The 115,343-nt window shown below is 37.2% G+C and carries 122 protein-coding genes, 1 tRNA gene, 2 pseudogenes, 1 riboswitch and 1 other annotated feature (1 of these 127 running past the window's edge); of the genes and pseudogenes, 75 read left to right on the top strand and 50 right to left on the bottom strand.

Going from position 1 to position 115,343, the window contains the following annotated elements:
- Nucleotides 1-48 precede the first annotated feature (48 nt).
- The 7 genes from fabZ to KKW16_RS04725 all read left to right on the top strand — a co-directional run bounded on the left by fabZ (nt 49) and on the right by KKW16_RS04725 (nt 5,100).
- Nucleotides 49-453, top strand: coding sequence for a 3-hydroxyacyl-ACP dehydratase FabZ (gene fabZ / locus KKW16_RS04755; protein WP_065265486.1), 405 nt, complete (start codon nt 49-51; stop codon nt 451-453).
- A 14-nt stretch (nt 454-467) separates the two neighbouring features.
- A complete protein-coding gene (lpxA, locus tag KKW16_RS04750; protein WP_065265399.1) occupies nt 468-1,256 on the top strand; it encodes an acyl-ACP--UDP-N-acetylglucosamine O-acyltransferase in 789 nt (262 codons plus the stop codon).
- Between the two features lie 66 nt (nt 1,257-1,322).
- Nucleotides 1,323-2,495 (top strand): lipid-A-disaccharide synthase, encoded by a 1,173-nt coding sequence (gene lpxB, locus KKW16_RS04745; RefSeq protein ID WP_065265398.1) that lies wholly within the window; start codon nt 1,323-1,325, stop codon nt 2,493-2,495.
- Complete coding sequence (rnhB, locus tag KKW16_RS04740) at nt 2,488-3,093, top strand: ribonuclease HII (RefSeq protein WP_065265397.1); 606 nt, start codon at nt 2,488-2,490, stop codon at nt 3,091-3,093. The genes lpxB and rnhB overlap by 8 nt, the downstream gene beginning before the upstream one ends.
- Before the next feature lie 27 nt (nt 3,094-3,120).
- Nucleotides 3,121-3,714 carry a molybdopterin adenylyltransferase gene (mog, locus tag KKW16_RS04735; RefSeq protein WP_215767985.1) on the top strand — a complete coding sequence of 198 codons (594 nt, stop codon included), beginning with the start codon at nt 3,121-3,123 and terminating at the stop codon, nt 3,712-3,714.
- A 1-nt stretch (nt 3,715) separates the two neighbouring features.
- A complete protein-coding gene (gene glnB, locus KKW16_RS04730) occupies nt 3,716-4,054 on the top strand; it encodes a nitrogen regulatory protein P-II (protein ID WP_005627040.1) in 339 nt (112 codons plus the stop codon).
- Nucleotides 4,054-5,100, top strand: coding sequence for an AI-2E family transporter (locus KKW16_RS04725; RefSeq protein WP_215767984.1), 1,047 nt, complete (start codon nt 4,054-4,056; stop codon nt 5,098-5,100). Before glnB ends, KKW16_RS04725 begins: the two co-directional genes overlap by 1 nt.
- A 38-nt stretch (nt 5,101-5,138) precedes the next feature.
- Here KKW16_RS04725 and priA read toward each other — a convergent pair whose 3' ends face one another.
- Nucleotides 5,139-7,331, bottom strand: a complete 2,193-nt coding sequence (gene priA, locus KKW16_RS04720; protein ID WP_215767983.1) for a primosomal protein N' — start codon at nt 7,329-7,331, stop codon at nt 5,139-5,141.
- 84 nt (nt 7,332-7,415) lie between these two features.
- On the opposite strand from priA, the gene trmB reads away from it, so the two are divergent.
- The 14 genes and pseudogenes from trmB (at nt 7,416) to acrB (ending at nt 21,750) form a co-directional block, all read left to right on the top strand.
- Nucleotides 7,416-8,156, top strand: coding sequence for a tRNA (guanosine(46)-N7)-methyltransferase TrmB (gene trmB, locus KKW16_RS04715; RefSeq protein WP_215767982.1), 741 nt, complete (start codon nt 7,416-7,418; stop codon nt 8,154-8,156).
- Nucleotides 8,157-8,273: 117 nt separating this feature from the next.
- Nucleotides 8,274-8,618 carry a YggL family protein gene (locus KKW16_RS04710; protein WP_215767981.1) on the top strand — a complete coding sequence of 115 codons (345 nt, stop codon included), beginning with the start codon at nt 8,274-8,276 and terminating at the stop codon, nt 8,616-8,618.
- 214 nt (nt 8,619-8,832) lie between these two features.
- Nucleotides 8,833-9,375, top strand: coding sequence for a ferredoxin-type protein NapF (napF, locus tag KKW16_RS04705; RefSeq protein WP_215767980.1), 543 nt, complete (start codon nt 8,833-8,835; stop codon nt 9,373-9,375).
- On the top strand, nt 9,365-9,643 hold the full coding sequence (locus tag KKW16_RS04700) for a chaperone NapD (RefSeq protein ID WP_215767979.1): 279 nt from the start codon (nt 9,365-9,367) through the stop codon (nt 9,641-9,643). Before napF ends, KKW16_RS04700 begins: the two co-directional genes overlap by 11 nt.
- Nucleotides 9,644-9,686: 43 nt before the next feature.
- Complete coding sequence (napA, locus tag KKW16_RS04695; protein WP_140537686.1) at nt 9,687-12,179, top strand: nitrate reductase catalytic subunit NapA; 2,493 nt, start codon at nt 9,687-9,689, stop codon at nt 12,177-12,179.
- A gap of 106 nt (nt 12,180-12,285) precedes the next feature.
- Nucleotides 12,286-12,849: a nitrate reductase cytochrome c-type subunit gene (locus tag KKW16_RS04690; RefSeq protein ID WP_048952793.1), complete on the top strand. Its 564-nt coding sequence runs from the start codon at nt 12,286-12,288 to the stop codon at nt 12,847-12,849.
- A gap of 11 nt (nt 12,850-12,860) precedes the next feature.
- Nucleotides 12,861-13,463: a NapC/NirT family cytochrome c gene (locus KKW16_RS04685; protein ID WP_065265390.1), complete on the top strand. Its 603-nt coding sequence runs from the start codon at nt 12,861-12,863 to the stop codon at nt 13,461-13,463.
- Between the two features lie 153 nt (nt 13,464-13,616).
- Complete coding sequence (ftsN, locus tag KKW16_RS04680) at nt 13,617-14,441, top strand: cell division protein FtsN (protein ID WP_215767978.1); 825 nt, start codon at nt 13,617-13,619, stop codon at nt 14,439-14,441.
- Nucleotides 14,442-14,471: 30 nt separating this feature from the next.
- Nucleotides 14,472-14,543, top strand: a pseudogene (locus KKW16_RS09090) (hypothetical protein); the annotation flags it as partial.
- A 33-nt stretch (nt 14,544-14,576) separates the two neighbouring features.
- Nucleotides 14,577-15,452, top strand: a pseudogene (locus KKW16_RS04675) (sulfatase-like hydrolase/transferase); the annotation flags it as partial.
- Between the two features lie 224 nt (nt 15,453-15,676).
- Complete coding sequence (locus tag KKW16_RS04670) at nt 15,677-16,669, top strand: amidohydrolase family protein (protein WP_215767977.1); 993 nt, start codon at nt 15,677-15,679, stop codon at nt 16,667-16,669.
- 191 nt (nt 16,670-16,860) lie between these two features.
- On the top strand, nt 16,861-17,427 hold the full coding sequence (acrR, locus tag KKW16_RS04665; RefSeq protein ID WP_215767976.1) for an efflux transporter AcrAB transcriptional repressor AcrR: 567 nt from the start codon (nt 16,861-16,863) through the stop codon (nt 17,425-17,427).
- A 29-nt stretch (nt 17,428-17,456) separates the two neighbouring features.
- Nucleotides 17,457-18,653 carry a multidrug efflux RND transporter periplasmic adaptor subunit AcrA gene (gene acrA / locus KKW16_RS04660; protein WP_215767975.1) on the top strand — a complete coding sequence of 399 codons (1,197 nt, stop codon included), beginning with the start codon at nt 17,457-17,459 and terminating at the stop codon, nt 18,651-18,653.
- Between the two features lie 19 nt (nt 18,654-18,672).
- Complete coding sequence (gene acrB / locus KKW16_RS04655) at nt 18,673-21,750, top strand: multidrug efflux RND transporter permease subunit AcrB (RefSeq protein WP_215767974.1); 3,078 nt, start codon at nt 18,673-18,675, stop codon at nt 21,748-21,750.
- A gap of 75 nt (nt 21,751-21,825) precedes the next feature.
- Here acrB and proB read toward each other — a convergent pair whose 3' ends face one another.
- Nucleotides 21,826-22,929: a glutamate 5-kinase gene (proB, locus tag KKW16_RS04650; protein WP_215767973.1), complete on the bottom strand. Its 1,104-nt coding sequence runs from the start codon at nt 22,927-22,929 to the stop codon at nt 21,826-21,828.
- Between the two features lie 100 nt (nt 22,930-23,029).
- Between proB and folA the strand changes: the two genes are divergently transcribed.
- Nucleotides 23,030-23,518, top strand: coding sequence for a type 3 dihydrofolate reductase (gene folA, locus KKW16_RS04645; RefSeq protein WP_065265383.1), 489 nt, complete (start codon nt 23,030-23,032; stop codon nt 23,516-23,518).
- On the opposite strand, the gene tadA is transcribed toward folA, so the two are convergent.
- The 6 genes from tadA to ampD form a co-directional block, all read right to left on the bottom strand.
- Nucleotides 23,519-24,052, bottom strand: a complete 534-nt coding sequence (tadA, locus tag KKW16_RS04640; RefSeq protein WP_215767972.1) for a tRNA adenosine(34) deaminase TadA — start codon at nt 24,050-24,052, stop codon at nt 23,519-23,521. It abuts the gene before it with no gap.
- The gene (locus KKW16_RS04635; RefSeq protein ID WP_215767971.1) at nt 24,052-24,903 is read right to left on the bottom strand and encodes a thymidylate synthase; all 852 of its coding nucleotides are present in this window, start codon (nt 24,901-24,903) and stop codon (nt 24,052-24,054) included. The genes tadA and KKW16_RS04635 overlap by 1 nt, the downstream gene beginning before the upstream one ends.
- A gap of 9 nt (nt 24,904-24,912) precedes the next feature.
- Complete coding sequence (lgt, locus tag KKW16_RS04630) at nt 24,913-25,716, bottom strand: prolipoprotein diacylglyceryl transferase (RefSeq protein WP_252347866.1); 804 nt, start codon at nt 25,714-25,716, stop codon at nt 24,913-24,915.
- 8 nt (nt 25,717-25,724) lie between these two features.
- Nucleotides 25,725-26,522, bottom strand: a complete 798-nt coding sequence (locus KKW16_RS04625; protein ID WP_118801048.1) for a sulfite exporter TauE/SafE family protein — start codon at nt 26,520-26,522, stop codon at nt 25,725-25,727.
- Entirely contained in the window at nt 26,516-27,112 is a 597-nt protein-coding gene (rppH, locus tag KKW16_RS04620) for an RNA pyrophosphohydrolase (protein ID WP_215767970.1), read from the bottom strand. Before rppH ends, KKW16_RS04625 begins: the two co-directional genes overlap by 7 nt.
- A gap of 524 nt (nt 27,113-27,636) precedes the next feature.
- Entirely contained in the window at nt 27,637-28,191 is a 555-nt protein-coding gene (ampD, locus tag KKW16_RS04615) for a 1,6-anhydro-N-acetylmuramyl-L-alanine amidase AmpD (protein WP_215767969.1), read from the bottom strand.
- A gap of 114 nt (nt 28,192-28,305) precedes the next feature.
- On the opposite strand from ampD, the gene ppdD reads away from it, so the two are divergent.
- The 4 genes from ppdD to KKW16_RS04595 are packed head-to-tail and all read left to right on the top strand — an operon-like array spanning nt 28,306 to nt 32,040.
- Entirely contained in the window at nt 28,306-28,746 is a 441-nt protein-coding gene (gene ppdD, locus KKW16_RS04610) for a prepilin peptidase-dependent pilin (protein ID WP_215767968.1), read from the top strand.
- A complete protein-coding gene (locus KKW16_RS04605) occupies nt 28,743-30,137 on the top strand; it encodes a GspE/PulE family protein (RefSeq protein ID WP_215767967.1) in 1,395 nt (464 codons plus the stop codon). Before ppdD ends, KKW16_RS04605 begins: the two co-directional genes overlap by 4 nt.
- Entirely contained in the window at nt 30,134-31,351 is a 1,218-nt protein-coding gene (locus tag KKW16_RS04600) for a type II secretion system F family protein (protein ID WP_215767966.1), read from the top strand. The genes KKW16_RS04605 and KKW16_RS04600 overlap by 4 nt, the downstream gene beginning before the upstream one ends.
- Nucleotides 31,351-32,040: a prepilin peptidase gene (locus KKW16_RS04595; protein ID WP_215767965.1), complete on the top strand. Its 690-nt coding sequence runs from the start codon at nt 31,351-31,353 to the stop codon at nt 32,038-32,040. Before KKW16_RS04600 ends, KKW16_RS04595 begins: the two co-directional genes overlap by 1 nt.
- A 259-nt stretch (nt 32,041-32,299) precedes the next feature.
- Here KKW16_RS04595 and era read toward each other — a convergent pair whose 3' ends face one another.
- The 5 genes from era to grcA all read right to left on the bottom strand — a co-directional run bounded on the left by era (nt 32,300) and on the right by grcA (nt 37,287).
- A complete protein-coding gene (era, locus tag KKW16_RS04590) occupies nt 32,300-33,208 on the bottom strand; it encodes a GTPase Era (protein ID WP_005657841.1) in 909 nt (302 codons plus the stop codon).
- A complete protein-coding gene (rnc, locus tag KKW16_RS04585; protein WP_005628729.1) occupies nt 33,205-33,888 on the bottom strand; it encodes a ribonuclease III in 684 nt (227 codons plus the stop codon). Before rnc ends, era begins: the two co-directional genes overlap by 4 nt.
- 1 nt (nt 33,889) lies before the next feature.
- The gene (gene lepB / locus KKW16_RS04580; protein WP_215767964.1) at nt 33,890-34,939 is read right to left on the bottom strand and encodes a signal peptidase I; all 1,050 of its coding nucleotides are present in this window, start codon (nt 34,937-34,939) and stop codon (nt 33,890-33,892) included.
- 8 nt (nt 34,940-34,947) lie between these two features.
- Nucleotides 34,948-36,744: a translation elongation factor 4 gene (lepA, locus tag KKW16_RS04575; protein ID WP_215767963.1), complete on the bottom strand. Its 1,797-nt coding sequence runs from the start codon at nt 36,742-36,744 to the stop codon at nt 34,948-34,950.
- Nucleotides 36,745-36,903: 159 nt separating this feature from the next.
- On the bottom strand, nt 36,904-37,287 hold the full coding sequence (gene grcA / locus KKW16_RS04570) for an autonomous glycyl radical cofactor GrcA (RefSeq protein ID WP_139989742.1): 384 nt from the start codon (nt 37,285-37,287) through the stop codon (nt 36,904-36,906).
- 266 nt (nt 37,288-37,553) lie between these two features.
- Between grcA and ung the strand changes: the two genes are divergently transcribed.
- The gene (gene ung, locus KKW16_RS04565) at nt 37,554-38,213 is read left to right on the top strand and encodes a uracil-DNA glycosylase (protein WP_215767962.1); all 660 of its coding nucleotides are present in this window, start codon (nt 37,554-37,556) and stop codon (nt 38,211-38,213) included.
- Between the two features lie 14 nt (nt 38,214-38,227).
- On the opposite strand, the gene priC is transcribed toward ung, so the two are convergent.
- The 10 genes from priC to KKW16_RS04515 form a co-directional block, all read right to left on the bottom strand.
- The gene (gene priC, locus KKW16_RS04560) at nt 38,228-38,806 is read right to left on the bottom strand and encodes a primosomal replication protein PriC (protein ID WP_215767961.1); all 579 of its coding nucleotides are present in this window, start codon (nt 38,804-38,806) and stop codon (nt 38,228-38,230) included.
- A 29-nt stretch (nt 38,807-38,835) separates the two neighbouring features.
- The gene (locus tag KKW16_RS04555) at nt 38,836-40,188 is read right to left on the bottom strand and encodes a Na+/H+ antiporter family protein (protein WP_140586065.1); all 1,353 of its coding nucleotides are present in this window, start codon (nt 40,186-40,188) and stop codon (nt 38,836-38,838) included.
- 103 nt (nt 40,189-40,291) lie between these two features.
- Nucleotides 40,292-40,413: a sequence feature (His leader region), on the bottom strand.
- A gap of 97 nt (nt 40,414-40,510) precedes the next feature.
- Entirely contained in the window at nt 40,511-41,050 is a 540-nt protein-coding gene (locus tag KKW16_RS04550) for an FtsZ/tubulin family protein (RefSeq protein WP_215767960.1), read from the bottom strand.
- Nucleotides 41,051-41,290: 240 nt separating this feature from the next.
- Complete coding sequence (locus KKW16_RS04545) at nt 41,291-42,268, bottom strand: DUF6892 domain-containing protein (protein ID WP_215767959.1); 978 nt, start codon at nt 42,266-42,268, stop codon at nt 41,291-41,293.
- Between the two features lie 124 nt (nt 42,269-42,392).
- Nucleotides 42,393-42,686, bottom strand: coding sequence for a YkgJ family cysteine cluster protein (locus KKW16_RS04540; RefSeq protein WP_215767958.1), 294 nt, complete (start codon nt 42,684-42,686; stop codon nt 42,393-42,395).
- Nucleotides 42,676-44,313: an ATPase gene (locus KKW16_RS04535; RefSeq protein WP_215767957.1), complete on the bottom strand. Its 1,638-nt coding sequence runs from the start codon at nt 44,311-44,313 to the stop codon at nt 42,676-42,678. Before KKW16_RS04535 ends, KKW16_RS04540 begins: the two co-directional genes overlap by 11 nt.
- Before the next feature lie 47 nt (nt 44,314-44,360).
- Nucleotides 44,361-45,431 (bottom strand): chemotaxis protein, encoded by a 1,071-nt coding sequence (locus tag KKW16_RS04530; protein WP_215767956.1) that lies wholly within the window; start codon nt 45,429-45,431, stop codon nt 44,361-44,363.
- Nucleotides 45,432-45,465: 34 nt separating this feature from the next.
- Nucleotides 45,466-46,158: a YaaW family protein gene (locus KKW16_RS04525; RefSeq protein WP_215767955.1), complete on the bottom strand. Its 693-nt coding sequence runs from the start codon at nt 46,156-46,158 to the stop codon at nt 45,466-45,468.
- A 23-nt stretch (nt 46,159-46,181) separates the two neighbouring features.
- Entirely contained in the window at nt 46,182-46,505 is a 324-nt protein-coding gene (locus KKW16_RS04520) for a hypothetical protein (RefSeq protein ID WP_215767954.1), read from the bottom strand.
- 2 nt (nt 46,506-46,507) lie between these two features.
- Nucleotides 46,508-47,404 carry a helix-turn-helix transcriptional regulator gene (locus KKW16_RS04515; RefSeq protein ID WP_215767953.1) on the bottom strand — a complete coding sequence of 299 codons (897 nt, stop codon included), beginning with the start codon at nt 47,402-47,404 and terminating at the stop codon, nt 46,508-46,510.
- Between the two features lie 194 nt (nt 47,405-47,598).
- On the opposite strand from KKW16_RS04515, the gene KKW16_RS04510 reads away from it, so the two are divergent.
- The 6 genes from KKW16_RS04510 (at nt 47,599) to KKW16_RS04485 (ending at nt 52,583) form a co-directional block, all read left to right on the top strand.
- On the top strand, nt 47,599-47,964 hold the full coding sequence (locus tag KKW16_RS04510; protein ID WP_139989751.1) for a helix-turn-helix domain-containing protein: 366 nt from the start codon (nt 47,599-47,601) through the stop codon (nt 47,962-47,964).
- Between the two features lie 114 nt (nt 47,965-48,078).
- On the top strand, nt 48,079-49,032 hold the full coding sequence (locus KKW16_RS04505; protein WP_215768022.1) for an ABC transporter permease: 954 nt from the start codon (nt 48,079-48,081) through the stop codon (nt 49,030-49,032).
- Entirely contained in the window at nt 49,025-49,984 is a 960-nt protein-coding gene (locus tag KKW16_RS04500) for an iron chelate uptake ABC transporter family permease subunit (RefSeq protein WP_215767952.1), read from the top strand. Before KKW16_RS04505 ends, KKW16_RS04500 begins: the two co-directional genes overlap by 8 nt.
- The gene (locus KKW16_RS04495) at nt 49,975-50,736 is read left to right on the top strand and encodes an iron ABC transporter ATP-binding protein (RefSeq protein WP_215767951.1); all 762 of its coding nucleotides are present in this window, start codon (nt 49,975-49,977) and stop codon (nt 50,734-50,736) included. The genes KKW16_RS04500 and KKW16_RS04495 overlap by 10 nt, the downstream gene beginning before the upstream one ends.
- Nucleotides 50,737-50,746: 10 nt before the next feature.
- Entirely contained in the window at nt 50,747-51,655 is a 909-nt protein-coding gene (locus KKW16_RS04490) for a siderophore ABC transporter substrate-binding protein (protein ID WP_215767950.1), read from the top strand.
- A gap of 46 nt (nt 51,656-51,701) precedes the next feature.
- On the top strand, nt 51,702-52,583 hold the full coding sequence (locus KKW16_RS04485) for an alpha/beta hydrolase (protein WP_502793452.1): 882 nt from the start codon (nt 51,702-51,704) through the stop codon (nt 52,581-52,583).
- 68 nt (nt 52,584-52,651) lie between these two features.
- On the opposite strand, the gene KKW16_RS04480 is transcribed toward KKW16_RS04485, so the two are convergent.
- Nucleotides 52,652-52,939 (bottom strand): YfcZ/YiiS family protein, encoded by a 288-nt coding sequence (locus tag KKW16_RS04480; protein ID WP_048952823.1) that lies wholly within the window; start codon nt 52,937-52,939, stop codon nt 52,652-52,654.
- A 135-nt stretch (nt 52,940-53,074) separates the two neighbouring features.
- Between KKW16_RS04480 and KKW16_RS04475 the strand changes: the two genes are divergently transcribed.
- From KKW16_RS04475 to tsf, 5 genes are all read left to right on the top strand, one after another.
- Complete coding sequence (locus KKW16_RS04475; protein WP_226385904.1) at nt 53,075-54,514, top strand: outer membrane protein transport protein; 1,440 nt, start codon at nt 53,075-53,077, stop codon at nt 54,512-54,514.
- Between the two features lie 75 nt (nt 54,515-54,589).
- Nucleotides 54,590-55,129 carry a methylated-DNA--[protein]-cysteine S-methyltransferase gene (locus tag KKW16_RS04470; protein ID WP_140586076.1) on the top strand — a complete coding sequence of 180 codons (540 nt, stop codon included), beginning with the start codon at nt 54,590-54,592 and terminating at the stop codon, nt 55,127-55,129.
- Nucleotides 55,126-55,791, top strand: coding sequence for a DNA mismatch repair endonuclease MutH (gene mutH, locus KKW16_RS04465; RefSeq protein ID WP_215767949.1), 666 nt, complete (start codon nt 55,126-55,128; stop codon nt 55,789-55,791). The genes KKW16_RS04470 and mutH overlap by 4 nt, the downstream gene beginning before the upstream one ends.
- Before the next feature lie 199 nt (nt 55,792-55,990).
- The gene (rpsB, locus tag KKW16_RS04460) at nt 55,991-56,713 is read left to right on the top strand and encodes a 30S ribosomal protein S2 (RefSeq protein ID WP_046949980.1); all 723 of its coding nucleotides are present in this window, start codon (nt 55,991-55,993) and stop codon (nt 56,711-56,713) included.
- Nucleotides 56,714-56,846: 133 nt separating this feature from the next.
- Nucleotides 56,847-57,698 carry a translation elongation factor Ts gene (gene tsf / locus KKW16_RS04455; protein ID WP_005627519.1) on the top strand — a complete coding sequence of 284 codons (852 nt, stop codon included), beginning with the start codon at nt 56,847-56,849 and terminating at the stop codon, nt 57,696-57,698.
- A gap of 183 nt (nt 57,699-57,881) precedes the next feature.
- On the opposite strand, the gene KKW16_RS04450 is transcribed toward tsf, so the two are convergent.
- On the bottom strand, nt 57,882-59,450 hold the full coding sequence (locus KKW16_RS04450) for a phosphoethanolamine transferase (RefSeq protein WP_215767948.1): 1,569 nt from the start codon (nt 59,448-59,450) through the stop codon (nt 57,882-57,884).
- Nucleotides 59,451-59,665: 215 nt separating this feature from the next.
- On the opposite strand from KKW16_RS04450, the gene pyrH reads away from it, so the two are divergent.
- The 5 genes from pyrH (at nt 59,666) to KKW16_RS04425 (ending at nt 64,476) form a co-directional block, all read left to right on the top strand.
- The gene (pyrH, locus tag KKW16_RS04445; RefSeq protein ID WP_048952828.1) at nt 59,666-60,379 is read left to right on the top strand and encodes a UMP kinase; all 714 of its coding nucleotides are present in this window, start codon (nt 59,666-59,668) and stop codon (nt 60,377-60,379) included.
- A gap of 213 nt (nt 60,380-60,592) precedes the next feature.
- Nucleotides 60,593-61,540, top strand: a complete 948-nt coding sequence (accA, locus tag KKW16_RS04440; RefSeq protein WP_053466344.1) for an acetyl-CoA carboxylase carboxyl transferase subunit alpha — start codon at nt 60,593-60,595, stop codon at nt 61,538-61,540.
- Nucleotides 61,541-61,613: 73 nt separating this feature from the next.
- Nucleotides 61,614-62,480: a pyridoxal kinase gene (gene pdxY / locus KKW16_RS04435; protein ID WP_215767947.1), complete on the top strand. Its 867-nt coding sequence runs from the start codon at nt 61,614-61,616 to the stop codon at nt 62,478-62,480.
- Nucleotides 62,480-63,763, top strand: a complete 1,284-nt coding sequence (gene tilS / locus KKW16_RS04430; protein WP_215767946.1) for a tRNA lysidine(34) synthetase TilS — start codon at nt 62,480-62,482, stop codon at nt 63,761-63,763. Before pdxY ends, tilS begins: the two co-directional genes overlap by 1 nt.
- 95 nt (nt 63,764-63,858) lie before the next feature.
- Nucleotides 63,859-64,476, top strand: a complete 618-nt coding sequence (locus KKW16_RS04425) for a MarC family protein (protein WP_215767945.1) — start codon at nt 63,859-63,861, stop codon at nt 64,474-64,476.
- A 67-nt stretch (nt 64,477-64,543) separates the two neighbouring features.
- Here KKW16_RS04425 and znuB read toward each other — a convergent pair whose 3' ends face one another.
- Both znuB and znuC read right to left on the bottom strand, forming a co-directional pair.
- Entirely contained in the window at nt 64,544-65,329 is a 786-nt protein-coding gene (znuB, locus tag KKW16_RS04420; RefSeq protein WP_048952832.1) for a zinc ABC transporter permease subunit ZnuB, read from the bottom strand.
- Nucleotides 65,329-66,135: a zinc ABC transporter ATP-binding protein ZnuC gene (gene znuC / locus KKW16_RS04415; protein WP_140535632.1), complete on the bottom strand. Its 807-nt coding sequence runs from the start codon at nt 66,133-66,135 to the stop codon at nt 65,329-65,331. The genes znuB and znuC overlap by 1 nt, the downstream gene beginning before the upstream one ends.
- 177 nt (nt 66,136-66,312) lie before the next feature.
- Between znuC and mepM the strand changes: the two genes are divergently transcribed.
- Together mepM and KKW16_RS04405 are read left to right on the top strand one after the other, a co-directional pair.
- Nucleotides 66,313-67,755 carry a murein DD-endopeptidase MepM gene (gene mepM / locus KKW16_RS04410; RefSeq protein ID WP_215767944.1) on the top strand — a complete coding sequence of 481 codons (1,443 nt, stop codon included), beginning with the start codon at nt 66,313-66,315 and terminating at the stop codon, nt 67,753-67,755.
- Between the two features lie 120 nt (nt 67,756-67,875).
- Nucleotides 67,876-68,832, top strand: coding sequence for a sigma 54-interacting transcriptional regulator (locus KKW16_RS04405; protein WP_215767943.1), 957 nt, complete (start codon nt 67,876-67,878; stop codon nt 68,830-68,832).
- 11 nt (nt 68,833-68,843) lie between these two features.
- Here KKW16_RS04405 and hflX read toward each other — a convergent pair whose 3' ends face one another.
- The 6 genes from hflX to cmoA all read right to left on the bottom strand — a co-directional run bounded on the left by hflX (nt 68,844) and on the right by cmoA (nt 73,550).
- Nucleotides 68,844-70,205, bottom strand: a complete 1,362-nt coding sequence (gene hflX, locus KKW16_RS04400) for a ribosome rescue GTPase HflX (protein ID WP_215767942.1) — start codon at nt 70,203-70,205, stop codon at nt 68,844-68,846.
- A gap of 14 nt (nt 70,206-70,219) precedes the next feature.
- Nucleotides 70,220-70,495, bottom strand: coding sequence for an RNA chaperone Hfq (hfq, locus tag KKW16_RS04395; protein ID WP_215767941.1), 276 nt, complete (start codon nt 70,493-70,495; stop codon nt 70,220-70,222).
- Nucleotides 70,496-70,586: 91 nt separating this feature from the next.
- Nucleotides 70,587-71,555 (bottom strand): 23S rRNA pseudouridine(955/2504/2580) synthase RluC, encoded by a 969-nt coding sequence (gene rluC, locus KKW16_RS04390; protein ID WP_215767940.1) that lies wholly within the window; start codon nt 71,553-71,555, stop codon nt 70,587-70,589.
- A gap of 49 nt (nt 71,556-71,604) precedes the next feature.
- A complete protein-coding gene (rnt, locus tag KKW16_RS04385) occupies nt 71,605-72,273 on the bottom strand; it encodes a ribonuclease T (RefSeq protein ID WP_111407626.1) in 669 nt (222 codons plus the stop codon).
- A 73-nt stretch (nt 72,274-72,346) separates the two neighbouring features.
- Nucleotides 72,347-72,754 (bottom strand): lactoylglutathione lyase, encoded by a 408-nt coding sequence (gene gloA / locus KKW16_RS04380; protein ID WP_111407625.1) that lies wholly within the window; start codon nt 72,752-72,754, stop codon nt 72,347-72,349.
- A gap of 73 nt (nt 72,755-72,827) precedes the next feature.
- Nucleotides 72,828-73,550: a carboxy-S-adenosyl-L-methionine synthase CmoA gene (gene cmoA, locus KKW16_RS04375; protein WP_215767939.1), complete on the bottom strand. Its 723-nt coding sequence runs from the start codon at nt 73,548-73,550 to the stop codon at nt 72,828-72,830.
- Between the two features lie 198 nt (nt 73,551-73,748).
- Between cmoA and aspS the strand changes: the two genes are divergently transcribed.
- From aspS to ruvB, 9 genes are all read left to right on the top strand, one after another.
- Nucleotides 73,749-75,518 (top strand): aspartate--tRNA ligase, encoded by a 1,770-nt coding sequence (gene aspS / locus KKW16_RS04370; protein ID WP_215767938.1) that lies wholly within the window; start codon nt 73,749-73,751, stop codon nt 75,516-75,518.
- Between the two features lie 51 nt (nt 75,519-75,569).
- Nucleotides 75,570-76,808: a hypothetical protein gene (locus tag KKW16_RS04365; protein WP_215767937.1), complete on the top strand. Its 1,239-nt coding sequence runs from the start codon at nt 75,570-75,572 to the stop codon at nt 76,806-76,808.
- Nucleotides 76,809-77,153: 345 nt separating this feature from the next.
- The gene (locus KKW16_RS04360) at nt 77,154-78,422 is read left to right on the top strand and encodes an NRAMP family divalent metal transporter (protein ID WP_215767936.1); all 1,269 of its coding nucleotides are present in this window, start codon (nt 77,154-77,156) and stop codon (nt 78,420-78,422) included.
- A gap of 100 nt (nt 78,423-78,522) precedes the next feature.
- Nucleotides 78,523-79,002, top strand: a complete 480-nt coding sequence (gene nudB / locus KKW16_RS04355) for a dihydroneopterin triphosphate diphosphatase (protein ID WP_215767935.1) — start codon at nt 78,523-78,525, stop codon at nt 79,000-79,002.
- A complete protein-coding gene (locus tag KKW16_RS04350; protein ID WP_048952842.1) occupies nt 78,989-79,729 on the top strand; it encodes a YebC/PmpR family DNA-binding transcriptional regulator in 741 nt (246 codons plus the stop codon). Before nudB ends, KKW16_RS04350 begins: the two co-directional genes overlap by 14 nt.
- Before the next feature lie 16 nt (nt 79,730-79,745).
- The gene (locus KKW16_RS04345) at nt 79,746-80,180 is read left to right on the top strand and encodes an ACP-like domain-containing protein (protein ID WP_139989775.1); all 435 of its coding nucleotides are present in this window, start codon (nt 79,746-79,748) and stop codon (nt 80,178-80,180) included.
- Nucleotides 80,181-80,232: 52 nt separating this feature from the next.
- On the top strand, nt 80,233-80,805 hold the full coding sequence (gene ruvC, locus KKW16_RS04340; protein WP_215767934.1) for a crossover junction endodeoxyribonuclease RuvC: 573 nt from the start codon (nt 80,233-80,235) through the stop codon (nt 80,803-80,805).
- 62 nt (nt 80,806-80,867) lie between these two features.
- Nucleotides 80,868-81,482 carry a Holliday junction branch migration protein RuvA gene (ruvA, locus tag KKW16_RS04335; protein ID WP_065265344.1) on the top strand — a complete coding sequence of 205 codons (615 nt, stop codon included), beginning with the start codon at nt 80,868-80,870 and terminating at the stop codon, nt 81,480-81,482.
- A gap of 7 nt (nt 81,483-81,489) precedes the next feature.
- On the top strand, nt 81,490-82,497 hold the full coding sequence (ruvB, locus tag KKW16_RS04330; protein WP_048952845.1) for a Holliday junction branch migration DNA helicase RuvB: 1,008 nt from the start codon (nt 81,490-81,492) through the stop codon (nt 82,495-82,497).
- 7 nt (nt 82,498-82,504) lie between these two features.
- Here the strand turns inward: ruvB and KKW16_RS04325 are convergent, their stop codons facing one another.
- The 6 genes from KKW16_RS04325 to KKW16_RS04300 all read right to left on the bottom strand — a co-directional run bounded on the left by KKW16_RS04325 (nt 82,505) and on the right by KKW16_RS04300 (nt 86,216).
- A complete protein-coding gene (locus KKW16_RS04325) occupies nt 82,505-82,939 on the bottom strand; it encodes a SoxR reducing system RseC family protein (protein WP_048952846.1) in 435 nt (144 codons plus the stop codon).
- The gene (locus KKW16_RS04320; RefSeq protein ID WP_215767933.1) at nt 82,933-83,706 is read right to left on the bottom strand and encodes a class I SAM-dependent methyltransferase; all 774 of its coding nucleotides are present in this window, start codon (nt 83,704-83,706) and stop codon (nt 82,933-82,935) included. The genes KKW16_RS04325 and KKW16_RS04320 overlap by 7 nt, the downstream gene beginning before the upstream one ends.
- The gene (trmA, locus tag KKW16_RS04315; protein ID WP_065265341.1) at nt 83,688-84,779 is read right to left on the bottom strand and encodes a tRNA (uridine(54)-C5)-methyltransferase TrmA; all 1,092 of its coding nucleotides are present in this window, start codon (nt 84,777-84,779) and stop codon (nt 83,688-83,690) included. Before trmA ends, KKW16_RS04320 begins: the two co-directional genes overlap by 19 nt.
- Before the next feature lie 143 nt (nt 84,780-84,922).
- On the bottom strand, nt 84,923-85,258 hold the full coding sequence (locus KKW16_RS04310) for a MaoP family protein (RefSeq protein ID WP_065265340.1): 336 nt from the start codon (nt 85,256-85,258) through the stop codon (nt 84,923-84,925).
- A 61-nt stretch (nt 85,259-85,319) separates the two neighbouring features.
- Nucleotides 85,320-85,937: a thiol:disulfide interchange protein DsbA gene (gene dsbA / locus KKW16_RS04305; protein WP_215767932.1), complete on the bottom strand. Its 618-nt coding sequence runs from the start codon at nt 85,935-85,937 to the stop codon at nt 85,320-85,322.
- A 12-nt stretch (nt 85,938-85,949) separates the two neighbouring features.
- A complete protein-coding gene (locus KKW16_RS04300; RefSeq protein ID WP_065265338.1) occupies nt 85,950-86,216 on the bottom strand; it encodes a YihD family protein in 267 nt (88 codons plus the stop codon).
- Between the two features lie 64 nt (nt 86,217-86,280).
- Here KKW16_RS04300 and mobA point away from each other — a divergent pair, with 64 nt between their 5' ends.
- From mobA to KKW16_RS04240, 12 genes are all read left to right on the top strand, one after another.
- Nucleotides 86,281-86,877 carry a molybdenum cofactor guanylyltransferase MobA gene (gene mobA / locus KKW16_RS04295; RefSeq protein WP_065265337.1) on the top strand — a complete coding sequence of 199 codons (597 nt, stop codon included), beginning with the start codon at nt 86,281-86,283 and terminating at the stop codon, nt 86,875-86,877.
- A 2-nt stretch (nt 86,878-86,879) separates the two neighbouring features.
- Entirely contained in the window at nt 86,880-88,679 is a 1,800-nt protein-coding gene (locus KKW16_RS04290; RefSeq protein WP_065265336.1) for an ATP-binding protein, read from the top strand.
- Between the two features lie 151 nt (nt 88,680-88,830).
- Nucleotides 88,831-90,270 carry an alanine/glycine:cation symporter family protein gene (locus tag KKW16_RS04285; protein WP_065265335.1) on the top strand — a complete coding sequence of 480 codons (1,440 nt, stop codon included), beginning with the start codon at nt 88,831-88,833 and terminating at the stop codon, nt 90,268-90,270.
- 75 nt (nt 90,271-90,345) lie between these two features.
- Nucleotides 90,346-90,390: riboswitch (PreQ1 riboswitch) on the top strand.
- 1 nt (nt 90,391) lies between these two features.
- On the top strand, nt 90,392-91,075 hold the full coding sequence (queC, locus tag KKW16_RS04280; protein WP_065265334.1) for a 7-cyano-7-deazaguanine synthase QueC: 684 nt from the start codon (nt 90,392-90,394) through the stop codon (nt 91,073-91,075).
- Nucleotides 91,068-91,493 carry a 6-carboxytetrahydropterin synthase QueD gene (gene queD, locus KKW16_RS04275; protein ID WP_048952854.1) on the top strand — a complete coding sequence of 142 codons (426 nt, stop codon included), beginning with the start codon at nt 91,068-91,070 and terminating at the stop codon, nt 91,491-91,493. Before queC ends, queD begins: the two co-directional genes overlap by 8 nt.
- A complete protein-coding gene (locus tag KKW16_RS04270; protein WP_048952855.1) occupies nt 91,494-92,129 on the top strand; it encodes a 7-carboxy-7-deazaguanine synthase QueE in 636 nt (211 codons plus the stop codon). It abuts the gene before it with no gap.
- A 175-nt stretch (nt 92,130-92,304) separates the two neighbouring features.
- Nucleotides 92,305-93,060, top strand: coding sequence for a Nif3-like dinuclear metal center hexameric protein (locus KKW16_RS04265; RefSeq protein WP_048952856.1), 756 nt, complete (start codon nt 92,305-92,307; stop codon nt 93,058-93,060).
- A 106-nt stretch (nt 93,061-93,166) separates the two neighbouring features.
- Entirely contained in the window at nt 93,167-95,347 is a 2,181-nt protein-coding gene (uvrD, locus tag KKW16_RS04260; protein WP_065265333.1) for a DNA helicase II, read from the top strand.
- Between the two features lie 88 nt (nt 95,348-95,435).
- Complete coding sequence (locus tag KKW16_RS04255) at nt 95,436-96,437, top strand: ABC transporter permease subunit (RefSeq protein ID WP_048952858.1); 1,002 nt, start codon at nt 95,436-95,438, stop codon at nt 96,435-96,437.
- Between the two features lie 14 nt (nt 96,438-96,451).
- The gene (locus KKW16_RS04250; RefSeq protein ID WP_048952859.1) at nt 96,452-97,339 is read left to right on the top strand and encodes an ABC transporter permease subunit; all 888 of its coding nucleotides are present in this window, start codon (nt 96,452-96,454) and stop codon (nt 97,337-97,339) included.
- Nucleotides 97,340-97,348: 9 nt separating this feature from the next.
- A complete protein-coding gene (gene dppD / locus KKW16_RS04245) occupies nt 97,349-98,341 on the top strand; it encodes a dipeptide ABC transporter ATP-binding protein (RefSeq protein WP_048952860.1) in 993 nt (330 codons plus the stop codon).
- Between the two features lie 2 nt (nt 98,342-98,343).
- Entirely contained in the window at nt 98,344-99,327 is a 984-nt protein-coding gene (locus KKW16_RS04240; RefSeq protein WP_048952861.1) for a peptide ABC transporter ATP-binding protein, read from the top strand.
- Nucleotides 99,328-99,355: 28 nt separating this feature from the next.
- On the opposite strand, the gene KKW16_RS04235 is transcribed toward KKW16_RS04240, so the two are convergent.
- Nucleotides 99,356-100,162 carry a DNA ligase gene (locus KKW16_RS04235; protein ID WP_048952862.1) on the bottom strand — a complete coding sequence of 269 codons (807 nt, stop codon included), beginning with the start codon at nt 100,160-100,162 and terminating at the stop codon, nt 99,356-99,358.
- Between the two features lie 207 nt (nt 100,163-100,369).
- Between KKW16_RS04235 and lpcA the strand changes: the two genes are divergently transcribed.
- From lpcA to artM, 5 genes are all read left to right on the top strand, one after another.
- The gene (lpcA, locus tag KKW16_RS04230; protein ID WP_065265332.1) at nt 100,370-100,954 is read left to right on the top strand and encodes a D-sedoheptulose 7-phosphate isomerase; all 585 of its coding nucleotides are present in this window, start codon (nt 100,370-100,372) and stop codon (nt 100,952-100,954) included.
- Nucleotides 100,955-101,079: 125 nt separating this feature from the next.
- Entirely contained in the window at nt 101,080-101,811 is a 732-nt protein-coding gene (gene artP / locus KKW16_RS04225; protein WP_048952863.1) for an arginine ABC transporter ATP-binding protein ArtP, read from the top strand.
- Nucleotides 101,812-101,828: 17 nt separating this feature from the next.
- Entirely contained in the window at nt 101,829-102,548 is a 720-nt protein-coding gene (locus KKW16_RS04220; protein WP_046950422.1) for a lysine/arginine/ornithine ABC transporter substrate-binding protein, read from the top strand.
- Between the two features lie 3 nt (nt 102,549-102,551).
- On the top strand, nt 102,552-103,217 hold the full coding sequence (gene artQ, locus KKW16_RS04215; RefSeq protein ID WP_048952864.1) for an arginine ABC transporter permease ArtQ: 666 nt from the start codon (nt 102,552-102,554) through the stop codon (nt 103,215-103,217).
- On the top strand, nt 103,217-103,900 hold the full coding sequence (gene artM / locus KKW16_RS04210; protein ID WP_048952865.1) for an arginine ABC transporter permease ArtM: 684 nt from the start codon (nt 103,217-103,219) through the stop codon (nt 103,898-103,900). Before artQ ends, artM begins: the two co-directional genes overlap by 1 nt.
- Before the next feature lie 425 nt (nt 103,901-104,325).
- On the opposite strand, the gene KKW16_RS04205 is transcribed toward artM, so the two are convergent.
- From KKW16_RS04205 to KKW16_RS04160, 10 genes are all read right to left on the bottom strand, one after another.
- A tRNA-Lys gene (locus KKW16_RS04205) sits at nt 104,326-104,401 on the bottom strand.
- A gap of 155 nt (nt 104,402-104,556) precedes the next feature.
- On the bottom strand, nt 104,557-105,018 hold the full coding sequence (gene pal / locus KKW16_RS04200) for a peptidoglycan-associated lipoprotein Pal (RefSeq protein WP_048953946.1): 462 nt from the start codon (nt 105,016-105,018) through the stop codon (nt 104,557-104,559).
- A gap of 24 nt (nt 105,019-105,042) precedes the next feature.
- Complete coding sequence (gene tolB, locus KKW16_RS04195) at nt 105,043-106,326, bottom strand: Tol-Pal system beta propeller repeat protein TolB (RefSeq protein WP_048953945.1); 1,284 nt, start codon at nt 106,324-106,326, stop codon at nt 105,043-105,045.
- 41 nt (nt 106,327-106,367) lie between these two features.
- Nucleotides 106,368-107,555, bottom strand: coding sequence for a cell envelope integrity protein TolA (gene tolA, locus KKW16_RS04190; RefSeq protein WP_048953944.1), 1,188 nt, complete (start codon nt 107,553-107,555; stop codon nt 106,368-106,370).
- Between the two features lie 14 nt (nt 107,556-107,569).
- Nucleotides 107,570-107,989 (bottom strand): colicin uptake protein TolR, encoded by a 420-nt coding sequence (tolR, locus tag KKW16_RS04185; RefSeq protein ID WP_005634116.1) that lies wholly within the window; start codon nt 107,987-107,989, stop codon nt 107,570-107,572.
- Between the two features lie 64 nt (nt 107,990-108,053).
- Nucleotides 108,054-108,740 (bottom strand): protein TolQ, encoded by a 687-nt coding sequence (tolQ, locus tag KKW16_RS04180; protein WP_005626973.1) that lies wholly within the window; start codon nt 108,738-108,740, stop codon nt 108,054-108,056.
- Between the two features lie 17 nt (nt 108,741-108,757).
- Entirely contained in the window at nt 108,758-109,168 is a 411-nt protein-coding gene (gene ybgC / locus KKW16_RS04175) for a tol-pal system-associated acyl-CoA thioesterase (RefSeq protein ID WP_048953943.1), read from the bottom strand.
- Between the two features lie 78 nt (nt 109,169-109,246).
- Complete coding sequence (gene ybgE, locus KKW16_RS04170; protein WP_048953942.1) at nt 109,247-109,540, bottom strand: cyd operon protein YbgE; 294 nt, start codon at nt 109,538-109,540, stop codon at nt 109,247-109,249.
- Nucleotides 109,541-109,650: 110 nt separating this feature from the next.
- Complete coding sequence (gene cydB / locus KKW16_RS04165; protein WP_048953941.1) at nt 109,651-110,787, bottom strand: cytochrome d ubiquinol oxidase subunit II; 1,137 nt, start codon at nt 110,785-110,787, stop codon at nt 109,651-109,653.
- Nucleotides 110,788-110,801: 14 nt separating this feature from the next.
- Nucleotides 110,802-112,367 carry a cytochrome ubiquinol oxidase subunit I gene (locus KKW16_RS04160; RefSeq protein WP_009766713.1) on the bottom strand — a complete coding sequence of 522 codons (1,566 nt, stop codon included), beginning with the start codon at nt 112,365-112,367 and terminating at the stop codon, nt 110,802-110,804.
- Nucleotides 112,368-112,821: 454 nt separating this feature from the next.
- On the opposite strand from KKW16_RS04160, the gene KKW16_RS04155 reads away from it, so the two are divergent.
- The 4 genes from KKW16_RS04155 to KKW16_RS04140 form a co-directional block, all read left to right on the top strand.
- The gene (locus tag KKW16_RS04155; RefSeq protein WP_048953940.1) at nt 112,822-113,109 is read left to right on the top strand and encodes a DUF5339 domain-containing protein; all 288 of its coding nucleotides are present in this window, start codon (nt 112,822-112,824) and stop codon (nt 113,107-113,109) included.
- A gap of 92 nt (nt 113,110-113,201) precedes the next feature.
- On the top strand, nt 113,202-113,717 hold the full coding sequence (gene mobB / locus KKW16_RS04150) for a molybdopterin-guanine dinucleotide biosynthesis protein MobB (RefSeq protein WP_048953939.1): 516 nt from the start codon (nt 113,202-113,204) through the stop codon (nt 113,715-113,717).
- On the top strand, nt 113,714-115,102 hold the full coding sequence (locus KKW16_RS04145) for an MDR family MFS transporter (protein WP_048953938.1): 1,389 nt from the start codon (nt 113,714-113,716) through the stop codon (nt 115,100-115,102). Before mobB ends, KKW16_RS04145 begins: the two co-directional genes overlap by 4 nt.
- A gap of 153 nt (nt 115,103-115,255) precedes the next feature.
- Nucleotides 115,256-115,343, top strand: partial view of an ABC transporter substrate-binding protein gene (locus tag KKW16_RS04140; RefSeq protein WP_048953937.1) — the start only. Its footprint extends 1,556 nt past the window's final position; the window shows 88 of its 1,644 coding nt (coding positions 1-88); it begins with the start codon at nt 115,256-115,258; its stop codon lies off the right edge, out of view.

Raw genomic sequence — 115,343 nt, 5'->3', positions numbered from 1 at the left:
GTCAACGTGTCAGAACAACAATCAAGAGTGATCGAATCAAAAGAAATTATGACTTTATTACCACATCGCTATCCATTTTTATTAGTGGATCGCGTATTGGATTTTAAAGAAGGCGAATGGTTAAAAGCGATTAAAAATATCAGCGTCAATGAGCCTTGTTTCACAGGTCACTTCCCTGGCGAACCTATTTTACCGGGCGTTTTAATTTTAGAAGCTTTGGCACAGGCAATGGGCATTTTAGCCTTTAAAACTCACGAATTAAAAGGCGGTGAATTATTCTATTTCGCAGGTATTGATGAAGCGCGCTTTAAACGCCCGGTGTTACCTGGAGATCAAATGGAATTAAACGTTCAAGTGATTAAAGAACGCCGTGGCATCACTGCATTTACTGGTGTTGCAACCGTAAACGGTGAAATTTCTTGTGAAGCAAAACTAATGTGCGCTCGTCGTTAATTAAGGGGGTAAATATGATCCACCCAAATGCAAAAATCCATCCTACAGCCTTAGTTGAAGAAGGCTCAGTTATTGGTGAAGGTGTTGTTATTGGGCCTTTCTGTATTGTTGAAGGCACCGTTGAAATTAAAGCTCGCACTGTATTGAAATCTCACGTTGTCGTACGTGGTGATACGGTTATTGGCGAAGATAACGAAATCTATCAATTCGCTAGCATTGGTGAGGTGAACCAAGATTTAAAATATAACGGCGAAGCAACTAAAACTATTATTGGTAATGGCAACCGAATTCGTGAACATGTGACAATCCATCGTGGAACCATCCAAGGCGGTGGCGTAACCTCTATTGGCAATAACAATTTATTAATGGTGAATGTTCACGTTGCACACGATTGCCAAATTAAAAACAACTGTATTTTAGCAAACAATGCAACGCTTGCAGGTCACGTAGAATTAGATGATTTCGTCATTGTTGGTGGCATGTCAGCAATTCACCAATTTGTGATCGTTGGCGCACACGTCATGTTAGGCGGCGGTTCTATGGTAAGCCAAGATGTACCTCCTTACGTTATGGCACAAGGCAACCACGCCCGTCCATTTGGCGTAAACTTAGAAGGTTTAAAACGTCGTGGTTTTGATAAACCAACCATGCACGCAATCCGTAACGTTTATAAGATGATCTATCGTAGCGGCAAAACGCTCGAAGAAGTATTGCCAGAAATTGAGCAAATTGCGGAAACCGATTCAGCAATTAGTTTCTTTGTTGAATTTTTCAAACGTTCAACTCGCGGTATTATTCGTTAATAAAGTATCTCTGTTTTCAACCGCACTTTGCACACCAAGGTGCGGTTATTTTTTAGGATAAATTTGATGAACAAAACAAATCCAACCATTGCTCTTGTTGCAGGAGAAGTATCTGGTGATATTCTCGGTGCTGGTTTAATTCGCCAGCTCAAAGCTCATTATCCTAATGCTCGCTTTATTGGCATTGCTGGCCCAAGAATGTTGGCTGAAGGCTGTGAGACGCTTGTCGATATGGAAGAGCTTTCAGTCATGGGGTTGGCTGAAATTTTGAAACATCTTCCTCGTCTGTTGAAAATTCGCAAAAATGTCATTCAAACCATGTTGCAAGAAAAACCTGATGTTTACATCGGCATTGATGCACCTGATTTTAATTTGGATGTAGAACTCAAGCTCAAAGCAAACGGAATTAAAACTATTCATTACGTAAGCCCCTCTGTATGGGCGTGGCGTCAAAATCGCATTCACAAAATTGCCAAAGCGACTCATCAAGTTCTTGCCTTTTTGCCTTTTGAGAAAGCCTTTTACGATAAATTTAATGTGCCTTGCCGTTTTATTGGACACACAATGGCAGATGCTATTCCGCTCAAACCAAACCGTGTCGAAGCTTGCCAAATGCTACAGCTTGATCCCGCAAAGCGCTATTTAGCTATCTTAGTTGGAAGTCGTGGTTCAGAAGTGGAGTTTTTGACTGAGCCTTTCTTGAAAACCGCTTTATTGTTAAAAGAACAATTTCCTGATTTACAATTCCTAGTCCCTTTGGTGAACGAAAAACGACGAATTCAATTTGAAGCTATTAAAGCTAAAATTGCGCCAAACCTAGACCTGCATTTAATTGATGGCAATGCACGACAAGCAATGATCGTAGCTGATGCAACACTTCTTGCTTCAGGAACAGCAGCGCTTGAAGCAATGCTTTGTAAATCCCCTATGGTGGTTGGCTATAGAATGAAACCACTGACCTATTTCTTAGCAAAACGTTTAGTGAAAACCGATTATATTTCTTTACCAAACTTACTTGCGAATGAAATGCTCGTTCCTGAAATGATTCAAGAAGAATGCACGCCAGAATTGCTCGCTGAAAAACTATCTGCTTATCTTTCTGATGATGAAAGTGCAGTAAAAAATCGCCATGTTTTAATTCAGCACTTCATAGATTTACACCAAAAAATTCAATGCAATGCCGATAAGCAAGCGGCTCAAGCAGTCATTGATTTATTAGAAGGAACAGAAAATGTTTGAATATCCACAAGGCTATGAATTGATCGCTGGCGTTGATGAAGTTGGGCGAGGCCCTCTAGTTGGGGCTGTTGTCACGGCAGCCGTTATTTTAGATCCGAATAAGCCAATTGAAGGCCTCGCTGATTCTAAAAAACTTTCTGAGAAAAAACGTTTAGCCCTTGCTGAAGAAATCAAAGAAAAAGCTCTTGCTTGGGCATTAGGTCGAGCTGAAGCTAACGAAATTGACGAGATAAATATCCTGCAAGCCTCCTTATTAGCAATGACTCGAGCAGTAAAATCTTTAAAAATTCAACCGCACTTTGTGTTGGTTGATGGCAATAAGATCCCAAAAGATTTAGATATTCCAGCGCAAGCCGTCGTAAAAGGCGATAGCCTTGTGGCGGAAATCAGTGCAGCCTCTATTTTGGCGAAAGTGGCACGAGACCAAGAAATGGAAGAATTAGACAAGCAATATCCAGAATACGCTTTCGCCCAGCATAAAGGCTATCCAACCAAATTACATTTAGAAAAATTAGCTGAACTTGGCGTGTTACCGCAACATCGTCGTAGTTTTACACCTGTTAAAAAGGTATTGGAAACTAAATTTACTGATAAATAGATATATACACTTAAAATAAGGAAAAATATGACCGCACTTTTAAAAATTGGTTTGGTGTCTGTTTCTGATCGTGCATCAGCAGGCGTATATCAAGATCAAGGTATTCCAGAATTACAGGCTTGGTTAGAACAAGCGCTTGTCGATCCTTTCCATTTGGAAACAAGATTAATCCCCGATGAGCAGTCAGTTATTGAACAAACATTAAAAGAGCTAGTGGATGAACAAGGTTGCCATTTAGTGCTGACAACCGGTGGAACAGGGCCCGCAAAACGCGATGTAACGCCTGATGCTACCCTTGCGGTAGCAGATCGAGAAATGCCGGGTTTTGGCGAACAAATGCGTCAAGTGAGTTTGCATTTTGTGCCTACCGCAATTTTATCCCGCCAAGTGGGCGTAATTCGTAAGGAAAGCCTAATTTTAAATCTTCCGGGGCAGCCTAAAGCGATTAAAGAAACCTTGGAAGGCGTGAAAGATAAAGAGGGAAATGTGCTTGTAAAAGGCATTTTCAGCGCGGTGCCTTATTGTTTGCAATTGATTAACGGCTTATATATTGATACCAAGCCTGAAATCATCGAAAGTTTCCGGCCTAAATCCGCAAGACGTGAAAATCTGGAGAAATAACATGAAAAAAATCGAAGCAATGATCAAACCGTTTAAATTAGACGATGTGCGCGAAAGTCTTTCAGATATTGGTATTTCAGGTATGACAATCACGGAAGTACGCGGATTTGGTCGCCAAAAAGGCCATACGGAACTTTATCGTGGAGCGGAATATATGGTGGACTTTCTGCCGAAGGTGAAATTGGAAGTGGTAGTTCCTGATGAGCTTGTGGATCAATGTATTGAAGCTATTATTGAAACGGCACAAACGGGCAAAATCGGTGACGGCAAAATTTTTGTTTATAACGTTGAGCGAGCGATCCGTATTCGCACGGGCGAAGAAAATGAGGATGCGATTTAGTGCAAAATAATTTAAATTTACACCGCACTTTGCTTGGCATTGCCTCGGTGATTATTATCTTAGCTGGCGTAAAATTGGCGGCAGAAATTGTGGTGCCATTCTTGCTATCGCTATTTATCGCGATAATTTGCTCACCGATGATTAAGGCGATGACGCAACGCCGAATTCCTCATTGGTTAGCCATTACTTTGCTTTTCGTCTTGATTTCTTTGGTGTTTTTCTTCTTAGTCGGGTTGATTAACAGCACGGCAAGAGAATTTACCCAATCAATTCCACAATATAAAGTTTTGCTTTCACAACGCGTGAGTGATTTAACTGGATTGTTGCAACGTTTCAATCTGCCTTTTACGCTTTCACGTGAAACCATCCAAGAAAATTTTGACCCAAGCATCATTATGAATTTTGTGAGCCGAGTATTGCTGAATTTCTCTGGTGTGGTGAGTAATGTGTTTGTTTTAGTGTTAGTCGTGATTTTTATGCTTGCTGAAGCACCAACGATGAAGCATAAATTTGCTATGGTGATTAGTTCCACTCCTCATGATGCAGCCAAAGAAGAACGCCATATTGATCGCGTTTTACAAGGCGTAATTGGTTATCTTGGCATTAAAAGTATCACGAGCTTGCTTACTGGTGTTGGTATTTTTATTTTGTTGGAAGCCTGTGGGGTTCAATATGCCATTTTGTGGGCAACCTTGAGTTTCTTGCTGAATTATATTCCCAATATTGGTTCTATCATCGCGGCTATTCCGATTATTGTTCAAGCCTTATTACTGAACGGTTTTGGAATTGGCTTTTGCGTGGCAATCGGTGTTATTGCGATCAATATGGTTGTCGGTAACATTATTGAGCCTAAAATGATGGGACAACGATTAGGGCTTTCAACCTTAGTGGTATTCCTTTCATTATTGTTTTGGGGATGGTTACTTGGAACAGTGGGAATGCTACTGTCTGTTCCTTTGACGATGGCATTAAAAATTGCCTTGGAGTCCAGTCCCAATACGGCGAAATATGCCTGTCTATTGGGTGATGTCGAAGATTTCACATAGATTTTATAGAGAAAGTGCGGTGAATTTTCACCGCATTTTTATGATAAGTCTTGCGGATCAACATCCAAAATTAACCGCACTTGGCTGTTTTTTTCAAGTTCGGCTTGTTGATATTCTCTTAATGCTTTTTGCAACGTCATTCTTGAAGGATGCTGCAATAATAACTGCCAGCGATATTGCCCCGCTTTTTTGCTGAATGGTGCAGGCATAGGGCCAAGCATTTGTAATCCTGTGATTTGCTTTGATTGAAAAAAATCTGCAACCTGGCTTAAGCAATTTTCTGCAAGCTCAGAATGTCGAGCCTGTGCTTTGAATAACGCCTGAAAAGTGAAAGGCGGCAATCCCATTGAATGGCGTAATTGTAAGGTTTCTTTTGCAAAAGCTTGGTAGCCATTTGCTAATAACGTGGTAAGCAAAGGATGATCCGGATAATGTGTTTGTATTACGACTTCGCCTTGTTTATCGGCACGTCCAGCACGTCCTGCAACTTGAATATAAAGTTGAGCTAAACGTTCTTCTGCACGAAAATCCAGTGAAAATAATGCGCTATCTACATTCACTAAGGCAACGAGAGTAACATTCGGGAAATGATGTCCTTTCGCCAGCATTTGTGTGCCAATCAAAATTTGGCTTTTGCCTTGTTGAATATCTTCTAAATAACTCTCCAATTTTCCTTTACGCGCAGTGCTATCGCGATCGATTCGCGCTATAGAATAATGAGGAAATAGCGTTTTCAAGGTTTCTTCTAATTGTTCCGTGCCGAGACCTGTAGTGACTAAATGAGTCGAGCCGCAATCACTACATTGTCGAGGAATAGTTTTTTGAGCACCGCAATGATGACAACGCAATACATTTTGATGCTGATGATAGGTATAAGTTTTTTCACAATGAGGGCATTGTGCAATCCAACCACATTCGTGGCAAAGCAATACGGGCGCAAAGCCACGACGATTCAAGAAAAGCAATACTTGATTACCTTTTTCGAGGTGGGCTTTCATTCGTTCCAATAAAGGTTTTGAAAGCCCGTTTTGTATGTTTTGATTTTTCAAATCAATAACAAAATGACGAAGTGCGGTGGAATTCCCCGCTCTTTTTGATAAAACTAAATGTTGGTATTTGCCGTTTTGTACATTATTAATGCTTTCTAAACTTGGCGTGGCAGAACCCATTAATACAGCAATATTTAGTTTTTGAGCCAGCACAATCGCCAAGTCTCGCGCGTGGTAACGCCAGCTGTCTTGCTGTTTGTAAGACGAGTCGTGTTCTTCGTCCAAAATAATTGCACCAAGATTAGAAAATTGCGTGAACAATGCCGATCTCGTGCCAATCACAATGGCACTTTGTCCCGAACGCGCACGATCCCATACATAAAGCCGTTGCGTATCGGTTAAATTAGAATGCAGCACATCAATTTCAACATTGAAACGCGCTTTGAAACGGTGCACTGTTTGTGGTGTTAGGCCGATTTCGGGTACAAGCACTAATACTTGCTTACCCGATTTTAAAATTTCTTCAATATACTGCAGATAAATTTCCGTTTTTCCAGAACCTGTTACCCCATCGAGCAGCCATACATTGAAGCCAGAATGAAAGAGCAGTTGGCTGAAGGCTAAGGCCTGTTGCTTATTTAAGGTTAAGCGATTTTCAGCATTGACAATTTGGTTATCGCCTAAGCTTTGTTGCCAGCTTAGGGGCTTTGTTTGGATAGTAATTTCCTCAATAAACCCTTTGGCTTTTAAGGCTGACCAAATCGCAGAGGAAAAATCATTATTGCCTTTTTCAAGATCTATTTCAGATAAGCATTGTAGGGCTTCAACTTGCTTTTTCGAGCGTTTTAACAGGCCTTGTTCAAGCGCATTTTTCCCCACATCTGTAATTCGCCGAAAAGTGCGGTCATTTTTCGCCGCACTTTCGCCGTTGCGTAATTTCACAGGCAAGGCTTGAAATAACACATCGCCTAATCCAGCTTGATAATAATTTGCTGCCCAATGCAGCCAATCCCAATAAATAGGGGTAAAGAGCGGTGCTAAATCTAATGGTTGAAGAATGGCTTTGAGCTTATCCTCTGGCACGTCCGATTTTGTCGGAAAATCAGCCACAAGCGCTATGCGTTTTTGCGTACCAAAAGGCACAAGAACACGTGTGCCGATTTGTAATGAAACATCATCGGGGACGAGATAATCAAATAAACGAGGAAGTGGCACAGCCAGTGCCACCCGGACAATTTTCATAATCAACCTTGGGAAAAAATTTGCCCTATTATACGAGAAAAACGTGTATAATCGCCCCCAATTTTTTTCACGAACAAGATTTTTATGACACAAACTTTTGCTGATCAAAAACGTAAAACCGTTGAAACCGCAGAATTTACCGAAGATGGCCGCTATAAACGCAAAGTCCGTAGTTTTGTGCTCCGCACTGGTCGTTTGAGCGAATTTCAGAAAAACATGATGAATGATAACTGGAGAACACTTGGTTTAGACTATCAAACGGAACCTTTTGATTTTGCGAAGATTTATGGCAATGATAATCCAGTTGTATTAGAAATTGGCTTTGGAATGGGAAAATCGCTCGTGGATATGGCTTTTGCTAATCCTGACAAAAATTACCTTGGCATTGAAGTTCATACTCCAGGCGTTGGTGCTTGTATTGCTTATGCAGTGGAAAAATGCGTAACGAATTTACGCGTGATTTGTCATGATGCCACGGAAATTTTACGTGACAGTATTGCTGATGGTGCGCTTGGCGGTTTGCAGTTATTTTTCCCTGATCCTTGGCATAAAGCAAAGCATCATAAACGTCGTATTGTTCAACCGCACTTTGTGACACAAGTTGTGCAAAAATTAGGTGGAAATGGTTTTATCCATATGGCTACAGACTGGGAAAATTATGCAGAGCAAATGCTAGAAGTATTAAGCGCAAACACCGATTTAGTGAATACCTCGAAAGATGGTGATTATATTCCAAGACCAGATTTTAGACCTTTAACTAAATTTGAAGCCAGAGGCCACAGACTTGGTCATAGTGTTTGGGATTTATACTTTGTGAAGAAATAAGCCTATTTTGGGCAAATTAACTTTTGGGTGAAGATTGATGTTGGGGAAATCCGATGCCAAATTCATGAATTTAATATAGAATACTGATTTGAATACGACCTTAATAGGAGAAATACCATGTCTAAATCTTACAATCAACGTCAACGCAAAAAACTTCACCTTGCTGAATTCCAAGAACTTGGTTTTCTTGTAAATTTCCAATTTGCAGAAGGTACAGCGATTGAAACTGTAGATGAAATCGTTGATCGTTTTATTAACGAAGTGATTCAACCAAATGGTCTAGCTTATGAAGGTAGCGGGTATTTACATTGGGAAGGTTTAGTTTGCCTAGAAAAAATTGGTAAATGTGATGAAAGCCACCGTGAAACTGTGAAAAAATGGTTAGAAACAAATGGTTTGCGACAAATTGAAGTAAGCGAATTATTTGATATTTGGTGGGAATACCCAGCAAAAGCAGAGTAATTTTATTTAAAAACAGCATGGCATAAATCGCTGTGCTGTTTTATTAAAAATATTAGCGAAATTCACCGCACTTTAGATTTTTTGATCTATCACAAATAAAGCTCAATAATTTAACGATCTACCCATTTTGGGTGGTTCATATTGTAACTGTTGCGTCGCATAATTCTACGCCTTAAAAAAGCATTTGTTTATTTATTCACAAAAGGCACGCTCGATGACCGTTGAAAACTTACCCCGCAGACAATTTTTACGAGGTAAATTTTTAACATCTTTGCATACGAAAACTGAGCAAAAACAAGGCTTTGATGGGATTCGCCCACCTTGGGCTGTCGAAAATTCTATTTTTGTGGAGCAATGTACTCGCTGTGGCGATTGCCTTTCTGTCTGTGAAACCAATATTTTGGTGAAAGGCGATGGAGGCTTTCCTGAAGTTCGTTTTGATAATGGCGAATGTACTTTTTGTGGTAAATGCGTAGATGTGTGTAAACAACCTATTTTTCGTTCTTGTTCTGAGCAACCTTGGAACCATAAAATTGAGATTGGTAAAGATTGTTTAACGGAAAAAAATATAGCTTGTCGTAGTTGTCAAGATAATTGCCCAAAGAACGCAATTAAATTTCGTTGGCAAGCAGGTGGAATAGCCAAGCCTGTATTAGATGTGGATGCTTGTAACGGTTGTGGCGCTTGCATTCAACGTTGTCCTGTTGATGCGATAACTTTGTTTTATCCATCTGACGATAATAAAAATGAAAATTAACGATTTAATAAAAACAGATACAGTTGAGAAATGGCAGGTTTGTGGCATTGTTGTGCAATGTATGGTGTCAAGACTTGGTATAATTCAAAGTGAGCTTTCCAAATTACCTGATACTGAAATTCATGCAGTCAATGAGGAAAATGGTAAAATTGTTGCAGTAATGCAAGCAAATAGTCAGAAAGAATTAGCTAATCGTATGGAATTGGCTAGAGATATTGATGGTGTTATTACGGTTTCGTTAGTTTATCATCAAGTAGAAGATAATTAGTTTTTTTATTTTTTAGTGTTAATAATATAGTGGGGGAAACACTATGAGCATAAGTCGTCGTGACTTTATGAAGGCAAATGCTGCTGCAGCGGCAGCAGTTGCTGCTGGTATTAGTATTCCAATCAAAAATGTTGCAGCGGAAGAAAATATCAATAAAGATATTCATTGGGAAAAAGCACCTTGCCGTTTCTGTGGTACAGGTTGTAGTGTAATGGTTGGTACACAGGATGGGCGTGTTGTTGCTACTTATGCCGATCCAGATGCTGAAGTAAACCGTGGATTGAATTGTATTAAAGGGTTGTTCTTATCTAAAATTATGTATGGTAAGGATCGTTTAACCCAGCCATTGCTTCGAATGAAAGATGGTAAATATGATAAAAATGGTGAGTTTACGCCAGTAAGTTGGGAAACTGCATTTACTGTATTTGCGGATAAAACCAAAGAAGCAATTCGTAAGAAAGGTCCAAGTTCTGTTGCACATTACTGCTCTGGTCAAACTACAGTTATTGAAGGCTACGCAAAATCTAAATTCTATAAAGCTGGTTTACGTTCAAACAATATTGATCCAAATGCGCGTCAATGTATGGCATCTGCCGCAACTGGCTTTATTCGTACCTTTGGTGTTGATGAACCGATGGGATGTTATGATGACATCGAGAATGCGGATGTTATGGTGCTTTGGGGCTCTAATATGGCTGAAATGCACCCAATTTTGTGGTCACGTATTGCCGATCGCAAATTAAACCACCCAGATCTGAAAATTTTTGTTCTTTCAACGTTTGAACATCGTTCATTTGAACTAGCAGATTATGGCATTGTATTCATTCCTCAAACAGACCTAGCTATTGCTAACTATATTTCAAACTATATCATCCAAAATGGTGGTGTAGATGAGAAATTTGTTGCAGAAAATACTAAATTTAAAAAGGCTACAACAGATATTGGTTATGCACTTAGACCCGATCATGCTTTAGAAAAAGCTGCGAAAAATGCGGGGAAAGGTGCGGGTAAAATGCTTGATTTTACCTTTGATGAATATAAGAAATTTGTATCAGAGTATGATCTTGAGTATACCCATAAACTAACCGGGGTTCCTAAAAATCAATTAGAAGCACTTGCACAGGCATATGCTGATCCAAAAACAAATGTTACTTCATTCTGGACAATGGGAGTTAACCAACATACTCGTGGTGTGTGGTTAAACCAAATGTTACATAGTTTACATTTATTAACAGGCAAGATTTCTAAACCAGGTAATCACCCATTCTCTTTGACAGGTCAACCATCTGCTTGTGGTACTGCTCGTGAAGTTGGAACATTCCCACACCGTTTACCTGCGGATATGCTTGTTACAAACCCACAACATGTGGCAAAAGCAGAAAGTATTTGGAAGTTGCCAGCTGGTGCGGTGCAAACGCAAGTTGGCTTGTCAATTAATGAAATTGACCGTGCAATGAAAGATGGCAAAATCAATGTTTACTGGCAAATGTGTAATAACCATATGCAGTCTGGCCCAAATAGTAATCAGGAACGTATGCCAGCTTGGCGAGATCCACAAAACTTTATTGTTGTATCGGATCCTTATCCAACAGCAAGTGCAGTAGCGGCTGACTTAATTTTACCAACTGCAATGTGGGTGGAAAAAGAAGGAGCTTTTGGTAACGCTGAGCGTCGTACCCAAGCATGGAAACAGCAAGTAAAAGCACCCGGTGAGGCAAAATCTGATTTATGGCAAGTTCTTGAGTTTTCTAAATATTTTAAAACTGATGAAGTCTGGCCAAAAGAATTGCTTGACGCTAATCCGCAATTTAAAGGTAAAACGTTATATGAAGTGCTTTATTTAAATGGAAACGTGAATAAATTTGAAAAACCAACAGATCATTTAAATGATGATGCTGAGCATTTTGGCTTCTATTTACAAAAAGGTTTATTTGAAGAATATGCTGAGTTTGGGCGTGGTCACGGACACGATTTAGCACCATATGATATGTATCAAAGTGAAGAAGTTCGTGGATTACGTTGGCCTGTCGTAAATGGTGTTGAAACACGTTGGCGTTATCGTAAGGGCTATGACTTCTTTGCTTCTAAAGACCGTGAAGTAGATTTCTATGGTCAAAAAGATAAAAGAGCGGTTATTTTTGCTGCACCTTATGAGGCACCTGCAGAATCACCAGATAAAGAATACGATATGTGGTTATGTACTGGCCGTGTTTTAGAACATTGGCATACAGGTACTATGACACGTCGTGTACCAGAAATTCACCGTTCATTCCCAAACAATGTTGTATATATGCATCCGCTAGATGCTGAGGCACGTGGAATGCGTCATGGCGATAAAATTAAATTGATTACTCGTCGTGGTGAGATGGTATCTTATTTAGATACACGTGGACGTAATAAGCCACCTCGCGGTTTAGTTTTCACTATGTTCTTTGATGCGGGTCAGCAAGTTAACCGCTTAACTTTAGATGCGGCAGACCCAATTTCAAAAGAAACTGACTATAAAAAATGTGCAGTTAAAGTAGTAAAAGCGTAAAACATATGCGGTCATAGTAAAATAATAGAAATATGACCGCACTTTATCGTGTTTTTTAACGGCTTATGCCGATTTTGTGAAAATGAATTCACAAATGGAGTGAAAAATGAAAAAGATGATGGCCATGATTATGGCGTTATTGGGATGTTCAGCAATGCTTCATGCTGAAGTTTATCCGAATACTAATGTAGAAGTGGTGAAATCAGGTGTTGAAAATGCACATGAAGCAATTCAACCTGAGTTTAAAAATAACCTAAAAGATACAGGTATCCAACCTCGTGATATGCTTTTTGCACCACCTGTAGTACCACACAGTATTAAAGGGATGCAAGTGAGTAAAAACACAAACCGTTGTTTAGAATGCCATAATGCTGATGTAGCTCAACTTGTTGGCGCTACTGTACCAAGTAAAACTCACTTTTATGATCGTGAAGGGCATTTAGGCGATACAGTCTCTGCACGTCGTTATTTCTGTTTACAATGTCATGTTCCACAAACTGATGCAAAACCGATTGTTGAACAAACATATCGCTCTACACCAGGTTATGATAGAAAAGCAGATCAACCGTTACCACAAGTGACTAAAACGCCTGAATATAAAGAAAAATTTGAGGAAACGCTCAAAGAATTTGGTCATTCTTCAGATAAATATTTGAACCAACATCATTAAGGTGAGCAAAAATGAAAAAATTAACAAATTTAATTAAATCTTTTTGGCATTGGTTCAGAACACCAAGCCGAATTGCAGTGGGAACAATCATTTCACTTGCATTTATTGCAGGAATTTTGGCTTGGGTGGGCTTTAATTATGGTCTAGCTGAAACCAATACAGAAAAATTCTGTTCAAGCTGTCATACAAATGATGTTTATCCTGAATATTTGCATAGTACCCATTTTCAAACACGTACAGGTGTAGGCGCGAGCTGTCCAGATTGTCATGTTCCACATGAGTTTGGTCCAAAAATATTACGCAAAATTGTTGCAGCAAAAGAAGTTTATGCATTTTATACTGGTAAAGTGGATACTATTGAGAAATTCAATGAACGTCGTTTACATATGGCCGAAAATGAGTGGGCACGTATGAAGGCGAATGATTCTCAAGAATGTCGTAACTGCCATAAAATGGATCGTATGGATCGTTCTCAACAAAAAGAAGTAGCGGCGAAGATGCATAAGTTCGCTGAAGAAAATGGTAAAACTTGTATCGACTGTCATAAAGGTATTGCACATAAGTTACCTGATATGAAAGATGTCGAATCAGGATTTAAGAAAGAAGAGAAATAATTCTTTCAGCAATGTATAGGAAAATACCGTACTCTGTAAAAGTGCGGTATTTTTTTATCTGATTTTTATCCTAGAAAAAAAGTGAATTTTTCAGTAAAATCGTTGAGTTTTATAAAATGATTAAAAAAATTACTCAAAGTTTAGGGATTTATCGTGGCTCATCGAGATTTTGTTGCGCGTCGTGGCGTAAATAAGAAAAAAGGAAAAAATAAGAATATTTTAATTGGGATGATGATTGCAGTTGTCTTTGCATTTGTTATTGGGCTTTATTTCCTGAAAAATAAAACAGAGGAAAAAGTAGTGAAAGAAATTACTCCTCAAACAGAAAAAACGCAGCCTAAAAGTATTTTACCTAATCGTCCTGAAGAGGTTTGGAGTTATATTAAAGCGTTAGAAACGCGTACGGTGCCTGTTGATGATAAGCCATCTAGTGTAGAAAAAAATATGCGTTTAACAGAAGAACAACGTCAAGTTTTAATCCAAATGGAGAAAGATCAAAAAGCAGCAGAGGAAGCTCGTAAATTAGCTGAACAACAAGCAGCTCAAGAATCTACTAAGGTTGATAATTTATCAAAAAGTACGATGGTTCAGCAATCATCACCGGTTAAAACAGAGCAAGTCAAAAAAGTAGAAACCGTAAAAATTGACACTCTTAGCACTGAAGCCGAAAAAAAAGCTAAACAGGCTAAATTAGATACAACGAAGAAAGTGGAATCTATTAAAACTGTTGAGCCGGTTAAAACTACAGAGAATGAAAATGGTAGTAAGAAGTTTGGTTTACAGTGTGGTGCTTTTAAGAACCGAGCCCAGGCTGAAAGTTTACAGGGAAGATTGGCAATGACAGGTTTTAATGCACAAGTACAAGTAAATGGTGAATGGAATAGAGTACGAATTGGAAATTTCGCCAATCGAGATGCAGCAATGCAAGCTCAGAGTAAAGCAAAGGGGGTCGCAGATTGCGTGGTGATTGGTATGTAATCAATCAGTTAATTTTACAGGTTAAGTGCGGTGATTTTTTCCACGATTTGTACAACCTTATTATTATTTGATACCGCCGTTTTCAATCGTTTTAATCTGCATTTATCCTCTGTTGTATGGAATTTGCTGGTCAATCCAAAACTTACTGAATTTGCAACAAGTTCAACGGAATTCACTAATCATTATAGCACAGGTAATAGTAATAACGCAGGCTTAATTGGGTTATTTTACGGGCTAAATGCAAATTACACCGATAGCATTTTAAGCAATCATACCCAATCTGTTTTAATCAAAAAATTACGTGCTGAAAATTATCAACTGGGTTTATTTTCTGCTACGAATTTTAAAGATAGCGTATTCCGCCAAGCATTATTTCGTGAAATGAAACTTTCATCGAATAAAACCAGCAAACCAAATAATGAAAGTGCGGTAAAAAATCTCTATGATTTTATTAAAGCACAAAAAACAGACTCACCTTGGTTTGCTTATTTGGATTTAGCCTTGGAGGTTAAATCTCTATCAGACTATGACCGCACTTTGCAGGACATTGATTTTCTTTTAGCAAAAGTGTTAGAAAGTACACCGCTTGAAAATACATTAGTCATTATCACGTCAGAGCATGGTGTAACCTTTAATGAAATGAATGAAAAAGAGCGAGAAAACTACTTTGGGCGCGATGAGGTTCAAGTGCCATTGCTTGTATATTGGAAAGATTTACCGGTAGGCAAACAAAATGGATTAAGTAATCATGCGGATATTTTCTCTGCATTAATGCAAACGGTGTTCGGCGTAGAAAACTCGTTGATGGATTATAGTCAGGGACGCAATCTCTTTGATCTTAAGGGGGGTGACTGGGTGCTTGCCTCTAATTTCCACTGGAATGTGGTGATTCAACCAGATGGAACACAATATCACATTGATCGCAAAGGTAATTACAAAAAATTCGATAAAGATTATATTGAGCAATCGTCAGATAGACCGCCACTTGGAATCTTCTTAGAAGCCTTCTAATTACAAAATTTTTTCTTTGAAAAATAGTCTATAAGGGCATAAAAGAATAGATTTTTTGCCCTTAAGCCTTTATACTCGTGACTCAGTTTAAGACTGAAAAATGTTATTAATGAAAATCCGTGAGTTTTTCATAACATTATCGTAATGCTTCTCGCCGTACTTACAGTACCTTTCAATTAATATACATTCTCGTCTTTTTATCCTTTCTTTTTTACGGAGTTTGTATGAAAAGCCATGTTTGTAGTTTTAAAACCTATATTTGCGATGAAATTATTAAAAAAGGCGGATGGGTAAATGCCCATGCACATGCTGATCGCGCTTTTACGATGACGCCAGAGAAAATTGGGATTTATCATAGTAGTAATTTGCAACAAAAATGGGATTTAGTGGATGAAGTAAAACGCACTTCCAGTGTTGATGATTATTACGCACGTTTTTGCCAATCTATTGAATTAATGATATCCCAAGGTGTTACCGCATTTGGCACCTTTGTCGATATAGACCCAATTTGTGAAGATCGTGCAATTATTGCCGCACACAAAGCTCGCGAAGTGTATAAATATGACATTATTTTGAAATTTGCCAATCAAACTTTAAAAGGGGTAATTGAACCCACTGCGCGTAAATGGTTTGATATTGGTGCGGAAATGGTAGATATGATTGGTGGCTTACCATATCGTGATGAATTGGATTATGGTCGCGGCCTAGAGGCGATGGATATCTTGTTAGATAAGGCCAAATCTCTTGGAATTATGTGTCATGTACATGTCGACCAATTCAACAATCCAAGTGAAAAAGAAACTGAGCAACTTTGCGACAAAACCATTGAACACGGAATGGAGGGACGAGTTGTGGGTATCCACGGTATTTCCATTGGCTCACATTCAAAAGAATATCGCTACAAACTGTACGAAAAAATGCGTAAAGCTAAAATGATGATGATAGCCTGTCCTATGGCATGGATTGACAGCAATCGAAAAGAAGATCTTATGCCATTCCATAATGCACTCACGCCAGCAGATGAAATGATCCCCGAAGGTATCACTGTTGCCCTAGGCACGGATAATATTTGTGATTATATGGTTCCTCTATGTGAAGGCGACTTATGGCAAGAATTAAGCCTATTAGCTGCGGGCTGCCGTTTCCCTCACTTAGATGAAATGGTCAACATCGCAAGTATTAACGGTCGTAAAGTGTTAGGACTAGAGCCAATTTAGCTTTTTATTCTCCCAATCAAAAGTGCGGTCAAAATGGGCAACATTTAAAAGTTGATTAAAAAATCTAGCTTTTAAATGTTGCCCATTTTCGTTGTGCTTTTGTGTTTTTTAACTTGCTAAAAAACAAAAAAACAATAAAATGAATGCTCATTCATTTTTGGTGTGTTAATATATTTTTATCTAAGGATTTTATGCGACAAGCAAAGGCTGATTTAACTGAGCAAATTTTTCTAGCTACGGATCGCTTGATGGCAAAAGAAGGTTTAAATCAACTTTCTATGCATAAGCTTGCAAAAGAAGCGAATATAGCAGCCGGTACCATTTACCTTTATTTTAAAAATAAAGATGAACTTCTTGAACAATTTGCTCATCGTGTGTTTGCGATGTTTATGGCGACGCTTGAAAAGGATTATGATGAAACAATCTCTTTTTTCGAGCAATACCGACGGATGTGGTGGAATATCTGCTATTTCCTGAAAGAGCATCCAACAGTTTTATCAAATCTGAATCAATACCAATCTTTACCAAATTTTATTGAAGTTTGTAAGAAAATGACAATTAATAGCCGCTGGGAGTTCTTTTGTAAAAAAGCGCAGCAGGCTGGCATACTTGCTATTTTGCCAAATCATTTACTTTTTTTATTAAGTTTAAAAAGTGCGGTGATTATTGCATCTGAGCTTAAGTTTTTTGATGTAGTACTTACTGAGGACATTTTAGAATCTATCATTGAACGCTCTTGGCGAGCAATTCAGAAATAGTCGTTATCTTTTATTACGAAGCTTTAAAAATGAGTCAAACTCAATCTCAGAGACCAAAACGTTCACATACTTTCTTTATGAAAGTGATTTTGGCTGTTTTTGTCTTAATTTTTGCGGGCGTTATTGGTTTTAGTTTTATTCGCAACATGATGATTGGAAAATTTCTAGCCAATATGCCTGAGTCAACGAATCCAGTAACCGCCTTAGAGATTAAGCCTAGCGAATGGACACCTGTAATTAATACAACGGGTCTTGTTCGTCCAAATCAAGGGGCAATGTTAAGTGCACAAAATGCGGGGAGCGTTTCACATGTATTTGTTCAAAATGGACAATCAGTGAAAAAAGGTGATCGTTTAGTGGAGCTAGATAGTTCTGTTGAACGTGCAAGTTTACAAGCTGCAGAAGCTCAACTTCCAGCACTTCGTCAGACTTATCAACGTTATGCAAATCTTTTAAAAAGTAATGCGGCATCTCGTCAAGATGTTGATAATGCAAAATCAGCATATGATGCTCAACTAGCCAATATTGAATCTCTAAAAGCGACCATTGAGCGCCGTAGTATTGTTGCTCCATTTGATGGAAAAGCAGGTATTGTTAAAGTTAATGTAGGGCAATATGTCAATATTGGTACAGAAATTGTTCGTGTAGAAGATACGAGTTCAATGAAGGTTGATTTTGCTATTTCTCAAAATGAATTAGATAAATTACATATTGGTCAACGTGTTACAGCAACGACAGATGCGCGTAAAGGCGAAACATTTTCAGCTCATATCACGGCTATTGAACCAGCAATTAATTCATCAACGGGGTTGGTTGATGTACAAGCTACTTTTGAACCCGAAGATGGTCGCCAATTACTTTCTGGTATGTTTTCTCGATTACGCATAGCCTTACCTACAGAGAAAAATCAAGTTGTCGTTCCCCAAGTCGCAATTAGTTACAATATGTATGGTGAAATTGCCTATTTATTGGTGCCATTATCAGACAAAGATAAAGAAAAATTATCAGGTAATGATAAATTCGATCGTTTGTATCGAGCTAAACAAATCACTGTATTTACGAAAGATCGTCAAGGTATTTATTCTCAGTTACAAGGTAATGAGATAAAACCAGGTGATAAAATTATTACAGGGGGGCAGCAAAATATTAGCAATGGTAGCCTTGTAGAATGGATTGAAAAAGACATTGTTGGTGGCTCTGAGCCCGCTAAAAAGACTAATCTTTAATTCAACTTAGGAAATACGAATGAAATTTACCGATATCTTTATTCGTCGCCCTGTTTTAGCGATTTCAATTAGCTTGCTTATTATTATTTTAGGATTACAAGCGATTTCAAAACTGGCCGTGCGTGAATATCCTAAAATGACAACTACCGTAATTACTGTAACGACAGCTTATCCAGGTGCAGATGCAAACTTAATTCAAGCTTTTGTGACATCTAAACTTGAAGAGTCTATTGCTCAGGCGGACAATATTGATTATATGTCATCATCAAGTTCACCGAGTGCATCTGTCATTACGGTGAAAATGAAATTAAATACCGATCCTGCAGGCGCATTAGCTGATGTGCTTGCTAAGGTAAATGCGGTACGTTCTGAATTGCCACAGGGTATTGAGGATCCAACAGTGGCTTCCTCTTCAGGTGGTACGGGGATTATGTATATTAGTTTCCGTTCAAAAAAATTAGATTCTAGCCAAGTTACCGATTATATTAATCGTGTGGTGAAACCCCAGTTCTTTACAATAGAAGGTGTTGCCGAGGTACAAGTATTTGGTGCGGCAGAGTATTCGTTACGTATCTGGCTTGATCCTGAAAAAATGGCTGCTCAAAATCTTTCTGCGCCTACAGTGATGTCAGCGTTATCTGCAAATAATGTACAAACTGCCGCCGGTAATGATAATGGATATTTTGTCACTTATCGTAATAAAGTTGAAACTACAACAAAATCAGTTGAGGATTTAGGCAATTTAATTGTTAGTGCTAAAGGTAATGAGCTTGTTCGGTTACGAGATATCGCCACGATAGAATTGAATAAAGAAAATGATAACTCACGCGCAACAGCGAATGGTTCTGATTCTGTGGTGTTAGGGATCAACCCTACTTCAACAGCGAATCCATTAACTGTTGCTGAAAAAATTCGACCGCTCTTTGAAACGATTAAGCAGCAACTCCCTGATAGTATGGAAGCCGATATTCTCTATGATCGTACGATTGCGATTAATAGTTCCATACATGAAGTGATTAAAACGATTATCGAAGCGACAGTTATTGTATTAGTCGTCATTTTGATGTTTATGGGTTCACTTCGTGCGATTTTAATTCCAGTTTTAACCATTCCAATTTCATTAATTGGCGTGCTAATGATGTTACAAAGTTTGAATTTTTCTATTAACTTAATGACATTATTAGCCCTTATTCTAGCAATTGGTTTAGTCGTAGATGATGCGATCGTTGTACTTGAAAATGTGGATCGTCATATTAAAGAAGGTGAAACACCATTTCGAGCGGCAATTATAGGAACACGTGAGATTGCTGTGCCTGTTATTTCAATGACGATTGCGCTAATTGCAGTTTATTCTCCGATGGCGCTTATGGGAGGAATTACAGGAACGCTGTTTAAAGAGTTTGCATTAACGCTTGCTGGAGCTGTGTTTATATCCGGTATTGTAGCATTGACACTTTCACCAATGATGAGTAGTAAGTTACTTAAAGCTAATGTCAAGCCAACGAAACTGGAACAACGCGTAGAACATACACTAAGTAAAGTAAATAAAATTTACGATTATATGCTTGATATTGTCATGCAAAATCGTAAATGTATGCTTACATTTGCTGTGGTAATTTTTGCAACACTACCTTTCTTATTTAATTCACTGTCCAGTGAATTGACGCCAAAAGAAGATAAAGGCGCATTCATGGCAATTGGTAATGCCCCATCTAGTGTTAATGTTGACTATATTCAAAATGCAATGAAGCCATATATGAAGAACGTGATGGATACACCTGAAGTTTCATTTGGTATGAGCATTGCGGGGGCGCCAAGTTCTAATGGCTCACTTAATATTATTACCTTAAAAGATTGGAAAGAAAGAGATCGTAAACAAGCGGCAGTAATGAATGAGCTGAATACAAAAGCAAAATCGATTCCTGAAGTATCGATATCAGCGTTTAATTTCCCTGAAATAGATACAGGAGAGCAAGGCCCTCCAATTGCCATTGTGTTAAAAACAGCACAGGATTACAAAGCGTTAGCAAATACAGCTGAAAGCTTGGAAAAAGCTATGAAAGCATCAGGTAAATTTATTTATACTAATTTGAATTTAGCCTATGATACGGCCCAAATGACAATTTCAGTAGATAAAGAGAAAGCTGGTACTTACGGTATTACGATGCAACAAATAAGTAACACGTTGGGGAGTTTCTTATCAGGTGCAACGATTACTCGAGTGGATGTTGATGGACGTGCTTATAAAGTGATTTCGCAAGTAAAACGTGATGATCGTTTATCTCCAGAAAGCTTCAAAAACTATTATTTAACAGCATCAAATGGACAATCTGTACCATTAAGTAGTTTAGTTAGTATGAAACTAGAAACGCAGCCAATGTCATTAGCTCGTTTTAGTCAATTAAACTCTGCTGAAATTGGTGCAGTTGCGATGCCAGGTTCATCTACAGGTGATGCGATAGCGTGGTTGCAGGATTATTTCAAAAATAACTTACCGCAAGGATATACTTATGATTTTAAATCAGAGGCTCGCCAGCTTATTCAAGAGGGGAATGCACTTGCGGTGACATTTATTTTAGCCGTTATCATTATTTTCCTGGTTCTTGCGATTCAATTTGAATCAATACGAGATCCAATGGTTATTATGATTTCGGTGCCTTTAGCAGTAAGTGGAGCATTACTCACATTAAACTTATTGTCTTTTTTCCAAATTGACGGAACGACATTAAATATCTATTCGCAAGTTGGATTAATTACATTAGTCGGTTTAATTACCAAACATGGTATTTTAATGTGTGAAGTGGCAAAAGAAGAGCAGTTGAATCATGGTAAAACGCGTATTGAAGCAATTACATCAGCTGCGAAAGTACGTTTGCGTCCGATCCTTATGACTACTGCAGCCATGGTAGCTGGATTAATTCCATTACTTTATGCTACGGGCGCTGGGGCTGTATCTCGTTTTAGCATGGGGATTGTTATCGTAGCAGGATTATCTATTGGGACAATTTTCACTTTATTTGTCTTACCAGTAGTTTATAGCTACATTGCAACAGAACATAAGCCATTACCAGAATTTAAAGAAGATTTAACAAATTGATACACATAAAAATTATGTAAAAAAAACCGCACTTTGGGTCAATAAGCAAAGTGCGGTTTTTTTAGTTAAAACATTTTATAAAATAATCAAATCATCACGGTGCATCGCGACAGAGCCATATTCATAACCAAGAATAAATTCAATCTCGGTCGATTTTTTACCTTTTATAAGTTGTAATGCATCACTATTATAACGAGGCATACCAAGCGCAATATCTTTACTGGACTGCGTACGAATCTTTACAACCTCACCACGAGAAAAACATCCTTCAATTGCAATAATACCAGCAGGGAGAAGCGATTTGTTTTGTATTAACATTGCATGTTCTGCACCATCGTCAATTGTAATAATGCCAACAGAAGGGGCTGCAAAAAGCCATTGTTTCCGACTTTCTAAACGATCAGATTGATGAGCAATAAATTTTGTACCAATATTATAGTCATAAGCTAAATCAGCGATTACATTTGGCTGATTACCTGGCGCAATAATTGTTTCAATACCTGAACGCGTTGCAACATCAGCAGCTATAATTTTTGTCATCATTCCACCTGTACCAAGATTTGTCCCTGAATCTCCTGCAATGGCACGAATATGATCGGTGATTTGTTCTACGATTGGAATTAATTTTGCATCTGGATTTTTACGCGGATCACTATCAAATAATCCTTGCTGGTCTGTGAGTAGATAAAGTTGTTCAGCTTGAACAAGAATAGCCACTAATGCAGATAAATTATCGTTGTCACCAACCTTAATTTCCGCTGTTGCAACAGCATCATTTTCATTTATCACAGGAATAATTTGATTATCTAACAGGGCATGTAACGTATCGCGAGCATTGAGAAAACGTTCACGATCTTCAATATCTGCACGGGTTAATAAGATTTGTCCAATATGAATATCATAAATAGCAAATAATCTTTCCCAAGCTTGAATTAATTGGCTTTGACCTACTGCAGCAAGTAATTGTTTTGATGCGATTGTTGGGGGTAAGCTCGGATGATTTAAATAGTGTCTGCCAGCCGCAATTGCGCCCGAAGTAACGATAACGATTCGAAATCCATCATGGTGTAATTGCGCAATTTGACGAACAATTTCCATCATATGCGGTGAATTTAATTTTGGAGTACCTTGTGTTAGTGTACTTGTTCCAAATTTCACAACTATTGTTTTTTTAGTCATAAATTTTTCCAAGTTTTTTATTTATATTTTTACGTTATCACTAAATCAATGAAAAATCACTTAATATCAGGTATAGTAAAGTAAATTTTAGGGGAAATTTATGACATTGAGTTTAATTGTAGCGACAACCTTAAATAATGTGATTGGTAAAGATAATCAGATGCCTTGGCATTTACCTGCAGATTTGGCATGGTTTCGCCGTAATACAACAGGTAAGCCTGTAATAATGGGGAGAAAAACTTTTGAAAGTATCGGGAGGCCCTTGCCAAAACGAATAAATATCGTACTTTCTCGTCAACCGTTTGAACATGAAGGGGTGATTTGGAAAAATAGTTTTGAAAGTGCGGTTAATTTTGTGAATGATTGCGATGAAATTATGCTAATCGGTGGTGGTGAATTATTTAAACAATATTTACCAAAAGCGGATAAACTTTATCTTACACAAATTCAATCTGAAATTGAAGGAGATACATTTTTTCCCACACTTGATTGGAACGAATGGATTGTTGAATTTGAAGAATATCGTCAGGCTGATGAAGATAATGAGTATGACTGTCGATTTTTGATTCTTGTCCGTAGCGAAAAATAATTATCTTTCTTCATAAGATGCTACATGCAATTGCTGTTTTTGTTTTTCTGCTTTTTTCTGTTCACGGCGTTTCTGAAAAAATGCGCTTAATTTCTGACTACACTCTTCTGCCAATACACCAGTTGTAATCTCCAGAGTATGATTCATCTTGTAGTCATCAAAAAAATGGAAACGTGATCCAACAGCCCCAGTTTTATAATCAGAAGCGCCGAACACAAGGCGTTTAATTCGGCTATGCAAAATTGCCCCAGCACACATTGTGCAAGGCTCCAATGTCACATAAAGTGTGGTATTCAGTAGGCGATAATTTTGAATATTTTTTGCGCCATTACGTAAAGCGATAATTTCAGCATGTGCGGTAGGGTCGCTTTGAATAATGGAGAGATTCCAACCTTCTCCAATAATATTTCCAGCGCCATCTACCAAAACCGCCCCCACAGGAATCTCACCTAACGCTTCTGCTTTATCGGCAAGTTCAAGGGCATAGCGCATCATTTTCTCGTCAAATTCTGACCGCACTTTTGCTGCATCCATTAGACGGAAAAAGGATACTTAATCGGTTCATGAGATTGATAGCCAACGACTTTGAAATCATCCATCGTGACCCAAGTTTCTAAATCTTCAAGGCTTTTTATATCTGGATTGATTTCTAATTTTGGCAACGGGAAAGGCTCGCGTTTAAGTTGCACATCACGCATTAACTCAAGCTGATCTTCATAAATATGCGCATTCACAATTTTATGATATGCCTTGCCTGCTTTTTTGCCCGTAATCTGAGCCATAAGCGCTAAGAAGGTAAACACCTGAATTTGATTGAAATTCAATCCAAGTGGAACATCACAAGAACGTTGATAACTAGTGAGATGTAAAGTATCGCCCACAAGAGAAAAAGTATGCGTGTGCATACAAGGACGAAGACATCCTAGATCAAATTCCCCTGGATTAAAGAAAGTTAAAATTTCCCCTCTATCATCAATTCCCTTGGTCAAATTATTAACAATCTTGCGTAGCTGATCGATGGTTTCACCATTAGGTTTACGCCACGTTCTGCCTTGCACACCATATACGCGCCCCATATCGTCAACACCTCTACGGTGCGGATTCGCAAGCCATGCGGCATTTTCATTCGCATTGGCGTCCCAAGTTTTAGTACCAAGTGCGCGAAAATCAGCAGCATTGTCATATCCACGAATGTAACCTAAAAATTCAGCAATGGCCGCTTTCCAATAACTTTTACGCGTGGTTATCAACGGAAATTGATTATTCGCCACATCATATTCTAAATCTGCATTAATAACGGTGAGACAACGCTTACCTGTACGCTCATTGGCAACCCATTCACCTTCATTAACAATGCGACGACAAAGATCAAGATATTGCTTCATAAAAATCTCCTATTTTATTACTGCACTTTGGCGTGAATAAGCCCAAGCCATAATTAAAGCACCACCAATAATCATCGGTAAACAAAGTGCTTGTCCTCTTGTAATGACCCCAAAGAAATTTTCAACTTCAGGTTCACGCACATATTCCACGATAAAACGGAAGATGCCATAACCAATTAAGAATAAGCCTGCAACAGAGCCCATTGGACGTGGTTTTTTAATAAAAATATTCAAAATTGCAAACAATACTATGCCTTCTAAAAAGGCTTCATAAAGTTGTGATGGATGACGAGGAAGTAATAGTGGATCATTCGGGAAAATCATTGCCCAAGGTACATCTGTTTCGCGTCCCCATAGCTCAAGATTAATGAAATTACCAATTCGACCTAAACCTAAACCAAACGGAATCAAAGGTGCAACAAAATCAGCTGTTTGCCAAAAATTACGTTTTTGTGAATAAGACGTCCAAATCATGGCAACAATGACGCCTATTAAGCCACCATGGAAAGACATTCCACCTTCCCAAACACGGAATAAATAAAGCGGCTCTTGTAAGAAACGATCCAAATTATAAAAAAACACATCGCCAACACGTCCGCCAATAAATACGCCCATAAAACCGTTGAAAAGTAAGGTATCAACTTGATCCACTGTCCAACCGCTATTTGAGCGACTAGCACGGCGAACCGCAAGCCAACGTGCAAAAATAAAACCCAAAAGGTACATCAAACCATACCAACGTAAGCCGATATTGCTATCACCAAGAGTAAAAATGGTTGGATCAAAATGTGGAAGTGTTAGGTATTGATTCATAATTTCCCTTATTTTAGAAACATATTAATAGCAATAGCGATTAGTAATACTGCAAAACCTTTTTTCAATGTAGTTACAGGCAGTTTTGCAGTGGCATTTGCACCAAGTTTTGAAGTGAAAAATGATGTCGTAGTAATACCTACAACAGCAGGTAAGTAAATATAGCCTAAAGAATATTCAGGCATACTAGGATTACCTAAGCCTCCTAGCATAAAACTAAACATCCCAGATGTGCCGAGTAGCATGCCACAAAATGCCGAAGAACCAATAGCCTTTTTCATATCAATACCACGTGAAGTTAAAAATGGTACGATAAAGCCGCCTCCACCGATACCCGCGGCACTGGATGCTATACCAATTAAAATGCCACCAATAATAGAAGATAAGGTAGTTAAAGGTTTTATTTTCTTGTGTGATTTAGGTTTAATAGATAACACCATTTTTATGGCAAGATAGATAACTAGGCAGGCAAATAATTTTGATGAAATATCACGATCCAGTTTTCCGATAAAAAAACCGAAAATAAAGACAGTTAGCATGATGGAAGGTGCAAGAATCTTCACTGCTTTCCAGACAACATTACCTAATTTATGGTGACGTTGAGCTGATGAAAATCCAGTGATAACAATAGTGGCAAAAGAAGTACCTAGTGCAGTAGACATGAGAAGCGGTTCAGGTACTCCCATAATGGGTAGCAGATAGACTAACGTAGGAACAATGACTAATCCACCACCAATACCAAAAAGACCCGCTAAAAAGCCTACAACAGCGCCAACTAACAAGCAAAGTATGAGAAAAGTTAGCATGAATCATTCCTTGTTTTATAAAACGGACGTTTAGAATATTTCGATGTATTACGCTTTTTATTATATGAATAATGCTTTTGTTCTGTATCATATATAGTCGTATGAATAGGAGGATTTTCTGAGAACAACACGCCCGAAAACTCTTTCATTGCTTTGCGATACACTTCTTTTTTGAACGACACGACCTGACGAACAGGATACCAAAAACTCACCCAACGCCATCCATCAAATTCTGGTGATTTGGTTGTTTGCATATTGATATTTTTTTCATCGCCAACAAGTTGTAACAAAAACCAGCGTTGTTTTTGCCCTATACACATTGGTTTGCTGTCATAACGCAACAAACGTTTTGGTAATTTATAACGCAACCAATGTTTAGATACATATAAAATGCGCACATCTTTAGGCTGTAGCCCAACTTCTTCGTACAGTTCACGGTACATCGCTTGCTCGGCACTTTCATTATCATTAATGCCACCTTGCGGAAACTGCCACGAATTTTGCCCACAGCGCTTCGCCCAAAGCACTTGCCCTTTGCGATTACAAATCACAATACCCACATTTGGACGGTAGCCATCAAAATCGATCACTATCGTTTTACCTTAAATTTTTCATATAAAAATAGTCTGCAGATTGTTTCATAAATCGGTGTTTTTATCAACCAAAGGGCGGGTTACACAATAAAATACACAGATTGTGGATAACATTGTGAATAACGGATTTCTGGTTGTGAATTGATTGAGTAAAAACAGGAAAGAATCCTTATCACATCGAACTTAAAATAAATTGAGTTATTTTCGATCTAAAAATCTAAAGAAAAAATAAACCGCACTTTTTACATACAAAAATAGAAGAAAGTGCGGTAAAAAAATACAATTCTTAAAGTGATTCCATTCACCAAAGCTCTTTTAGCTAGCTCTTTGAGTTATTCAATATTTCTGTGGATAAAATTGTGGTTGAGAAAATCCATAATGTTGTATAACTCAAACAAACCTTTCCAAGATAATTCCAAAAGAAAATTTATCCATTTAAATTCAATCACTTAGACTAAAAACATAACAATATTTGTAATACACAGAAGTCCCTAAATTTTAATGTCTAATTTTTAAACAAATTATTTTAGGTTGGAAAAATAACGTTCCCAATCAAAATATTGGCCGGGATCGATCTTACGTCCTGGCGAAATATCACAATGCCCAACAATTCGATCTTTCGTAATCTTAGGATAACTTTCCATGATTAGGTTAGTTAATTCTTGCAATGCCAAATACTGCTGATTAGTAAAAGGTTGTTCATTACTACCTTCTAACTCAATTCCAATGGCAAAATCATTACATTTTTCTCGCCCTTGAAAGCAAGATAATCCAGCATGCCAAGCCCTCTGATTGAAATTAACATATTGCGTGATTCGCCCATCTCGTTCAATCAAACAATGGGCAGAAACACGCATTTGATGAATTTCTTCAAAATAAGGATGAATCTTAGGATCTAATTTTCCTTGAAAAAAATCATCCACATATCCGCCACCAAATTGTTCTGGCGGTAAGCTAATGTAATGGATCACAAGAAGTGAAATATCTTGTAAATCTGGACGTTCATCAAAATGAGGAGATGGAATTTGTCGACAATCAGTCAGCAATCCTTTCTCAATATCTTTTATTTTTCGCATACATTTTTCCTATTTTTGCGATCAGGATCGCAGAAAAAGTGCGGTCTGTTTTACAAAAAAATTTTCCCTTTTCACAATATTTCAGCCAATAAAGGCTTAACGAAAGGAAAATAAATGAAACTAACTACACAAACTACCTTGAAAAAAGGGTTTACCTTAATTGAATTGATGATAGTCATCGCCATCATCGCGATTTTAGCCACTATCGCTATTCCTTCTTATCAAAATTATACCAAAAAAGCCGCAGTATCCGAATTACTGCAAGCTTCCGCACCTTATAAGTCAGATGTGGAATTATGCGTTTATAGCACAGGTGCCCCTTCCACTTGCTCGGGAGGAAGCAATGGAATTGCGGCTGATATTACAACAGCAAAAGGCTATGTAAAATCAGTGACAACAAGCAACGGCGCAATAACAGTAGCGGGTAATGGTACATTAGATGGAATGAGTTACACACTCACAGCTGAAGGCGATAGTGCAAAAGGCGTTACATGGAAAACCACCTGTGGGACAACGAATGCCGATATTTTCCCTGCTGGATTCTGTTCAAAATGATCGACTTAATTAGTGCAAAACCTCGTGTAAAAGCACAAAATGGCGAGATATTTACGATCTCGCCAGAGTTATGGGGGCGTAATCAGCAACAACAGTCTCTGCTCTTACGTTATTTTGCGTTACCACTCAAAGAAGAAAATAATCGTCTTTGGCTAGGTGTAGATTCCCTTTCTAATCTTTCCGCCTGTGAAACTATTGCGTTTATAACTGGTAAGCTTGTTGAGCCAGTTTTATTAGAAAGCACTCAACTTAAAGAACTATTACAGCAACTTGCTCCGAATCAATTTCAAGTGGAAGAGCAAGTTAAATATTACCAACATCAAGAACAGTCCCATCTTGAACAACAAGATGATGAGCCTGTCATTCGCTTGCTTAATCAAATTTTTGAATCCGCTTTACAAAACAATGCCTCAGATATTCATTTGGAAACCTTATCGGATCATTTCCAAGTGCGGTTTAGAATTGACGGTGTTTTACAAGCTCAACCTCCACTTAGTAAAAATTTGGCTAATCGAATTATTTCTCGCCTAAAACTGCTTGCTAAATTAGATATCAGTGAAACTCGCCTTCCACAAGATGGACGATTTCAATTTAAAACTACGTTTTCCGATATTCTTGATTTCCGTCTTTCAACGCTACCAACTCATTGGGGAGAGAAAGTTGTCCTGAGAGCACAGCAAAATAAACCAGTAGAACTCAGCTTTGCTGAACTGGGCATGACCGAGAGTCAACAGCAAGCATTTCAACGCGCGCTTAGCCAACCACAAGGATTAATTTTAGTAACCGGCCCAACAGGAAGTGGGAAAAGTATCTCACTTTACACCGCACTTCAGTGGCTGAATACACCAGATAAACATATTATGACCGCTGAGGATCCCATTGAAATTGAGCTTGATGGCATTATTCAAAGCCAAATTAATCCACAGATTGGATTAGATTTTAACCGACTATTACGCGCCTTTTTACGCCAAGATCCAGACATTATTATGTTAGGTGAAATTCGCGATGAAGAAAGTGCAATGATTGCACTACGTGCCGCCCAAACGGGGCATTTGGTGCTTTCAACTTTACATACCAATGATGCAATATCTGCCATTTCTCGCTTACACCAACTCGGTATTCAACAACATGAAATTGAAAACAGTTTACTGCTCGTCATTGCTCAGCGTCTTGTACGAAAAATCTGTCCAAAGTGCGGGGGAAATTTAATAAATTCTTGTGATTGCCATCAAGGCTATCGAGGTCGAATCGGCGTGTACCAATTTCTACATTGGCAGCAGAATGGCTATCAAACGGATTTTAAAAATTTACATGCGAGTGGTTTAGAAAAAGTTAGCCAAGGCATAACAGATGAGAAAGAAATTGAACGTGTGTTAGGTAAAAACTCATGACTAAAAAACTCTTTTATTATCAAGGTAGTAACGCATTAAATCAGAAACAAAAAGGCTCAATTATTGCAGATACGAAACAACAAGCACACTTTCAATTAATAAGCCGCGGGCTTACTCACATCAAATTACAACAAAACTGGCAATTTGGGGCAAAGCCCAAAAATTCAGAAATCAGTGAATTACTCAATCAATTAGCGACATTGCTACAGTCCGCAATTCCGTTAAAAAACAGCCTGCAAATTTTGCAACAAAATTGCACTCAAATTATGCTCAATGAATGGCTTGAACGACTGCTTCAATCTATTGAATCTGGTTTAGCATTCTCACAAGCAATTGAACAACAAGGGAAATATCTCACTCAACAAGAAATTCAACTAATTCAAGTGGGAGAAATGACAGGCAAACTTTCCGTTGTTTGTAAAAAAATAGCCACACATCGCAGCCAATCTTTAGCATTACAACGTAAATTACAGAAAATCATGCTGTACCCATCAATGGTGTTAGGAATTTCACTATTACTAACACTCGCATTACTGTTTTTTATCGTGCCTCAATTTGCTGAAATGTACAGTGGCAATAATGCTGAGTTACCAACAATAACCGCAATATTGCTCTCTATATCTAATTTTCTTAAGCAAAATATTGGGATTTTGCTATTTTTCTCCTTTAGTTTTTTTCTATTTTATTACTTCTATCTAAAACGCCAGACCTGGTTTCATCAACAGAAAAATCAACTTATTTCTATCACGCCTATTTTTGGCACAATTCAAAAGCTTTCACGTTTAGTGAACTTTAGTCAAAGTTTACAAATTATGTTGCAGGCTGGCGTACCGCTTAATCAAGCACTAAACAGTTTTCTCCCTCGCACACAAACGTGGCAAACAAAGAAAACGCTTGTAAATGACATCGTATTAGATAAAGAAGTGCGGTCAATTTTACAATGGGTTTCTCAAGGCTATGCGTTTTCTAATAGCGTAAGTAGCGATCTTTTCCCGATGGAAGCACAACAAATGCTACAAATTGGCGAGCAAAGCGGAAAACTCGCTTTGATGCTAGAGCATATCGCGGATAATTACCAAGAAAAACTTAATCATCAAATTGACTTACTCTCACAAATGCTGGAACCATTAATGATGGTGATCATCGGCAGTCTGATTGGGATTATTATGATGGGAATGTATTTACCTATCTTTAATATGGGAGCAGTGATTTAATGATTTACTTAGCCTCATTTTTATTCGGTGCGATTAGTGGCGTAGTTTTATGGTGCTATGTATCAGAGTTTATTACTTGTTTACAGAAAGATATTTACGATGCTTATATTGAATTGTTCCCAGAAAATGCCCCATTTTTTCAACCTGATGCTTCGACAATTCAACAGAAAAAGTGCGGTCATATTTTAGTTTACTTTTTTAGTGTCGGTTTTTTATTTCTCTTTTTGCATTTGATATTAAAAGATGAATCTCTCTCATTATGGGCTGGAGTAGTACTTCTTATGCTTTGGACAATGAGTTACCTTGATTGGCATTATCAACTTATTTCTCCAACGCTTTGCTTAGCATTATTTGTTTTAGGCGTATTAGGGGCTTATTTCTATTTTTCCCCCTTATCGTTAATCGAAAGCTTGCAAAGCTCAGCTGGTTTCTTCTTTGTTTTTGGGCTCATTTATGGAGGGGCAAAAGTTTATTATGGCAAGGAAGTTTTTGGTAAAGGTGATTGGTGGTTGTCATTAGGGGTAGGTAGTTTTATTCCATTGTCACATTTACCGCACTTTTTACTCATAGCATGCTTATTAGGAATCGTTTTTACATTAGTTTATCGACTAAAATCCCGATTCTTGCCCTTTGCACCTTTTATGTGTATATCGGCAATCGTGTTATTTATTGTCCAAATTTATACTTAATTTGTACTATTTATGCCAAATAATTTAAATATAGGATGTTTATTTACCACATTTTATAATCAAAGCTTGTTAGTTGGATTCCTCCGCAATTTTGATCCCTATATAGTAGATAAAAGACTGAAAAAGTAGTTGCTAAATTGAATGAACAGGAAAAATAAAGGGATATTTTTTATGGAAAATTTATAACTGTTATAAATGGAAAAATCGCATTATGCTTAGCATAATGCGATTTTAAGAATATCAGAAATATTACCGCACTTTATTCATCCATATATCCTAAACTACGCAGTGCACGTTCATCGTCAGCCCAACCTGATTTTACTTTCACCCAAAGTTCAAGATGGACTTTGTTATCAAATAAACGTTCCATATCAGCGCGCGCTTCCATACCAATAGTTTTAATTTTTTGACCGCCCGCACCAATCACCATTTTTTTCTGGCCTTCACGTTCAACGAGAATTAAGCCATTTATTTCATAAGTGCCACGTTCATTCACTTTGAACTGTTCGATTTCAACAGTAACAGAATAAGGCAATTCTTCACCAGTAAAACGCATTAATTTTTCACGGATTATCTCCGATGCCATGAAACGTTGCGAACGGTCTGTGACATAATCTTCTGGAAAATGATGGACACCTTCGCGTAAAGATTGGCGTACAATTTTCTCTAATTCATGAACATTATTACCACGCTGTGCAGAAATTGGCACAATGTGAGCAAAATTAAATTTACTGCTAAGATCTGTAATAAACGGTAACAAATCATCTTTATTTTTGATGTTATCTACTTTGTTAATAGCAAGCACAACTGGTGCTTTTGCATTGCGTAATTTGTTTAGCACCATCTCATCATCTGCATTCCAGTGTGTGCCATCTACGACAAAAATAATTAAATCAACATCGCCGATAGCACTACTTGCTGCTCGGTTCATTAAACGGTTAATAGCACGCTTCTCTTCAATATGAAGTCCTGGAGTATCCACATAGATTTCTTGATACGCCCCTTCAGTTTTAATTCCAACAATACGGTGACGCGTGGTTTGGGCTTTACGTGATGTAATTGAAATTTTTTGTCCTAAAATTTTATTTAAGAGTGTTGATTTACCCACATTTGGGCGACCTACGATAGCAATAAAGCCACAATAGGTTTTGTCGAATTGTTCGGTCATTTGATGTCCAGTTCTTTTAAAATTTGTTCTGCTGCCGCTTGTTCAGCTTTACGACGGCTAGATCCTTTTGCTACAAAAGTGCGGTCAATTTTATCCGCACTTTTCACTTTGCATTCAACAGTGAAAATTTGGCAATGGGCTTCCCCTTGAATATTGACCACTTCATAAGTTGGCAATGGAAGATGTTTACCCTGTAAATATTCTTGTAAACGAGTTTTTGCATCTTTTTGGTTATCACCAGGTTTAATTTCAGCTAATAATTGTTGATACCAATTTCGAATCACTTGGGTTGTCACAGCCAATCCTTGATCCAAAGACATTGCGCCAATAATCGCTTCTACGCAATCTGCAAGGATAGATTCACGGCGAAAACCACCGCTTTTTAGCTCACCAGAACCAAGAGACATATAATCGCCCAATTCAAATTGACGCGCTAAAATCGCTAAAGTGGGCTCTCTCACCAAAGTAGCACGCATACGGCTCAGTTCACCTTCATTACAACGTGGAAACTGATGATAAAGCGCTTCAGCGATAGTGAAATTAAGAATAGAATCGCCTAGAAATTCTAGGCGTTCATTATGTTGAGTCGCCGCACTTCGATGCGTAAGTGCCTGCTTTAAGAGCGCAATATCATTAAAACGATAGCCGATTTTACGCTCAAGTCGATCTAAATGATTCATCTTATTTTATTGCTGTAAAGAAACGATCAAAACGGAAACCTGTTGGCCACTCATTCGCTTCTTTTTCTAAGCTCATCCAAATATAAGTGGCTTTACCCACAATATTTTTTTCAGGCACAAAGCCCCAGAAACGGCTATCATCACTGTGATCGCGGTGATCACCCATCACAAAATACTGTCCTTCTGGCACAAGCCATTCTGCAGTTTGCATACCTTCTTGTGGGAAAAACTCAGGACCTGAATAACGACGATATTCACTAATTAACACGTTATGTGTCACATCACCTTTTTCAGTTAATTCTAATTCATTAGGAAAAGCAGGATTTGTTGGATTTTGTGTATATTCAAACGCCTTGGTTTCGCAATCAATTTCACAAGGCTTACCTTCTTTACCATATACCACTTTTAGCGTTTTTTGTTCCGGATCAAAAATGACGCGATCTCCGCCTTTTCCAACAATACGCTTAATATAATCGACACCAGACATATTATCTTTTGAGCTTAGCGCTAAATTTTCTGCAAAAGCCGCTCGAGTTGCACCTAGGCCCGTACGAATTAAAGCTTGTTCAGGTGCCTTGAATACAATGACATCCCCACGTTGAGGTTTATTTCCAGCAATAATTGTATTTTGGAAAATAGGATCTTTGATGCCATAAGTATATTTGTTTACGATTAAAAAATCGCCCACTCGTAGGGTTGACTCCATTGAGCCAGAAGGAATTTGAAATGGTTCAAATAAAAAAGAACGCACTAAAAATACGACAGAAAGTACTGGAAAAAGAGATGATAAAAATTCAGAAGTCTCAGAGACCGGTTCAATTTTTGCTTTTTCTTCATCTGTTAATGCCTGACCTGAACGCTGTTCAGCACGTGTGATTTTACGATTCCGTTTTGGTGTTACCACAAAATAATGGTAGCACCATAAGCCCCCTGAAAGTGCGGTCAAAATTAGCAGTACAATACTGAATGTGTTTGGTAATTGGAAATAATCCAATAATTTCCATACTCCAAAACCAACAGCTAGTAAAATCACAAAAAATAAATTTGACATAATTTTCCCTATTTATCTTTTCCTACATGTAAAATTGCTAAAAATGCTTCTTGTGGTACTTCTACATTACCTAAAGATTTCATACGTTTTTTACCTTCTTTCTGTTTCTGTAAGAGTTTTTTCTTACGGCTCACGTCACCACCATAACATTTTGCCAATACGTTCTTACGTAATTGTTTCACCGTAGAACGAGCAATAATGTGGTTTCCAATCGCTGCTTGAATAGCAATATCAAATTGCTGACGAGGAATTAACTCACGCATTTTTTCAACCAATTCACGACCACGATATTGTGAATTATCTTTATGAACGATTAAAGCCAACGCATCTACTCGTTCGCTGTTAATCATAATATCCACGCGAACCATATCTGCAGTTTGGAAACGTTTGAAACCGTAATCTAACGAAGCATAACCACGCGATGTTGATTTTAAACGGTCAAAGAAGTCTAGAACAACTTCGCCCATTGGAATTTCATAAGTCAGCGCAATCTGATTACCGTGATATACCATATTAGTTTGCACGCCACGTTTTTCTACGCAAAGAGTAATGACGTTACCTAAATATTCTTGTGGCACTAACATATTACATTCTGCAATCGGTTCACGGATTTCAGCAATATTATTAAGTGGAGGCAATTTCGATGGACTATCGACGTAAACAACATCACCATTCGTTAATTGCACTTCATAAATTACCGTTGGTGCAGTAGTGATAAGATCTAAATCATACTCACGCTCTAGACGCTCTTGAATGATTTCCATATGTAAAAGGCCAAGGAAACCACAGCGGAAACCAAAACCAAGTGCGGTAGAATTTTCTGGCTCATAGAAAAGTGAGGCATCATTTAAACTTAATTTGCCGAGGGCATCGCGAAACGCTTCATAATCATCAGAACTTACAGGAAAAAGTCCAGCATAAACCTGCGGTTTTACTTTTTTAAAGCCTGGTAAAACTTCAGTTGCTGGATTATGTTGAAGCGTTAAAGTATCCCCAACTGGTGCACCTAAAATATCTTTAATCGCACAAACTACCCAGCCAACTTCACCACATTCTAAAACGGTAGTATCTTCTTGTTTTGGTGTAAAAATCCCTAAGCGATCAACATTGTAAGCTTGTCCTGTAGACATCACTTTAATTTTATCGCCTTTACGTAATACCCCGTTTTTAATTCGAACTAAAGATACCACACCCAAATAGTTATCGAACCAAGAATCAATAATCAATGCTTGTAATGGCGCATTAGGATCACCTTCCGGTGCAGGAATTTTTGCAACGATTTCTTCTAATACATCTTCGATACCAACACCCGTTTTAGCTGAGCATCGAACCGCTTCCATTGCATCAATTCCCACGATATCCTCAATTTCTTCCGCTACGCGTTCAGGATCTGCAGCAGGCAAGTCGATTTTGTTTAAAATCGGTACCACTTCTAAATCCATTTCGATTGCGGTATAACAGTTTGCTAAGGTTTGAGCTTCTACTCCTTGACCTGCATCGACCACCAACAAAGCCCCTTCACAAGCAGCAAGAGAGCGAGACACTTCATAGGAAAAGTCCACGTGTCCTGGTGTATCGATAAAGTTTAATTGATAAGTTTCTCCATCTTTGGCTTTATAATTTAAGGTAACACTTTGTGCTTTGATGGTAATTCCACGCTCACGCTCAAGATCCATAGAATCTAGCACTTGCGCTTCCATTTCGCGATCCGAAAGGCCACCACAAGTTTGAATCAAACGGTCAGAAAGCGTTGATTTACCGTGGTCAATATGGGCAATAATAGAAAAGTTGCGAATATTCTTCATAAAAGATAGTTTTTCTCAAAAAAATCAATAAATTTAACTGGCGGATTGTACCTGAAAAGCATGGAAATCGCTAGGGATGAAAGGGAAAAGTACGGTCAAATTTTAGATAAAACAAAACCCCGAATGACTTCAGGGTTTCTTTTTTCATTCAAACTGAAATTATAGGCTTTCAGTGAAAGTACGAGTGATAACGTCGCGTTGTTGTTCTGGCGTTAAAGAGTTGAAACGTACTGCGTAACCAGAAACACGGATAGTTAATTGTGGATATTTATCCGGGTTGTTTACCGCATCTTCTAAAGTTTCACGACGTAATACATTTACGTTTAAGTGTTGACCGCCTTCAACTTTTACAGTTGGTGCTACATTTACTGGTAATTCACGGTATTCGATTTGACCTAATTCGCTCACTGCAACAACTTGGTCTTCAGTAAATTCGCCTTTTGCACATAAACAACGCGCTTCATTTTTTTCGCTGTCTAATAACCAGAATGAATTAAGTAAATTGTCATTTGCTGCTTGAGTAATTTGAATACCTTTAATCATAATAGCCTCCTAATTGGCATTGAATAATCATAAAAACTGTATAAATTTTATCAAATAATTTGAAGGTTTCAAATTATTTTAGATTTTTTTGATAAAGAACAGGTTATCTTTTTAGGATAATTTTAAAAACTTGATCTAAATTAAGTTTTAGTCATTTCTATAGTGGTTTATCTAAAACTGTTTAACATTAATTTAACTTTTAAGCTTTTTATTGCCTTAATTTTTTTGTTTATAATAAGAATAAACTTATTAATAGGATCACAATAATGAAAACCTGGACAGATGTTATTGGAAAAGAAAAAGAACAACTTTACTTTCAACATGCGCTACAACAGGTTCATCTTGCAAGAGCAAGCGGGAAAACGATTTATCCCCCACAAGAAGATGTATTTAATGCATTTAAATATACCGTTTTTGAAGATGTGAAAGTAGTGATTTTAGGTCAGGATCCCTACCATGGTCCAAACCAAGCTCATGGATTGGCTTTTTCGGTAAAACCTGAAGTAGCCATCCCCCCTTCCTTATTAAATATGTATAAAGAACTCACACAAGATATTTCTGGATTTCAAATGCCATCACATGGTTATTTAGTCAAATGGGCAGAACAAGGGGTATTGCTACTTAACACTGTGCTTACCGTGGAGCGTGGCATGGCACATTCACATGCTAATTTTGGCTGGGAAACGTTTACTGATCGTGTTATTACGGCGCTTAATGAACATCGTGAAAAACTCGTATTTTTACTTTGGGGTAGTCACGCACAAAAAAAAGGGCAAATTATTGACCGCACTCGTCACCTTGTTTTAACGGCTCCGCATCCTTCTCCTTTGTCAGCACATAGAGGTTTCTTTGGTTGTCATCATTTTTCTAAAACGAATACATATTTAGAAGAAAATGGGATAAATCCCATTGATTGGCAGATTTAATATGATAATCCCCATTATAAAGTGTGATTTTCTTGTTCTTCTTTGAATGCCAAATATTCTTCTAATAGATCTATCGCATCTTGGCATTTTTGATGGCGTTGCTTATAACGTTCTGCGAGCTGTGTATGGCGAATCGCATCATCGTGAAGGGGAGATGTTCGTGCTAAATCACATTGTTCCTGGTAAAGTTTATTTAGTTTTTCTAATGCTTCATAATATTTTTCTAGACGTTCTCTTGGCGGTAACCTGTGAATGTTATGTTGTGGACTTTTAACGGGCGCGAATGTAGCTAATGAGGATTGAGTATTTAACGTATTTTTTTTGCGTGCTAATGCTTCTGAAAGCACCGTACACTGAGCTACTAAACGTTCTGCTAGATAGGCATAGTGAGTGGGAATATCCGATTCTAACATTTTAATCTTATCAAGCGTTTGGTTTAGCTCAGTTAGATAAAAACCGACAGTTTGCCCGTACTCACTAAATAAAGAGCGGTCAAATTTAGCAAAGATTTTTTCTTCACGTTGAGGTAAATAATCTTGATAAAGGTGCTGGACTTTTTGTTCCAGACGTTGAATAAGTAATTGAATCGTCATAAAAATCCCCCAAAGGGGGATTATAATCGCTAAAGATACATGGCTGCAATCCAGCCAAACACTAATAATGGAATATTATAGTGAATAAAGGTTGGAACAACGGAATCCCAAATATGATCGTGTTTGCCATCCATATTTAATCCTGATGTTGGACCCAATGTTGAATCAGAGGCGGGGGAGCCCGCATCTCCTAAGGCGGCAGCAACACCTACAATGGCTACAGTGGCTAATGGAGAAAAACCGAAAGATAAACAAAGTGGCACATAAATAGAAGTAATAATCGGCACTGTAGAGAATGACGACCCAATTCCCATGGTAATTAATAACCCGACTAGTAACATCAGAAACGCCGCTAACCCTTTGCTCTGTACCGCACCATTACTTAAACCTTGAACCAAATCCGTGACGCCTGTTGTTGCATTAATGACATTCGCAAAACCAGATGCGGCAATCATCACAAAGCCGATCATCGCCATTAAATGTAACCCTTTTTGAAAAATATCATTACTTTCTTTAAGTTTAAAAATACCAAATACAGCAAAAATAATTAACCCGACTAGCCCACCAATAATAGTTGAACTTGTCATTAATTGCGTGGTAAATGTGGCTATAATCGCAATGACACTGGCAATAATTTGTTTTGATTTAATGTTTGCAATGTGAGCTTCAATTTCTTTTGTAGTGGGTTCTTCAATAGTAACATCATATTCACGTGGCTTACGATAACTAATAAATACAGCAATAAACAGGCCTAAAATCATACCGCTTACAGGCAAGAGCATCGCAAGAGAAACTTGTGCAACATCAGTATGTAATCCGAGAGCTTCCCCCGCTTGATTAATATTTTTTACTAAAATACTTTCAATAAAAATTTTACCGAAACCAACGGGAAGTAACATATAAGTAGCGGTTAAACCAAAGGTGAGTACACAAGCGATAGCACGGCGATCGATTTTTAAACGATTAAAAATAGAAAGTAGTGGCGGCACAACAATAGGAATAAAGGCAATATGTACGGGAAGAAGATTTTGCGATGAAATGGCAAATAAGGCGAGTACCCCAAAAATAAAATATTTAAACCATACTAAGTTGCTAGAAGTAGGCGTTTTATTCATTTTGGTAATAATTTTATAAGCAATTAAATCAGTGATACCCGATTTAGAAATCGCAACAGCAAACGCGCCAAGCATCGCATAATTCATCGCCACTTCAGCACCGCCACCTAGGCCTCCAGTGAAGGTTTCAATAGTTTTACTTAAACTTAGATCACCGCAAAGCCCAGCTGTGAGAGAGGCAATCACAAGAGCAATAATTACATTAATACGCAGTAAGCTAAGAGTGAGCAAAACAATGATCGAAATAACAACAGGATTTGATAACATTTTGTTTTTCCTTATAAATTAAATAGTGAATACTGTACTGTAAAAATTTGATGTGTTGAATAAATAGTGATGTTGCATAGTATAATCTCCTTTTATCACCATAAAATAAAACCCCTCGAAAGTTGCCTTCCGAGGGGTAACATTTAGATTATCCTGTCAGCTCGGAAGAAATCTTCCAAGCACACCAAAAACCTGAAAGATTATTCAGTTAAATAGTGATGATGGTGACGACGGATAATAAACATATTAAATCTCCAAACAGATACTAGTCATCAAGTTACTGGAAAAATAAGGAGAATGCAACAAGTTTTTTTTATATTTTTTATGGGAATGGATATTTTATAGGTACTATTTTGGCACTAATAATTTCATAGAATTTTTGATGAATAGCTGCGAATGAGCCTATTAACCCTTTAAATTTATAAGTTTTTTCTGTTATATCCTCATTTGAAACGATATAAAGATTACACATTAACTTTTGAAGCTTTTCGATAACTAAGTTTGCTTGTGATTTTCTTTTATGGCTTTCAAATTTAAAAGGTGTTGTGACAATAATATAAGGCTTGATATTGAGTAGATTGGCTATTTCTGTTAGCTCGATTACTAATTGACTACCTGTTTTTCCACCTAGACCTGCCAGTATAAAGCAAGGTTTAGCATCAAATAATATGCCTTTCAAAAATGGAACACGATAGTTTTTTGGTATTTCATCTAAGGAAAAAGTATTTTCTATTTGATATTCCTTTTCATTTTTTGATGAAAGATTCATTGAATAATATTCAACTCGTGGTAAATTGAGTTGTTGTAAATAATCTACTATGTTATTACCGCATTTTCCGCAACCTATAATTTTTATAGACATAAAAACTCCTTTACTTTATTCAGTAAAGGAGTTTATGAGATTCCTATGTAGGGTTGGTTCGCATATTATTATATTTAATTTTTTTATAATAAAAAGGCGATCATTATTTGTAAAACTTAAAGAAAATTATCTGCGCTTTTATTAATAATATTTATTGGATTGTATAGATTTAATTAATCACAATTTTGATGTTTTTATTCTCTAAAATTCTTACAACATATTCATATAATCCTAAATCGCTTAATGAAAATTTTTTTTTGAATTTTCTTTAGATAAATTGATTCTTATTTCCTTTAGATTTGGCAATAATGACAATTCATTTTCAATATCACTTGTTGAATATCCTATATTAAACAATGGAATGTATTGGCTATTGCGAGGTGATTTAAGAAAAAACTCGCTAATATCAAATGTTTTTTTAATATAGATTTGTCGGTAAAATTCTGAGGTTGGGTTTATTTCTAAATATTCTATTTTGTTTAACAGGCTAACTGGAATATCTAGATCTCTCATATATTCACCAGCTTTTTCTCTATCTAATCCATATAATGGATTCAAAAAATATTTTTTATATTCTTCTCTAAATATTTCAAGGAAAAACTTTGGTTTTAGAGTTTCATCTTTAAACATTAATTGATTAATTATTGCGAGCTTCAAACCAATATCCTGAAATTTAACACTTGGTATCTGATTTAAATCATAAATTGGATTTTCTTGACGCTTACGAATACGCTCAACTTCTTTAATAATATAAAGAAGACGTGATGTTTGTTGTAAGCCAGGTAATGTTTCCGCAATAAATCGCAAGTAATCGATTGTTCTTCCCTTTGTTTGAGTAAGTTCAAAAATATTTAGGGGATCCTCTGCATGAATATAATCCCAGGCATCTACGCCTTCAAAAATATGTAATGTCAAACGAATAAATTCATTTTTTTGTTCATCTGTCCATTCCAACGCTCTTTTAGGTAAAGTTTTTTTCAGTTCTTGATAAAATTCTTCTGTCTCAAGTAAATTTGGTGTTCCGCCTTTTGCTAACTTCATTGCTGGATCAGGTTCTTCCTTCATTGCGCGTCTTGCTTCCATTTCCCTATAATCATCTTTCCAATGTTCCTCTATTTCTGAAGGCTCTAGTTTTTTATCTTGAATTAATTCATAAATTTTCTTTGCACCAAAAGCTAATACGCCAGCTCCAGCAATTTTTAAAATGTTACCTAACATAACTATTGTCCTATTGAATTTATAATAAAAAAGGCGATCATTCCCTGAAAAACTTGCAGAAAATGACCGCACTTGTATTAAGATCTAAGGAGGGCAATCTGAAACTTCATCAGATTGGTGAGGATTATAGTGAGCTAGATTGCAAGGTTGGTTCGCACTTTTGTAATTGTTCACAAATTTTTTGGTTAATTACAATAAATTCATCCCAGTCACAGATATGTGTAAGATAGGTTTTATAGTAATCTTCTACGCGACAAACTAGTGGTCGAGTTTCATATATAGAGCACAAATTTGTAGATTCATTAAAATAATGACAAACACCATCCCCTCGATCTAAGTAAACAGTTTGTTCACTTAAATTGACATGGCGACAACATTTACCACAAGCATTACAAGGAAAAGGAGTATTAGCTTCCATGATATTCTTTCTGAATTTGTACAAGATGATGTTTAAAGCCATCTGTTTGTTTTGGATCATAGCCCAAATCAATGCCACGTTTCTCGATTTCCTGAATCAGTAATACTTTTCGCTCTAATTCATTATTTGTTTGAGAAAGAGAGGTTGAAAATCGACTTAATTCATCGGTATTTAGATTAAATTCAAGTTTTGATAGCTCCATGAGATAGCGATCTAATTCAAGATTAATTTGTTTCATGTGTTCGATCATTTTCTCATAGCGTGTTTTAAATGAATTAAGATAATCCCATATTTTATTCATCACTTGGCTATAACTTAAAAAATAAGTAAAGCCAAGCATAAGTACACCACTTACTAACCCACTTAAAAACATTGAGATTTCTTCACCAAATGGAATTTTTAAATAAGTCTGTAATTGTGAATTAATGATTGTTCCTATTAAAGTAGATATACCGAAAGAGATTAATTTTAGAATTTCTTTTAATAAATCACCTGTAGCTAAATTATCAGGATTAAAAAAAGCTACTTTTGCAGTTTGAACAAGCGTATCCCACATTTCCCGAATGAGCTTACCCACCATCTTTGTACTGGTTGTAAAAATATTCATTACGGTTGTATGTAGGCTGGATATAATTCCAGATAAAATTCCGTTTTTAAAGCTATTAATGAGATCGTTAAATCTTGCTTTCACTCGTTCAAATATATTTTCTAAGGTTTCTTTGACTCTTTCTAAAAATTTTTCAAGTTTAAAATTATCCTTTATTTCTTTGTATATAAGAGGTAATTTCTCTTTCAATTCAAACCATATTTCAGCAATAATCATACCTATAGCTTGTCTTCCGCCCATTAGCAATCCTTTTTTTCCTGCTTCTTTTGCGGTATTTTTGAAGAATTTACTGCTACTATAGTAAGCAAAATTAATTTTAGTATTATAAATTTCTCTCGCTTTTTTATCTTTTTCTAACATCTGTTTTTTATCTGCAGCTTCAAAAGCTTTAATGTATTCTTCAGCATTTCTCTCTTTATTTTCTAGTTTTTGTTTCTCATTTATTGATAAGCTATTATCTTTAAGTTTTTCTTTTATTTTTTGTAATTCTTCTTTTTTATATGCAACTCTTTTATCCATAGACTCAACAAAGTCAGACATTTTTGATGCATTTTTAGCTTTGTTAATAGCTTGATGTGTCGGGGCAAAATTACTTTTATCATTAGCAAGTGCAACACCATTTTGTTCCGCTAATATTCTCGCTGGATCATTATGGATTTCATTAGCTGATATAATATGATCTAAATTGATAATATTATTAGGGTCAAATTGTTTATGGGTATACCCGTCAGTTAAATTACCTTGTTTCTTTAATTCAGAAAGATGTTTGTTATACTGTATATATCTTTGATCTCCATGATATTGGTGGCTATCGTATTTAGATCTATTTTGATATTTTTCTTTTTCTTTTTTTGTTGCGAAAATACCTTGCCGAACATTATGGATTGTATCAACTTCCCCACCTAGTTTGTCGTTCAATAAGATAAAATCTAATCCAAATGATTGAACAAGTTTTTCTAATACTGTTTTTTCAAATTCTTTTAATACATCAAATTCTGTTTCTACTACAGTTGTTGTCATTATGTCAGCTCCTACAAAAATGGCAGGGATCTCCTGCCATAATATTCTTAGTTGAATTTTTCAATATCTTTTAATGCCTTTTGAATATCAGATTCAATTTCTTCTTCATTAATGATTTGGTTACCATGCTCATCGACTTCAATTTGAACTGCTTTATCTTTTAAGATTAGGTTACCATTCTCATCTTTTTTCACTTTAAATAGTGGTGTATCTATAATATCAGCCAATATTGCAGCTATAAGATAGCCATTTTCTACTACATTGATAATCACAGGCTCTAATTTATTAATATCTTCACCATGACGAATGAAAAGATCCATTTTTTGTAGATCATTAAAGTATTGGTTAAATATTTTATAAATATCTTGTAAAGCATGTTGAATTTTTACAGAGTAAGAAGAAATTTTAAATAAGTGTTTTCTTGCTATTTCAAGTTTCTTTATTACTTCACTAGATTCTTTTCTAAAATCTTTTGCTTGTTCTAATTTTTTTTCTGCAAAATTGTCAAATGCAAAACCTGCAACGGCAACAACAGGTGCTGCAACAACCCCGCCTAAAACAGCCATTCCTCCAGCTATGCCAAATCCTCCAGCGGCGATTGCACCACCTCCAATAGCAGCCATTGTCGCGTTATAAGCAGCTGCTCCAGATAATAGTGCAATTGGTGTGCCTGTTGATGCGGCAGCTAATGCCATAACACCACCATATACAGCATAAGCTGCAGCTGCACCAGCTGCTCCAGCACCAACAACTTGACTCATATAGGTTGTGGCAGAAATTGAAACATCAGCTATTTGATTTAATTTGTGTTCTGGTACATTCACACGAATATCTTTGTTTGATGAATGTTCTAACTTTTTAATTAAATTTTCTGCAATTGTTTTAAACTCTGCAAAATCACTACCAATTTTTAGTTGTAAATTTCCAAGAATAGTTAGGTGTTCTTCGGTTTGTTTTTCTCTCTTGTCAAATTCATATTTAGCAATTTTATATTTTGCATCGGCTTCTTTTTCAATATCATCTGCAACTGATTTTTTTTGAAAACCGTCAACAGCTTTTTTGACACCAGCTCCAGCAACCAGAAGTGCTGCACCGCCAAGAATAAATGGTAAAGGCATACTTGCTCCTTATATAGTTAGTTGAGTTTATAAATTATCTGTATTTTTTGCGTAATACAGCAATTTGGATTACAGCAGGTACCGTAACACGTTTTGCAGCCCCGGCTAAATCAAAGGCTGTCCAAGCTCCAGTTAATGCCCAACCAATAGGTCCTGCAGCAACTCCAATTAAACGACTTAATAATAGGTTTCTTCCAATAGTCATTGGAATCACATTTATTAACATACGTTGTAGTACAAAATAAGGCATTTGCATGAGTGCATATTGTACTGCCGCAACAGTCGCTTGGTATGAGAGATTAGTTATAGGAATATCAACTGCATCTGCTAATTTTTTTAGATCTTCGTTAGAAAGTTCTTCAATTGCTTGCGTATACACTTTGTCTAGAAGATTTTTTTCAATTGCTGAAGTGCTAGATTTTTCATTGAAATTAACTTTTAAATCTTGGCAAACATCACAAAGAATTTCTTTATAAGTCACACCTTTGCCAAAGCGGAAAATTGTGGCAATAGTGTTTGCACCAAAAGTTTGAATTTCCGCTGCTATATCCTCCCAATATTTTTTGTGATCAGGTGAATAACGCATGTATTTCTTACTTTTGGTTAATTCTTCTGTATAACGAGTTTGTCCATCTTTATCCTTGATTAGAATTTCAACTAAAGGTTCTAAATCTTCATTAGAACATTTTGCTAAAAACTCAAGATCTTCATCTTTGCGATAAGCCATATGTTTTCCTTATATTGGTTAGGTTATTTTTTATACTTAACATTAATCCGATTATTCGCCAAATCTCGACTAATCTCATAATCTGGACTCCAAGTTAAAAGATTATGTGCCAAGATAAAGGCGGCAGATAAAATGCCATAGCGTTTATTTAGTACTGATGATAGTAAGCTTGTCATGCGTTTTTCTGTATAAATTCGGCATTTTAGGTTTTGTTTTTCGATATATTCTTCTAGTTCACCACAGATGGAAATCATATCGGTGAGTGATACTTGATAAATTTCAAAGCTAGCACGTTGATTTATTAAATTTTGGTAATAAGTGCGGTAATTATTTGCTGTGATTTCCATCGTTAAGCTCCAATATTTGCCATATAGTCTTTCAACTTAACAATCATTCGTTCTTGCAAATCATTCGGGCTGACGATAGTTAAAAATGGAATCCAATATTGCACCAATGGAATAATTTCTAACTCGTGAATGTTTTTGCAAGAGAGTAGAAGCTCGCCATTTTCTAATTTTCGGATGGTTTCTTGGTTCGGTAGCAAATTACGTCGAGTGAAATAATGGGCAACGGAAGCATCTACTTTGATCACAACTTCACTAATTTGATTGCCGTGAGAAATGCTGTCGCTTTTTTGAATTTCTGAGAGAAATTGTTCATCAGGTTTGAATGTCTTATCTGTTATTTTTAAAAAATGGATTTGAGTAAAGCAAAAGGTTTTTTGTTTTCCCTTTTCAAGGCCGATGAGATACCAAACCCCATTTTTATTTAACAATACATAGGGCTCAATTTCACGATTTGAGGCACTTTGGGTGCCGAGTTTTTGATAGGTGAATTGCACAATGAAATGTTTTTCAATTGCATTTTGAAGTTGTTTAAATTCTTGTTGGCGATGCTGAATTGTTTCGTAATGTAATCCTTTAACGGCAATACTTTCATTTAAACTATGTTGAAAAAATTCACGATCTATTTTAGGGAAAAGATCTTGCACACTAGCGAAATGGGCAAATCGTTCAATATCTTCTTTAGTGAATACACCGAGTTGGGCGCGGTTTAAACGATAAAAGCGCGGTCCATTTTGTTCCCAATTTAGAAAAACAAGCCGCTCATTTAGATCTTTTTGTAAGGTGCGAATGCCGATAGAAAAGCGTTCTGCTAGTTCATTAATATCAATTTGCCCTGTGGTATTCAATTCCACCAAAATAGAAGCTAAACGTTCAGCGAGTTTTTCGTGTTTTCTTAACATGGTTCTTCCTTCAGCAACAAGATAATGGCTTATGTTATAGACTTTGTTTGTAAGGTTGGTTCGGGCAAAAAATTATTTTATAAAATAGTAATTATTCTAAGTGTTTTGTTCTTAATTACAAGAATTTAATTCTCTTTTTATTGAAAGGTGAATGCCTATACTCATTCCATTAAAAATGAAATGAAGAATATGGTGTGAAAGAAAAAATTGAGATAAATAAGCGAGTTGGTGCCACGATTGCTAAATATCGTAAGGTATCGGGGTTATCTCAGGCGCAGGTAGCGGAATTATTAGGATTGAGCAATGATGCTATTTCGCGTATGGAGCGAGGCACTATTGCCTTAAATGTTGAGCGTTTATATGAGTTTGCACAGCTTTTTCAATGTCGAGTATCCGATTTAATTACGGATAGTCAGCTACAACCGACAGAACAGGTTTATCAGTTGGATCGATTGTTTAATCAACTAAATAGTGTTGAAAGGGATAAATTAATTTCGTTAATTGAGCAAATAATCGAATGGAAAAATAGTGGAAAAAACTACCGCACTTTTAGCGGCTGAAGTGATGCATTATCATGATCTGAAAAGATGAACTACACACGTATTTAATTTAAATTTCTTTTAATCATTCAATATGCTATCCTCTTATAATCAATAATTATTCTCATTATAATGATGTTTAAACGGCGATATTGGATTTTTCTGCTTATTTTGCTTTCGGTTATTTCACTTTTTCTTGGGGTAAGTTCCGTCACTATGAGGGGCTTATTCAATTTGGAAGATAGTCAATGGCAAATATTTCTAGATAGTCGAGTGCCTCGTTTAGTAAGTATTTTGATTGCTGGTGCTTCTTTAAGTATTTGTGGGTTGGTGATGCAGCAATTAAGTAGAAACCGCTTCGTTTCTCCCACAACTGCAGGCACAATGGATAGTGCGCGTCTTGGCATTTTATTGGCCATTCTCTTTTTTCCAGGTGCATCAATGCTTTTAAAAACAGCTATTGCTGTGCTTGTTTCTTTTATTGGATCGCTATTATTTATGAGCATTCTTTCCCGTTTAAAGTTTAAAGATACTATTTTTGTGCCATTGGTGGGAATGATGTTTGGCAATGTGATCAGTTCAATCACAGCATTTATTGCATATCAACAAGATTTATTGCAAAACCTTTCTGGTTGGCTTCAAGGGGACTTTTCACTAGTGATGAGCGGGCGCTATGAATTGCTTTATTTTAGCCTGCCGATGCTGATTATTTCTTATTTATTTGCACAGCGTTTTTCGATTGTAGGAATGGGAAAAGATTTCGCTACTAATCTTGGGCTAAATTATAACCAAGTGCTTTATATAGGTTTACTTATTGTATCAACAGTTTCATCGATTATTATTGTTTCTGTTGGGGTAATTCCTTTTCTGGGTCTTATCATTCCAAATTTAGTTGCACTATATTTGGGCGATAATCTCAAAAAAATTCTTTCTCACACCGCACTTTTAGGTGCCGTTTTTGTATTGTTTTGCGATATTTTGGGGCGTTGTTTGATTTATCCTTATGAAATTTCTATTAATGCAGTAGTTGGTGTGATGGGGAGCGGTATTTTCTTGTATTTTTTATTGAAAAGGTACCGTCATGCGTAAATCATCCTTACTTCGTATTGCGATTTTAGGCATATTCGCACTTGTTAGTATTGCATTATTTCTTGGGTATCATTTACCAAATCGTTGGCAATATGCTTTAAATAATCGGGCATTAACGATATCCGCTATTGTGATAACTGGCATTGCTATTGCCCTTGCGACGATGCTATTTCAAACAGTAGTGAATAATCGTATTCTCACGCCAAGTATTTTAGGGCTAGATTCATTGTATTTATTGATTCAAACTGGAATTTTATTTTTATTTGGTTCAAAGACATTGTTGTCTATCAATCCTTTTGCCCTATTTCTTATGAGTACAGGTGTAATGATTGGTTTTATGCTTGTGCTCTATCATTTCTTATTTAAAAGAGAATCACAAAATATTTTCTTTTTATTGCTCGTTGGTATTGTTTTTGGCACTTTTTTCGGTAGCTTAACTACCTTTATGGAGGTGTTGATTGATCCAAATGAGTTTCAAATTTCGCAAGATTTTGGTTTTGCGAGTTTTAATCGGATTAATACTAAGATTCTTTGGCTGGCGTTAGCGATGTTAGTGACGGTGATTTTATATAGCCTACGTTACTGGAAGTATCTTGATGTGTTGGCATTAGGGCGAGAACAGGCACTGAATCTAGGTGTGGATTATCAACATATGGTTAAAAAATTGTTGATTATTGTAGCTATTTTAACATCTGTCTCGACCGCTCTTGTCGGCCCCTTAGTTTTTTTAGGGCTTCTTGTGATGAATATTACCTTTGAATTTATGCAGGATTATCGCCATAAACTCTTGATTCCTGCCGCGATGTTACTTGCTGTATTTACGTTAGTTTGTGGGCAATTTTTATTGACACAGGTCTTTACATTCAGCACGCCGCTAAGCGTTATCATTAATTTTGTAGGCGGATTATATTTTCTTTCTTTGTTATTAAGAGCAAATAAAAAATGGCAATAGAAATTAAGCATATTTGTAAATCTTATGGCGAAAAAAAAGTGGTGGATGATGTTTCACTCGTGATCCCAACAGGAAAAATCACTTCATTTATTGGGCCAAATGGGGCGGGGAAAAGTACCGTACTGGGTATTATCAGCCGTTTATTAATAGCTGATAGTGGCGAAGTCTATTTGAATCATTTGCCATTAAAAGAACAAAAAAACACTGATATTGCGCGTAAAATGGCGATATTAAAACAATCGAATCACGTTAATCTACGAATTACGGTGGAAGAATTAGTGGCGTTTGGTCGTTTTCCTTACTCGAAAGGAAACCTAACAGAAATTGACCGCACTTTTATTGATAATGCCATTAAATATATGAACTTAGATGATATTCGTGAGCAATATATTGAAAACCTGAGTGGGGGACAGCGACAACGGGCTTATATTGCCATGACACTAGCACAAGATACTGATTATATTTTGCTTGATGAACCACTGAATAATTTAGATATGAAACATTCGGTACAAATTATGCAAGTATTGAGAAAGCTTGTGACGGAACTGAACAAAACAGTAGTCATTGTGATTCATGATATTAATTTCGCCTCTTGCTATTCTGATTATATGGTTGCGATGAAGCGAGGGAAGCTGGTCGCTCAAGGCTCAGTAGATGAGATAATGCAATCAGAGGTGTTGCTAAATATTTATGATATGGAAATTCCAATTCAAAAAATTAACCGACAAAAAATTGCCGTGTATTTTAAATAGGAGATCCTTTATGAAAACATTAAAAAAATTAACCGCACTTAGCTTTGTTTTGTTTGCTTCTACGATGGCAAATGCGCAGGATATTATTGTTAAAAATGCAGCAGGAGAACAAACCGTGCCGCAAAATCCACAAAAAGTAGTTGTGTTAGATTTTGGTGTGGCTGATACCCTACGAGCATTAGGAGAAACTGATAAAATAGTGGGTTTCCCTAAAGCAGGACATATTCCAACTTATTTAGATGAGTTTAAACAAGATAAATTTAAAGATGTTGGTTCATTACCTGAGCCAGCATTTGAGTCGATTAATGAACTGAATCCTGACCTGATTATTGCCGCACCGCGTCAACAAAAATTATTGGATAAATTGAAAGAAATTGCGCCCGTGTTCTATGTGGAAAATGATTACTCGAATTATTATTCAAGCTTCCAAGAAAATGTTACTGCATTAGGTAAAATCTTTAATAAAGAAGCACTAGCAAAAGCAAAATTAGATGCTTTAGATGCTAAAGTGTCACAAGTTGCGAATGAGACGAAAGGAAAGACTGCCTTACTTGTGTTAGTGAATGAAAGTAAAATTAGTACTTTTGGTGATAATTCTCGTTATAGTATGGTCTTCCAGAAATTTGGTTTTAAACCTGCTGATCCCAATATTAAATCATCGACACATGGTATGAGTGTTGGATTTGAGTATCTTTTAGAAAAAAATCCAGATTATTTGCTTGTGGTAGATCGTACGGCAGCGGTGACAGATAAAGTCAATAATGCACAAAAGGTATTAGATAATGCCATTGTTCAACAGACTAATGCTTATAAAAATAAGCACATCATATATTTAGATGCGGCGAATTGGTATTTGGCGTTTGGTGGACTAGAATCAATGGAAGTGATTGCCGCAGAACTTGAGAAAGCCATAAAATAATTTTGACTATATCATCGGCCGTAGTAATACGGTCGATATTTTAATAATGAAACGAATCTTCTTAACTCTTTTGACATGTATTGGTGCGTTATTGAGTGTTTTTTATACGCCCATGATTCTTGCTACTCCTGATTTTATCATTCCTAAAATTAACGAAAATATGAATACACTTTATAAAATTCATCAAAAAGACCTTCTTTTTGAAAGTAAGACATATCGTTTATTTATTGCGGAACCTAAGGCTAACAATAAACCATTATCAGTGCTTTATATGCTTGATGGTAATGCACAATTTCCCATTGCGGTTAATACGGCGGATCCCACTCAAGAGTTACCGCTTATTGTCGGAATTGGTTATGTGTCAGAGAATGCCTATGCCATAGCAGAACGTCAACGGGATTATACTTTTCCAGTGAATGGGGAGGATTTTAAAAATGGTGGAGGGGCTTCAGATTTTCTACGTTTTATCCAAACCCAAGTTAAACCAGAAATTGAACAGCAATACCATATTAATCCAGAGAAACAGTTTTTCTTCGGGCATTCATTTGGTGGCCTATTCGGATTATATGTATTATTTCACCAGCCTGATTTATTTCAATATTACACATTAGCAAGTCCATCACTTTGGTGGGGGAATGGTTCATTTTTACCACAAACAATGCCTTGGATTAAGTCAAGTCCTAAGCATATATTGATCACTTTAGGTGAGTATGAAGAATATCCTGAGCGAGATCCCAAGCTTACATCAGAACAACTTAAACGTATTGAACAGCGTAAGAAAATGCGACCATTTAATGCGCCAAAATTGGCAGAGAAATTAGTACAGCAAGGTTATCCTGTGATATTTCGATGGATTTCTCATAAAAATCATGGGGATTCAATTGAGGATGCAATAAAACAAATGATGGAAGATTTACAATCAAAATAGGAAGAAGAAATTAACCGCACTTTAAAAAGTGCGATTAATTTTTTGAGTATTTAGTGTGTTATTAAATACTAACGATTCGCCAGTTCAAAAATCATCGCTTCTGCTTGGCAACTAAAAGTGAAAGAGGCATTTAATTGAACGCCGTTTTCAACTGCCACGATTTCGCTTTTAATTTCACAAGGATCGCTTTCTGTATCGCGAGCTTTCTTTGTTAATCGTTCAAAGGCTGCATTGGCATCAGCTTCAGTACTATAAAATTGATGTACTTCTACAGTGCAGTCAGAACCATCAATAATTGTGCCCACATCAACGCAGCTACAGGTTAAGGATTCTTCTGCTTTACATTTTACGGTCATTTTCTTTTCCTTATATGAATTTTCGTATATTTTATCATTTTTCTCATGAATGACAAAAATTGAACAAAATAGCCCATTAAATGCAAAAAGTTCCCGATAACTGGTCGGAACTCTAATAAAAACAAGGAAATGGATTTGCACTCAATAGATTCGGGTTTTAGAATCGCCCAGATTTTTATTTATAACAAAGGTTTCCAAATGAAAAAATTTAATCAATCTGTCTTAGCAACCGCAATGTTATTCGCTGCTGGTGGGGTAAATGCTGCAGCATTCCAATTGGCTGAAGTATCGACTTCAGGTCTTGGTCGTGCATATGCGGGTGAAGCGGCGATTGCGGATAATGCCTCTGTCGTGGCAACTAACCCAGCGTTGATGAGTTTATTTAAAACGAATCAATTTTCTGTGGGTGGCGTTTATGTTGATTCTAAGATTAATATGAGTGGTAATACCGATATTACTGCGTTAGGTAGAAATGTGGGCGCTCGTTTACCAAGCACTTCAACTAATCTTCATCAAAAAAATGTAGTTCCAGGTTCTCTTGTACCAAATATGTATTTTGTTGCACCGGTTAATGACAAAGTAGCGATTGGTGCAGGCATGAATGTGAATTTTGGTTTGAAAAGTGAGTATGATAACAAATATAACGGCGGTGTGTTTGGCGGCACAACAGATTTAACGGCGTTAAATTTAAACCTAAGCGGTTCTTATCGTATTACTGAAGGATTTAGTGCTGGTTTAGGCTTGAATGCGATTTATGCTCAAGCAAAAATTGAGCGTAGAGCTGGTGCTCTGGCTGATGCGGCTCAATATGTTGGTCATGCTGTACGCGCAGGAGCTATACAATTACCTCCTACAGCTGGTCCATTATTGGCTTCATTAAGTCGCGTTCAGAAAGATACTATTCTAACTCAATTACAAGACAAAGCAGCTTGGGCTTTTGCTTGGAATGCCGGTGTAATGTATCAATTTAATGAAAATCATCGAATTGGTTTAGCTTACCATTCTAAAGTAGATATTGATTTTACAGATCATACAGCAACTAGTTTACAAGCTCATCGTATTGGGCAAGAAGGTGGTTTAAAGCTTAATTTGCCTGATTACTTAGAGTTTTCAGGATTCCACCAATTAACTGAAAAATTTGCTATGCACTATAGTTATAAATATTCTCATTGGAGCCGTTTGAAAAACTTATATGCAACTTATCATGCTGATGGTGTAGAGGCATTTCATAAGAAAATGTACTACAGAAATAGTTCGCGTGTAGCATTAGGTGGAACTTATAATGTAGATGACAAATTAACTTTACGCGCAGGTATTGCTTATGATCAAGCTGCAGCAACTGAACATGCTAGTGCGGCAATTCCTGATACAGATCGTACTTGGTATAGCGTAGGTGCTACATATAAATTTACTCCAAATCTTTCAGTTGATTTAGGCTATGCTTATTTGAAAGGTAAAAAAGTTCATTTCAAAGAAGAGCAACGTATTAGTAATGGTGCGGTGGTTGTTACAGGCAATTACAGCTCTAAAGCAAGTGCTAACCTTTACGGTTTAAACTTAAATTATAGTTTCTAATCCGTTAAAAAATTTAGCATAATAAAGCACACTTCCACACGAAGTGTGCTTTTCTTTTATAAAATAAGGCGAAAAATGACCGCACTTTATTACACTTATTATCCTTCACCCGTCGGGCGGCTTTTGATTTTATCTGATGGTGAAAGTATTACACATATTGATTTTGAAAAAGAGCAATATGAGCCTAATCCCAAATGGCACAAGCAAGATGAATTGCCTGTTTTTCAAAAAGTGCGGTTGGCTTTTGAACGATATTTTAATGGGGAAGTTGAGCGTTTTTCAGACATTCCCTTAAAACCTGAAGGTACAGCGTTTCAACAAGCCATTTGGCAAGCTTTGCGCGAAATTGATTATGGCGAACTTTCAACTTATGGAGAGCTGGCGTTACGGATTAATAACCCGAAGGCTGTTCGTGCTGTGGGAGGCGCAGTAGGGAGTAATCCGATTAGTATTATTATTCCTTGTCATCGTATTTTAGGTAAAGATCGTACTTTAACTGGTTTTGGTGGCGGCTTAGAGGCAAAACGTTTTTTATTACAGCTAGAGAAAATTCCCTATATTGATAAAGGCACAGAAAATACTAAGCCTCGCTTTTTTAAGAAATATCACGAATGATTCCACAAACCGTTGAACAATTACTTTCCCAAGCGCAATCAATTGCAGGCTTAACTTTTGGAGAGTTAGCTGATGAGCTGCATATCCCTGTCCCGCCAGATTTAAAACGTGATAAAGGCTGGGTAGGAATGTTATTAGAGCGCGCTTTGGGCGCAACAGCAGGGAGCAAAGCTGAACAGGATTTTTCTCATTTAGGTGTTGAACTTAAAACGTTACCGATTAATGCGGAGGGTTATCCTCTTGAAACGACCTTTGTGAGCCTTGCTCCATTGGTACAAAATTCAGGGGTTAAATGGGAAAATTCTCACGTTCGTCACAAACTTTCTTGTGTACTTTGGATGCCTATTGAAGGCAGCCGTCATATTCCATTACGTGAACGCCATATCGGTGCACCAATTTTATGGAAGCCAACTGCTGAGCAAGAACGTCAATTAAAACAAGATTGGGAAGAATTGATGGATTTAATTGTACTTGGCAAATTGGATCAAATAACGGCTCGAATTGGTGAAGTGATGCAACTTCGCCCGAAGGGAGCAAATAGTCGGTCGATAACGAAAGGTATTGGGCGAAATGGTGAAGTGATAGAAACTTTACCTTTAGGATTTTATTTAAGAAAAGCATTCACAGCGGGTATTTTAAGCGATTTTTTATTAAATCATTAGGCTTACTAAAGTCGCCTAAATGCCAAAATTAACTAGCATTCTACTGTACTTTATGATATAAATCGCACCGCTGTTTTTGCCTTTCAAAAGCAGCTTTTTAATTACTAACAACACACACATATCAACAAGGCTTAATCGGGGTGCCAAACGGTCGATTAGCTGATATGTGGAGGCTCAACCCCAACAAAAGGAAAATATTATGGCACAAGTTTCAATGCGCGACATGATCAACGCGGGCGTACATTTCGGACACCAAACTCGTTACTGGAACCCACAAATGAAACCTTTCATTTTCGGTGCTCGTAACGGTGTTCATATCATCAATCTTGAAAAAACTTTACCTTTATTCAACGAAGCTTTAGCGGAATTAACTCGCATTGCTAGCAACAACGGTAAAGTATTATTCGTTGGTACAAAACGTGCAGCGTCTGAAGCAGTTCAAGCAGCAGCATTAGATTGTCAGCAATATTACGTAAACCACCGTTGGTTAGGTGGTATGTTGACTAACTGGAAAACCGTTCGTCAATCAATTAAGCGTTTAAAAGATTTAGAAACCCAATCTCAAGACGGTACTTTTGACAAATTAACCAAAAAAGAAGCGTTAATGCGTACCCGTGAGATGGAAAAACTTGAATTAAGCCTTGGCGGTATCAAAGATATGGGCGGCTTACCAGATGCGTTATTCGTTATCGGTGCAGACCACGAACATATCGCAGTTAAAGAAGCAAACAACCTAGGTATTCCTGTGTTTGCTATCGTTGATACTAACTCAACTCCAGCTGGTGTAGATTTCGTTATCCCTGGTAACGATGATGCGACTCGTGCTATCCAACTTTACGTTTCTGCAGCTGCAGCAGCGGTTAAAGAAGGTCGTGGTAACGAAGCTCAAGTTGCTGAAGAATTAGCAGCTGACGCAGAATAATTTAAGTTTTGCAATAAGGCGAAGCCCTTAATAATCAAACGATTAATTGGCATAGGGGCTAAAATTTAGCCCCTATATTTTTATCTAAAAGTGCGGTCAAAATAAACCGCATTTTCGACAGAGGATTTTAAAAATGGCTGAAATCACAGCATCATTAGTAAAAGAACTTCGTGAACGTACCGGTGCCGGTATGATGGAATGTAAAAAAGCATTAGTTGAAGCAAACGGCGATATCGAGTTAGCAATCGACAATATGCGTAAATCTGGTCAAGCTAAAGCAGCTAAAAAAGCAGGCCGTGTTGCAGCTGAAGGTGTTATCCTTGCTCGTGTAGAAAATGGTTTCGGTGTATTAGTTGAAATGAACTGTGAAACTGACTTCGTAGCAAAAGATGCTGGTTTCTTAGGTTTAGCAAACGAAGTGGCTGATTTCGCAGCAGCAAACAAAGGCACAACTATCGAAGCATTACAAGCACAATTCGAAGAAAAACGTGCTGCATTAGTAGCTAAAATCGGTGAGAACATGAACATCCGTCGTGTTGCTTACTTAGATGGTCAAGTAATTGCTCAATACTTACACGGCGCGAAAATCGGTGTATTAGTTGCAGGTCAAGGTTCTGCAGATGAACTTAAAAAAGTAGCAATGCACGTAGCGGCATCTAAACCAGAATTCGTAAATCCAGAAGATGTATCAGCAGAAGTAGTTGAACACGAACGCCAAATCCAAATCGACATCGCAGTTAACTCTGGCAAACCAAAAGAAATCGCAGAGAAAATGGTTGAAGGTCGTATGAAGAAATTCACTGGTGAAGTTTCATTAACAGGACAACCATTTGTAATGGATCCTTCTGTATCTGTAGGAGACTTCTTAAAATCAGTAAACACTTCTGTTTCTAACTTCATCCGTTTAGAAGTTGGTGAAGGTATCGAGAAAAAAGAAGAAGATTTTGCAGCTGAAGTTGCAAAAATCACTGGCGGTAACGCATAATTTATTTTCATATTGCATGTTGAAAAGCGGACATTATGTCCGCTTTTTTATATAGAGAAAAAGGTTATAAAAGTTATTCTTATTTGTTCTCACAAGCGAGTTTTGTATTTTTAGTAAAGAAAAATCCTCTTGAGAGGAAAGTTTTTATGTCTATCCAGTCAAAAGGATTTAAGTATATTGATATTACTGAGCATTAATGTTTGGGCGAATATCTATTGCTGGGTCATCATCTTTCCGATATTTCTCGTTAATTCGTTTTTGTAAACCAAAATCATCCTTATCGCTTTCATTAGAAAATAAGTCTTCCTCATGATTCAATTTTGGATTTTTAATTCCTGCCCAATGTGCAATGCCTTCGAGGAAATTTAGTCCAGATTTGAAAACCTTGTATTCTTTACGTTCAGTATCGTCAGAAGATACTTTAAACAATGGAATATTGTGATGTTCACGGCTGAAACAATTTTGGTTAAACAACAAAATATTTTGTTTTTCATCTTGTTGGTGGCATAAACCATGATCAGAGAAATAAATCATAGAGAAGGTGCGGTGATTTTTTAGATTGTTTTCTTTCAGTTGCTCATATACGCGTTTTAAAAATTCATCAGTTTTTTTAATTGAGGAGATATAACAATTTAAGTAGCCATATTTAGGCGCAATCTTATTATCATCAAAGATTTTTGGGTAATCCTCTACGCGATCGCATGCTAATGGGTGTGACCCATAGATATGGAGTACGATAAAACGTTTTCCCTGAATAGGGTTTTCTAACACTTTGGCAAATTTTGGTAATAAATCAAAATCGCTGAAGTTGGTTGAATTAAAGCTTCCTCCTTTTTTTAAAAATATCGTTTCATCTGCTTTTGAGGCCAGTGATGAAACGGGGGTATCGAATTCCCCTAACATACCTTGATTTGAAAGCCAGTATGTTTTAATTCCTGCTGATTTTACTAAATCAATAAGACTTAAATTATAATTTGGTTCCCATTTTTCTTTGTTTGGTAAGGTTAGCATGAGACGAAGTGATGATACGGTATTGGTTCCGGCAGAACGAAAACCATCAATTAATATGCCTTTTGAATTTGACATAAAAGGGGTATTTTCAATTGGATACCCATAAGCATGATGATAATCTTTACGGGCACTTTCACCTAATACAATGACGTAATCATCATAAGGAGAATTTTCCAAAGTAGATTTTCCCCAATCATCTGATTGAGACATTTTTTTGAGTTTTTGCACCTCATCAAGAATTTTGACAGTGGAATCAATGGTTTCTTTTAATGGGGCTGAAATAGGTAAATGATAAGCAAAGAGTAAGGTAGTAAAAACAATAAAGGTTTTATTTTGATAAAATTTTATGTCAAATTTGACCGCACTTTTATATTGCACAAAGATAAGAATAGGAATAGAAAAAGCAATTAAATAGCTACTTATAGGAATCTGTAAGAGAAATTCTTTAGTTTCTAACATATCTGTGGCAAAAAGAGAGGCGATATATTGATAACTTGGTGCACCAAAATTTAACCCTGTAGGCGTGTAAATTGCATGAAGTAATGAAAGAGGAAGTAAAATAAAATAGAATGTTTTTTTACTGCTACTAAGTAAAATAATGACTGCTGCCGTTAGTAAAATGAGCGTCAAATTTGGTTGGTTAAACATGCCTGAACCAATCAAAATAAAATAGCCCGCAAGTAATGCGCAAATGAGTATAAAAAGTGCGGGAAAAACTAGCCATGTTTTTTTAGTGTTCATAATTACCTTCTGTTAAAAGAAAAGTGTAGGGTTTGTTGGTATATCAAAACTATTTGTATTGGTTGCTTGAAATAGCCCTATCGTAAATATTTTAGATTAGACTTATGCGCTCAATATTATCCACCTTTTACACATAAATTCCATCTTAAACTTCTTCACTCTTGCTAGGTTATTTTATAAAATAAGCCGATTTTTAAAGCCAAAGGGAAAAAATAATGAGCCAACCAATTTACAAACGTATTTTATTAAAATTAAGTGGTGAAGCATTACAAGGGGAAGAAGGTTTTGGCATTGATCCATCAATTCTTGATCGTATGGCATTAGAGATTAAAGAGCTTGTAGAAATGGGGGTTGAAGTCGGTGTTGTCCTTGGTGGCGGAAATTTATTTCGTGGCGCGAAATTAGCAAAAGCGGGAATGAATCGAGTTGTAGGCGATCATATGGGAATGCTTGCTACTGTAATGAATGGTTTAGCAATGCGTGATTCGTTATTTCGTGCGGATGTAAATGCGAAATTAATGTCTGCATTTCAGTTAAATGGAATTTGCGACACTTACAATTGGTCTGAGGCGATCAAAATGTTACGCGAGAAACGAGTTGTGATTTTCTCTGCAGGGACTGGAAGCCCATTCTTTACAACCGATTCTGCTGCTTGTTTACGTGGTATTGAAATTGAAGCAGACGTGGTATTAAAAGCAACAAAAGTCGATGGGGTTTATGATTGTGATCCAGCAAAAAATGCTGATGCAAAACTTTATAAGCAACTAAGTTATGCAGAGGTTATTGATAAAGAATTACAAGTGATGGATTTAGCGGCATTTACACTTGCACGAGATCATCATATGCCGATTCGAGTGTTCAATATGGGAAAACCGGGTGCATTACGTCGTGTTGTAATGGGAACGGAAGAAGGAACAATCATTTCTTAATCATTTAAAAAGATAGAATATAGCTTCATATAAAAATGGTATATGCGTATAAGCAATACCATTTTTGCTTTTTAATGTGTGGTCATAGATCTGTTTTTTCCCCCTATTATTTTCTCCGCTACTTATCTCCCCCAACCAGTGAAAACCATTTGCGCCACAGTTTAATTCTTGATAAAGTGCGGTCGATTTTTACGGTCTTTTTAGGATAAGAAAATGAGCCAAGAATATTTAGATTTTGAATTGCCGATTGCTGAATTAGAAGCAAAAATTGAAGCATTACGCGCAGCATCGGATGATAAAGTTGATTTAACTGATGAAATCAAACGCTTACAAAAGAAAAGTAACGAACTCACTAAAAAAACCTTTGCTAACCTCGATGCTTGGCAAGTTTCACGTATGGCGCGTCATCCAAACCGCCCTTATACATTAGATTATATCGAACATATTTTTACTGAATTTGAAGAACTTGCAGGCGATCGTGCATTTGCTAATGATAAAGCGATCGTTGGCGGTCTTGCACGTTTAGATGGTCGCCCAGTGATGGTGATTGGTCATCAAAAAGGCCGTTCCGTAAAAGAAAAAGTACAACGCAATTTTGGTATGCCAGCACCTGAAGGCTATCGTAAAGCTTTACGTTTAATGGAAATGGCTGAACGTTTTAAATTGCCAATTATCACATTTATTGACACACCAGGAGCTTATCCAGGTATTGGCGCAGAAGAACGTGGTCAAGCGGAAGCTATTGCTCGCAATTTACGTGAAATGGCACAGCTTACCGTTCCCGTTATTTGTACCGTTATCGGTGAAGGCGGTTCTGGCGGTGCGTTAGCTATTGGCGTCGGCGATAAAGTTAATATGTTACAGTATTCGACCTATTCTGTTATTTCTCCAGAAGGCTGTGCTTCTATTCTTTGGAAAAGTGCAGAAAAAGCATCAACAGCAGCTGAAGTAATGGGATTAACTGCAAGCCGTTTAAAAGAATTAAATCTTATAGACAGCATTGTGCAAGAACCTTTAGGCGGCGCACATCGTAATTATGCAAAAATGGCTGAAAACTTAAAACTTCGTTTAAAAGAAGATTTAGCAGAGCTTGATGAACTAAGCAAAGAAGAATTATTAAATCGACGTTATGAACGTTTAATGTCTTACGGTTATTGCTAACTAACATTCTAAAAGAGCGGTGATTTTTGCCGCTCTTTTTTGATCTAAATATAATAACAAAGGAGCAAACACAATGAAAAACGTACTTTCAATCCAATCCCATGTGGTCTATGGTTTTGCGGGTAACAAATCCGCGACTTTTCCAATGCAGTTGTTAGGCGTAGATGTATGGGCATTAAATACCGTTCAATTTTCCAATCACACGCAATACGGAAAATGGACAGGCATGGTAATTCCACAAGAACAAATCCGAGAAATTGTGACCGGACTCGATAATATTGAAAAATTACAAGAATGTGACGCCTTGTTATCGGGTTATTTAGGTTCTGCGGAACAAGTTGATCAAATTCTTTTTGCCTTAGAACAAATCAAACAGCGTAATCCAAATGCACTTTATTTATGTGACCCAGTGATGCCACATCCGAAAAAAATCTGCGTTGTTGCCAATGGTGTTCGCGAGGCTCTTATTGAAAAAACCATTCCAGTGGCGGATATTATGACGCCAAACTTACATGAATTGCGTCAGCTCACTGAATTCCCAATTAATACCTTTGATGATGTGTTAAAAGCAGTGAATGCGTTGATTGCAAAAGGTGTGAAGAAAGTTCTCGTTAAACATTTAGGAAGTGCGGGTAAAATCAACGATCCTGATACATTTGAAATTATTATGGCAACCCCAGAGGGCGTTTGGCATTTAAGCCGTCCACTTTATCAATTCAACTTTGAACCAGTGGGCGTGGGCGATTTAATCGCTGGGACATTCTTAGCAAATTTACTCAATGGCAAATCTGATGTTGAAGCCTTTGAAGCGATGAATAACGAAGTAGCAGGCGTAATGAAAACCACCTTTGAACTAGGTTCTTACGAATTACAACCGATTGCCGCACGTTTTGAAATCCTCAATCCAAGCAGCAATTATAAAGCCGAAAAAGTTGTCTAATGGACTTACTTTCAAACATTGAAAAACAACTCAAACAAACCTCTGCTCAAGGATTTCTTATCGCCTTGAGTGGTGGTTTGGATTCCACTGTACTTCTTTTTTTATTTGCAAAACTTCGTCAAAAACAAGCGTACTTGCAAACTTTATCTTTACGAGCAATTCATATTCATCACGGATTAAGCCAAAATGCAGATAATTGGGTCAAACACTGCCAAAACTTATGCGATCAATTTCAAATTCCTTTGATTATCGAGCGAGTACAAGTAGATAAAACCAATGGCATTGAGGCTGGAGCTCGTGAAGCACGCTATCAAGCCATAAAAAAACACCTTCAAACACAAGAAATGCTGGTTACAGCGCATCATCTAAACGATCAAACAGAAACGTTTTTCTTAGCGTTAAAACGTGGCAGTGGGCTACAAGGTTTAGGCGCCATGCAACAACAAAGTGTATTATTCGGCATGCCAGTTTTACGTCCTTTGTTAGGCTTTACTCGCCCACAGTTAGAGGATTATGCGCAACAAGAAAAGCTCAACTGGGTTATAGATGAAAGTAATGAGGATAATCGATACGATCGTAATTTTTTGCGCAATGAAATTTTGCCTGAATTACGTGAACGCTGGGCTCATTTTGATTTAGCTGTACAGCGTTCTGCTCAACATTGTTTTGAGCAACAACAGTTAATTAATGATTTATTGGGTAAAGCCTTTGCAGAACATTGCAAAATTAAAAACCAATTTAAACTGCTCAAATTTCGCCAATATTCACCGGCAAAACAGACCGCACTTTTGCGTATGTGGCTTGCCGAAAATCAACTTGAAATGCCAAGTAAACGCCAGCTTACACAACTTATTAATAATGTTATTTTAGCAAGGGAAGATGCGAATCCTCAATTTCAGCTTGTAAATAAAGTCATTCGACGTTATCAGGACAGTTTATATTTAACTAAGCCGTTTTCTGATCTAACCAAATGCTGCCTAAAATTAGAAAAAAGCACGTTAAGTTTACCTGATAATTTAGGCAATCTCACAGTTCAAGAAAATGAACACAATCTGATTTTCTACTGGCAGGATTACTCTGTTACGCTAGAAAAAACGGACTTACCTATTTCTATCCGCTTTGGCTATTCGGGTAAAGTTAAACATCATCCGAAACGCCCAAGAGAAGATATAAAAAAAATCTGGCAATCACTTGATATTCCCCCTTGGCAGAGAAATCGAATTCCACTTATTTTTTATGGTGATGAATTAAAAAGTGCGGTAGGTTTTTTTCTGTGTTTTTAAATCAAATGAAAAATAATAGAAAACCAACCGCACTTTATGTCATTTTTTTGCTAGAATCAGAAACTATGGTTTTTAGTGATAAATAAGGAACGTAAATGTTTGATTCTCTTGTTGTTCAGTTTGTCGTGTTATGGGCTGTGATTGATCCTATCGGTTCCATTCCTGTTTATCTTTCGAAAACGATTGGTTTTTCATTAGATGAACGTAGGAAAATTGCGCGTAATGCGGTGATTATTTCAGCCGGTATTTTGCTTTTCTTTTTGATTGGTGGACAAATTCTTTTTGATGCGATGAAGGTGCCTTTACCTGCATTCCAAATTGCGGGTGGTTTAGTGCTTTTTTTATTTGCTTTAAGTATGATTTTTGGTGAAAGTAAGCCAGAACAAGAAATAAAGATGAAGGTGAATATTACGGAAATTGCGGTTTATCCTCTTGCGGTTCCCTCTATTGCTTCTCCTGGTGCAATGATGGCCATTGTACTTTTAACCGATAACCATCGTTTTAATTTTACAGAACAATTTATTACGGCGGGAATTATGTTAGCAGTATTATTAATCACTTATTTATTATTACTTGGTGCAAATCGCATTCAACATTTTATTGGTAATGCAGGGGCTGCAATTATTAGTCGTGTGATGGGATTAATTTTAGCAACAGTTGCCGTGAATAATGTGTTAATTGGTTTAAAAGATTTTTTTGTACAAATAGCATAGATAACAATTTTATTTCATAATTTTAGGACAGACACCGAATTTGGTGTCTGTCTTTTTTTATTATGTTTTATAAGCGTTCTTTTTTAATCAAGGATAATACAAATAAAAATGCAGAACATATTACAACAGAAGGACCTGCTGCAGTATCGTAAAATACTGAGAGTATTAAACCACCGATAATGGAAAGCATACTGATTATGGTGGCATAACACACCATTGATTCAGGGGTTCGTGCAAAACGACGTGCGGTAGCGGCAGGGATAATCAAGAGTGATGTAATGATTAATGCACCAACAAATTTCATACTAAGTGCGATTGTCAGTGCGGTTAAAATCATTAAAACAAAGCGCATTTTTTTTATATTGATACCTTCTACTTGGGCAAGTTCAGGTGATACGGTTGTAGAAAGTAAGTCATGCCAAAAATATACTAAGGCCGCCAGTACAATGATAACACCTATACCAATATAAATAAGATCGGTATAGTTAATTGCTAGTAAATCACCAAATAAATAACTCATTAAATCAACACGAACATTTTTTAATAATCCAACTGTTACCACCCCAAGAGATAAACAGCTGTGAGCAATAATTCCAAGTAATGTATCAATAGAAAATTGTGTATTGCTTTCTAACCATACCATTGCAATGGCGAGAATGAGGGTAAGTATAATGATTGCGATATAGGGATTTACTTGAAAGAAAATACCTAAGGCCACGCCAAATAATGCGGAGTGAGATAGCGTATCACCAAAGTAAGCCATTTTCCGCCATACCACGAAAACACCGAGTGGGGCAGTAATAAGTGAAAGTAAAATGCCTGTTAGAAAAGCAGGAAATAAAATTTCAAACATTATTTATCCTTATTTTGACAATGCACTGCTGATGAATTACAACCGCACACATCACCGTGTAAGGTGTGGTGATGATTGTGATGATGGGTATAAAAGCCGACATTTTGTGCGAGCTGATTTCCCCATAAACGCATAAATGTTGGATCATTTGAGAGGACATCGGGCGTACCTGCACAGCAAATATGTTGGTTAATACACAATACTTCTTTACTATCCGCCATCACAATGTGTAAATCGTGTGATACCATCAATACGGCACAATTTAATTTTTGTTGGGTCTGATGAATTAGCTGATAAAGCTCAGCTTGACCAGTAATGTCTACACCTTGGGTGGGTTCGTCTAGTACAAGTAAATTCGGTTTATTTAAAATTGCACGTGCTAATAATACGCGTTGCATTTCACCGCCAGAAAGTTTTTGCATATTACTTTTGCGTAAATGTGAAATCGAAAGTTGCTCAAGTGCGGTGGATATTTCTTGTGTTTTAAGACCTTTTTTTAGCGAAAGAAATCGCTCAACCGTAATCGGCAAACTATGATCCAAATGAATTTTTTGTGGCACATAGCCAATGCGAACATTTTTACTGTAAATCACTTCACCGGAAGTGGGTGTTTGTAGTTTTAATAAGGTTTTTAATAACGTTGATTTACCACCACCATTTGGCCCAACAATAGTGATAATAGAATTTGGATAGATATTTAAATTGATATTTTGTAATGCTGTTTTTTGTGAAAAAACGACACTAATATTTTTTAGCTGAATTAATGGGGATAAATCAGGTTGACTGTGAATAGCTGTTATATTCATAAAATCGCCGCGCTTTTGAGATTAGCTGGTCAAAATAGCGCATTTTGATCGATTCCTCAAGAACTTATGCTTTATGATGAATATTTAGGCGTTTGATTGAGACTTTTTCAGGTAAAATGAATTTTCTTTTTAATTTGCAGTCTGAGTGCTGAAAACTTTTTAATTTTAGGAAATCCTGTGCAACACGTAAAATTAGCTCGAGATAGACGGAAAAAGCGTTCTCGCATTAAAGCGGGCGTTTTTTTTATTGCTATTTTGCTGATTTTTACTGGGATTTTACTTACGCTTAAAGATAATGTTGAACACCATTCTGAATCCAGTCAAATGATGCCAGCTGTTGTTGATGGTGTGGCATATCAATCTTTGAACTCATCGCCTAAGGATGAGACGATTACAACGCATCCAGTTTCTCATGATGAAGCAACCTCTTATGATGATGAATTACAGGCTCATGATGATGAGGTTGAAGAAGTAAAACCATTCTTAGATGATTTGGATGATCTTCCACAAAATGCCCAAGATGCACTAAGTGGTTTATTAGATGCAGCTGATCAGGCTATTCGAATCACCGATCAATTTAGCCATACCGTTACAAGTGGTGATACTTTAAAAGATGTACTTGAACTTTCTGGTTTGGAAGATGATACAGCAAAGCGCTTAATTGACACGGATTCTCAATTGGCTCATTTAAATGCAGGCCAACAAATTTATTGGATTTTAGATAAAAATGATAATTTAGAATACTTAAATTGGCTTGTTTCAGAAAAAGAAGAGCGAGTTTATGAGCGTTTAGAAAATGGAACGTTTAAACGTCAAGTTATTGAGAAGAAAAGTGTTTGGCGGAAAGAAGTATTAAAAGGTGAGATTAATGGTACTTTTGCCGCAAGTTTGAAAGTTCAAGGATTGGATAATCGCCAGATTAATCAACTAACAACTGCACTTCAATGGCAAGTGAGTATTCAGAAATTGAAAAAAGGAACTAAATTTGCAATTTTAGTTTCTCGTGAATATTTAGGTGATAAATTAACTGGACAAGGTAATGTTGAAGCGCTGCACCTTTCATTTGAAGGTAAGAGTTATTATGCTGTGCAAGCAACAAATGGCCGTTATTATAGCCAGCAAGGGGAGACTCTAGGCAAAGGTTTTGCTCGTTATCCATTGCAACGTCAAGCGCGGGTTTCTTCACCATTTAATCCGAATCGTCGTCATCCGGTAACTGGACGTATAAGACCACATAAAGGGGTGGATTTCTCTGTTCCACAAGGCACACCGATTATCGCCCCTGCAGATGGCGTAGTTGAAAAAGTAGCTTATCAAGCTGGTGGTGCTGGTCGTTATATTGTCGTTCGACATGGTCGAGAATATCAAACGGTTTACATGCATTTAAGCAAGCCACTTGTGCGTGCAGGACAAGAAATCAAAAAAGGGGAAAGAATAGCACTTTCAGGTAACACTGGCATTTCAACAGGCCCACATTTGCATTATGAATTTCATATTAATGGGCGAGCAGTTAATCCGTTGACGATTAAATTGCCAGGCACAAGTAGTGGAATGGGCACTGCTGAACGGAAACAATTCCTTGTTCGTGCACGTGAAGCAGAGCGAATGTTAAAATTATAGTCACATAAAGTGCGGTCAAGATTGGCCGCATTTTTATTTTCCGATGTGTAAAATAATATTTACACTTTTCTGTAAAAAAATTATCATAACCACATATTATTTTTCTCATATTTCCGATATATGACAACCTTCAAATTTGATCCTCAAAAACCTTTCGATTGTTTTATTGTGCAAAGTGAATCTATGAAAAGTGCGGTAGAAAATGCGAAACGTTTTGCTGTGTTTGATGCGCCTTTGTTAATTCAAGGTGAAACTGGAACTGGAAAAGATTTGTTGGCGAAAGCCTGTCATTATCAGAGTTTGCGTCGTGATAAAAAATTTATCGCAGTAAACTGTGCGGGTTTGCCTGATGAAGATGCGGAAAGTGAAATGTTTGGTAGAAAAGTCGGAGACAGTGAAACCATAGGTTTTTTTGAATACGCGAATGAGGGAACCGTATTACTAGATGGCATTGCTGAACTTTCATTGAGTTTGCAGGCTAAATTATTGCGTTTTTTAACGGATGGATCTTTTCGTCGAGTGGGTGAAGAGAAGGAGCATCACGCAAACGTACGAGTGATTTGTACATCACAGGTTCCACTTCATTTGCTTGTTGAGCAAGGTAAAGTTCGTGCTGATTTGTTTCATCGTTTAAATGTTCTTACTCTTAATGTTCCAGCTTTACGCGATCGTATGGCAGATATTGAGCCACTGGCGCAAGGTTTTTTACAGGAAATCAGTGAAGAATTAAAAATTGCAAAACCAACTTTCGATAAAGATTTTCTTCTTTATTTGCAGAAATATGATTGGAAAGGGAATGTTCGTGAACTTTATAACACTCTTTATCGTGCCTGCTCTCTGGTACAAGATAATTATTTAACTATCGAAAGTTTAAATCTTGCTCCTCCACAAAGTGCGGTGATTTCTTTGGATGAATTTGAGAATAAAACCTTAGATGAAATCATTGGTTCTTATGAGGCACAAGTCCTAAAATTATTCTATGAAGAATATCCAAGCACGAGAAAATTAGCTCAACGTTTAGGCGTTTCCCATACTGCAATTGCGAATAAATTGAAACAATATGGAATTGGAAAATAATTTTCTATAAATTAGCCATTGTCTGATTGTATTTTAATATCTGCTAATCTAGAAAATTGCTTACATAACTTTAACCACATAATTTTATCAATCTGTATATCTAACAAGAATTCTCCTTGTTCAGAAACTTGTTCATGGCGTACACAATCAAGTTGATAAAAAGCATGGCGAAGTTTGCCTTCGTGTGGTTGTAAAATTAAAGAAAGAGAAAGTATCTCGTTTTTTAACCGCACTTTAATGGCTTCAAACAATAAATGAATACCCAGCTCATCTTGCGCGGAGAGATAAACTGCAACAGGCTGGTTTTCATCATTGTATTCGATATGCGGCACAACATTTTCCAACAAATCAATTTTGTTATATACCAATAGAACTGGCACTTGTCCTGCACCAATTTCTTCTAGCACATCATTGACGGCATCGATATTTTCTTGTTTTCGCGAGTCAGCTGCATCAATCACATGGAGTAATAAGCTGGCTTCTACCGTTTCTTGTAAAGTCGATTTAAAGGCTGAAACAAGATCATGCGGAAGTTGTCGAACAAATCCTACTGTATCCGCTAAAATTGCCGTGCCTACATCTTGAATCTGTAATTTTCGTAAAGTTGGATCTAATGTTGCAAAAAGCTGATCTGCAGCATAAACCTCTGCATTGGTTAAACGATTAAATAAGGTTGATTTCCCTGCATTGGTATAGCCAACAAGTGAAATTGTCGGGATATCTGCTTTTTGGCGTGTTTGGCGATTTTGATTGCGCTGTTTCTCCACTTTTGCCAATCGATTTTGTAATTGAGAAATGCGCACTTTAATCAATCGACGATCTGTTTCTAATTGAGTTTCACCCGGTCCACGTAATCCTACTGCCCCTTTTTGTTGATCTAAGCCTGTTTTTCGACGAACTAATCGAGTAGATAAGTGTTTTAGTTGAGCAAGTTCAACCTGTAATTTTCCCTCATGAGAGCGTGCTCGTTGAGCAAAAATATCTAAAATGACGCCAGTGCGATCAACCACTCGGCAATGACATAAACTTTCTAAGTTACGTGTTTGTGCGGGCGTTAATTGATGGTTAAAAAGCACTACATCAGCATTATGTGATTGCACTGCATCTGCAATTTCTTGAGCTTTTCCCTCTCCTACAAAGTATTTAGCTTGAGGAGTGCTACGACTGGTGGTAATTGTATCCAATACATCTACATCGGCTGAATCAGCGAGTAGCAAAAACTCTTGTAGATCGTCAGTGTTTTTATCTTGTGCAAAGAAAACGTGAACTACAATGGCGGTGTCACGCGTTTTTTCAAATTGTTGCGATGAAGAAAGTGCGGTTGAAATTTCCTGAGAGTTTTCAACCGCACTTAATAAATATTGATTATCCATTGATGGATCTATGATTATTCTGCTTGGGTTTCCACGCTTTCAACGGCTTCAGCTGTTGCTACATGATGGCTGCTATTGTGATGAGAAACAGAGCGCGCAGGCACAACGGTTGAAATTGCGTGTTTATATACCATTTGGTTTACAGTGTTTTTTAATAAAATCACGAATTGATCGAATGATTCAATTTGACCTTGAAGTTTGATTCCGTTTACAAGGTAGATTGATACAGGAATGCGTTCGCGACGAAGCGCATTTAAATAAGGATCTTGTAAAGATTGTCCTTTTGCCATTTTGCTATCCTTTGTTGTCGTTATTATGAAATTTTGGTGATAGAAACGAGTTGTCTCCGCACGCAAGTGTAGCAATAAACACAAATGTTGTCTATTTGCTTTCCCGTAACTTTTGCAAAATTGCTTTCATTTTATGATCTAGTGGCGCATTGAAACGTAGTGTTTCGCCATTTTTAGGGTGATCAAACCGAATTGAAAAGGCATGTAAGAACAAACGATTCAATCCCAACTCGTTTATTTGTTTATCAAAATCTTTATCACCGTATTTATCATCTAATGCAATAGGATGTCCAGCATATTGTGTATGTACACGAATTTGATGTGTACGCCCGGTTACTGGTGAAGCCTTCACGAGCGTAGCATTTGTATAGCGTTCTTCAATGCTAAATCGGGTTTCAGATGGTTTACCTTGCTCACTGACACGCACAATGCGCTCTCCGCTAGATAATTCATTTTTCAAAAGCGGTGCTTGAACAACTTTTACATGGGATTGCCATTGTCCACGGACTAACGCTAAATAATCTTTTTGAACGGTTTTGACACGAAGTTGTTCATGCAAATTACGTAATGCTGAACGTTTTTTAGCAATTAATAAAATACCTGATGTATCGCGATCCAAACGATGAACTAGTTCTAAAAAACGCGCCTCTGGACGCAGTGCTCGTAAGGCTTCAATCACACCAAAATTTAAACCACTCCCTCCATGCACAGCGATTCCTGAGGGTTTATTTAAAACAATCAAACAATCATCTTCAAACAAAATTTGGTTTTCAAGTGCGGCGACTTTATTGAGATTTTTTGAAATTGATGCGTCGTTTTTTTCAGCCACACGCACTGGCGGAACGCGAACGATATCACCTGTTTGAAGTTTATATTCTGGCTTAATCCGGCCTTTATTTACCCGCACTTCACCTTTCCGCACAATACGATAAATTAAACTTTTGGGCACACCTTTGAGTTTTGCTAATAAATAATTATCGATACGTTGGCCGCTTTCATCTTCACCAATTGTCAGCATTTTTACTGATGAATTAATGATTTTTTCGTTTTGTTCTGTCATATTTTTCTCTTTCGGCAGACTAAGTGGAGTTTGTCTCTTGAATTTATTCTTATTTGTCATTTACTTCGCAGTCTGGAATGATATGGGGATAACCACCTAAATCTTTTAAATGATTGACCATATAACAGAATAATTCTGCTGTTCGTTCGGTGTCGTATAGCGCAGAGTGCGCTTGTTTCCCATCAAACGGGATTTTAGCAGCAAGACAGGCTTTAACGAGAACAGTCTGACCAAACATCAAGCCTGCTAAACTTGCTGTATCAAACATTCCAAAAGGGTGGAAGGGATTACGCTTTACACCAGTACGTTCAGCGGCAGCCATCACAAAACTTTGGTCAAAAGCAGCATTGTGCGCCACAATAATAGAACGTTGGCAATCTGCATCTTTTTGTCCTCTGCGCACCATTTGAAATAATCCTGTGATTGCATCGAGTTCAGACACTGCGCCACGTAATGGATTGTGAATATCAATGCCATTAAATTTCAAGGATTCTGGATTAATATTTGCTCCTTCAAAAGGCTCGATATGAAAATGGCATTTCTGATCAGGATGCAAATAACCGTTTTCATCCATTTTTAATGTGATGGCGGCTAGTTCGAGTAACGCATCTTTTTTTGCATCAAAACCTGCAGTTTCAACATCAATAATGACGGGGAAATAGCCACGAAAGCGATTTCTTAATTGGTTGTGATAAGGGATTTCTTGAGAATCGGACATAATCTATCTCTTAAAAATAAAATAACGTAGGAATCCCTACGTTATTAAAAATACAATAAAAATTGACCGCACTTTAGTTGCCTAAACCAGATTTAGTACTTTTGTTTTCGATAAATTCAATTTTATAACCATCTGGATCTTCAACAAAGGCAATGACGGTTGAGCCACCTTTAACTGGTCCTGCTTCGCGAGTAACGTTCCCACCGCTTGCACGAACGGCTTCACAAGTCGCATAAATATCATCCACGCCGATAGCGATATGTCCATATGCAGTGCCCTGTTCATATTTATCTACGCCCCAGTTGTATGTTAATTCAATTTCTGCCGCACTTTCGCCATCTTCGTAACCTAAAAAAGCAAGCGTATATTTATATTCTGGGTTTTCACTCGTACGCAATAAACGCATACCTAAAACATCTTGATAAAATTTGATTGAACGATCTAAGTCGCCCACGCGTAACATAGTGTGTAAAATTCGCATTGGTTTAATCCTTTTTGATAAAAGTGCGGGCATTATGCCATAAAAAAGTTGAATTAAATAAATTTGTTATGAATTATTTAACTGCAATCATCGAGCCAAAATTAAAGCATTGGAACCAAAGTTCTACTTGTGAAAATCCTACGTTTTTTAACCGCACTTTGTGTGTTTCGATAGAATCTGTACGCATCACATTTTCAAGTGCGGTGCGTTTCTGACTCACTTCAAGTTCGCTATAACCATTAGCACGTTTGAATTGGTGGTGGAGATCAATCAGTAGCTCATTTACCTTTTCATCTTCAAAACGGAATTTTTCTGATAACACGAGCACGCCATTTGGATTTAAACCTTCATAGATTTTGGTAAGCAATGCGATGCGATCTTCAGGCGGTAAAAATTGCAAGGTGAAGTTGAGAATGACCATTGAGGCATTTTTAATCTCAATGTGGCGAATATCATCACAGAGAATTTCTACAGGTACTTCACTATGATACGCTGCAATATGTTGGCGACAACGTTCAACCATAGGTTGAGAATTATCGATGCCAATAATTTTTACGTTTGGTTGATGAATATTTCGACGAGCGGAAAGTGTGGCGGCACCTCGTGAGCAACCAAGATCATAAACATGACTATCAGCAGTGACGAAACGTTTTGCCAGCATACCGATTGCAGTAATAATGTTGGAATAGCCCGGTACGGAGCGTTGAATCATGTCTGGAAAGACTTCAGCAACGTTTTCATCGAAGGTAAAATCGCCGAGTTTTTCAATAGGCGCGGAAAAAATAGTATCTTTCATAGTTTACATTGTGTGCGGGATGTGTGTTTTTTCAACTTTCTACATCCTACAGATTAGAAAATATTTAAAAAGTGCGGTCATTTTAAGGAAAGTTTTCAAGGGGTCAAATAAATTTCCGTTTAAGATTTAAAAGACGTGCCTTTTTCCGTATAATTCTGCGGTATTTTTCCATTTTTATAGAGAGTTAAGGAATTGAATATGATGCGTACACATTATTGCGGAGCATTAAACCGTAACAATATCGGACAAGACGTCACATTAAGCGGTTGGGTTCACCGCCGTCGTGATTTAGGCGGTCTAATTTTTATTGATATGCGTGATCGTGATGGTATCGTGCAAGTTTGTTTTGATCCGAAATATCAAGAAGCGTTAACTGCAGCTTCAGGCTTACGTAATGAATTTTGTATTCAAATTAAAGGTGAAGTAATCGCGCGTCCTGACAATCAAATTAATAAAAATATGGCGACAGGCGAAGTGGAAGTGTTAGCAAAAGAATTACGCATCTACAATGCTTCTGACGTTTTACCGTTAGACTTCAACCAAAACAACACTGAAGAACAACGTTTAAAATATCGTTATTTAGATTTACGTCGTCCAGAAATGGCACAACGTTTAAAAACTCGTGCAAAAATCACTAGCTTTGTGCGTCGCTTTATGGATGACAATGGTTTCCTTGATATCGAGACCCCAATGCTTACCAAAGCAACACCAGAAGGTGCGCGTGACTATTTAGTGCCAAGCCGTGTACATAAAGGCAAATTCTATGCATTGCCACAATCACCACAGCTTTTCAAACAGCTTTTAATGATGTCTGGTTTTGATCGTTATTATCAAATCGTGAAATGTTTCCGTGATGAAGATTTACGTGCAGATCGTCAGCCTGAATTTACTCAAATCGATGTGGAAACCTCTTTCTTAACTGCACCAGAAGTACGTGAGATCATGGAACGCATGGTACATGGTTTATGGCAAAATATCATTGGTGTGGATTTAGGTAAATTCCCGCAAATGACTTGGCAAGAAGCAATGACTCGTTTTGGTTCAGATAAACCAGATTTGCGTAACCCACTTGAACTAGTTGATGTGGCGGATATCGTTAAAGATGTTGAATTTAAAGTATTTAATGAGCCTGCAAACAATCCAAACGGTCGTGTGGCAGTCATTCGTGTACCAAATGGTACTGAAATCACGCGTAAACAAATTGATGAATATACACAATTTGTTGGCATTTACGGTGCAAAAGGTTTAGCTTGGGCGAAAGTAAACGATATCAATGCTGGCCTTGAAGGCGTACAAAGCCCGATTGCGAAATTCTTAAATGAAGATGTATGGAAAGCGTTAGCTGAACGTGTGAAAGCTCAAACTGGCGATATCTTATTCTTCGGTGCAGACAAATGGCAAACCACCACGGATGCAATGGGTGCGTTACGTTTGAAATTAGGTCGTGATCTTTGCTTAACTCGTTTAGACGAATGGCAACCACTTTGGGTGATCGATTTCCCAATGTTTGAACGTGATGACGAGGGTAATCTTGCCGCAATGCACCACCCATTCACTTCACCAAAAGATTTTACGCCAGAACAATTAGAAGCGAATCCAACCGATGCGGTAGCAAATGCTTACGATATGGTCATCAATGGCTACGAAGTGGGCGGTGGTTCTGTTCGTATTTTCGATCCTAAAATGCAACAAACCGTATTCCGAATTCTTGGTATCAATGAACAAGAACAACGCGAAAAATTCGGCTTCTTGTTAGATGCATTAAAATTCGGTACACCGCCACATGCAGGTTTAGCATTTGGTTTAGATCGTTTAACGATGCTTTTAACAGGCACAGAAAATATTCGTGATGTAATCGCCTTCCCGAAAACAACAGCCGCAGCTTGTTTAATGACTGAGGCACCAAGTTTTGCGAATCCACAGGCGTTAGGTGAATTGAGTATTCAGGTTATAAAAAATAATATTTAATATTTAATATAAGGCGATTGCATAATCGCCTTTATTTTTAAGTGAGGGAGCATGAAAGTTCAATTAGTAACCGTACATGGAAGAAATTATGGTGAATTTTATGTAGAAGAGGTAAATAAATTTTCTTCGCCTAAATCATTTGATATGTTTGATGTAAATATAATTGATTTACGCGCTGGCTTTATATATGCGAATGGAGAAAATAAGAATGACTTCAGTAGCATAGATTGTATTAATGATTTTCTTACTATGAATAATATGATTATAAATAGTAGGAAATCTAAGTTTTTATTTATTTATCCTAGAAATGTTCAATTCATTACAAGGTTAACTTATAAAGAATATCAAACACCTATTAAGGATATTACTTCGCAAGTATCTACGTTATTTAGTAGATTAAATAAAGAACTTGATTTGGATTTTTATTTTGAGAGAACAGATACAAAATTATCAGATACGGTAAGAATTTCAGCTGATTTTTATTTTCCTGAACGAGATCATTTTGAGATTTTACTCCGCTCCATAGATAGTGATAAAGTGACTTGTTGTAAGAAGGATAATTTATTTTTAACAACATTAGATATTCTTACTGATGAAGAATTACAACTTTTTCTTGAAAAGGTTGGATTAAAAGCTAGCCCTAATGCAGTGGCTCCTGATTGGATGAATAAAGTAATGCTTTTTGATGATGCGGAGCAATTAAAAAAGATAGAACAGAATGAAGCTCAGATAAAAAGTTGTAAGGATTCTATTGCAGTATCAAAAGGTAAATTAAGTGAGAATTCTCGGTTTAAATCCATTCTTTATACTTCAGGTGATGAGTTGGTTGATGTCGTCAAGGATATTTTTAGTAAGATATTTGATGTGGATTTTTCAGGATTTAAAGATAAGAAGAAAGAAGACTTTACCTTTACATTTAAAAATAAGATTTTTATAGGGGAAATAAAAGGCGTTAATCAGAATATTAAAACAACTAATCTTGCTCAATTAGATCTACATTTTACGAACTTTATCGAAGATAGGGCTGATGATTTAGATGAGAATAATATTCACAAGTTACTTGTGATGAATCATCAAAAGGATAAAGACTTAAAATCTCGCATTCCTGTAGATCAGCAGCAAATTGATATGGCAAAAAATAAATATGAGTCATTAATCATTGAAACAGTTGAATTACTAGAAATGTATGACAAATTTGCTAGAAGAGAAATGGATCAAAAAGAGTGTTTTGATTTAATTTGTCAGAATGGCATTTTAAAATTACAAAATCCTCGCATAAATAGAGATTAATAATGCGGTAGATTTGAGATATCCATTATTGAACTTATTTAATAGATAGACTAGCAAAACAGAAGTTCTGTGATTTAAAGATAAAGCGCGGTCAAAAATTCAACTGATTTTGACTGCACTTTCTTTTTATTGAAAAAATTTTATTCACTTAAAGATATCAGTTTTTTGGTATGAATACTGGCGAAACTTATTGGTTTTGAAGTTATATTCTAAAAAAATAAAATAATTAGATTTTTATTTTTCATTTGTGCTTTTAAGTGGATTTTGTTTACTTTACTCAAGGATAAAATTCTATTATAAATAAGGCCTTTTTCAGTTTATGGTCAATTTATAAGAGAAAATTTTATGAGTGAAGTTTCAACTCCAGTAGAAAAATCAACATGGGCGAGTAAATTCTCAGCCTTAGGTCCTGGTATCGTGATGGCATCAGCGGCTGTCGGTGGTTCACATATTATTGCATCAACCCAAGCGGGTGCGATCTATGGTTGGGAATTAGTAAGTATTGTTATTCTTGCTAACTTATTTAAATATCCTTTCTTCCGTTTCGGTGTTCAATATACCCTAGATACCGGTAATACTTTGTTAGAGGGGTACCGCCAAAAAGGAAAATTCTATCTTTGGTTATTCTTAGCTCTAAACATTTTTGCGACAGTGATTAATACTGCTGCAGTAGGGTTATTAACAGCAGCAATTTTAACCTTCATTATACCAATTCCACTCCCAATGCCCGTGTTAAGCTCATTAGTGATTCTTGTGACAACCGGCATTTTGTTGTTAGGGAAATACCGTCTATTAGATAGTTTATCGAAAATCATCATGATTGCTTTAACGGTAACAACCGTAAGCGCCGTTGTGATTGCCTTTATGCGTAACGGCATCCATGGTGTAGCCGCACCTGATTTTGTCGCGCCTTCTCCATGGGAATTAAGCAAATTAGCATTTTTAGTTGCTTTAATGGGCTGGATGCCTGCGCCAATTGAAATCTCTGCAATTAATTCCATGTGGGTGGTGGCAAAACGTCGTTTAACCAAAGTGTCTTATCAAGATGGTTTATTTGACTTCAACGTGGGTTACATCGGTACCGCCATTTTAGCCGTTGTTTTCTTAGCCCTTGGTGCATTGGTGCAATATGGTTCGCCTGAAATCGTAGAGATGGTGGGCGGAAAATATATTGCGCAACTTATCAATATGTATGCTAGTACTATCGGTGAATGGGCGCGTTTGTTAATTGCGGTGATTGCGTTCATGTGTATGTTTGGTACAACAATCACGGTAATTGATGGTTATTCGCGTACCAATGTTGAATCTTTACGTATTTTATTCAGTAAACAAGAAAGCTCAGTGAGAATTCTTAATATCGGTATGATTTTGGCAGCATTGTCTGGTTTAGCGATTATTTTCTACTTTAATAATGCCGTTGGGCCGATGTTGAAATTCGCAATGATTGCCTCATTTGTTTCAGCACCAATTTTTGCTTGGTTAAATTTATCTCTGACTAAGCATGCGAAACACAGTGTAAAAGGCGGGTTGTTATGGTTATCTCTTATCGGTTTATTCTACTTAACCGCCTTTGCAGGATTATTTATTGTCCAACAAGTTGGCTGGTTAAACTAAAATAATTAAGATAATTACCGCACGTTAGTTTTAAAGTGCGGTAATTTTTTTGAAAGTTTTTAATAGAAAAGGTATGATGCGCCCATTCTCAATCATGTAAATGATAAGTTTGAAATATAAAAATAATCAATCGGTTCTCGTGGTAATTTATGCGAAAAGCTCGAATCGTGTTCTTATGCTTCAACGTCAAGATGATTCCACTTTTTGGCAATCTGTCACAGGTACATTGGAAGCGAATGAAACACCAAGAGCAACGGCGATTCGAGAAGTTTGGGAAGAAGTCGGATTAAAAATAGAAGAAAATTCCACCGCACTTTTTGATTGCAAAGAGAGTATAGAATTTGAAATTTTTCCACATTTCCGATATAAATACGCACCGAATGTGACTCAATGTCATGAACATTGGTTTTTATTGGCAGTTGAGCAGGAATTTGAACCGATATTAAGTGAGCATTTGGCGTATCAATGGGTTTCACCTGAACAAGCGATCCAAATGACGAAATCTTCCAATAATGCGGAAGCAATTAGAAAATATATTCTTAAAATTAAAATAGAAGGAAAACAACATGGCAGGCCATAGTAAGTGGGCTAATATTAAACACCGCAAAGCAGCACAAGATGCACAACGCGGTAAAATTTTTACTAAATTAATTCGTGAACTTGTTACTGCAGCTAAAATTGGTGGTGGCGATGTGAGTGCTAACCCGCGTTTACGTGCAGCAGTTGATAAAGCGCTTAGCAATAATATGACGCGTGATACTATCAACCGTGCCATTGATCGTGGTGTAGGTGGTGGCGATGACACCAATATGGAAACTAAAATTTATGAAGGTTATGGTCCAGGTGGAACTGCTGTGATGGTTGAGTGTCTAAGTGACAACGCAAACCGTACGATCTCACAAGTTCGCCCAAGTTTCACTAAATGTGGGGGTAATTTAGGGACTGAGGGATCGGTTGGTTATTTGTTTAGTAAAAAAGGTTTAATTCTAATTACTGAAGCAGACGAAGATGCGTTAACTGAAGCAGCAATTGAAGCAGGTGCTGATGATATTCAACCCCAAGATGATGGTTCATTTGAAATCTACACCGCTTGGGAAGATTTAGGTTCGGTGCGTGATGGTATTGAAGCAGCTGGCTTTAAAGTTCAAGAAGCTGAAGTGACAATGATTCCATCAACTACCGTCGATCTTGATCTTGAAACTGCGCCTAAATTGTTGCGTTTAATTGATATGTTAGAAGACTGTGATGATGTACAAAACGTATATCATAACGGTGAAATTAGTGATGAAATTGCAGCTCAGCTGTAATTTTAAGGAGATAATAATGAAATTAGTAAAAGTATTGCCTGTAATGGCTGCGTTTGTTGTATTATCCGCTTGTGCAAGTGAAACAGCAAAAATGGAATCAAAACCAGCTCAAGGTGCAATGCCAACCGTAACAGATAAAACTGTTGTTTATTCTTGTAATAAAAAAACGGTTACGGCAGTTTATCAATTTGAGAATCAGGAAGCCACAGCTGCAATGGTGATGGTTGGTAACAAAGTTATCGCGAAAGATTTTTCTCGTGATACAGCGCAAAAAGATTTTACTTCATTTACTTCAGGCAAATATGTTTGGAACGTAGATAGTGGTTTAACGTTAAATAAATTTGATTCTGTAGTGCCTGTAAATCTTTTAGAAAAAGGTGAAAAATCAGACAAAATTCTAGTAAAGAATTGCGATGTTAATGTAAAAGCTACAGTAAAAGCAAACAAATAATAAAAAAATAAAACGGCTAGTATTAATAGATTAGCCGTTTATTTTTATTCTTATGAGTATTATTTTAGGCATTGATCCCGGTTCTCGTGTGACAGGTTATGGTGTGATTCGTCAAACAGGAAGACATTTGGAATATCTCGGTAGTGGCGCAATTCGTACTCAAGTTGAAGATTTACCAACCCGTTTGAAACGCATTTATGCTGGAGTAACTGAAATCATCACGCAATTTCACCCTGATATGTTTGCAATTGAGCAAGTGTTTATGGCGAAGAACGCAGATTCAGCTTTAAAACTCGGGCAGGCACGTGGTACGGCGATTGTTGCTGCAGTAAATCATAATTTACCTGTTTTTGAATATGCCGCACGTTTAGTAAAACAAACGGTTGTGGGCATTGGTTCCGCAGATAAAGTGCAAGTGCAAGAAATGGTGACTCGTATTTTGAAGTTGTCAGATAAACCTCAAGCCGATGCTGCGGATGCATTAGCTATCGCGATTACACACGCTCATTCTATTCAACATTCTTTACATATTGCCAATTCTGTGAAAATGACAGAAACGCAAGAAAAAATGACCGCACTTTTAAAGACCAGATATAGCCGAGGACGCTTTAGATTAAAAATTTAACTGGATGTTCGTCCAGTTTTATTTTATTCTATGCGCTAAGTTTTTTATCATTCGGAAGAATTATGATTGGTCGCTTACAAGGCATTCTTTTAGAAAAACAACCTCCAGAAATTTTACTTAATGTGCAAGGCGTAGGCTATGAATTGCTTTTGCCTATGACGAGTTTCTATGACTTACCAGAAATTGGTCAAGAAACTACTTTATTCACCCATCTTGTTGTTCGGGAAGATGCTCACTTACTCTTTGGATTTGCCCAGAAAACAGACCGTACTTTATTTCGTGAATTAATTAAAACAAATGGGGTGGGGCCTAAATTAGCCTTAGCGATTTTATCCGCCATGTCTGTCGAACAATTTGCTTATGCGATAGAGAGAGAAGAGCTCTCTAAACTCACTAAAATTCCAGGAGTTGGCAAAAAAACAGCTGAACGTTTGTTAGTTGAGCTCAAAGGTAAATTTAAGGGCGTAAAACAAAGCGATTTCTTTGTAGAAAGTACTCATATTCCGTCAATTCCATCCATTGAATCCCACTCAGAAAGTTCATCTGATGAAGCTATTTCAGCCTTGATTGCCTTAGGTTACAAAGCTGCAGAAGCAGAAAAAATGGTGAAACGGGTTGCTAAGCCAGAATTAACTAGTGAACAAGTTATACGCGAAGCGTTAAAAGCCGCTCTGTAGGTGAGATATGATTGAAGCAGATAGAATTATTAGCGGCCAAGCTAAGCTTGATGAAGATGTTATTGATCGCGCTATTCGTCCGAAATTATTAGCAGATTATGTTGGGCAGCCGCAAGTGCGCGAGCAAATGGATATTTTCATCAAGGCAGCCAAACTACGTCAAGATGCCTTAGATCATTTATTGATTTTTGGCCCTCCAGGTTTGGGAAAAACAACGCTTGCTAATATTGTAGCAAATGAAATGGGCGTGAATATTCGTACGACATCAGGACCTGTATTGGAAAAAGCGGGGGATTTAGCCGCAATGCTTACTAATCTTGAACCGCATGATGTGTTATTTATTGATGAAATTCATCGACTTTCCCCTGCTATTGAAGAAGTCCTTTATCCGGCAATGGAAGACTATCAATTGGATATTATGATTGGTGAGGGGCCAGCTGCTCGTTCTATTAAATTAGATTTGCCACCTTTTACTTTGGTTGGCGCGACGACTAGAGCGGGTTCTTTGACTTCACCATTGCGTGATCGTTTTGGTATTGTGCAACGTTTGGAATTCTATTCTGTAGAAGATTTAACATCTATCGTTGCAAGAAGTGCGGGGTGTTTGAATCTTGAATTAGAACAGCAAGCTGCTTTTGAGGTGGCTCGTCGTTCACGAGGCACGCCTCGAATTGCAAACCGTTTATTACGACGTGTGCGTGATTATGCAGATGTGCGTAATGGTGGCATCATTTCTGTAGATGTGGCAAAACAAGCGCTTTCAATGCTGGATGTAGACGATGCCGGATTTGATTATTTAGATAGAAAATTATTGTCTGCAGTTATTGAGCGTTTTGACGGCGGGCCAGTAGGGCTGGATAATCTTGCAGCTGCAATCGGTGAAGAACGCGATACTATTGAGGATGTTTTAGAACCTTATTTGATTCAGCAAGGTTTTTTACAACGTACCCCACGTGGGCGAATTGCTACATCACAGACTTATCGACATTTTGGTTTGCAGAAGTTAACAGATTAAATGTTATTTATGAGAGAACGCGTAATAAAGTAGGATGAAACTCCGTTTTTTGTGCTAAATTTCTGCTATATATTTTCACAACGATAAATGAAATAGCGGTGGAAAAAAATATTAATATTGTACGAAGAATTTCATTGTGACTAATATAATCAGAAATTAAAGTACTTAATACCAGTGTTAAAAGTGGCACGATATACATTAATAAGGCAGAAAGTAGCATTGATTTTTCTTCTAATCCTATTTCAACAATTTGACCTTCGCGTAATGGCATTAATGTTTCCACATTAAAAATATGCTCGCCACGTTTACCGTTTAATTCGGAAAGGCTTGATGTTCCACAACTGTTTTTAGCTGCGCATTGGCCACAGGCACTTTGGGATTGGCATTTCACTTTGGCAATGCCATTTTCATAGCTAATAACAACGGCACTTTCTCTTAGCATTGGGATGCCCCCATATAAATATCAAAGCGATGATTTTTCGTTTCACGGCTAAAGTGCGGTTGTTTTCCACAAAGAAACTCTGCATAGTCAGGGCGCTTCACGACCACACGTTTTTTAGCAAGTTGTAATGCAGGTAAAAGCAATTCATCGGCATCTAAATCAGCCCCGACTAAATGCTGGAATACGCGCATTTCTTTTTTTACTAACGCAGATTTTTGTTTATGCGGATACATTGGATCGAGATAAACCACATCGGCATAATCAGCATTAGGATCAAGTTCATTAATATGCTGAACATTCAGCAAGCGCAAATTTTGTTGCAACATCTCGCCAATTTCCTCATCTTGATAGGCACGATTTAAACCATCTTGCAGAAGTAAAAAAACAACAGGATGGCGTTCTACTAAACGCACTTGGCAGCCAATCGAGGCTAGCACAAAGGCATCACGCCCTAAACCTGCTGTTGCATCAATAACTGTTGGCAATTCCGAACCTTTAATCCCTACCGCTTTCGCTACAGCTTCACCGCGACCACCACCGAATTTACGACGATGAGCCATTGTGCCGCCTACAAAATCAACATAAACCGCCCCGAGTTTAGGTTCATCTAATTTACGAAGCTCTAAACGTTCATCGGTTTGAACAAGCGCAAGTGGGCTTTGTTCATCATGAATAATGTTATGTCCAGCACAAAGTGCGGTCAATTTTTCTAATGTTTTTTCTGGAGATTCAGAAATTAGTTGAATACCTACTTGCGAATGAGCCATACGCCGCTTTCCATGTGGTCAGTATAAGGGAATTGGTCAAATAACGCCGCTTTTTCAATGCGGTGCGTTTTTGATAGTTCAACAAGATTATCGCACAGCGTATGTGGATTACAGGAAATATACAAAATGCGATCGTAATTTTGTACAAGTTTCACTGTATCAGGATCAAGCCCAGAGCGAGGAGGATCAACAAAAATGGTATTGCATTCGTAAGCTTTCAAATCAATCTCTTTCAAGCGGTTAAAGGCTCGAACCCCATTCATAGCCTGCGTAAATTCTTCTGCTGACATACGGATAATTTGTAAATTATCGACTTTATTTTCAGCAATATTAAATTGTGCGGCGGCTACGGAAGGCTTTGCAATTTCTGTTGCTAAAACCTTACGAAAATTTTGTGCAAGTGCGATAGAAAAATTACCGTTTCCGCAGTAAAGCTCTAATAAATCACCTTCACTATTTTGAGTGCAATCAATTGCCCATTCAAGCATTTTGCAGTTTACCGTTGCATTTGGCTGGGTAAAACTGTTCTCGACTTGACGATAAATATAATTTCTGCCATTCACAGGTAAAACTTCATCCACATAATCTTGATCTAAGCAGATTTTTTGTTTGCTGGCACGTCCGATAAGCTGCACATCAAAGCCAAGTGCGGTCAATTTTTCTTTCAAATTTTTTGCTGCACTTTCCCATTCTTCAGTAAGTGGTTTGTGATACAACAGGCTCACGATGATTTTGTTGCTCAGGGTGCTGAGATAATCAATTTGGAACAGTTTTTTGTGTAATACATCTTGCGTTTTTAATAAAGGCAACAGGGTTTGCATCATGCGATTAATGAGTTCGCTTGCGATAGGGAATTCATCAATGCGATAACGTTGTTTGGTCGCCTGATCAAACATAATGTGGTAAAAATCATCTTGCTCGTGCCAAATACGAAACTCCGCACGCATGCGATAATGACTTGTTGGAGAGTCAAAAACTTGAATATCAGGCGCATTAAAAGTGCGCAAAAGTACGGTCAGTTTTTCGTATTTTTTTTGCAGGAGTTCGGTGTATTGAGAAATCGGTAATTGCATAGAAATTAGTATTCATAGGGCGTATGAAGATGAATCGTTCATACAAAGATAGGAGAATAAAGTTATCAGCCGTGAATTACGCCTGATTTAACAAGCTATTCAAAAACAAAAGGCAGACTTCCGCCTGCCTTATTTAACATATCTTATTCGCCGGAATAATCTTCACCGCCAGAGGCAGCCTCACTCACATCACCAGATAAGGTGTAAACACGTTTTTTAGTGTTAATACGAGTACGATATTTATTCCAAGTTTTTTCAAAGAAAGTCTCTGCTGCGCGCTCACCACGGCAAAACGCGACGAAATCTTTTTCTTCTTTAGTCGCTGGCTCACGTTCCCCTAAGTCCAATGTTTTGAACGCTTGGCCATATTGCTCAAGCACCTGTGATTCTTTGATTGTGTAATCACCGTGACGGGAAAAACCACGTGGGTAGTTTTTGTCGTCAAAGAAACGACGCGTTACGCTAAAACTTGCAGCCATAATATTCTCTCTTCTTTCATTAATATTTACAAAATAGGGCAGGCATTAAACCAATTTTTCGTTATTTTTGCAATAAACCTTTTACGGTTTGCACATAATCTTTCACGAAATCATCGTAATTTAAACCTTCAGGGTTTACGCGGAATTTACCATTGACATAAAAATCAGGTACGCCATGCACTTTAAATTGTTCTGCTGCATTTACTTGTTTATTAACTAAACCATTTACTGCAAAACTATTAATGCCACCATCAAATTGCTCGGTAGTTACACCATTTGATAAGAAAATAGCTCGAATATCATCCATTGATTTCAAGGCATCCTTTTGAGCCGCTTCAAATAATGGTGCCTTTACTTTGCTTTCAGCACCTAATGCCATTGCTAACGCCCAAGCACGAGTTAAGTTTTCAGACTGGCGACCTAAGAAATTCACATGATATTGTTTAAATTTCACGTCTTTTGGTAAAGCATCTGCGACTTGTTGTGGAATTTTGTATTCCATTTCAAAGGCGTAACAATGCGGACAGTAGAATGAAAAAAATTCAATCACTTCTTTTTGCTGTGAAGCCTGTTGACTCACTTGAACATATTGTTTGCCTTCTTGTAAATCTGCAGCAAAACTATTTACAGACATAAGCGCGCTGATACCTAAACCTAACGCAAGTAATACTTTTTTCATTTGCTTTCCTTCTTATTTAATGATACCGCGAGCACGGAGCAATGCGGTTTTAAAATCTTCTTCGTAATCTTTTTTGAGACCAGGAATTGGCTCATGTTTATCTGTACCATCCATTTTTAACTGATAAATAATCACTTCATCAGTTAATTCATTTAATGGCTTTTGGAAACCTGATTCATCGGCAATTTTTTGCAAAATTTCCATTAAGCTCAAGTCTGGGTCTTTAGACCAATAAGGCTGTAAAAGTTCCAAAACTTCATTTAAACGTTTACATTTCATTGCTATTTCCTTTTTAATCGTAAAAAATAGGCAAATGATACTTGAAATAACGATAGATTAAAATATGACAATCACAATAAGCGCGGTAATTTTGGCTGGTGGCAAAGCACGCAGAATGGGTGGGCAAGATAAGGGATTACAGATTTTAGGTAAACAATCTTTAATTCAACATGTTATTCATCGCTTGCAACCACAAGTTCATGATATTTCGATTAATGCTAACCGAAGTCAAACAGAATATGCGAAATTTGGCTTTCTTGTTTTTTCCGATGAACTACCCGATTTTCAAGGTCCATTGAGCGGCATGCTAACAGCCCTAGAAAAGACAAAAAGTGACTTTGTCCTTTTTACACCTTGCGATACGCCTTTTTTCCCTATGAATCTTTTAGATAAACTCAAAAGTGCGGTTAAAAATGACCGCACTTTAATTGCTTATGCTTGCGATGAAGAACGTGAACACCCCGTTTTTTGTTTGATATCTGTTCAGCTAAAAGAAAAATTACGACACTATTTAGCATCGGGTGAACGACGTCTTTTACAGTTTATGAAAGAAAATGATGGAATTTCAGTAAAATTTACGAAAGAAGAAGGGCATTTCGAGAATTTTAATACATTGGATGATTTAGATTCTTATAGTTCGGATGATTTTAAAGAGGGCTAATAATGAAAAATATAAAGCATTTTGCACAGCGTTACGTTGATTGGGTCATTCGTTTAGGACGAATTCGTTTTTCTTTATTAGGCGTAACGATTTTGGCTATTTTTGCACTATGTACCCAAATTTTATTTAGTTTTTTTATTGTGCATACTATCTCTTGGGGCGATATTATTCGATCAGTTACATTTGGATTGCTCACTGCACCTTTTGTGATTTATTTTTTTACGTTGCTTGTTGAAAGATTGGAACGTTCACGTTTAGAGCTATCTTGTTCTGTTAATCGATTAGAAAAGGAAGTGAATGAGCGAATCATTGCTCAGCAAAAACTTTCCGATGCGCTAGAAAAATTAGAAAAACATAATAGAGATAAAAGCACTTTACTTGCTACTATTAGTCATGAGTTGCGTACACCATTAAATGGTATTGTGGGTTTAAGCCAAATTTTACTTGATGATAAATTAGATGATAAACAACGCAATTATTTGAAAACGATCAACATAAGTGCGGTAAGCTTAGGGTATATTTTTAGTGATATTATTGATTTAGAGAAAATTGATGCAAGCCGGATAGAGTTAAATCTACAACCAACAGATTTTCCTGCATTATTGAATGATATTTATAATTTCGCTAGTTTTTTAGCAAAGCAAAAACATCTTACCTTTCATTTGATTACAGAGCCAGGTTTACCTAATTATTTAACCTTAGATCGTGTTCGTTTAAGCCAAATTTTATGGAATTTAATTAGTAATGCGGTGAAATTTACTGATCATGGGGAAATTACATTAAAAGTAAGTCGGGAGAAAGATTATTATTATTTTAATGTGATTGATACAGGAATGGGGATCGCACCAAAAGAGCAGTCTCGTATTTTTGAACTTTATTACCAAGTAAAAGAGAGTCGTCAGCAAAGTGCGGGCAGTGGTATTGGGTTAGCAATATCTAAAAATCTTGCTAGATTGATGCAGGGGGATTTGAGAGTTGAAAGTGAATTAGGAAAGGGATCAACATTCTATTTATCTATTCAGGCAGAAGAAACGCAAATTAACACAATTAATCATCAAGTTATTCCTCATTTACATATTCTTTTAGTTGAAGATGTTGAACTCAATGTTATTGTTGCAAAAACAATTTTAGAGAAGTTGGGGCATCGGGTAGATGTGGCGATAAATGGTCAGCAAGCCATCGCGCTATTTGAAAAAAACTCCTATGATTTACTATTGCTTGATATTAAATTGCCAGATATGACGGGGTTTGATATTGCGCAATATTTACGAAAAAATTATGAAGAAGGGATTTATGATTTTTTACCACCGATGATCGCATTCACGGCTAATGTGATGCATAGTGAGAAAGACTATCTTGAAATGGGGATGGATGGCGTATTGCGTAAACCTATTTTAATTAAAGACTTACAGCATTGTCTGCAATACTTTTTCTCAGATGAATCTCATCCTATTGTAAAAATACAAGAAAATGATAATACAGAAGTATTTGATTTGGATCTCATTGAAACTTTAGGTAAAGCACAAGTTTTGGCTAATTTAGATATTTTTAAACAAGTAATGCCCACCTATTTGTCTAAACTATCAGTTAATAATTTAAAAGAAACGGAATCCTTTGCTCATAAAATTAAAGGAGCCACAGCATCGGTAGGACTCATTCAATTACATAAGTTGGCTGAAGATTTAGAAAAGGCAGCTCAGGTTTCTAATAAGATTATTATTGAGAAATGGATTGAATTAATGAATAAGAACTGGAAAGATGAGGTGAATAGTTTAATTCAATTTTTAAATTATAAACGTTAACTTCAATTTTAATTTTTGAAAACATCTAAAATATTTCTCATTTATTAGATTTTTTCTTTGTTATTGCTGTTTTTTTGTTGAGTCGATTAAAAATTATCGAAATTATACCTTGAATTCATATAATTAGATTTTTACTTTTTGAGGGTGTTTTATGGAGTTTGAATTTTCTAAAATTTTGGAACAAGCATTAAGTTGGATTGTTTCACACATTGATGCTCCTTTATGGGATATCACTATTATTATTTTATTAGGTACCGGATTGTTTTTTACTATAACAACTGGATTTGTACAGTTTCGCCTTTTCCCAGCAAGCATTCGAGAAATGTGGTTTGGTAGAGCAACCGAGGGGAATTCTCTTACACCATTTCAAGCCTTTGCTACAGGATTAGCTAGCCGTGTAGGAGTAGGCAATATTGGTGGGGTAGCAACGGCTATTGCATTGGGTGGAGAAGGTGCTGTATTCTGGATGTGGGTGACTGCATTTATTGGTATGTCAAGTGCTTTTGCTGAATCAACCTTGGCACAATTATTTAAAGTTCAAGATAAAGATGGATCATTTCGCGGTGGCCCCGCATACTACATTATTCAAGGATTACAATCACGTTGCATGGCAGTCTCATTTGCCGTGGCATTAATTTTTACCTTTGGTTTTGCATTTAATTCTGTTCAGGCTAATTCTATTGTTGAAGCAACTCAAAATGCTTGGAATTGGCAAGGTGAATACGTTGGTCTTGCATTAGTGATTTTAACTGCGCTTATTATTTTTGGTGGAATTAAGCGTATTGCAGTAATTTCAAGTAGCTTAGTCCCAATGATGGCACTTTTTTATCTCATTATGGCAGTGATTATTTTGGGAATGCATACAGAAATGATTCCTCGTGTTTTAAGTAATATTATTAAAAGTGCATTTAATTTTGATGCTGCAGCAGGAGGCATGTTTGGAGCATTAGTGTCAAAAGCTATGATGATGGGGATTAAACGTGGGTTATTTTCGAACGAAGCAGGAATGGGATCGGCACCAAATGCTGCAGCCGCAGCCCATGTAAAACACCCAGTTAGTCAAGGATTAGTTCAAATGCTGGGAGTGTTTGTTGATACCATGATTGTTTGTACTTGTACGGCAATTATTATTTTGCTTTCCAATAATTATGGTAATGAAACACTAAAAAGTATTTCTCTTACGCAAACTGCATTACAATATCATGTCGGTGAATTTGGCGTGCATTTTCTTGCTTTTATTTTATTGTTATTTGCTTATTCTTCCATTATTGGGAACTATGCCTATGCGGAGAGTAATATTCGTTTTATTAAGAATAAACCTTGGTTTATTTTTTTATTCCGATTAATGGTGCTATTTTTTGTTTATTTTGGTGCAGTACGATCAGGAAATGTTGTTTGGAGTTTTGCGGATACTGTGATGGCGGTTATGGCTATTATTAATTTAGTGGCTATTTTAATGCTTTCTCCTATTGTATGGAAATTAATGAAAGACTATCAACGCCAACTTAGATCTGGAAAAACACCTGAATTTAATATCAGTGATTATCCAGAGTTAAGTAAGAGAGTATTAGATTATCGTATTTGGAAGTAAATATTTAAATGGCTACTCAATTAGGTAGCCATTTTTATTGTAAAAGATCTTATTTAGCACTAGAATGCACGCCCTCAATTCGTAGTTCGCAAACCTCCTACATAAAAAAACTAGGTAAAATATGAATATTTCCAATCCAAATTATAATCGTAAAGCGATTGTTATCTTTTCTGGTGGGCAAGACTCCACTACCTGTTTGTTTCAAGCTATTGCTGAATATGGCAAAGAAAATGTTGAAACTATTACATTTCAGTATGGACAACGTCATTCAATTGAATTAGAAAAAGCAAAATGGATTGTACAAGATTTAGGTGTGAAACAAACATTTATTGATACTTCTGTTATTAAAGCCATCACTCACAATGCTTTAATGGATGAGAACGTGCATATTGAACAAAAAGACAATAAATTACCCAATACTTTTGTTGACGGCCGTAACGCATTGTTTTTGCTTTATGCTGCAATTTATGCCAAGGGACAGGGTATTCAGGATATTATTACCGGTGTTTGTGAAACGGATTTTAGTGGTTATCCCGATTGTCGAGACGTGTTTATAAAGTCTATGAATGTCACATTAAATCTTGCAATGGATTATCAATTTAACATCAAAACGCCATTAATGTATCTCACCAAAGCACAGACTTGGCAACTTGCTGATGAGTTAGGAGTGCTAGACTATGTGCGTAACTATACTCATACTTGTTATGAAGGTGTAGATGGAGGATGTAGTCAATGCCCAAGTTGTATTTTACGCGATAAAGGTCTGAAGGAGTATTTGGCTCAGAAAGGTGGAAAAAATGTTTAAAATATCCAAAGAATTTAGCTTTGATATGGCACATTTATTAGATGGGCATGACGGGAAATGTCAAAATTTACATGGGCACACATATAAATTACAAGTTGAAATTTCGGGTGATTTATATGAGTCTGGTGCAAAAAAAGCAATGGTTATTGATTTTTCAGATCTAAAGTCTATTGTGAAAAAAACTATTTTAGATCCGATGGATCATGCATTCATTTATGATCAAACCAGTGAGCGAGAAAGCCAAATTGCCGCGCTATTGCAAAAGTTAAACTCAAAAACGTTTGGTGTTCCTTTTAGAACGACGGCAGAAGAAATGGCTCGTTTTATTTTTAATCGTTTAAAACATGATGAACAACTGGCTATATCAGCCATTCGTTTATGGGAAACCCCAACTTCGTTTTGTGAGTATCAGGAGTAAGTGTCGGTGGAAAAATATCATAATTTTGAACCGCACTTTAATATAGTTGAGATTTTTGAAAGTCTACAAGGAGAAGGGTTCAATACGGGAATGCCAAGTATTTTTGTACGATTTGGTAAATGTAATCTGGACTGTCCTTGGTGTGATACACCTTATAATGATTTTAAACGCTGGTCTGTATCACAGATTTTGGAAAAAGTGCGGTCCTTTCCATCAAAGAATATTATCATCACTGGTGGTGAGCCAACAATTGTGCCAAAAATTGAATATTTACTTGAGCAATTTAAAGCAGATGGCTATTTTCTTGCAATTGAAACTAATGGTCTAAAGACAGTTCCTGCTCAAATAGATTATATTGCGACGAGTCCTAAGAGCCTTTATGCGCATAAGTATGAAAAGCGCTGTATTCCATTTGCAAATGAAGTACGTATTGTCATGGATGGTAATATATCATCATTTTGTGAATTGATTGAGAAAAAAATAAAAGCAGAGAATTACTATCTTTCACCTTGTGAAATTGCGGGGGAAATGAATTTACTTGAGACTATCACTTTACTTGGTCAGTTGAATCAACGCCCAAATAAACCTAAATGGCAGCTAAGTTTACAAACACATAAATTGATTGGTATTGAGTAATAGAAAGAAATATTATTTTTTTATTGATCGATATATAATTTAGTATATAATGATTCCTGTTTTAGGATAGTAATCATAATCAAACCTGGCTAGCACACTTCCCCCACTCCTTTGTGCTAGCCATTTTTTTTGGAATTTTGTACCATATCTTATCTTTTTCCTATTTATATTAATTATGAATAACATTGAACTTGAGCAACTTCTTAACCTAAAACTTAATTCTGAAAAAATCACTGACTATGCGCCAAATGGTTTGCAAGTAGAAGGCAAAGTAAATGTTCATAAAATCATTACAGGAGTTACAGCAAGTCAAGCATTGATTAATTATGCCATTGAGCAAGATGCTGATGCTATTATTGTTCATCATGGCTATTTTTGGAAAAGTGAAAATCCTTGTATTCGAGGAATGAAAGGTAAACGAATAAAAAGTTTGCTTGTGAATGATATAAATTTATATAGCTATCATTTACCATTAGATATTCATTCTGAATTAGGAAATAACGCCCAGTTAGCAGAATTACTTGGTATTGAACAGTTACACCCACTAGAAAAGTCGCCGATGAGCATTCCTGTTTGGGGGGAATTGCGATCCCCTATGACGGGAGAAGAATTTGCAGAGAAAATAGAAAAAGTTTTGAATAGAAAGCCATTAATTTGTATTGAAAATGGTCCGTGCCTGATTCGAAAAGTAGGAATTTGTACAGGAGGAGGACAAGGTTATATTGATCTTGCTGCTGCGCAAGGCTGTGATGCATTTGTTACAGGTGAGGTATCTGAGCAAACTATTCATTCTGCACGTGAACAGGGCATTCATTTTTTTGCTGCTGGTCATCACGCAACAGAACGCTATGGTATAAAAATATTAGGAGAATGGCTTTCTAAAGCATATGGTTTTGATGTTGAGTTTAAGGATATAGATAATCCTGCTTAATATTATTCGAAAATGTTTTACCCTACTTTTGATATACCTACAAATCTTATTGTTTCAAAAGAGAAATAGGATTATAATAACTGTAAATTTGAACAGTTTAATTGTTATGGATATTTCTGAATTACTTGACGGACTTAACGATAAACAACGCGAAGCCGTAGCTGCTCCTCTTGGTAATCACTTAGTGCTAGCAGGTGCAGGCTCTGGCAAAACGCGTGTATTGACACACCGTATCGCTTGGTTAATTGCGGTAGAAAATATTTCTGAAGGCAGCATTATGGCAGTAACGTTTACCAATAAAGCAGCAGCAGAAATGCGTCATCGTATTCAAGCTACCCTTGCTAAACACGCACAACATCAATTATTTGGTATGTGGATTGGCACCTTTCACAGCATTGCCCATCGTTTATTGCGAGCTCATCATTTAGATGTAGGATTGCCACAAGATTTCCAAATTTTGGATTCAGAAGATCAACTTCGTTTAATTAAACGGTTATTAAAATTACATAATTTTGATGAGAAAGCTTTTCCGCCGAAACAGGCTTGTTGGTACATCAATAACAAAAAAGATGAAGGCTTGCGACCAAACGACATTGAATATTTTAATGATCGTCAAGAGCGTGAATGGATTAAAATTTATAAGATCTATCAAGACACTTGCGATCGTGCAGGATTGGTCGATTTTGCTGAATTATTAATTCGGGCCTATGAATTATTTGAGAAAAAACCATTAATTCTGCAACGTTATCAACAACGTTTTCAGCATATTTTGGTGGATGAATTTCAAGACACCAATAAAATTCAATATAAGTGGATTAAAATTCTTGCTGGAGAAACGGGCAAAGTCATGATAGTAGGCGATGACGATCAATCTATATACGGTTGGCGTGGCGCACAAATCGAAAATATTCAAAAATTCTTGAAAGATTTCAAAGCCGAAACAATCCGCCTTGAACAAAACTATCGTTCTACCGCCAATATCCTAAACAGCGCAAATGAATTAATTGCAAACAATACTGATCGTCTTGGTAAAAATTTATGGACAGAGGGTGAAAAAGGCGATCCTGTGGGCATCTATGCCGCCTTTAATGAATTGGACGAAGCAAAATTTGTTGCCTCACAAATTCAGGATTGGGTAGAACATGGCGGAAAACTTGATGATTGCGCTGTACTTTATCGTAGTAATAGCCAATCACGTGTTATTGAAGAAGCCTTAATTCGTTGTCAAATTCCATATCGTATTTATGGCGGTATGCGTTTCTTCGAACGTCAAGAAATTAAAGATGCTTTAGCCTATCTTCGTTTGATTAATAATCGTCAAGATGATGCAGCTTTTGAGCGTGTAATTAATACGCCAACGCGTGGCATTGGCGACCGCACTTTAGATATATTGCGCAACTTAACCCGCGAACGCCAAATTACCTTATGGCAAGCAGTACAAGTCGCAACACAAGAAAATATGTTGGCTGGGCGAGCCTCAACAGCATTATTGCGTTTCCAGGAATTAATTAATTCACTACAACTTGATACCGCAGAAATGCCGCTTTTCGCACAAACCGATTTCGTGATTAAACATTCAGGTTTATATGAAATGTATAAACAAGAAAAAGGTGAAAAAGGCGAAGTGCGGATTGAAAACTTGGAAGAATTAGTCACGGCAACCCGTGAATTCATCAAACCTGATGATACAGAAGATATGACGGAACTCACTGCCTTTTTAACTCACGCCTCTTTAGAAGCGGGTGAAGAACAAGCCTCGCCACATCAATCTTGTGTAGAAATGATGACGTTGCACTCTGCGAAAGGTCTAGAATTTCCTCGTGTATTTATGGTTGGCGTAGAAGAAGGTTTATTCCCAAGTTTCCGTTCTTTTGAAGAACCGGGACGTTTAGAAGAAGAACGTCGTTTAGCTTATGTCGGCATTACTCGCGCGAAGAAAAAACTAACAATCTCTTATGCGGAAAGCCGTCGGTTATATGCAAAAGAAGAACGCCATTTACCATCACGGTTTATCGCCGAATTACCGAGAGAATGTATCCAAGAAATTCGTTTACGAGGAACTGTCACGCGCGCAATGAATCTAGCAAAAGTCGGTTCATTGTCCAATACCAGTGCGGTCGAAAATGAATGGAAAATGGGTCAAAAAGTCAAACATGAAAAATTCGGTTTTGGCACAGTCATTAACGTCGAAGGATCAGATAACAATACTCGCCTCCAAATTGCCTTCCAAGCGCAAGGCATTAAATGGCTCATTGCACATTTGGCAAAACTGGAAAAAGTGCGGTAGAATCCAGGAGAGTTTTACTTCTACCGATTAATTTCTTTGAAAAGTGCGGTGAATTTTAACTGCACTTTTTTTGTATTTGAGTGATTGAATGTTTAAATTTTTCTTCAAGCGTATCTTAATGGTAATTCCAACCTTTATTGCCATCACTTTTATCACTTTTGCCCTTGTGCATTTTATTCCTGGCGATCCAGTTGAAATAATGATGGGTGAACGTGGCTTAACACCTGAAATACATCAACAAATGATGCATCAATTAGGATTAGATCTTCCTTTGCATGAACAATATTTTCATTATATTGCTAAAGTGCTACAAGGTGATTTTGGGGCATCATTCCGCACTCAACAACCTGTTCTTACTGAATTCTTTACACTTTTCCCTGCCACAGCTGAATTAGCATTTTTTGCGTTATTTTGGTCGTTATTAGGCGGAGTGATTTTAGGCACGATTGCAGCAGTAAAAAAAGAGAGTTGGATATCTCACACGGTTACAGCTGCATCGCTCACAGGTTATTCTATGCCAATTTTCTGGTGGGGATTGATTTTAATTTTATATGTTTCACCACAACTCGGTTTACCGCAAGGCGGACGTTTAGATAATGAATTTTGGATCGATACACCAACAGGATTTATGCTCATTGACAGCTGGCTTTCTGGTATGCCTGGAGCCTTCGAAAATGCGGTTAAATCCTTAATTCTTCCAGCAATCGTCCTAGGCACAGTTCCTCTCGCTATTATTACTCGTATGACCCGATCTGCGATGTTGGAAGTGTTAGGTGAAGATTACATTCGCACGGCAAAAGCAAAAGGCCTAAGTTATACTCGAATCGTCATTGTGCATGCATTACGTAATGCGTTAATTCCTGTTGTCACTGTGGTCGGATTAATCGTTGGTCAATTGCTTTCTGGTGCCGTACTGACAGAAACCATTTTTTCATGGCCGGGAATTGGAAAATGGATTATTGATGCTATTCAAGCACGTGATTATCCAGTATTACAAGGTTCTGTACTGATTATTGCGACGATTATTATTGTGGTGAATTTAACCGTCGATTTACTTTACGGCGTGGTCAATCCGCGTATCCGTCATTAATTGTAGGAGAAATTATGTCTGACACGCATTCAACTTTCGCGCCGAAAACGCCCTTACAAGAATTTTGGTTTTACTTCAAACAAAACCGAGGCGCGCTAATCGGTTTAACCTTTATTGTGATTGTTGCCTTAATCAGCATTTTCTCGCCTTATATTGCGCCTTTTGATCCAACAGAACAAAATCGTACCGCACTTTTACTGCCTCCGACGTGGTATGAAGGCAGCAATCCTGCCTATTTACTCGGCACAGATGACATTGGGCGAGATATCCTTTCTCGCATCATTTACGGAACGCGAATTTCCGTCTTTGCGGGATTTGTCATTGTATTGCTATCTTGTGCCTTTGGTACCAGCCTTGGCTTGATTTCTGGTTATTATGGCGGCGTGCTAGATACAATTATTATTCGCCTAATTGATATTATGCTAGCGATTCCAAACTTACTCTTGACGATTGTAGTCGTCTCTATTTTAGAGCCATCACTCGCCAATGCCACTTTAGCGATCGCTGTTGTATCGATTCCTAGCTATGTTCGTTTAACTCGAGCAGCGGTGATGAATGAAAAAAATCGTGATTATGTCACCTCCTCTAAAGTCGCTGGCGCAGGTGTTCTTCGCCTCATGTTTATTGTGATTTTACCAAACTGTTTAGCGCCCTTGATTGTGCAAATGACAATGGGCATTTCCAACGCTATCTTAGAGCTTGCAACACTTGGTTTCTTAGGCATTGGTGCAAAACCACCAACACCTGAGCTTGGCGCAATGCTTTCTGAAGCACGTGGTTTTATGCAAGCGGCAAACTGGTTGGTTACAATTCCTGGCTTAGTTATTTTATCTTTAGTTCTCGCCTTTAACTTAATGGGTGATGGCTTGCGCGATGCACTTGATCCAAAACTCAAACAATAGGAAAACAGAATGCCATTATTAGACGTAAAAGAACTTTCTGTTCACTTTGGCGATAAAAATACGCCATTTAAAGCAGTGGATCGCATCAACTATCAAGTCGCACAAGGTGAAGTGCTTGGCATTGTGGGAGAATCGGGGTCAGGTAAATCTGTGAGTTCTCTCGCAATTATGGGGCTAATTGATCATCCAGGACGTGTATCTGCAGAATCCTTGCAATTTGAAAACACAAATTTACTCACTTTAGAGAGTAAAGCTAAACGCCAGCTTATTGGTGCTGATGTAGCAATGATTTTCCAAGATCCGATGACAAGCTTGAATCCAGCTTATACTGTCGGTTTCCAAATTATGGAGGCGTTAAAAACTCATGAAGGCGGTACAAAAAAGGCAAGAAAAGACCGCACTTTAGAGCTTTTAAGATTGGTCGGTATCCCAGATCCTGAATCTCGGATTGATATTTATCCCCATCAGCTTTCTGGCGGAATGAGCCAGCGTGTAATGATTGCGATGGCAATTGCTTGCAGACCTAAATTATTGATTGCTGACGAGCCAACTACTGCATTGGACGTAACCATTCAAGCACAAATTATGGAGCTCTTACTCGAATTGCAGAAAAAAGAATGCATGTCGCTGATTTTGATTACCCATGATCTTGCGCTTGTTGCTGAAGCTGCAGATCGAATTATCGTGATGTATTCAGGACAAATCGTTGAAGAAGGCACCGCAAAAGATATTTTCCGCGAGCCAAAACACCCTTACACTCAAGCCTTATTACGTTCATTACCTGAATTCGCAGAAGGAAAATCTCGCTTAGAGTCATTACAAGGTGTGGTACCTGGAAAATACGATCGCCCAACAGGCTGCTTATTAAATCCTCGCTGTCCTTATGCAACCGAATACTGTCGCCAAGTCGAACCTCAATTGCACCATATCGGTTCGCGTAAAGTAAAATGCCATACTCCGCTGAACGAACAAGGCAATCCTGTTGAATATCAAGGAGCTTAATAATGACGAATGAAGGAAAAGAAAATACGCCATTATTAAATGCGATTGGCTTAAAAAAATATTACCCTGTAAAAAAAGGCTTGTTTGCAAAACCACAGCAAGTAAAAGCGTTAGATGGTGTCTCTTTTCAGCTTGAACGAGGTAAAACTTTAGCTGTCGTGGGAGAATCCGGTTGTGGTAAATCAACGCTAGGGCGTTTATTGACAATGATTGAAGAACCCAGCGAAGGCGAATTGTATTATAAAGGGCATAATTTTTTAGAAAATGCTCATGAAACAAAGGCTCTACGTCGTAAAAAAATTCAAATAGTTTTCCAAAATCCTTATGCGTCATTAAATCCACGCAAAAAAATTGGTTCAATTTTGGAAGAACCATTGATCATCAATACAAAACTTTCTGCCAAAGAACGTCGAGAAAAAGTTTTATCAATGATGGAAAAAGTGGGGTTGCGCGCTGAATTTTATGATCGTTATCCTCATATGTTTTCAGGCGGACAACGCCAGCGTATCGCCATTGCTCGTGGTTTAATGTTAGATCCCGATGTTGTTGTTGCCGATGAACCTGTTTCTGCATTAGATGTTTCCGTGCGTGCGCAAGTACTGAATTTAATGATGGATTTACAAGATGAATTAGGCTTGTCTTACGTTTTCATTTCGCACGATCTTTCCGTGGTAGAGCATATCGCCGATGAAGTGATGGTGATGTATCTAGGTCGTTGTGTTGAAAAAGGAACAAAAGAACAAATCTTCTCTAATCCTCAACATCCTTATACCAAAGCGTTACTTTCAGCGACCCCACGTTTGTCACCAAACTTGCGCCGTGAACGTATAAAGTTGACGGGTGAATTGCCAAGCCCGATTAATCCGCCAAAAGGCTGTGCATTTAATCCTCGTTGTTGGAAAGCAACAGAAAAATGCCGTGAAAATCAACCGCACTTGGAGCAACATATTGATGGCAAATTAATCGCTTGTTTCCATATTGATTAAATTTATTTTGTCAGACTGATAAATAGGCTCATTTTTTCTCTCGCCAATAGGTTGCAAATCGAGGTTTTCCACTATTCGTAAGGCCTCGATATTTATAAGTAATCATTGTTCCAATTGGAGGAGGATTTTCTCGTTCGTTTAAATTAAAACCCGAACCAATTTTAAATTCTCCCCGATGATTTTTACAAGTTAAAGCACCCATCACATTTTCAAATTGTCCTTTGCCTTTATGATGTGCAATGACCGTACATTCTTCATCTTGAGCCGTTTTTAATTTTAAAATTCGATGGCTACGTTTTCGTTCATAAGGTGCATAAGGATCTCGAACAACGACGCCTTCCCCCTTCAAAGACTCGATTTGACTAAGAAACTCATATAAATGCGCTTTATCTCTCACTGGGATTTGTTCAATAATTTCAATGTAAGTTGTTGGATGTTCAAGTAAATACGCTTTCAATTTAGCTAAACGATCAAATAAATTGCCTTCTGCATCAGGCACATCAAAAACATACAATTTCAGTTTTTCCCAACCATCGCCTTTAAAAGATTTTGTGATTGATGAAATTTCTTCAAAATGATTCCGCTCACTAAATAATTCACTATCAATCGCAAAAGGCGGAAAATCCTTAATGAAATAGGATGGCGGTGATAAACGTTGCCCCTGCCGGGTTAATAATTGCTTTCCATCCCAATAACCGCGTACACCATCTAATTTTTCAGACATCACCCAACCTTCTATTGGTTGATTATCGTAGGTATGAAGAAGCATTAAATCTGGGTTAGCCAAAGCGAAAGAGCTCACGAAGAAAAGTAACAAAGTGCGGTAAAATTTCATGATGTTTTTGTAAATTTAAGTGCTGGTCACTTTTCTCAGAATAAGTTTATCTAGAATAATCTAAAAGCACGCAAATTCACTATTACGATCTAAATCGCAAAAAATCATCACTTCATCGGGAAAAGATGAATTTTTATTTACTCTAGCGAAGAATGTTTATCTGCTATACAATGCCATCGAGATTTTATTCCCAACAAGGAGCAATCAATGTATTTAGAGCAAATCAAAGCAGAACTTGTGGAAGCACAAGATGTGTTAAACAAATTTATTTCTGATGAAAATAACATTAAATTAATTCAAGAAGCCGCATTATTAATTTCAAATAGCTTCAAACAAGGAGGCAAAGTGCTTTCTTGTGGTAATGGCGGTTCGCACTGTGATGCGATGCATTTTGCAGAAGAATTAACGGGTCGTTATCGTGAAAATCGTCCTGGCTACCCCGCTATTGCGATTTCAGATGTAAGTCATTTAAGCTGTGTAAGTAATGATTTTGGTTATGAATATGTCTTTTCACGCTATGTTGAAGCGGTGGGTCAAAAAGGTGATGTGTTATTCGGTTTATCAACCTCTGGCAATTCAAAAAACATTTTAAACGCCATTGAAGCTGCAAAAGCAAAAGGCATGAAAGTTATTGCGATGACAGGTAAAGACGGCGGAAAAATGGCTGGATTAGCAGATGTTGAAATCCGTGTACCACATTTCCGTTATGCAGATCGTATTCAAGAAATCCATATCAAAGTCATTCATATTTTAATGATGTTAATTGAGTTTGAAATGGCTAAAGAAGCTTAAAGTGCGGTTGATTTCAATCGAATTTCTAAAATCCCAAATTTTTTTGGGATTTTTTATTCACACCACTTGCATAATTATTCATAAAAATGTAATATTTTTTCATCTTAAAAGACGAGAAAATTGAAATGACTATTCGTGTTAAAAATCTAAATTTCTTTTACGGTTCATCTCAAGCATTATTTGATATTAATCTTGAAGCTAATGAGGGTGATACCGTTGTATTGCTTGGCCCAAGTGGCGCAGGTAAAAGCACATTGATTCGCACATTAAATTTATTAGAAGTACCAAAATCTGGCGAATTAAGTATTGCAAATAATGATTTTAATTTATCCAATGCAATGGCAAATCCCAAAGCAATCCGACAATTACGCCAAGATGTAGGAATGGTATTTCAACAATATCACCTTTGGCCGCACTTAACTGTTATTGAAAACTTAATTGAAGCGCCAATGAAAGTGCGTGGCGTAAGTGAAAATGAAGCCAAAGCAGATGCAATGGAGTTGTTAAAACGTTTACGTTTAGAACAATTTGCAGATCGCTTTCCGTTACACTTATCAGGCGGTCAGCAACAACGTGTTGCAATAGCCCGCGCACTGATGATGAAGCCACAAGTTCTACTATTTGATGAACCAACGGCTGCATTGGATCCTGAAATTACGGCACAAGTTGTAGATATTATTAAAGAATTACAAGAAACCGGCATTACTCAGGTGATTGTGACCCACGAAGTCAATGTTGCACAAAAAGTAGCAACGAAAGTAGTATATATGGAACAGGGAAAAATTGTCGAAATAGGCTCGGCAGATTGTTTTGAAAACCCGAAAACTGAACAATTTAAACAATATCTTTCTCACTAGAGAATAAGGATTTTATTATGAAAAAAACATTATTAACTGCAATTTTATTCGGCGCATCCGTAACAGCAAGCGCACAAGAGCTTACTTTTGCAATGGAACCTAGCTATCCACCATTTGAAACCACAAATGAAAAAGGCGAGATTATTGGTTTTGATGTCGATGTGGCGAATGCAATTTGTAAAGAAATCCAAGCAACCTGTAAATTCAAAGGCGAAGCTTTTGATGCATTAATTCCAAATTTAAAAGCAAAACGCTTTGATGCATCCATTTCCGCTATTGATATTACCGATGCAAGAGCAAAACAGGTTTTATTCTCTGATGCATATTACGATAGCACTGCAAGCTATGTAACCCTTAAAGGAAAAGCAACGTTAGAAAGTGCAAAAAATGTTGGCGTTCAAAATGGAACCACATTCCAACAATACACAGTAGCAGAAACCAAACAATATACAACTAAGGCTTATGCTAGCTTACAGAGCGCAATTTTAGACTTAAAGAGCGGTAGAATTGATATGATTTTTGGTGATACCGCAGTACTTGCAGATATGATTAGCAAAGAACCAGAAATGCAATTTGTAGGCGAAAAGGTAGCAAATAAAAAATATTTTGGTAATGGTTTAGGCATTGCAATGCATAAATCAAATAAAGAATTAGCGGAGCAATTAAACAAAGGTTTAGCTGCAATTAAAGCAAATGGTGAATACCAAAAAATCTATGATAAATGGATGACAAAATAATCTATGAGTTCTGATTTTCTTTCTTTAATGTTTACCGCAGCCCTAATGACTTTAGGGCTTGCGGTCTGTTCATTAATCCTAGGGTTATTTTTAAGCCTAATTTTTGCCGTACTTGAAGCAAATCGTTTTGTTGGAAAACCAACGGCAGTATTCATTGCCTTATTGCGTGGCTTACCTGAAATTCTCGTTGTATTACTCGTATATTTTGGTTCCACTGAATTAGTAGAAATGCTAACAGGAGAATACATTGAATTTGGGGCATTTGGCTGCGGTGTATTTGCGCTTTCTCTCATTTTTGCAGCTTATGCTTCACAAACATTACGCGGCGCAATTCAAGCTATTCCGAAAGGTCAATGGGAGTCTGGTGCGGCGTTAGGCTTAAGCAAAAGTTATACGTTCATCCACATTGTCATGCCACAAGTATGGCGTCATGCCTTACCAGGTTTAAGCAATCAATGGCTTGTATTACTAAAAGATACAGCATTGGTTTCATTGATTGGTGTGGACGATTTGATGCGCCAAGCGGATCTGATTAATACCAATACACATCAACCCTTTACTTGGTACGGTATTGCTGCGTTAATTTATTTAGCGGTAACATTAATTAGCCAAGTTGGTATTCGAAAATTAGAGCTACGTTTTACTCGTTTTGAAAGGGGCGTGAAATAATGTTTCAAGAATATTTAAGCGTGATCGCACAAGGGATTCCAACGAGTTTGTTGCTTACAGTCGTATCATTACTGATTGCCTTCTGTTTGGCATTATTTCTCACTTTTTTACTTTCAATGGAAAATAAATGGGTAAAAAGAGCGATTAATTTATACCTTACTTTATTCACTGGCACGCCACTGTTAGTTCAGTTCTTTTTAATTTATGCGGGGCCGGGCCAATTTCAGTGGATTATTGACAGCCCATTATGGTATCTCTTATCCAATGCCTGGTTCTGTGCAGCATTAGCTTTAGCGCTAAACAGTGCAGCCTACTCCACACAATTATTTCATGGTGCAGTGAAAGCCATTCCAAAAGGACAATGGGAAAGTTGTGCAGCATTAGGATTAAACCGCATACAAACTTTAAAAATTTTAATTCCTTATGCCTTAAAACGTGCTTTGCCGTCTTACAGTAACGAAATTATTTTGGTATTTAAAGGCACGGCATTAGCCTCCACTATTACAATTATGGACATTATGGGCTATGCTCGCCAACTTTATGGTACAGAATATGATGCACTGACAATTTACGGCATTGCGGGAGGCATCTATTTAATTATTACGGGTATTGCGACTTTATTGCTACGTAAATTAGAGAAAAAAGTATTGGCATTTGAACGTTTTGAAGTAAGCAAAGCATAAAGTGCGGTAGAATCTTTAGTCATTTTTAAATCCCAACCTAGGTTGGGATTTTTTAATTAAATTTATTTATAAGTCTTAAATTCATTGAAATTGAGAGCAAGCTTAAGTCTCAAAATAGTTACTCTGATATTAATTAGTAATACAGGGAGCCAGAATTCTTTATATTAATAGAGAAGAGGATTTTGAAAGTATTGTTGATTATTGTGGACAGTAAAAAAGAGGGGTGAGTAGAGCAAGAGAGAATGTTTGAACAATAATATAAATAATTTTAAATAGAAGCCGTTAAACATAATCAATTCATAATCTTTTTTTAGAAAGGATTTAATGATAAGACTCTTAGTTATAGAAGATAAATAGACACTAATAATTTGACGTATGGAAGAAGTATAGATTTAGATTTTAGAGATGTAATATGAGTGGTTATTTGGTGGGTCGTGAAGGATTCGAACCTTCGACCAACGGATTAAAAGTCCGCTGCTCTACCGACTGAGCTAACGACCCATAAAAATAAAGAGCGTCTATCATATCCAGTTTATTTTTATATGCAAGAATAAATTTATCTTTTTTCTATGAGTGAGTAAATTATAATCAGAAAATAAAACAGGGCCTATCATTTGATAGGCCCTGTTCCTTGTTAGTATTAAGAATACTAAAAATTAGTATGCTAACACTGCACGACGGTTTTTAGAGTATGCAGCTTCATCGTGACCTTGAACTGCTGGTTTTTCTTCACCGTAAGATACAGTGCTTAATTTACCTGCTTCTACGCCTTTACCTGCTAAGTAACCCTTAACAGCATCAGCACGACGTTGACCTAACGCAATATTGTACTCAGGAGTACCACGTTCGTCGGTGTTACCTTCAACTAATACTTTAGCTGATGGTGTTGCTGTTAAGTATGCTGCGTGTGCATCTAAGATTTGAACGTATTCACCTTCGATGTTGTATTTGTCAAAACCGAAATATACGGTGTTGTAACGTTGTTGAAGATCAGCAACAGAGTATCCACCGAAAGTTTGACCAGCACCATTGCCTGCAGCATCGTTGTTAGATGAGCTACAAGCTGCTAATGCAGCTACAGAACCTGCAACTAATAATGATTTAACAAATTTGTTCATTAGATTTCTCCTCAATGAGTTTTTTTATTTAGTTAAGTATGGCGACCAAGCTGGAAATTTTACTTGGCCATTACTTCCTGGAAGGCTCGCCTTAAAGCGACCATCTGCAGAAACCAATTGTAACACCTTTCCTAGGCCTTGTGTAGAGCTATAAATAATCATAATTCCATTTGGTGAAAGACTTGGACTTTCACCTAAGAATGATGTGCTGAGTACTTCAGAAGCTCCAGTTGTAAGATCTTGTTTAACTACATTATTGTTACCATTAATCATTACAAGGGTTTTACCATCAGCACTAATTTGTGCACTACCACGACCACCAACAGGCGTTGCACTACCACCATTCGCACTCATGCGATAAACTTGTGGTGAGCCCCCTCTATCAGAGGTAAAAAGAATTGAACTACCATCTGGTGACCAAGATGGTTCAGTATTATTACCTGCCCCACGAGTTAATTGAGTTGGTGTACCACCATGAGAATTCATCACATAAATATTTAATAGTCCATCTTGCGAAGAGGCAAACGCTAAACGTGAACCGTCCGGTGAAAATGCTGGTGCACCATTATGACCAGGGAAAGATGCTACCACTTTACGAGCACCAGAATTTAAATCTTGTACAACAAGTTGTGATTTTTTATTTTCAAAAGACACATAAGCTAAACGTTGACCATCTGGAGACCAAGCTGGTGACATAATTGGTTGAGAGCTACGATTTACGATAAATTGATTATAGCCATCGTAGTCTGCAACACGAACTTCATAGGGCTGTGAACCACCATTTTTTTGCACAACATAAGCGATACGAGTTCTAAATGCACCACGGATCGCAGTTAATTTTTCAAAAACTTCATCACTAACAGTATGAGCACCATAGCGTAACCATTTATTTGTCACTGTATAGCTATTTTGCATTAATACCGCTCCAGGCGTACCTGATGCACCAACGGTGTCAATTAATTGATAAGTAATACTATAACCATTACCAGATGGAACAACTTGTCCGACCACAATTGCGTCAATTCCAATATTAGACCAAGCTTCAGGATTTACCTCTGCTGCTGAAGTTGGACGTTGAGGCATCTGAGATACTGCAATAGGATTAAATTTACCGCTGTTACGTAAATCATCAGCAACAATTTTGCTAATATCTTCTGGTGCAGATCCAGCAAACGGCACAACAGCTATAGGACGTGCACCATCAACCCCTTCATCAATTACAATGCGAACTTCATCATCAGCGAATGCATTGTTTGCAACAGCAAGTACAATCGCTAATACGCTCACTAAACGTTTTAATAATTTCATTTTGTTACCTTTAAAATTTAACAATAAATTTTTCTAAAGAATTATCGAATATCAAAATCAATAATTGGCGATTTATATTTCTCATAGATAGCATCAGATGGGGCTGCTGGAACTTTTTTTGTTCTAGCCACCGCACTTAATGCTGCTGTACAAATATCATCAGGACCTGAAATTTTTTGATATCCCAAGATTGTTCCATCTCGACTCAATTGAATTTTAATACGACAAACTTTTCCTGCAAAACTTGGATCTTTTAAGAAACGACGTTGAATCTCTTTCTTAATTACTCCAGCGTATTGATCTCCTACTTTGCCACCATCGCCAGAACCAAGCGCAGCACCGCTACCTTGAGTTCCACCTTTGTTAGCATTTCCGCCTTTAGATGCACTACCGCCACCAATATCTCCGCCATTTAAGAAATCATCTAAACTGGCTTGGTCCGCTTTTCGTTTTGCTGCATCCGCTTTAGCTTTAGCATCGGCAGCAGCCTTAGCTTTCGCCTCTGCATCAGCTTTTGCTTTAGCATCAGCTGCGGCTTTAGCTTTTGCATCGGCTTCAGCTTTTGCTTTAGCATCGGCAGCGGCTTTAGCTTTTGCATCTGCTTCAGCTTTCGCTTTAGCCTCAGCTTTTGCTTTAGCTGCGGCTTCAGCTTTTGCCTTGGCTTCAGCCTCTTGTTTTGCTTTTTGTGCTGCAAGTTCTGCTGCTTTAGCTTTCGCCTCTTCTTCAGCTTGTTTTGCTGCTGCAGCTAAACGTTTAGCTTCTGCATCTGCTTTTAATTTTGCAGCTTCAGCAGCTTGTTTTGCTTTTGCCTCTTCAGCTTGTTTCTGTTTTTCCAACGCTTCTTGACGAGCTTGCTCTTGTTGTTTTTTTATTTCTTGCTGACGTTGCTGTTCTTGCTGACGTTTTAACTCTTCTTGTCGTTGAACTTCCTGTTGACGCTTAATCTCTTCTTGATTAGGTTGTGGCGGTTTTTCTTCAACAACGGGTTCTGGACGTTTCTGTTTATCCGCTTGCCCTTTTTTCTGTTGTTGAATTCTACCCCATTCTTGCGCTGCAGAGCCAGTATCGACCATTACTGCGCCCATAGCATCACCATCACCTTCGCCACCACCCATAATTTCAACTGTATGGTAGAAAGAGCTGACAATCAACAATCCAAACAAAACAAGGTGCATCACTATAGAAATAACAAATGCATTTGCGCCTTTTTTTTGTCGATTATTTTGCACGGTTACCTACTTAGTTAAATTGGGTTTGTCATTAAACCAACAGATTTAATTCCAGCAAGGTGGAGCAGATTAAGTGCTTTAATCACTTCTTCATAGGGAACTTCCTTAGCTCCACCCACTAAAAATAGTGTGTTATTATCTTTATCAAATTCTTGTCGAGATAACTGTGTCACCATTTCTTCCGTTAACCCTTCTTGACGTTCTCCGCCAATAGAAATCGCATATTGTCCAATCCCTGAAACCTCAAGAATTACCGGCACTTTATCTTCATTAGATACATTTTGACTTTGCACTGAATCCGGCAATTCCACTTGTACGCTTTGGCTAATAATTGGTGCTGTTGCCATAAAGATCAACACAAGCACTAACAATACATCCAAAAACGGGACAATATTAATTTCAGATTTAATATCTTTACGCTGACGACGAGCCATAATTCAAATCTCTCTTATTTTTCACCGCACTTAACGAAAGAGTGCGGTGTATTTTTTCTATATTTTAGTGTGGTGCTTTGCCGAAAGCTTGGCGATGTAAAATCGTCGTAAATTCATCAATAAAGTTACCATAATTCTGTTCGATAGCATTCACGCGTAAACTTAAACGGTTATAAGCCATTACAGCCGGAATCGCAGCAAACAAACCGATTGCAGTAGCAATCAAAGCCTCAGCGATACCAGGAGCAACCATTTGTAAAGTTGCTTGTTTAGCACCACTTAATGCCATAAAAGCGTGCATGATACCCCAAACAGTTCCGAATAAACCAATATAAGGGCTAACAGAAGCTACTGTAGCCAAAAATGGTACGCGACTTTCAAGGCTTTCAACTTCACGATTCATTGTAAGATTCATTGCTCGCGTAGTTCCTTTAATAATCGCCTCAGGCGCATCAGGATTCACTTGTTTCAAGCGAGAAAACTCTTTGAAACCAACAAAGAAAATCTGTTCACTACCCGTTAAAATATCACGACGATTTGATAATCCTTCATATAGCTTATTCAAATCCTCACCAGACCAAAAACGGTCTTCAAAAGTATTCGCTTCTTTTAAAGCTGCCGTTAAAACTCGGCTACGTTGAATAATAATTGCCCAAGAAATAATTGAGAATGAAATCAAAATCACAATTACAAGTTGAACAACAATACTTGCTTTTAGAAAAAGATCTAAAAAATTCAATTCTGCAGTCATTGCACACTCCGAAAAGTTTATTTTAGGTTGTAAAACGCAGCTTTTACTTCTTTAGGAAGAGCCACAGGTTTCATATTGCCAAGATGAACACTGGCTACCTTGACTGTAGCCTTTGATAACATCACCGTATCACGTATAAGTCTTTGCTCAAAAAGGATTGTTGCACCTTTTATCTCTATGACATCTGTTTCTACCGTGAGTAAATCATCCAGTTTTGCCGCAACGCAATAATCAATAGCGAGCGATTTGACAACAAACGCGAGTTGTTGTTCTTGTAATAAAGTTTGCTGCGTAAAATTTAACGCTCGCAAATATTCTGTTCTAGCTCGCTCAAAAAAATGCAAATAACGAGCATGATACACAACGCCACCAGCATCAGTATCTTCATAATACACTCGAACGGGAAGATAGAAGGTTTTTTCTGACATTATTAAGCTTTGCCCACCGCAATAGGTCGGATATTTTAGAACCTGTTTTTTAGATAAGCAATATGCCGAAGAAAAAAATCATCCTCGTAAATAAAAATGCTCTACAGAACTAATCAATATAATGATATAAGCAATATAAGGTAAGAAAATTAATTTCCAAATTACGCTTTTAATTTCAAATCCGATTCCATGAATCCAAACCGTAATCAATCCCCAAAAGATCATCAAAATCCACCAAGGAGAATCATTTCGTAACAATGTTGAAAAATTATCAACATTAAAGAAAAATACGGCTGTTAATCCTAGCGCTAAAATAAATGAAAGGGTTCGAAACGAACCCTTATTAATTAATTGATAGAGTGAATGAATCATATTACTCGTCAAATTTTCCTGCTTTTTCTTTGCCAATAGTTAATTTTGCACTAGCAAATATAGCTAATAACACACCCACTACCCAAATTATATATAACATATTAATCTCCTTAGTATAATGAGTGTTTATTTTCGTCAATGAAGTTTGCGTCTAAACGACCGAACATTTTTGTATAGGACCAAATTGTGTAACACAACGATATGGTGACAAAAATAAGTGCTAAGAAGAACATCAATGTTAATGTTAATTCACTCGATGTCGCATCCCACATTAACAAACTTTGTTCAGGATTTGAGCTTGAAGGCATCACAAATGGGAACATAGATACTGCAGCAGTAATAATTACACCAGCCATTGTTAATGCAGAGAAAAAGAATGCGAAACCACAACGATTAGCTTTAGAAAATGCCGCATTTAATAATGCAGCAACTACTGCTAATGCAGGGAAAATCCAAAGAATTGGCATTTCATTGAAATTTCTAAACCACGCACCAGTTTCAACAGCAACTTCTTTATTCATTGGAGAAGATGGCGCGTAGTGATCCACAACACTCGTTACTACATAACCCTCTTTAAAGTATAACCATGCTCCAGCTAATACGAATGCAATTAAAGTCACAATAGCACCGATTTGGCTCACTGAACGAGCGCGATCACGCAATTCTTCGGTTGTTTTCATTTGTAACCAGTTCGCACCGTGAGTCACAAGCATTGATAAGCTAATAACACCACACAATAATGCAAATGGATTTAATAATTCAAAGAATGAACCAGTATAAGTTACTTGAGTCAATTCGTTGAAATGGAATGGAACGCCTTGTAATAAATTACCAAAAGCCACCCCAAATACTAATGATGGTACAAAACCACCTGCGAATAGTCCCCAATCCCAAACAGAACGCCAAGTCGGGTTATCAATCTTTGCACGATATTCAAAACCCAATGGGCGCAAGAATAATGCAGCTAAAACCAATACTAAAGCGATGTAGAAACCTGAGAATGAAACGGCATATACAATTGGCCATGCCGCAAATACTGCGCCGCCTGCAGTTAATAACCAAACTTGGTTACCATCCCAATGGGGGGCAATAGAGTTGATCATAATACGGCGCTCCACTTCTTTTTTGCCTGTTACAGGTAAAAGTGCGGTCACGCCCATATCAAATCCGTCGGTAACAGAAAAACCGATCAACAATACAATAACTAACACCCACCAAATAAAACGTAGAAATTCATAATCAATCATAATTCATCTCCTGCTTATTTAGATGATTGTTCAAAGTAGTATTTGCCGGTTTTTAACGCACTTGGACCCAAACGCGCATATTTAAACATCAAATACATCTCAACAATAATGAACGCAAGATAAAGCGCACAAATTAAACCAATAGAGAACCATAAATCGCCAGTACTTAACTGAGACGCTGATACCCCAACAGGTAAAACTTCATAGATTGCCCAAGGTTGACGACCAGACTCAGCTAAGAACCAACCAAATTCAATTGCTAAGATTGGCAATGGGATACACCAAAGCAATGCTTTAAGCAATAAGCGAGAAGAAGTGACTTTGTTACGTAAATTTTGAACAAATGCGCCGAAGGTCAGTAAAATAATTAAACCACCGGCTGCTAACATCCCACGGAATGCCCAGAAGTTAGGACCTACGTTTGGAATAGTATCGCGAGCAGCTTGTTTAATTTGTTCATCTGTTGCATCTACAACTTTATCTGTGTAACGTTTTAATAATAAACCAAAACCTAAATCACCTTTTACTTCATCAAATTTTGCTTTAGTTTCTGGATTTACGTGGCCTGCTGATTTTTTCTCTGCTTTTAATTGCGTGAATAAATCGTAAGCGACCATACCGTTACGAACACGACCTTCATTTTTCGCTTGAATATCTTTCAAACCAACAATTTCAGTATCTAAAGAACGCGTTGCAATTAAACCACCCAAATATGGGATCTCAATCGCAAAATCATTTTTCATTTCTGCAGTATTTGGAATTGCAACTGGATGAAATGGCGCTGGCGCAGGATGAGTTTCAAACTCAGCTTCCATTGCAGCCAATTTCACTGGTTGTGCTTTACCAATGTCGTAACCTGATTCATCCCCCATAATTAACACAGCCGATGCCGCGATAAAACCAAAGGTTGCAGCAACAGAGAATGAACGTTTGGCAAAACCAATATCACGACCTTTTAATAAATAGAATGCACTAATACCTAATACAAACATTGCACCAGTCGAATAACCTGCTGTTAACGTGTGCAAGAATTTACTTTGAGCAACAGGATTTAACCAAAGATCTAAAAAGCTCGTCATTTCCATACGTACTGTCTCAAAATTAAATTCTGAGCCAGCTGGAGACTGCATCCAACCATTAGCAACTAAAATCCACATTGCAGATAAGTTCGAACCGAAAGCTACGCAATATGTAGCAAGTAAGTGTTTACCTTTAGTTAAACGATCCCAACCAAAGAAGAATAACCCCACAAAAGTTGATTCTAAGAAAAAGGCTAGTAACGCTTCAATCGCTAATGGCGCACCAAAAATATCACCTACATAATGAGAATAATAAGACCAGTTAGTACCGAATTGGAATTCCATAATGATACCTGTGGTCACCCCAAGGGCAAAGTTAATACCAAATAACTTCCCCCAGAATCTTGTCATATCTTTATAAACTTCTTTGCCTGTCGCCACATAGATGGTTTCCATAATCACAAGGACGAATGACAAACCTAATGTCAGCGGCACGAAAATGAAGTGATACAACGCAGTTAAAGCAAACTGCAAGCGAGAAAGGTCAACGACGTCCAACATTCTCAACTCCTCTGTATAAACAACATTAGTTCCAACAATGATTAAAAAGGCAGAGCCTTAAATAACCCCTAATCACTCAACTTAATTAGTTAAGCCTAAATTGGTTTATCTACATAATCACTACACAACGATGAAAAATAGAAAATTACTACAAAGATAACCCAAATTGGTGGCTATTTTACTACTAAACGTAAGGATAAAAAATACTAAAAAACGTTATCTGGTTCATATTTTTGATGTAAGTTATGAAATACCTATTATTTGTTAAAGTTTGTAAAATTGATCTATATCAAATTTGTGACTTTTTCAAAAAAATATAGCTCTAGTTTAGATTCTATTATTAATTAGCATAGTAAAATCCGTTTAAGTCTGGACATATTGATTGTATTTTGTTATTTTCTTACTATCTTCAGTTTTGAAATTTTCTAGGATAAAGAGAAGAAAGGATCTAAAAATGAAAAAAACATTCCTTATTTTGACTGCATTTTTCTCTGTCATATCACCTACTGTTTTAGCTGTGCCTAACTCGGTTCCACAGCAATGTGAACAGTTGTTTAAAGAAACAGAAAGTTTAATAAATCAGGCCGAGAGACAGCCTGGTACACATATTCAGGTAAATAAAATTAAAAGTAAACTTAACCAGAGTAAACAACAAATTCTACAAATGGAACTTGCTACTCAATTGAAAAGCTGTGAGCTTGGTTTAGCAAAATTAAGTAATTTGAAAAGTTATAGTGAATAGTAAAAAGCCTTATTGAATACAATAAGGCTTTTTATATTGGAGTTTATTCCACTTGGTTAAAACTCGAGTAATTAGAATTTAAGGATTACATGATGAATAGAGCAATACCTTTGTTAGGGATTACCGGTTATAGCGGTAGTGGTAAAACAACATTATTAGAAAAACTTATCCCAGAACTTATCGCTCGTCACATTCGCGTTTCGGTGATTAAACATAGCCATCATAATATGCAAGTTGATAAAGAAGGAAAAGATAGTTGGCGCATGAAAGAGGCGGGTTCTTCTCAAGTCATTTTAGCGAATGATGAACGCTGGGCGATCATGACGGAAATACCAAAACCTGTTTCATTGGATTATTTAGCAAAACAATTTGACCGAACTTTAACGGATTTAGTGTTGGTGGAGGGCTTTAAACAAGAGCCTATTCCAAAGATTTTGCTTCACCGTCAAGAAATGACAAAACCTTTGCCTGAAATTGACGAATATGTCGTGGCGGTTGCGACGAATTATCCCCTTGAAATTGACCGCACTTTGTTGGATATTAACCGCATTCCGCAAATTGCCGATTTTATTGAAAATTGGTTGCACCATTTTCACGGAGCACGATGACTGAATCCAATGCCTATCGCGGTTTAGCTTGGGTCGCTGCAATGGCGCTTTTTATGCAGAGCCTAGATGCCACTATTCTTAATACCGCCTTACCGGCGATATCCTCCGATTTACATAAACCCGCCTTTGAAATGCAAATGGCGATTATTGCTTATTCTTTAGCCGTTGCGTTATTTATTCCTCTTACCGCTTGGGCGGCAACAAAATTTGGGACATTGACCGTTTTTCGCGCAGCTGTGTTGACTTTTATTTTAGGTTCTATCGCTTGTGCTGTAGCTCCTAATTTAGAAAGTTTAATCTTAGCCAGAGTGATTCAGGGGATAGGTGGTGCCTTTATGATGCCAGTGGCGCGTTTAGCTATTATTCAAGCTGTTCCCAAACAACAATTAGTTAATGCTTGGAATTTAATGGCAACTGCAGGTTTGATCGGACCAATTCTAGGGCCTATTTTAGGTGGATGGTTAGTCATTCACGCTAGTTGGCACTGGATTTTTTTAATTAATATTCCAATTGGTGCACTAGGAATTTTGGCATCAGGCAGCGTGATGAACAATATCAAAGGCGAGTCAGAGAAACTGGATTGGACTGGTTTTTTACTCTTTGCATTAGGGTTAGTTGGCATCACACTTGGTTTGGATTTACTCGGCGAAAGTCAGCATAGTGTAATTACAACCTATAGCGTGTTAGTTGTTGGTGTTCTGTTACTTGTGGCGTATTGTAGTTATGCTAAAAACAATGAAGATGCCATTTTACCTTTATCCCTTTTCCGAGCTCGTACATTTAGATTAGGCATTATTGCCAATATTTTTATCCGATTATCTGCATCTGGTGTTCCCTTTTTATTGCCTTTGATGTTCCAATTATCTTTCGGTTACAGTGCTGAAATGTCAGGCTGGCTATTAGCACCGATTGCGCTAATTTCTGTGATTTTAAAAATATTAATCGGACGAATTTTAAATCGTTGGGGCTATAAAACAACGCTAATTTCATCCGCACTTTTGATGGCTGGCTCTGTGATTTCAATGGCTTGGTTAGATAAACAAAGTTCTCTGACTTGGATTATTTGTAATCTTATGTGGTACGGTGCCTGTATGTCGATGATTTTTACTTCAATCAATACTCTGACTGTGGGGGATCTTTCAAAACAACAGGCTGGCACAGGTTCTACAGTATTAAGTATTGTGCAGCAAGTTGGGATTGGATTTGGTATTGCTATTTCATCGATAATTTTAAATCTCTATAGACATTTCTTTAGCGAAAGTGATGGTTTACAACGGGCTTTTAGCTATACGTTTTTAACCTCATCGCTTTTTGCAATCGCCTTAGTTTGGTCGCTTATGAAATTACATAAAAATGATGGCGATCATTTACGGAAGAATCCTTAGATTAATTTGTTATAATCCATGGAATTTTTTTATTTAAAAAAAGCGACATTTGCTTATATCTTATTAAACATTTATTTTAGATAGGATTTATCTAGCATCTTGGTTATATGACAAGGATCGAATAAATCTCTGCCAACAAAGTGAGGAACTATCATGAAGCTAAAAGCTACACTAACTCTTGCGGCTGTAACGCTTGTATTAGCCGCCTGTGATCAATCAGGTTCAGCAAATAAACCGACCG

Source organism: Haemophilus sp. SZY H8 (assembly GCF_018829755.1).
GTDB classification, from domain to species: domain Bacteria; phylum Pseudomonadota; class Gammaproteobacteria; order Enterobacterales; family Pasteurellaceae; genus Haemophilus; species Haemophilus haemolyticus_K.
Note: the sequence above shows the minus strand (reverse complement) of the source record. Positions and strands in the feature narration are given on the sequence as shown.

Coding starts and splice junctions, on each gene's coding strand:
- KKW16_RS04310 (WP_065265340.1), bottom strand. CDS start 85,258: ATGGCTGCAAGTTTTAGCGTAACGCGTCGTTTCTTTGACGACAAAAAC.
- glnB (WP_005627040.1), top strand. CDS start 3,716: ATGAAAAAAATCGAAGCAATGATCAAACCGTTTAAATTAGACGATGTG.
- KKW16_RS04520 (WP_215767954.1), bottom strand. CDS start 46,505: ATGGAAATCACAGCAAATAATTACCGCACTTATTACCAAAATTTAATA.
- lgt (WP_252347866.1), bottom strand. CDS start 25,716: ATGAATCAATACCTAACACTTCCACATTTTGATCCAACCATTTTTACT.
- KKW16_RS04160 (WP_009766713.1), bottom strand. CDS start 112,367: ATGTTGGACGTCGTTGACCTTTCTCGCTTGCAGTTTGCTTTAACTGCG.
- KKW16_RS04470 (WP_140586076.1), top strand. CDS start 54,590: ATGACCGCACTTTATTACACTTATTATCCTTCACCCGTCGGGCGGCTT.
- KKW16_RS04545 (WP_215767959.1), bottom strand. CDS start 42,268: ATGTTAGGTAACATTTTAAAAATTGCTGGAGCTGGCGTATTAGCTTTT.
- aspS (WP_215767938.1), top strand. CDS start 73,749: ATGATGCGTACACATTATTGCGGAGCATTAAACCGTAACAATATCGGA.
- mog (WP_215767985.1), top strand. CDS start 3,121: ATGACCGCACTTTTAAAAATTGGTTTGGTGTCTGTTTCTGATCGTGCA.
- folA (WP_065265383.1), top strand. CDS start 23,030: ATGACATTGAGTTTAATTGTAGCGACAACCTTAAATAATGTGATTGGT.
- acrR (WP_215767976.1), top strand. CDS start 16,861: ATGCGACAAGCAAAGGCTGATTTAACTGAGCAAATTTTTCTAGCTACG.
- KKW16_RS04325 (WP_048952846.1), bottom strand. CDS start 82,939: ATGCTAAGAGAAAGTGCCGTTGTTATTAGCTATGAAAATGGCATTGCC.
- ruvA (WP_065265344.1), top strand. CDS start 80,868: ATGATTGGTCGCTTACAAGGCATTCTTTTAGAAAAACAACCTCCAGAA.
- ppdD (WP_215767968.1), top strand. CDS start 28,306: ATGAAACTAACTACACAAACTACCTTGAAAAAAGGGTTTACCTTAATT.
- dppD (WP_048952860.1), top strand. CDS start 97,349: ATGCCATTATTAGACGTAAAAGAACTTTCTGTTCACTTTGGCGATAAA.
- KKW16_RS04255 (WP_048952858.1), top strand. CDS start 95,436: ATGTTTAAATTTTTCTTCAAGCGTATCTTAATGGTAATTCCAACCTTT.
- KKW16_RS04505 (WP_215768022.1), top strand. CDS start 48,079: ATGTTTAAACGGCGATATTGGATTTTTCTGCTTATTTTGCTTTCGGTT.
- KKW16_RS04350 (WP_048952842.1), top strand. CDS start 78,989: ATGGCAGGCCATAGTAAGTGGGCTAATATTAAACACCGCAAAGCAGCA.
- artQ (WP_048952864.1), top strand. CDS start 102,552: ATGAGTTCTGATTTTCTTTCTTTAATGTTTACCGCAGCCCTAATGACT.
- rnhB (WP_065265397.1), top strand. CDS start 2,488: ATGTTTGAATATCCACAAGGCTATGAATTGATCGCTGGCGTTGATGAA.
- era (WP_005657841.1), bottom strand. CDS start 33,208: ATGACCGAACAATTCGACAAAACCTATTGTGGCTTTATTGCTATCGTA.
- rnt (WP_111407626.1), bottom strand. CDS start 72,273: ATGTCCGATTCTCAAGAAATCCCTTATCACAACCAATTAAGAAATCGC.
- hfq (WP_215767941.1), bottom strand. CDS start 70,495: ATGGCAAAAGGACAATCTTTACAAGATCCTTATTTAAATGCGCTTCGT.
- KKW16_RS04625 (WP_118801048.1), bottom strand. CDS start 26,522: ATGCTAACTTTTCTCATACTTTGCTTGTTAGTTGGCGCTGTTGTAGGC.
- ybgC (WP_048953943.1), bottom strand. CDS start 109,168: ATGTCAGAAAAAACCTTCTATCTTCCCGTTCGAGTGTATTATGAAGAT.
- KKW16_RS04550 (WP_215767960.1), bottom strand. CDS start 41,050: ATGTCTATAAAAATTATAGGTTGCGGAAAATGCGGTAATAACATAGTA.
- KKW16_RS04635 (WP_215767971.1), bottom strand. CDS start 24,903: ATGAAGCAATATCTTGATCTTTGTCGTCGCATTGTTAATGAAGGTGAA.
- KKW16_RS04250 (WP_048952859.1), top strand. CDS start 96,452: ATGTCTGACACGCATTCAACTTTCGCGCCGAAAACGCCCTTACAAGAA.
- KKW16_RS04450 (WP_215767948.1), bottom strand. CDS start 59,450: ATGAACACTAAAAAAACATGGCTAGTTTTTCCCGCACTTTTTATACTC.
- KKW16_RS04690 (WP_048952793.1), top strand. CDS start 12,286: ATGAAAAAGATGATGGCCATGATTATGGCGTTATTGGGATGTTCAGCA.
- pyrH (WP_048952828.1), top strand. CDS start 59,666: ATGAGCCAACCAATTTACAAACGTATTTTATTAAAATTAAGTGGTGAA.
- artM (WP_048952865.1), top strand. CDS start 103,217: ATGTTTCAAGAATATTTAAGCGTGATCGCACAAGGGATTCCAACGAGT.
- ruvC (WP_215767934.1), top strand. CDS start 80,233: ATGAGTATTATTTTAGGCATTGATCCCGGTTCTCGTGTGACAGGTTAT.
- proB (WP_215767973.1), bottom strand. CDS start 22,929: ATGACTAAAAAAACAATAGTTGTGAAATTTGGAACAAGTACACTAACA.
- KKW16_RS04405 (WP_215767943.1), top strand. CDS start 67,876: ATGACAACCTTCAAATTTGATCCTCAAAAACCTTTCGATTGTTTTATT.
- lepA (WP_215767963.1), bottom strand. CDS start 36,744: ATGAAGAATATTCGCAACTTTTCTATTATTGCCCATATTGACCACGGT.
- grcA (WP_139989742.1), bottom strand. CDS start 37,287: ATGATTAAAGGTATTCAAATTACTCAAGCAGCAAATGACAATTTACTT.
- KKW16_RS04240 (WP_048952861.1), top strand. CDS start 98,344: ATGACGAATGAAGGAAAAGAAAATACGCCATTATTAAATGCGATTGGC.
- lpxB (WP_065265398.1), top strand. CDS start 1,323: ATGAACAAAACAAATCCAACCATTGCTCTTGTTGCAGGAGAAGTATCT.
- tolQ (WP_005626973.1), bottom strand. CDS start 108,740: ATGACTGCAGAATTGAATTTTTTAGATCTTTTTCTAAAAGCAAGTATT.
- trmB (WP_215767982.1), top strand. CDS start 7,416: ATGACACAAACTTTTGCTGATCAAAAACGTAAAACCGTTGAAACCGCA.
- queC (WP_065265334.1), top strand. CDS start 90,392: ATGAATATTTCCAATCCAAATTATAATCGTAAAGCGATTGTTATCTTT.
- KKW16_RS04365 (WP_215767937.1), top strand. CDS start 75,570: ATGAAAGTTCAATTAGTAACCGTACATGGAAGAAATTATGGTGAATTT.
- KKW16_RS04530 (WP_215767956.1), bottom strand. CDS start 45,431: ATGCCTTTACCATTTATTCTTGGCGGTGCAGCACTTCTGGTTGCTGGA.
- KKW16_RS04320 (WP_215767933.1), bottom strand. CDS start 83,706: ATGGCTCATTCGCAAGTAGGTATTCAACTAATTTCTGAATCTCCAGAA.
- priC (WP_215767961.1), bottom strand. CDS start 38,806: ATGACGATTCAATTACTTATTCAACGTCTGGAACAAAAAGTCCAGCAC.
- acrA (WP_215767975.1), top strand. CDS start 17,457: ATGAGTCAAACTCAATCTCAGAGACCAAAACGTTCACATACTTTCTTT.
- KKW16_RS04495 (WP_215767951.1), top strand. CDS start 49,975: ATGGCAATAGAAATTAAGCATATTTGTAAATCTTATGGCGAAAAAAAA.
- KKW16_RS04535 (WP_215767957.1), bottom strand. CDS start 44,313: ATGACAACAACTGTAGTAGAAACAGAATTTGATGTATTAAAAGAATTT.
- KKW16_RS04605 (WP_215767967.1), top strand. CDS start 28,743: ATGATCGACTTAATTAGTGCAAAACCTCGTGTAAAAGCACAAAATGGC.
- accA (WP_053466344.1), top strand. CDS start 60,593: ATGAGCCAAGAATATTTAGATTTTGAATTGCCGATTGCTGAATTAGAA.
- hflX (WP_215767942.1), bottom strand. CDS start 70,205: ATGGATAATCAATATTTATTAAGTGCGGTTGAAAACTCTCAGGAAATT.
- artP (WP_048952863.1), top strand. CDS start 101,080: ATGACTATTCGTGTTAAAAATCTAAATTTCTTTTACGGTTCATCTCAA.
- fabZ (WP_065265486.1), top strand. CDS start 49: ATGACTTTATTACCACATCGCTATCCATTTTTATTAGTGGATCGCGTA.
- KKW16_RS04145 (WP_048953938.1), top strand. CDS start 113,714: ATGACTGAATCCAATGCCTATCGCGGTTTAGCTTGGGTCGCTGCAATG.
- ung (WP_215767962.1), top strand. CDS start 37,554: ATGAAAACCTGGACAGATGTTATTGGAAAAGAAAAAGAACAACTTTAC.
- priA (WP_215767983.1), bottom strand. CDS start 7,331: ATGAAAATTGTCCGGGTGGCACTGGCTGTGCCACTTCCTCGTTTATTT.
- pdxY (WP_215767947.1), top strand. CDS start 61,614: ATGAAAAACGTACTTTCAATCCAATCCCATGTGGTCTATGGTTTTGCG.
- KKW16_RS04345 (WP_139989775.1), top strand. CDS start 79,746: ATGAAATTAGTAAAAGTATTGCCTGTAATGGCTGCGTTTGTTGTATTA.
- nudB (WP_215767935.1), top strand. CDS start 78,523: ATGATAAGTTTGAAATATAAAAATAATCAATCGGTTCTCGTGGTAATT.
- lpxA (WP_065265399.1), top strand. CDS start 468: ATGATCCACCCAAATGCAAAAATCCATCCTACAGCCTTAGTTGAAGAA.
- rpsB (WP_046949980.1), top strand. CDS start 55,991: ATGGCACAAGTTTCAATGCGCGACATGATCAACGCGGGCGTACATTTC.
- KKW16_RS04595 (WP_215767965.1), top strand. CDS start 31,351: ATGATTTACTTAGCCTCATTTTTATTCGGTGCGATTAGTGGCGTAGTT.
- KKW16_RS04490 (WP_215767950.1), top strand. CDS start 50,747: ATGAAAACATTAAAAAAATTAACCGCACTTAGCTTTGTTTTGTTTGCT.
- lepB (WP_215767964.1), bottom strand. CDS start 34,939: ATGTCAAATTTATTTTTTGTGATTTTACTAGCTGTTGGTTTTGGAGTA.
- dsbA (WP_215767932.1), bottom strand. CDS start 85,937: ATGAAAAAAGTATTACTTGCGTTAGGTTTAGGTATCAGCGCGCTTATG.
- KKW16_RS04480 (WP_048952823.1), bottom strand. CDS start 52,939: ATGACCGTAAAATGTAAAGCAGAAGAATCCTTAACCTGTAGCTGCGTT.
- napA (WP_140537686.1), top strand. CDS start 9,687: ATGAGCATAAGTCGTCGTGACTTTATGAAGGCAAATGCTGCTGCAGCG.
- KKW16_RS04710 (WP_215767981.1), top strand. CDS start 8,274: ATGTCTAAATCTTACAATCAACGTCAACGCAAAAAACTTCACCTTGCT.
- ampD (WP_215767969.1), bottom strand. CDS start 28,191: ATGCGAAAAATAAAAGATATTGAGAAAGGATTGCTGACTGATTGTCGA.
- uvrD (WP_065265333.1), top strand. CDS start 93,167: ATGGATATTTCTGAATTACTTGACGGACTTAACGATAAACAACGCGAA.
- KKW16_RS04265 (WP_048952856.1), top strand. CDS start 92,305: ATGAATAACATTGAACTTGAGCAACTTCTTAACCTAAAACTTAATTCT.
- KKW16_RS04500 (WP_215767952.1), top strand. CDS start 49,025: ATGCGTAAATCATCCTTACTTCGTATTGCGATTTTAGGCATATTCGCA.
- mobB (WP_048953939.1), top strand. CDS start 113,202: ATGAATAGAGCAATACCTTTGTTAGGGATTACCGGTTATAGCGGTAGT.
- KKW16_RS04525 (WP_215767955.1), bottom strand. CDS start 46,158: ATGGCTTATCGCAAAGATGAAGATCTTGAGTTTTTAGCAAAATGTTCT.
- mobA (WP_065265337.1), top strand. CDS start 86,281: ATGACAATCACAATAAGCGCGGTAATTTTGGCTGGTGGCAAAGCACGC.
- rluC (WP_215767940.1), bottom strand. CDS start 71,555: ATGACAGAACAAAACGAAAAAATCATTAATTCATCAGTAAAAATGCTG.
- pal (WP_048953946.1), bottom strand. CDS start 105,018: ATGAACAAATTTGTTAAATCATTATTAGTTGCAGGTTCTGTAGCTGCA.
- KKW16_RS04155 (WP_048953940.1), top strand. CDS start 112,822: ATGAAAAAAACATTCCTTATTTTGACTGCATTTTTCTCTGTCATATCA.
- tadA (WP_215767972.1), bottom strand. CDS start 24,052: ATGGATGCAGCAAAAGTGCGGTCAGAATTTGACGAGAAAATGATGCGC.
- znuC (WP_140535632.1), bottom strand. CDS start 66,135: ATGAATATAACAGCTATTCACAGTCAACCTGATTTATCCCCATTAATT.
- znuB (WP_048952832.1), bottom strand. CDS start 65,329: ATGTTTGAAATTTTATTTCCTGCTTTTCTAACAGGCATTTTACTTTCA.
- napF (WP_215767980.1), top strand. CDS start 8,833: ATGACCGTTGAAAACTTACCCCGCAGACAATTTTTACGAGGTAAATTT.
- KKW16_RS04555 (WP_140586065.1), bottom strand. CDS start 40,188: ATGTTATCAAATCCTGTTGTTATTTCGATCATTGTTTTGCTCACTCTT.
- tsf (WP_005627519.1), top strand. CDS start 56,847: ATGGCTGAAATCACAGCATCATTAGTAAAAGAACTTCGTGAACGTACC.
- KKW16_RS04600 (WP_215767966.1), top strand. CDS start 30,134: ATGACTAAAAAACTCTTTTATTATCAAGGTAGTAACGCATTAAATCAG.
- rnc (WP_005628729.1), bottom strand. CDS start 33,888: ATGAATCATTTAGATCGACTTGAGCGTAAAATCGGCTATCGTTTTAAT.
- cmoA (WP_215767939.1), bottom strand. CDS start 73,550: ATGAAAGATACTATTTTTTCCGCGCCTATTGAAAAACTCGGCGATTTT.
- ruvB (WP_048952845.1), top strand. CDS start 81,490: ATGATTGAAGCAGATAGAATTATTAGCGGCCAAGCTAAGCTTGATGAA.
- KKW16_RS04700 (WP_215767979.1), top strand. CDS start 9,365: ATGAAAATTAACGATTTAATAAAAACAGATACAGTTGAGAAATGGCAG.
- trmA (WP_065265341.1), bottom strand. CDS start 84,779: ATGCAATTACCGATTTCTCAATACACCGAACTCCTGCAAAAAAAATAC.
- KKW16_RS04670 (WP_215767977.1), top strand. CDS start 15,677: ATGAAAAGCCATGTTTGTAGTTTTAAAACCTATATTTGCGATGAAATT.
- mutH (WP_215767949.1), top strand. CDS start 55,126: ATGATTCCACAAACCGTTGAACAATTACTTTCCCAAGCGCAATCAATT.
- KKW16_RS04360 (WP_215767936.1), top strand. CDS start 77,154: ATGAGTGAAGTTTCAACTCCAGTAGAAAAATCAACATGGGCGAGTAAA.
- tolB (WP_048953945.1), bottom strand. CDS start 106,326: ATGAAATTATTAAAACGTTTAGTGAGCGTATTAGCGATTGTACTTGCT.
- KKW16_RS04285 (WP_065265335.1), top strand. CDS start 88,831: ATGGAGTTTGAATTTTCTAAAATTTTGGAACAAGCATTAAGTTGGATT.
- KKW16_RS04235 (WP_048952862.1), bottom strand. CDS start 100,162: ATGAAATTTTACCGCACTTTGTTACTTTTCTTCGTGAGCTCTTTCGCT.
- KKW16_RS04485 (WP_502793452.1), top strand. CDS start 51,702: ATGAAACGAATCTTCTTAACTCTTTTGACATGTATTGGTGCGTTATTG.
- tilS (WP_215767946.1), top strand. CDS start 62,480: ATGGACTTACTTTCAAACATTGAAAAACAACTCAAACAAACCTCTGCT.
- cydB (WP_048953941.1), bottom strand. CDS start 110,787: ATGATTGATTATGAATTTCTACGTTTTATTTGGTGGGTGTTAGTTATT.
- KKW16_RS04290 (WP_065265336.1), top strand. CDS start 86,880: ATGAAAAATATAAAGCATTTTGCACAGCGTTACGTTGATTGGGTCATT.
- KKW16_RS04220 (WP_046950422.1), top strand. CDS start 101,829: ATGAAAAAAACATTATTAACTGCAATTTTATTCGGCGCATCCGTAACA.
- ybgE (WP_048953942.1), bottom strand. CDS start 109,540: ATGATTCATTCACTCTATCAATTAATTAATAAGGGTTCGTTTCGAACC.
- gloA (WP_111407625.1), bottom strand. CDS start 72,754: ATGCGAATTTTACACACTATGTTACGCGTGGGCGACTTAGATCGTTCA.
- acrB (WP_215767974.1), top strand. CDS start 18,673: ATGAAATTTACCGATATCTTTATTCGTCGCCCTGTTTTAGCGATTTCA.
- lpcA (WP_065265332.1), top strand. CDS start 100,370: ATGTATTTAGAGCAAATCAAAGCAGAACTTGTGGAAGCACAAGATGTG.
- KKW16_RS04540 (WP_215767958.1), bottom strand. CDS start 42,686: ATGGAAGCTAATACTCCTTTTCCTTGTAATGCTTGTGGTAAATGTTGT.
- KKW16_RS04300 (WP_065265338.1), bottom strand. CDS start 86,216: ATGAAATGTAAACGTTTAAATGAAGTTTTGGAACTTTTACAGCCTTAT.
- queD (WP_048952854.1), top strand. CDS start 91,068: ATGTTTAAAATATCCAAAGAATTTAGCTTTGATATGGCACATTTATTA.
- KKW16_RS04425 (WP_215767945.1), top strand. CDS start 63,859: ATGTTTGATTCTCTTGTTGTTCAGTTTGTCGTGTTATGGGCTGTGATT.
- KKW16_RS04685 (WP_065265390.1), top strand. CDS start 12,861: ATGAAAAAATTAACAAATTTAATTAAATCTTTTTGGCATTGGTTCAGA.
- KKW16_RS04515 (WP_215767953.1), bottom strand. CDS start 47,404: ATGTTAAGAAAACACGAAAAACTCGCTGAACGTTTAGCTTCTATTTTG.
- tolR (WP_005634116.1), bottom strand. CDS start 107,989: ATGGCTCGTCGTCAGCGTAAAGATATTAAATCTGAAATTAATATTGTC.